The sequence below is a fragment of the Coriobacteriia bacterium genome (assembly GCA_030652115.1).
Lineage (GTDB): Bacteria > Actinomycetota > Coriobacteriia > Anaerosomatales > Anaerosomataceae > UBA6100.
Map to the genome: position 1 here is coordinate 1 of JAUSBK010000003.1, position 111867 is coordinate 111867.

The following is a 111867-nucleotide window of genomic DNA, read 5'->3' on the forward strand; positions in this document are numbered from 1 at the left end:
GAGGCACCCACGCTGGGATCGCGCCCCGGATTTGGTGCCCGATTTGGTGCCCAAATAGATGGTGACTGTTGGTACTCGTTGGTACCTATTGGGACTCGCCGCAGCTCCGCCGTACCAACGAGTCCCAACGAGTCCCAATAGTCACAAGCACAATCAGGATTCGAATTCCCTTGGGGGCACCATAGATACGCGGCCCGTCTCTCATCACGGAGGCGGGCTGAACTGCGCGAGGAGACATGCGGTCCACGGCCGTTAGGCTTCGCGCGCCTCGTTGGCCGCATGCAAGCGATTCCCAAGTCCCATGAGAACGGCGTCCCTCTGGGCGACATTGTCCCCCGGCGTGCCGAGCCACCGCTGATCGAGCTCGGCGTGCTGCACCACGAGTTCGTAGAGCGCTGACGCAGCGACGTAGTGCGTGCTGCGTCCGGCCCCCCTGGCTTCGAGGGCACCGGATGCGACGAGCTTGCCCAAGTCGTGTGAGGCGGTCACCTCAGAGACGTCTGCCATCCCACGGTAGTAGCGGTTGGTGACCTCGCGCGCGAAGAAGGCGTCGTAGAGCGCATGCGTGGCGCGTTCGTTCAGGCCCATGTCGCTCACGGCGGCGTCTTGCAGCACCGTCCACAGGGCGCGTTCGGTGGTGTTGCGCAACGAGAGCGCCTCGACCTGGGCGACCTGCGCTTGCACGTGAGCCTCGAGGAATGGGGTGACGTCGGTGTCAGGAGCCCACCCCGTTCCGAGACAGTCGAACGCGGAGTAGTAGTCCTCGAGGTGACGACCCCACCACTCCTCAAGGCTGGTGAATTGAGGCAACCGGAATCCAGCGCGATACATCGAAAGCGATGCGACTATACGCGCAGTGCGGCCGTTGCCATCGGAAAACGGGTGGATGCCCGCCACCGACACGTGCGCGAGCGCCGATGTCACCGGCCCGGGCTCATCCGTTCCTTGAAGCCACGCCGCCAAGTCGTCCACGAGCGATGGCACCTTCTCGGCGGGAGGGGGCAGGTAGACCTGTGCGCCGCTCGCCCTGTTCGTGAGCCAGTTCTGGGTCTCCCTGAACCGGCCTGCGCCCTTGGCATACGAACCACCGAGCACGAGGTGGTGCAGCGAGAGCACAAGCTCGCTCTGCCACTGGAACGCCCCCGCATCGGCGCGAGCGAGCACGAAGCGCATGGCATCGCGGTAGCCGTCGACCAGGTCGATGTCTTCCACAGAGACGCCGGTCGGCCTGTCGCCTGCCAGGATCCTGCGGGCCTCGTCGACGGTGACCGCCACACCCTCCATGATCGTGGAGGCTGCTACGGCTTCGGCCTCAAGGTCGCGCCGAGTCCGACCGAGCCAGATCCGGGGGAGCGGCCCCTGCGCATCCAGGCGGGTTCGGAGCTCTTCGATCCGGCGGACGCCTGTGGCGACGGCCTCTGTAGTCTCGTATCGGTACACGGTGAGAACCTTTCTGATTGAAGCGCGAAACACTAACGCGATTATATGATTAATCACAAAGATGGCAAGAGCGGCTCCATTCTCGCCCTATTGGGACTCGCCGCAGCTCCGCTGTACCAACGAGTCCCAACGAGTCCCAATAGTCACAAGCACAATCAGGATTCGAATTCCCTTGGGGGCACCACGTTTCCTCAGGTCAAAGGCCTGAGCAGCCCGATTTCGAGTGTGAAACCGGGCTACAAGTGCCTTCGGGCTGAGGCAGGCGTCGGGCAAAGGCGCGTCCTCGTGTGAGCTCGGTAGCAGTCCCTGTTGCTCAAGGCCCTATTTGGGCTTGCCTGGTCGCAGGTTCAAATCCCGTCAGCTCACACATGTGATGTCTCAGGACACGCACACGACGAAGGCCCGCTTCCAGACAAGGAGGCGGGCCTTTTCGCAGCACGCGCACACTCGGAACAGCCGTGCTTTGCGCCCCCTCGGAGACCTTCTGCAAGATGAAGATGAGCGTGGTACGCGCCGAGGACATGATCGAGTTGCAGGAGCTGCCCATGGGGCATCATCCTATCGGCATCACATATATCAACGACTCGCGCCAGGTATGGGTCTGCTGCTACACGGGCAGCCTCCATACTCTCCGGGAACCGATGCGCTGATGAAGGCTCCCGTGGCCCCAAGAGGAGATCGATGATGGGACTGGACACGTATGCCTCGCGCTCGCCGGACGACGTCGTGCTCACCGAGGATGACGAACGTGCGTTCCTAAACGCTGGCATCGAACTCTGTGGCGGGATCTTCAGCGGTGGCGACGCCTCGTTCCGCGGCAAGGTCTACATCGACGTCGTGCTCGAGGTCACCGATGTCTTCCTCAACACGGAATGGCTGCCGCCCGAGACGGTGCGCGAGATGGCCGCCAAGCTCAATGCCGTCTCGCCCGAAGAGCTGGCCGAGATCAACGACATCGCACGCACACGGCCCAAAGACACGCCGACCAACGCCGACGAGATGATGAGCCTGCAGTGCTTCTTCACGATATGTGCCAACCGCGGATTGGGGCTTATCGGCTGGTTCTGACGCCGCCGTAGAGACCCCATGCCTCGGCGCACATCGCACCCGAGAACCACGATCCCGACGTCGTAAGGCGCCACGCACCGCCCTCATCTGCTCGCTCCAGCAAGCCCACCGCTTCGAGTTCCCCGCAAAACGCGAGTGCGGCATCGTCGAGGCGGTCGGACGCGACCTCACCGGCCATCAGGCACGCCACCAGCGGTCGTGCGCACTCCTCGGCGGGCGTATAGGTGCCCCCGCCGGAAAGCGGCACAGCGCCAGCCGCGTCCCCGTAGTCGTCCAGCTCGAGGTGCCGGTAGAAGTACGGCCCCACCACGCCGTCTGCCGATGAGCCCACCGCCAGCAGGTCCTCGCCTCGCACCGCATGCCGTGAGTACAGGTTGGCGTCGGCGGGCCGCGCGAAGTGCGTGACGTGGTTGCGCGGGAAGCCCAGCTCCCCCAGCAGCGCGGCTCCCTCGGCAAGCAGCACGAAATCCTCGCGCAGGTGCGGCTCGTCGCGCTCCAGCAGCCCGTGCTGCGCCATGAAGCGAGCGTTGTGCGGTCCTGCGTTGAGGTGGTAGAGCGAGACGCCGTGGATGCCCGCGCCGGCCAGCAGCGTGATGTCCTCGCGAAGCATCGCGGCGCTCTGGCCAGGCAAGCCGTAAAGCAGGTCCGCCGAGACGACCCCGCCGCGCTCCAAACACGCGGCGATGCGCTCCAGCACCTCGTGCGGCTGCTTGCGGCGGCCGAGGATCCGTCGCAGCTGTGGCTGCAGCGACTGCACGCCCACGTGTATGCGCGTGAAGCCGAGTGTGCCGAGGAACTCGAGGTTCGCCTCATCGAGCAGTCGCGAGGTGGTCTCCAGCGCCCACTCGGTCTCTCCGTGCGTGCCGAGCGAGTCGCGCAGCGCACTCGTTATGCGCTCGAACGCCGCGGCGCCGATGGCGAGCGGCGTGCCGCCCCCGAAGTGCACTGTGGTGACGGGTCGCTCGGCAAGGCCCGGAAGCGCCGCGAAGGCCGCGATTTCCCCGGTCAGCGTCTGGACGTAGCGATCGACGGTTTCACGCGAACCGCGCGGCGCGATCGTGGCGTGGCAGTCGCAAAACGGGCATCGCGTCTCGCAAAACGGGATGTGCACGTAGACCGAGATCGCGCCGCTCCTGCGCGCACAGACGCTCGCGATCTCATCCCACGCGCGGTCGGGGCTGTCGGGCAGCCCACGGGTCGCCCATCTCGGCAGCGGGAGGTGCGCGTCGGCAGGATAGCGTTCGCTTGCACGCGCCCAGGCGACGAGGGCGCCGGTGGCCGCGCTCACGCCTCGGCCCGCCCGCTACTTGCGAAGTACTCGCGGCAGACCTCGCAGGTCGCGCACGTCTTCGCACAGGTCAGCGTGTGTGCGTAGAAGTCGCGCGTGATCGCCGGCACGCATGGCGCCGTGGCTGGGCCGCCGCCTATCTCGGCCAGCTCGAGCGGCGTGCGGTTCACGTAGGCGGATAGTACGCGCAGGTAGTGCACAGGGTCGGCAAGCGTCACGCGTCCGTCCAGTTTCACCTCGTCGTAGAGGCCGTCGAACAGATCGAGATGCTGCGGAAGCACCCACGCGCCGGTGAGCGCCAGCCATGGCTCACGTTCCAGCAGTCCGGCGCACAGCGACGCCGGCATCGGATGCGACGAGTTCATCTCGAAGAAGTGCTGCGTGCGATAGACGCAGCCCGGCAGACACCCCTCGTTCACCATGAGCCGCAGCGCCCCCGGCCATGCCTCGCGCAGCGCGCGCAGCGCAGGCAGGTCGCGCATCACACCATCGCCCGGCGTGAGCGAGTCGAAGACGCCTTCCAGGTAGACGACCTGCGCCGGCGTGCGGACGTCGAGCAGCGTGGACGCGGCGAGTCGCAGTCCGGGGAACGCCTCGCGCAGCAACCGCGCGAGTCCCGCACTCCCCACGACCGCCTCGGCCACACCGCGCTCCTCGACAAGCCCGCGCAGTCCGGGCTCGATCGCGGCGAACACTTCGGCGACCGAACCCACGTGCACGACCGGGTTCAGCAACACCGACTTCCCCACCGCATCGCCGCTGAGAAACGCCTGCAGGTGCTCCGCAGGCTGTGACGGGCGTCCGGAGCCGATGGGGCTCGCGGGCATCGGGAAGTAGACGCTCGCCATGTTCGGCGACACGAGTTCGGCCACGCGGAACCAGAAGTCCGGAGGCTGGTCGATGTAGGGCAGCACCCAGCGCATCACGCGTCCCCGGCCATCCGGCGCGCCCGACAACCGCCCGTACAACGCCCGGCAGGGCGAAACGCGCACGTCGCGCACTCCTCGAAGAGTTCTGGCAGTCCGTCGCCCAGTGCCTCGACGAAGGCGGTGATCAGCTCGTCGCGGGTGGCGCATCGGTCGAGCGGCATCCGCGCGATCGATGCAAGCGCGTAGCATGCGATCGTGTCGCCCTCGGGCAGCACATCGATGATCGGCCCGCAGCGCGTGCCCACGCTCTTGATGACCTCCGGATGAGTCACCGCGAACTCATCGGAGAACATGCACGGCGTGATGCCGCAGTCGAAGCCGACGCTGACCCCGCGCGCCTCTGCCTGCGCCACGAACGCCTCGATCGTCACACCCACCGCGCGCAGGTCACTCGTCACTACGCTGGTGTTCGCACCGCCTGCGATAGGGTGCGCCACGCCCACTCGCACACTGCGCCGCAAGCCATGTCGGTCGACGCGTTCCAGGAGGAAGCCCATATCACTCTCCGCCGAGACAAGCGTCATACCGATCTCGACGCGATCTCGCAACGCATCGCAAACACGCTCCTGCGCAGCAACGAGCGAGTCACTATCCACGCCCGGCACCGCCGAGTTGAGGTAGAGCGTCAGGTCCCGCGGCGATAGCGACGCTAGATACACAAGCGCATCATCGCTCACGAGGCCGCCGGTCATCACCGTGAGCGCGAAGCCGCGCTCACGCGCACGCTCCGCCAGCGCGATGAACGCCGGGTGCAACGTCGGCTCGCCACCGAGAAGCCGCGCATCGGGAATGTCCGAGCGCTCCAGGAAGTCGAGCGCGCGCTCAAAGGTCTCCGCAGGCATGTCGAGCGGCTTGAGAACACGCTCCTCGGCCGCAAAACAAAAGCTGCAGTCACGCTCACACCGGCGGGTGATAGAGAGGTTCGCCACCTCACACGACCTTCGCCCACGAGTGCAGCCTGTCGTCGGCGTTGGAGGCGAGGCCCGCGGCGGCCATCTCGTTCACCAGCAGTGCGGCGGCCTCCTCTGTTGCATCAATGCCCAGCAGCAGCCGACTCGCCGTGATCAGGCGGATCGCCCGGCATCGCTCGTCGTAAAACCGGCTGCAGCGCGGCGGGGTCTGCTCCACTCGGCAGCCGCCTGCACACGTGTAGCGGCAGAAGCAGCGTTCGCAGCGCGGCTTCCGCTCCAGCTTCTTGTCGATCTTCGCGATCTGCCGCTCATCGACGTGCACGACGCCCGCCTCATCCACGTTGCCGAACGACAGTTCCAGTCCACGCGAACGCCAACGCTCGGGCTCGAGATAGCACCCGGTGATGGCGCCGTCCGGCCACAGCATGAGCGAGCCCGTGCCGAGCGGACACGACGTCGAACGGGGACCCTCGAGTTCGGACGGCCCGTGTACCACGCGAACGCCGTGCTCGGCACCGATCGACTCGGCCTGCATGAAGTTCAGCGCGAACGCGTACGGGTCAGGCGCGTAGAGTCCCGCCTCGGCCGAACCGGGTGTCTCGGCCAGCGTCTCGAACGCGAGCACGCTGATGTCGAACTCCGTGCAGAACCGCTCGGCAAGACGTGGCAATGCCTCAACCGAGTGATCCGTGACGCACATGCGCAGACACAGTTCGCACGGGTAGCGGCTCAGCTGGCGGATCGTCTCGGCGACCTCGGCGTACGTCCCACGTCCATCGCGGTGTCGACGCAGGCCGTTGTGGAGCGCCTCGTCGCCGTCCAGGGAAACGACCACGGAGTCTATCTCATCGCCGAGAAACTTCACGGCTTCGGGGCTGCAGACGCCGTTCGTGGTGAGCTCGAACCACGGCGTGACGTGCGCCTTCGCGCATGCGCGCCGCGTGTAGGCGACGATCGCCTCGACCGAGCGCCGCGCGACAAGCGGCTCGCCCCCGAAGAAGTGGACACGCATGACTGACTCGCGGTCGCGAACCGTGTGGGCCAGTACGCGATCGATCAGTGGATAGGCGAGTTGGGGATCGAGTACCGTGAGCGACGCGTCGGGGCAGCCGAAGTCGCAGTGAACGCAACTGATGTTGCAGGCGCGTGTTGGCATGATCACGAGCTTGCCGACATCCTGTGGGCGGTACCGGGACGCCTGGGCTGGCGCGATCGTCAGCGTCTGCCACAGCTCAAGCGACTCGAGTGATGGCGCAACGTGACCAGGTTCGCAGCATTGCGCGAGTTCGCCAAGCGCCGTGTGGTTCACCACGGCCACACTCCACGTGGCAGGCGCGAAGACGAGCCAGCGGTCCGCGAGCGGGAGCACATACATCTCAGTGGGGTCTACATGCGGTGGCCGCACGCTCATACGCTGACCACCTCCATCGCGAGTAGCCGCTGTGCACGGCAGCGGAAGGTGTCGCGAAGGTGCCGTGCGGCGCCCGTATCCAGTGCGCACACGTCAGGGCATCCGCGCGAGCAGGAGTGTGCGATGGGACATCCCGTGCATTCATCGGGCACGAGGCCGCACGTTTCGCTCAGAGCCCGGATCCGCTCTGCGTCCAGCACGAAGCGCCCGGACGGGCCGATGCCGCCGACGCGCACGCCGCGCTCGTGCGCGTCTTGGGCCCTCGACTCCACGAAGCATCCCGTGGCGAAGTCGCCCGGTGCCAGATTGACCACGTGACGAAGTACGTTGCAGTACGGGCCGTGCGGCTCGTCGGGCCGGAGCATCGACGTCGTCACCACGGTGCCGCGTTCGGTGCCGTAGCGCCTGGCATCAAGAAAGCCCTCCACGAACGCTGGGGCGTCCTCGGCCAGAAGGCCCGACATCCCTGACGCGTTCTCATAGACGGGCTCGAGGCGTATCTCGGTGGGACCGAGCACGTCGATGGCGTAGTCGATCACTTCCTGTTGCCGCCGCAGCGTCGCCGCGGTGACCGTTGCGCGCACGTGGAAGCGCGCACCACACTCCCGCAAGATCGACGCACTCCGCTCGACGTCCGTCGAGGTCGCACCGCCACCGCGACGCGGGCGTTGCGCGTCCTGGACATCGGGAGGCCCATCACACGACAGGCCGAGAAGATCGAACTCCGCCGCGGCCCATCGCATGGTTGCCTCGGCCAGTACGCCATTGGTGGCAACGTAAGTGGTGAGTGGCACCCCGGCGCTCTCGGTCTGCACGCGCACGATTCCGAGAACGCGTGCCGCATCATCCGAGTCAAGCAGTGGCTCACCGCCGCCGTGCAAGACGAGCGTCATGGGCAGGCCGCGCTCGTTGCACGACGCGGCGACGATCCGGGCTGCGTCGGCCACCGCTTCGTTCGAGAGCACGGGCTCCTGCACCGCCGAAGCCCCCGAATGGCAGTAGCGGCAAGCAAGGTTGCAGCGGTTGTTGAGGAACAGGGTCAGACACTCCGGCTGGAACGCAACGTCGGCACCCATCATGCGCCGCCAAGTGCAGATTCGAGCATGTCCAGCACGAGCGCACGCGTGATTTCGCAGCGCCCGGAGGTCTCCCCTGCGACCCTTCCTCCGTCGAACGCCTTGGCCGCACAGTCGCCGGCACATGCGAACACACAGAAACACTCGGCGCAGCCGGCGCGACGCTGCGCGGCGCCATCGCGGATAGCAGCGATCCTGGCGCCATCCGTGTGGATAGCCGAGCCGTCCGCATCGACATGACCGTAGAAGAACTCCTTGGACAGCGGGTCATCGGGGTGCAAGACCTCATAGCAGCATGTGAGGTCGCCGTCGGGCGTGACACCGAATGTCGGATCAGGATAGGAGCAGAATGCGGGGACTACACCGGCAGGCCGCGCACCCGAGTAGGTGAGTCGACGGCCGTATCGCTGTGCGACGGTACTAGCTGTCCGAAAGGCCTCGACGAACGCGTGTGGTTCGGGCGCGTCCAGACCCGAGGCACTCGCGCGGCCCCGCAGATAGAGCGGCTCGGCCCGAATGATGCTCGCCCGCGAGTGCTCGCACAGGAATTCGACACTCTCGGCCAGAAGCGGGAGGGCCTCGGCGGTCACAGTCATCCTGATCGAGTACGGGAGCCCGTGTTTCTCGAAGATGCGCACCGAACCGAGAACGGTCCCCAATGAGGGCTCTGTGCCAGGTGTCACCCGGCATCGGTCGTGCACCTCAGGCAAGCCGTCGATCGAGACAGTGGCGCTTCGCATGTGCTGTGCAATGAACGCTGCCTGCGGTTCTGAGTAGAAGCCGTTCGTGCCGATGTTCATCAGGACATTCACGTTCGCCTCGGCGGCGGTTGCTTCAATGAACTCCACGGCACGCGTGAACAAGGGCCAGCGCGCACCGACGTCCCCGCCGTGGAACGCCACAGTGAGATCGCGGCCGAGCCGAACCGCATTGCCCAGGGCGAAACGGACAGACGCCTCGAGCACCGGCCAGTCGATGTCGCTTCCCGTGCCGCCCTCGCAGTAGCAGTACGTGCAGCGCAGCGTGCACTTGTGTGTGAGGAAGAGCGTGACGGCCGTGGGCTCGAAGGAATCCGGCCACGTGGGGTTGAATTTCTTGAGCGCCTTGGGCGACACGGCCGTCAGGCGATCCAACATCATCGGCTCGACACCTATCGCATGCGCCGCGTCGGCGTCCCCGGCCAATGCTTCACGAAAACACACGGCGTACGCGTCGTTGACCTCCATGATGAGGCCCTGAAGCGGTGCGTACAGCAACGGCAGACCCGAGCCGCGCGCGATGAGGAAGGTCGTCTCACCGAGCGGCTGCCAGGAGATACTCATGCGGCCTCCGTCGGGCGCGTCTCAATCCTCAGCTCGGGTACCAGTAGTGACCGCCGGGGGTGCTCACCGAGTTGCACGTGCAGTTACCCACGCAGGCGCAACCTTCAGTGTCGCACGTGCAGATGATGCCGATGGTGTCGTCGTCCTCGTCCGGCTCCTCGGGTTCGTCCTCGTCCGGCTCCTCAGGTTCGTCGGGTTCCTCCGCAGTTGGCCCTTCCTCTTCGACGGGCTCAACTGGCTCGGCCGGCTCGATGGGCTCCTCTTCGGCCGGTTCGACAGGCTCGTCATCCTTGCACCCGCCGACGATGCTCAGCGCTGCGACAGCCCCCACACTCGCCACAGTCGCCTTGACGAACTTGCGCCGGCTCATCTTCGAACCGCCAGGCATGTCGATCTGCGCGATACGAAACACCTTCGGCTCTTCAGAGTCTGCGGCGACGTCCTTGGGATCCCCGTCCATGTTCCCTCCACCCATGTGTCCGGGTGCTGAAGGGGTCGGTCATCTCGGCGCCCCTCTGCGCCCGGACGAATTGATACTGCGACTATACCACCGCCGTCGAGCGATTCGCCGCGCAGCCAAGGGGCGCGGCGCGCTCGACGAGTGGCGGGCGAAAGCGCTGCTCGCCAGCTACGGGATCGCCGTCCCCGAGGGAGGCTAGACGACACAGAAACAGACGACCGTTCTCGAACTCGAAGACCGCTTAGCGGGTATCCCCCGCTACGCGGGTTCGAATCCCTCCCTCTCCGCCAGACGCACACGACGAAGGGCCGCCAGCTGGCGGCCGGAGTGCTCGGCGAGGAGCGTCTGAGGCGGACGCTCGCCCGCATGCGCGGGAGAGCGCGCTCTTAAGTCAGCCCCGCCGGGGCGCGACGGGGTACATACCACGCATGGAGACTCGTTCGGACACCCCCACACGCACAGGCAGGTCGCGCCGCGGCTGCCTCACCGTCGTTCTCGGCGTCCTCACGGTGCTCGTCGGCATACCGATGCTCATCTGTCCCGGCCCCGGCATGGCGGTCATTGGCGCGGGCATCGGTCTGATCGCCGTCGGTCTCGGTATCCGGACTGAGAAGAGACTGTGATGCAGGCTCGAGCGAGCGTTCTCGTGGCGTGCTCTCCGGAGACCGCCTTCGCGTTCATCGCCGACACCGCCAACGACCATCGCTGGCGCAGCCACCTCGTTTCCTCTCGCGGGCGCGCTACCGCCGTGGGCGACCGCATCGTGCAGACGTACTCTGCCGAGGGCAGGTCGGGCACGGTCGAGCTCGAGGTGAGCGAATACGCGCCACCCGAGCGGCTCGGCTACGTGATGCACAAGCCGGCGCGCGCTCGTTTCTCGTTTCAGTGCAGGCCGGAAGGCGACGGCACGCGGGTCAGCATGGCGATCTCCGCGAACCTCACGGGTCCGGCTGCGCTTTTCGAGGGTCGAGCGCAGACCGAAGCCGACCGCGTTCTCAAGACCGACCTGGGCCAACTGAAGCAGGCGCTCGAAGCCGGGGCGTAACCGGCGCCACTTATGCCACTCGGCGAACGTGCCGATTGGTGGCATGATTGGTGTGTTCTTTCGCATCCGGACTCCATGCGGGGCGTCCGTGCGTGATCGAGCATTTTCGAAGGGATGTGCTGTGCGCCCGGTCCGTTGTGGCTCTCCCAGGTATGTCCTCGCGGTGGCGCTCTGCTGCGCTCTCGTGGCGCCGCTGGCGGCCTGCGAGGACGAGGCGCCGCCGCCCACCGATACCCGCAGCGTCAGGCTTGGTGTGAGCAAGGAGTCGCTCAACGCGCTCGCCTACATAGCGCGTGACGAGAAGCTGTTCGACGACGTCGGCCTCGAGGTCGAACTCGTCGAGCACGACAGCGCGCAGGCTGCGTTCGAGGCGATGATGGCTGGCGAGGTCGACGCGGCCCTGTGCGCCGACACGCCCATCGTGACGGCCGCGATCGAGGGCGAGCCGTTCAACGTGATCGCAACGGTCGCCACCGACAACAACGACCTCAAAGTCGTCGCCAGGGCCAGCGCGGGTATCGCGACGGCGTCGGACCTTCGCGGGAGGCGCGTGGGCACCCGCCAGGGCACGGCGGCCCACTTCTTCCTCCACGTGCTGCTGACGAAGTACGGCATGAACGACACGGACGTCGACGTGCGCTTCGATTCGTTCGAGAGCGTCACCGCGGCGCTGATCGAGGGGGACCTCGACGCGGTTTCGCTCCGACAGCCGTTCATCGCGCAGTTGGAGACCGCCCTCGGCGATGACTTCGTGCTCATCGAAGAAGAAGGCATCTACGGCAAGACGATGAACCTCTGCGTGCTCGCCGATGAGCAAGGCGCCGACGCCGAAGTCCAGCGTCGGCTCGTCGAAGCATTCATTCTGGCCGAGAAGGCCGGGGTGGCGGACACATCCGGACGCATCGTGGCGAACGTGGCCTCGGACATCGGCATCGAGTCCCACGACATCTGTTCCTGCATCATCACCCGTGGCGCGGTGGAACTCGAGCAGTCCCTGGTCCTCAACCTGGAAGACCAGGTGCGGTGGGCGATGGAGTCGGGCCTCGCCACAGCCGAGACACCACCTGACGTGTTGTCGTTCATCGATCCCGGTCCGCTCGATGCGGTCGCTCCGGAGCGGGTGACTCTCGTTCGATGAGGATCAGCACCCGGATCAGATTGAGCGCGGTCTTCGCCGTGGTTATCGCCGCCATAGCGGGGGTCGTGCTGCTCGTCGGTCTGCAGTCGGTGAACACCGCGATCGGCCGCGGCTCGGAGGTGACGGAGTCGCTCAACGACACGTTCGAGCTCTCGATGCTCACCACCGACTACCTCATCAACTACGAGCCGCGTGCAGAACGGCAGTGGCACGAGAAGCAGGACAAGCTGAGTTCTGTGCTCGCCGGGCTCGAGGTCACTTCGGACGCTGATGCTGCGCTCGTCGCCTCCATGAACGAAGATCTCGAGCAGGCCCACGCTGCGTTCGCCGAGATCGCGCTGGCGCACGAGGGCCGCCTGGCGGGCGAGATACCCGCAGACGTTGCGTTCGAGCTGGAGTCGCGACTGACGTCACGGCTCCTCGTGCTGATGCAGTCGATCGTCTCCGATGCGGTCGTGCTCGCGGATCACGCGAGCGACTCGGCCCAGTCGGCCGAGCAGCTCACGATCACGGTCGTGCTGCTCGTCTCCGGCCTCGGCGTGCTGACGATGATCATCATCGGCATCTCGGCGGATCGCGCGATCATCAAACCGCTCGAGGAGCTGCGGAAGGCCGCGTCGCGGGTGGGCCGAGGGAATCTCGACGTGCGCAGTGGGATCGTCCGCGAGGACGAGGTGGGCGAGTTCGCCGTGGCCTTCGACGGCATGGTGACGAGCCTCCAGGAGTCCTACGTCATGCTCCAGAACGAGATCGGCGAGCGCCGCCGTGCCGAGGAGGCGCTCCACGAGTACAAGGACCACCTGGAGCAGACGGTGCAGGAGCGCACGAGCGAGCTCATCGTGCTGAACGAGGACCTGCAGAGCGCAACCCGAGCCAAGGACGACTTCCTGGCCTCGATGAGTCATGAGTTGCGAACGCCGCTCAACTCGGTCATCGGGTTCACCGACCTGATGCTCAAAGGCCGCACCGGAGAGCTCAACGACGAGCAGCATCGCCAGATCCACATGGTGAACCAGGCCGGCAAGCAGCTACTGTCGCTCGTGAACGACGTCCTCGAGCTCAGCCGCATCGATGCGGGGGCGGCACCGGTCGCCGCGGCGCCGTTCGACCCCTGCGACGCGGTCCGCCGGCTCGTGGAGATGATGACTCCCGCCGCCGAGGCGAAGAACCTCGGCCTTACCTACGTGAGCGCCGAGGGACTGCCTGCCGAGATCGTCTCGGACAGAGGCAAGGTCGATCAGATCATGCTGAACCTCATCGCAAACGCGATTAAGTTCACGCCCGAAGGCAGCGTCACCGTCACCGTGCGACCGGCCGACCCGGAGACGATCGCGTATGACGTGCGAGACACCGGGATCGGCATACCCGCCGAGGAGACCGAGCGGATCTTCGAGCACTTCCACCAGGTGCAGGCGGGCCCCCTGAGCGAGGCCGGCACCGGCCTCGGCCTGGCGATCTCGCGTCGACTCGCCGAGGTCCTCGGGGGGCATCTTAACGTTGCGAGCGAGGTGGGCGAGGGCTCGACATTCACTCTCGAGCTGCCTGTTGGACATGACGGCGCTGAAGCCGGGGAGTGAGTGCGACCCCGTACGGCGCGCCGCTTGCTAGAATTGCTGGCACGGTCAACCGGGCGCTAGGGCCCGGCGCCGGTCTTTTTCATCGGAGAGCTCATGCAGCGTTTGCGGTACCTGTCACTCGCGCTGGCGGTCTGTCTGGCCGTGGCGCCCGCCTCCACGGCGGCCGCCGTGGAGGCGGGCGCAGGCGCGCCGAGTGCGGTCAGGGCTTCCGCGTCGCCTGCCGTCTCTGCCACACAGGTCGTCATCCGACCGCGCTCGTCTGCGGGGATGAAAGCGCTCGAGACGCGTCTCAAGCGCGATGGCGCAACCGTCCTGGAGCGCTCGAAGGACGGCGAGAGCCTGCTCGTGGAGGTGCCCGAGGGCCACGGTTCGGCGCAGTACGCGCGTGACATCGCTGCAGCTGTCCCCACCGAAGTCGCCCAGCCGCTCGGCTACGTGCATGCCTCGGCAGTGCCGAGCGACCCCGACTACTCGCTGCAGTGGGGTCTGCCGGCGATCGGCGCACCTGCGGCGTGGGACCGCTCCTGGGGCGAAGCCGACGTGGTGGTTGCCGTGATCGACAGCGGCGTGGACCTGGATCAGCCGGACCTCGTCGACCAGATCGTCGCGGGTGGATGGGACTACGTGGGCGACGACGGTGTGCCCGATGACGTGCTTGGTCACGGCACGCACGTGGCTGGAATCGTCGTCGCCGAGGCGAACAACGGGGTGCTCGGCAGCGGGACGGCGCCCGGGTGCCGCATCCTCCCGATGCGGGTGTTGGACGCCACCGGCAACGGAAACACATTCGACGTCAGCGAAGCGATCTACGACGCCACTGATCTGGGCGTCGACGTGATCAACATGAGCCTCGGTAGCAGCTCGCAGGACGACTACGTCAGTCTCGCGGTGGCTTACGCGCTCGCACACGATGTGGTCGTGGTCGCTGCGGCGGGGAACTGCAATCCTACCCGGTTGTCCAACGTCGAGTACCCTGCGCGCGAGCCGGGCGTGATCGCGGTAGGCGCGATCCAGAACACCACCCCGTACACCATCGCATCCTTCTCACAAGACGGTGCCGATCTCGATGTCGTCGCCCCCGGCGTGTACATCTATTCGACCGTTATGGGGACGGTGGGCCAGTACTGGCAAGGAACCTCGATGGCCACACCGTTCGTGGCGGGTACCGCCGCGCTCATGCGTTCCGCGGATCCCACGGCCACGCAGGCGGAGATCGCCGCCGCGCTGACCGCCACGGCGACCGATCTGGGGACAGCGGGCCGCGATAACACCTACGGCTACGGGCTCATACAGGCCGATGATGCGATCGAGTACGTCGACGGTATCCCGTTCACCACCCTCACCACCGACGTAAGCCCCGCTGCGTCAGGCTGGTACTTGACGGCGCCGCACATCACCCTCACGCCGGACGAGCCCGCTACCACCTACTACGCATGGGACGGCGGGGGCGAGTCGGTCTACGGCACGCCACTTACTGCTGCCGAGGGCGAGCACACCCTGAGCTACCGCTCCGTGGATGCCGAGAGTAATGCTGAGGTTGCCAGGAGCCAGCTGTTCAAGGTCGACACGGCGGACCCGACGGTCCCTGCCGGCCTCACGGCCACGGCCACCTCTTCAAGTGCGGTCAGCCTGTCATGGAGCGCCGCCACCGACGCCACGAGTGGGGTGGCACGGTATCGGGTGTATCGCAACGGGACGTGGATCGCTTCCCCGACCTCCCTGACCTACTCGGCCACCGGCCTGGCGCCGGAAACCACCTACAGCTTCACTGTCTCGGCCGTGGACGTCGCGGGCAACGAGTCGGCCTCGAGTTCGGCGGAGAACGCCACCACGCTCAAGGCCGTCCCAGCGATCACCACAACGAGTCTCGCCGCCGGTCTCAAGGGTCGGCCCTATGCGGTCACGCTGGCAGCGACCGGCGGGACGCCGATCACCTGGACCGTCTCGGCCGGGAGCCTCCCCGCCGACCTCGCGCTCTCTCCGACGGGAGTCATCAGCGGAACGCCGAGCGAGTCCGGGAGCTTCACGTTCACGGCGAAGGCCGAGAACACGGGCGGGTCGGATACGCAAGTCCTGACGCTCGTAGTCGCGCGCGTCGCGGCGCCGGTCTATCGCTTCTACAACGTCACGAACGGCACGCACTTCTTCACCGACTCGGCCGCCGAGGCAGACATGGTGGCCGCGACCTGGTCGAACGTCTTCCGCTACGAGGGCGTGGCGTACGCGACCGATCCCGCCAACAACACGCAACCGCTGTACCGCTTCTACAACCGCGCGAGCGGGAGCCACTTCTACACCGCGTCGCTCGCCGAGGCCAACACCATCCTTGCGCGCTGGTCCAACGTCTACACGCTCGACGGTCAGACGTACGCGGTGAATCCGGTCCCCGTGGCGGGCAGTGTGCCCGTGTATCGCTTCTACAACCTGCGCAACGGGAGCCACTTCTACACGGCCTCCGAAGAGGAGCGAAATCTCGTGATCGCGCAGTGGTCGGCGACGTATCAGTACGAGGGCCCGGCGTTCTGGCTGGGGCAGTAGGCGTTCAGTCGGCCCATTGGCCTTGCTGCTTCGGTGAGGCCAGGGTTGTCCGCGAGGCTCGCGGGTATGTACCACTTGCGATGTCACCTCGGCCGAGGAGGAACCGATGGCAGGCAAGATCTTCTACCGCGAGCGCCGTGAGGTGGGCGAAGGGGACCAGATCCCCCGATTCAACCTGGTTGCGGTCGCAGGCACCGATCTCAAGATCCATGTGACCCATATGCGGAAGGCGGAGCTGGAGCAGATCGCCGCCGCCGTCGGTGCGGAACTGGTCGAGCTCGCCGTGCCGGACAGGGGCCACAAGGTCCAGGTGGGCGACATGCCCGAGAATCCGGAGTAGTTGAGATCCAGCGACGCGATCCATGGAGGTAACCCATGCCGCTCATGCGCGAGCGTGACAGCAAGCGCCTGCACATCAAGAGCATCCTCATGGGTGAGAGTCTCGTAAGCGAGAGATTCCTCGATTCGCTCGAGGTCGCGCCGCAGCGGCGGCTCTTCCCCGACGTGAATGTCATCAAGATCGGCGGCCAGTCGATCTGCGACCGCGGCAAGAGGGCGCTTCCCGGTATCGTCGAGGAGATCGTCGCCAACAAGGACACGCACAAGATGCTGCTCCTGACGGGCGGCGGCACCCGCAGCAGGCACATCTACGCGATCGGGCTGGAGCTCGGGATGCCCACGGGCATCATCGCTGCATTCGGCAGCTCGGTGTCACGGCAGAATGCACTGCTGCTTGCGACACTGCTGTCGGATCACGGTGGGATCGAGATCGATCAAGACGCGATCATGAAGCTGCCCAACTACTTCGCGCAGGGCGGGATCCCGGTGACGCAGGGGATGCCGCCGTACGACTTCTTCGCGATACCGCCCGAGAAGGGCCGGATCCCCATCCACCGAACCGACGTGGGCACGATCCTCATGGCCGATCTCATCGGGGCGCGCAGCTGCATCTTCGTGAAGGACGAACGCGGTCTGTTCACCAACGACCCGAAGAAGGACCCGGACGCCGAGTTCATCCCCAGCATCACCGTGTCGGAACTCCTCGAGCGCAAGCTCGACGATCTCATCCTCGAACGGCCATGTCTCGAGATCCTGCAGAACAGCCAGGTGCTCGACCAGGTGCAGATCGTGAACGGGCTGGAGCGCGGGAACCTGACTGCAGCACTGGCCGGTGAGCCGGTGGGCACGATCATCACCAAGGGCTGAGGCCAGCGCTCGCGGTCGTCGGGGCCGATGCATGGCCGAGGGCCTGCCGAACCCCTACCAGTCGTCTCCGCCGTGACCGGTGCCTCCGCCGGTGCCCCCACCCGTGCCGCTGCCGGCGTCACGCTGCTTGCCGATGGCCGTCCAGGCGTTCGGTCCGAGCGTCGTGACCGGAGCGACGGGCCGGCCTCCCCAGAGGCGCGGTCGCAGCCAGTCCTGCGTGTCGAGCGTGTCGGTCGGCTTGGGAACCATCACGTTCCGGTCCACCGCCACCACGGTGATCCCTGCGGCCTCGACTTCACCCACCGTGGTGATGGCACTGAAGCCGCGCAGCGGGACCTGGTAGTCCACGAACCGTCCGGTCCAGCCGCCTGCGGTCAGCCCGACCCCGGCGGTGGCACCGATGATGCCGTCATTCGTGCCCCCGTGGCCGGAAAGGTGTACACCCGCCGCCTCGGCGGCAGCACGCGCGTCGTCCTGTGTGACGACCTCGATCGCCGCCCGGTTGCCGAACGCGATCAGCGGCGCAAAGTCCGCGGTCTCGGGAGCGACGCAGAGTCCCGGATCGCTGCCGTCCATGAAGTGCTCGGCGATGTGTGCCGCTCCGAGCTCGGCAAGGCCGGGCAGGAATGACGCGTCCGGTACGTCGATGACCGCGCAGCCTGAGCTGTTGTGCGACGTGTACGGCACATCGGGGTGGACGAGCAGCTGCTGGCGCACCACGCCCCACGTGATGCAGCCGCTGGGCAGCCGCTCGGTGAACCAGCGCACCAGCTTTCCGGTGCCACGATCGGCGCCCAGCACGTCGGTGTCGTCGAAGCAGACGTAGACTCTCACTCGGCAGATCCTCCCTCGGGTACCCAGATGACGCTGCCGTCGTCCAGGCGGAAGACGGTGCCGATAGCATACCCCCGACCCTCGTCGAGTTCGTCGGTCGTCTGCAGGCGCTCGATCACGCCCTCCTGCTTGGTGATGATCTCCATGTCGGTCGTGCCGGGGTCCTTCACGATCGTGACGTCCTCGCCCGAGATGAGTTCCTGGAGTCCGAATGCGGAGAGGGAGACGATCAGGAACCCTACACCGATCAGGATGGCGACGTCGAACAGATTGCCCAGGGACTCCATCGGATCGCCGCCCCGGTCGGGCAGGAGCCGCCGCCGGCGGCGCTGGATCGGGCCGCGGCCTTCACGCGCGTGAGTATGCGGCTCGAGCATCTCACACCTCCAGCAGGTCCAGAACGTACTCGATATCGCTCACGTCCTGCGTGTACAGCCGGTCGCGAATCGCGGATACCGCGTAGGCAACACCGCCGATGAGCAGGCCGACGACTGTGGTGGAGAATGCGATGACCAGGTTGTCTGAGAGCGTTTGCACGTCGCCCTGAGCGAGGCCGACGAGTGCCGGAGAGATCGGGATGAGGGTGCCCATCAGGCCGAGCATCGGGCCGATCCGGATGAGCATGCGCGTGCGCTCGAGACGGCGCGCGGCTTCCAACTCCACGTCGTTGAGGAGCTTCAGGAACTCGGTGCGGCTAGTCGTGTCAGCGGAGAGCAGGCTGACGAAGCGCCGGCCGTAGCGACCGTGCGCGAGCGCCGTGCCGAGATGGCCGAGCGCATCTTCCGTCTTACCGTCGGCCAACGCATCGCGCGCGCTCTGCCCGGAGGTTCTGATCGTGCCGAGGGAGCGCTTACGTACGCGGCCGAGCGCCTCGACGGTGAAGCGACCCGCTTCGAAGATGACGATCAGAAGAGCGATCACCTCGGCGATCAGCACCGGGTAGAGCAGGGCCGTCGCTACCTCGTAGATGACGGCGTCAGGGTGGGTGAGGTAGTAGCCGAGGGTGTCGATCAAGGCGAGGTGCCTCCTTCGAAGGGTCAGGCGGTCTGAGAACGGAGGAACAGGAGTGCGAGCAGGCGCTGTAGCGGCACTGAGAGTATGCCTGCCGTGTAGATCGTGCCGAGTGCGAGCAGTCCGCCCAGGTTCGGAGCGGGAGAACCGCCCCCGCCGAGGTTGCCGAGGCCCCCGACGTCGGGGCCGACCGAGATGCTGACGGAGTCCATCGCCCACCCGCGTTGAACCGAGAGCGGCCCGGCGACGACGCTCGCGCCGCCGGAGACCCCGCCGGTGGTGTAGCCGCCGCCGCCCGTCATGGTGCCGCCGGTGCCGATGCCGGTGCCGGTCGTGGTGCTCCTGCCGGACTTCGTGCCCGACCTGCTGCCGGACCCGCTCCCCGTGCCCGACCCGCCCGCGCTTTCCGGGGCGGGCTCGTAGCCGATGTTCACACCGAGAAGGCGCGGGGTCTTGTCCCGGCGCGTCGTGGACATCGTGATGCGGTAGCGGATCAGCGTGCCGTAGGTTCCGCCCGGGAGGGTGCTGCCGCCGAGGGTCTGCCACGCACCGCCGTCGACCGAGTACTCGACGATCGCGGAGGTGTTCTCCGGCACATCAAGTTCGACCGACATGTTCGTGAACTGTTTCCGGACGCCGGGCAGGCCGCAGTCGAGTTGCCCGGACTCTGCGGTTCCGCTCAGCGCGTATCCCAGCTCGATGATGCGGTTGTTTGCCTCATCAGCGATGAGGATCGACCCGTTGGTACCCGGCAGCGCGCGTCGTGGAGTGTTGAGCCCGCTGTCGTCGAGACCGAGCAGGCTCACGCCCGAGAACGCCCAGAGCACTTCGCCGGCGCTGTTCACGCGCACTGCCCGACCCACGAGACTGTCGGGGCTTCGCTCCTCCGCGATCAGTGTCGTACCGTCATCGAGCCGGTAGGCCGAGACCGGTTGTCGCAGCACCGGGACTCCGAGCTGCCAGACGGTGCTCCCGGTGGCGTCGACCTCGACCACGAAGTCCGAGGCCGCGATGAGTGTGTTGCCGTTCGAGAGCCGCTGCGCGGTCTTCGGCCAGCACGACCCGCCCGGCGCGTACGACCAGACGGTGCTCTCGGATGTGTAGCCGTCGTTCAGCTCTCCCGCGCGGTAGTCCGAGGTGCGCACCTCCAGGACGAGGCCGCTCTGGTTGTCGCAGATGAGCGTGTTGCCGTTCGGCAGGCGCGAGGCTGAGAAGGGGTCCTGCACGTAGCCCGGGTAGCCGGGGACGAGCGTGGCGCTGGCCTCGCGGGAGACGTCCGAGCCTCCGTAGCGCCAGACGATCGTACCCGCCGGCGTGACCTCGAAGACCTCGTCTGCTCGTCGGCTCACGATGAGGGTGTTGCCGCTCGAGAGGCGCGCCGCGTGCCAGGGGAAGAACGAGGCGTCACCGCGATACTCCCAGGCGATCGTGCCTTGCGGCGTCACCTCTTCGACGACGCCCATATACCCTCTGGCGATGAGCGTGTTTCCGTTCGGCAGGCGCTCCACTGACCGGGGCTCGTTCGTGGCGTACTGCCAGATGATCGTCCACGGGAGTTCGAGCCACGCGCCGCTGCCCTTGACCAGCGTTCCCGAGGCGGCAACGTCGCCGGTCGCCGACCACGTTCCCGCCGAGGCGGGCGCAGGCCAGGCGAACACGACGAGCAGCAGCAGTGCGGCTACGATGCGCCTCATGCCGGCCGTCCGTTGTCCGCGCTGAGGCTCTCGATGGCAGGCACGCGGAGCCGACGCAGCAGCCTCAGGATGAGCGCGCCGAGCCATCCCCCTATCGCACCGAACACGATGTGGCTGATTGCGGCGAGGCTCAGCCCGACGGCCAGGTAGCCGGCTGGAATGCCGAGCAGCAGGCTCACGATCAGACTCGCCGTGAGCTTGGCGGCATTCCCAACAGCGCCTACCAGCGTGGCCATGACCGCGGAGTCCAGTCGCTCGCGGCTGATGGCTGCGCCCAGGTCCATCACCACACCGGGTGCGAAGTACTTCACCCATACCAGCAGTCCCTCCCGGCCGCCCACGATGAGCACCGCGAGAAGGCCCGAGACCAGGCCGAGCAGCGTCCCGGCTCCACGTCGGCGCACGAGGCCGCGCCCGATGACGAGGTACGCCATCCAGAAGATTCCCGAGTGGCCCGGCAGCCGCAAGGGAAGGTTGAGCACGATCTTGGTTCCCACGAGCAACGCCGCGATGAGCGCGAGCACCACGAGCTCCCGCGTTGTGAGCCATCGTCGACGTGGCGCGCTCACTCGACCACGATCTCCGTGACATCGCGGACACGGTCTTCCCATGCGATGTCGGGCCCGACCACTTTGACCGTCCCGCGGTTGGCGATGTCGAGGAGCACCTCGTCGGTCACTTCGGCGCGGGTCAGCACGATGCTGCCATCGTCGCGGATCCCCATTCCTCCGATGTGCACGCGCTCGAAGTCGGTCACCCCGGCGGCCTCCAGAACCGCGAGCAGGGTGGGGCCTTCCTCGATCTTGCCGAGGACCTCGATAGTGGCCATGTCGAAGTCACGTATGTCGTCCATGGTGAACTGCTCGAGGACCTCACCATCGCGGATCACGACCACCACGTACTCGGCATCGGACCCTGATGGCCCGGAGGACATCAGGGTCTCGATGCCGATCGCTGCCCCCACGAGCAGAACGAGCACTGCAGCAAGAATGACGGCTGCCTTCCACTGCTTCGCGGGAGCTCTGTTCAGTTCCTCGTGCAAGAGCCTACTGTCCGATCCAGAACGCCGGACCCTCGAAGTGGTACACGTTAGGCCACGTGGCGATCACCATGTCCGCCTCTTCGGCAGACGACGTATAGAAGTGAGAGCCATTCGTCACGTTATAGAAGCGATAGACCGGCGTGCTGTTCGGCACGGGCGCCGGGTTCACCGAATACACTTGGCCATCGAGGGTGAAGATGTGCGGCCACGTTGCGATGATGGTGTTCGCCTCATCGAGCGATGCGGTATAGAAGTGACTCTTGCTCACCGTGTTGTAGAAGCGGTAGAGCGGCTGCGTGTTGTTCGCCGGGTTCATTCCGTACGCGATGCCCTCGTAGCGGAAGACGTTGGGCCACGTCGCGATCACCATGTCCGCCTCTTCGGCAGACGATGTGAAGAAGTGCGTGTTGTTGGTGAAGTTGTAGAAGCGGTACACCGGAGCCAACACGACCGGCGGCGCGGCCGGGGCGGTCACCGTGACGGTGTTCGACCGCGGGCTGATGTTGGTCGCAACGTCCTCGACGCGGACCTCGTAGGCGTACTCGACATCGTTCGTGAAGGTCGTGTCACTGTACGAGGTGGCCGCACCGTCCACCATTGCGATGCACTGCGACACCGGGGTGTAGGGCACCGGGTCAACGCTGGTGGGAACCTCCCAGCGGTAGATACGGTAACCGTCGACACCGGAGCCGCCTGAATCGTCAGTTGCAGCCGTCCAGGTTAGGTCGATGGACTGTCCATCGACCGCGACGGCGAGGTCATCGACGGCGTCCGGCGGCACGCTCTCGGTGGCGCCGAGGGCCACATCGGCGTCTGCCACAGTCGTGGTGAAGTCGTCGTAGCGGAGCACCCTGTGGACGTACACGTCGAAGAGGGTCGAGAGCGGGGCTGAGAGACGGTAGTCGCCCAGATTCGTGCTCGTCGGGCCGTAGTTCTCGTCGTTGACGATACCGTTGGAGTCATCGTCAACGACATTCTCCTGTGCCTCCCAGAGAGCGTACAGGACCGAGAGTGCGCCGCTGCTCGGGTCACCGTTGGTGGTGGACGCATCGGACGCACGGATGGCGGCGCGCTTACCGTCAAGCGTGTCATTGTCCACACCGTTGTGGACCCACGATCCCTGGGTCTTCGTGTCGAGCACGGTCACCTGCGGTACGACTGTCGGGTTGTAGGTCGTGCCGTCGCCGGTGGCAGAAAGTGCCACGTGGATGTAGCGGGTTCCGGAGGCTGTTTCGTCACCGAACTTGGCGTAGACCCACGTGTTGCCGATCGAGCCGTCGGCTGAGACGCTCACGGTCGGGCAGTCGAACCAGTCGTCACGTTCCTGCTCCCAATGGTTCGCGACCGGGTCGTAGGTGAACCCGCGATGCAAGCTGGTGTCCCAGGTGGTTCGGGAGTTGGTGTTTGCGACGCGGATCTTCACGTAGTACGTGCCCTCCGGAAGACCGCTTCCTGCGGCTGCGGCGAACCGCACGCCGAACGGCGTGTGGTCGTTCAGTATGTACGTCGGCGACTCAACATAGCTCGGGGTGTAGTTGGCCGCGGCACCATACGCGGGAACCACGCTGAGCCCGCTCAAGATCATGATGGCCACGAGCAACACAGCCGCTGCCCGCGTCCTCCTGCCCACGTCTCGTCCCATGCCTTTCTCCCTCCTGTCTCGCGGCGCGCACGCCGCGCAAACCCCTAGGCGCAGAGCGCCTCTTCCCCTGTGTGCGACGCGTCGTAGCCGGCGAGCGCTCCAAGCGATCGCTTGAGCCGACGCGATGACAGGCTCTCGAGCAGCACGTTCACGGACTCCTCATCGAGCCGGTCACGGCGGATGACGAGGTCGTAGCGCTCCATGAACAGCGGCCTGAAGTGCAGGCCGAACCGCTCGGCCGATGCTCGCAGGCCGATACCCGCATCGGCCTCGCCTGCGGCGATGGCGGCGGCCACCGCCGTGTGTGTGCCGAAGGAGGTGTCGTACCCGGCGATCGCCTCGGCGGCGATGCCCTCGCGGCGCAGTCGTCCGTCGAGCCACACGCGCGTGCCCGAGCCGGCGTTGCGGTTGGCAAGACGGGCGCCACCCCCGGCGAGGTCGGCAAGCGCCTGCAATCCGCGCGGGTTGCCCGGCGCCGTTATGAGTCCCTGCTCGCGGTACGCAAGGGTGACTGCCGTGACCGGGATATCCGGGAACAGATGGCGCAAGAACGGTGTGTTGTACTCCTCGAGCTGATCGTCGAACAGATGGCATCCGGCCACGTCGCACAGGCCCTGCCGGAGCGCGATGAGCCCGTCGAGGCTCCCGATCGGAACGCTCACGAGACCCACATGTGCGCGTTCGACGTCGCTACCGAGCAGCTCGAGGCCCAGATCGTGGCTCCCCAGCGCAACGAGCGTGTGCGGCTCAGCGGACTCCGGCGTCACCAGAAGATGCGCCTCGAACGCCCCGAACGTGGCGGCGTAGTACTTCTCGGTGTAGTTGCGGACTGTCCGCTCTTCGACGAGCTCCACCAGCCGTGCCGCGAGCAGTACCTGCACGTGATGGCGCACCCAGGCAGGATGCTTGTCGATCCGTTCGCCGATCTGGGTCAGTGTCGCCGGGCGCGTCATGAGCATGCGCAGGATGCCGAGGCGACGCGGATCCGCGATCGCCGCAAGCTGCTCGTGCCGGTCGAGAGCTTGGACCTGGGTCATGGAGGCCACCTTAAGGTAGTCCTTAGAGTAGTCCCCAGAATAGACAGTCGGCGTGCGCGCGACAAGCCGAGGCGCTTTGAGTCCTCCGATGGCGGAGCCGCAGACCCACGGAGCGCGCCGGTGCCTGCATGCGCTCTGCCTGCTAGAATGTGCTTCGTTGCGCGACCGCAGGCCGCAGCAGCGATCGGGCGATTAACTCAGCGGGAGAGTGCCTCCCTTACAAGGAGGAAGTCGGGGGTTCAAATCCCTCATCGCCCACCAACTACGATCGAGCCCCGCCATCCTCACGTCCGGATGACGGGGCTCGTGTGTGTCGGGCTTCGCGTCGCTACTGGCCGGCCTGCTCCTGTACGAAGCGCGCGGCAGCCTGGGCACCGCTCACGTGGCACACCGCGCAGTACTTGGGGTCGTGGCAGTCGAAGCAGGCCTGCGCTCCGCCGGACTCCACCGCGTCGAAGTGCTGCTCGATCCACGGCCGTTCCGGCGTGCCCTGCGGGTGATGGCAGGCGTTGCAGAAGTTCGTGCCCGCCGCCTCGGCCTCGCTCCGTGCGTGGCAGTTCGCGCACGCTTCGGGGTTGGCGCGTCCAGCATCGCCATGGTCGGTCACGAACTCGGCCGGGTGTGGGATCTCAAGGCCGTGGCAGTCGGTGCAGAACTGCTTCGCGTGGCACGTGAAGCAGGTGTTCACCGACTGCTCGTAGCCCATGTCGAGCGTCTCGTTCTCCTCGATCTCGTGCAAGCCCTCGGCCCACACCACCGCTCCGGCGACCCGCGAGGCTTCATCGGAGGCCGCCGCGGCGTGACCGCCGCTCTCGCCGTACTCCGCATACCACCCGACCGCATCGTGGCTCGGTGGCACGAGGTCGAAGTCCGCCGGATGGCATGCGGCGCACGTGCCGGGAGCGAGCGCACCCGCCTCCAGGCTGTGGCAGCGGAAGCACGCGTCCATGCCCATCCAGTTCTCGTGCTTGCGGTCGCCCTCGAGCACGTACTCGATGTCCTCTTCGGGATGCGCGACCCGGTTGTGGCACGACACGCAGGTCACGCCTTCGGCGGCATGCACCTCATGGTCCATGATGATGCCTGCCGAGGGGTTCACCACGCGGTTCTCCATCGTGTGGCACTGCGTGCACTGCTCCTCGGGCATCGCGAAGGAGACCGAATGGTTCTCGTTCATCGGCAGATGGAACGTGCCGAGGATCGTGGGGATCAGATCGGGCGCGACCTCGATCTTCATCAGGATGAAGGTGAGCGGGCTTCCGTTCACCGGCTCGTGGCACGCGATGCATGAGACCTTCACGTGTGTGCCTGCGTTGTACGTGAGCGTGTTGTCGTAGTGCACCACGTGGCACGCTTCGGTGCAGAACCACTGGGTTGAGGTGCCCACGACGCTTGCCCCGGTGAGTATCGCCAGCGCGATGAGCGCGACTCCGGTCCAGACCATCGCCCGGGGCCGCTTCGCGGAATCCGTGAACAGCGCCTTGAGCCTGGAGACCATCTGAGACACCGCCTTGCGAGTCGTCGGACACCATCAGTGTAGCGAATCGGGCGGCCGGCTCTGCAGGGATGGTGCGAGCGGGGTCGTATTGAGTGTGAGGCCTCCAACTTGCGAAGGGTCGCCCGCATGCTGGCGCTTGCACTCGGTCTCATCAGTTTCGTCGGCATCGTCCTCCTCACGGCGGCGTGGGACCGGATCGGCCTCGGTCTCCTCTTCTCGTCGAGCGTCGACGGAGTGGCCGACGCGCGCCTTGCCGAGTCGGCGCTGGGCATCCCGCCGCTGTATGTGGTCGCCTGCGCGGTGGCCGGGGCGGGCACCATCATCGGGCTGGCGGACTGCGGGACGGCGGCGCGATGGGGGGCCGGGGTCCTGGTCGCATCATTCCTGCTGTTGACCCTCTGGGACATGCGACGGCGGCGCGGAACGCTGGCGGTCTACATCCGGCTTCGTCGTGCTGAGATCGGTTTCGAGCCGCGGGGCGACGTCATCGAGGTCCCCAAGCTCGTGTTCCTCGTGATGAACCAACCCACACCGCTCGTTTGGCTGCTCACCGCGGCGGTGCTCGCGGCACTGGGGGCGGCGCTCTTCCCGGTCGAATCCTGGGCGGGGATGCTGCCGCTCATCGTATTGTCGGCGGCGCTGGTATGGCTGTGGCTGCGCAATCGCCGCAGTCCCTGGGAGCCGCTCGCGCGGCGGCTCCGGTGGCTGAGCCTGCGCAGCGGCGAGCGCCTCGTCGAGTTGCTTCAGCATGCGCTCGATCTCGATCCCGAGGTGACGCTGCTCCGGGCGGCGGCGGACGCAGCGGTCGCGCGCTTCATGGCGAAGGACCACTAGCCGCAGCGAAGTGCGGGCCTTGTGAACGTGACGCCATTCACAAGCTTTCCTCAGGCTTACTCGGGCTTCCTTATTCACGCAGGGACTTCGTGCATGGCAGCGAATACTGCACTCACAAACCCCGGTAACATTGCACGAATGGGAGCCGTTCCGATGATCAGACGCGCCGTGAACGATGAGACCCTGGGAAGACGCTTGCACGAGGTGAATCGCCAGCGTGCGGTGGACCGCGCGATCGAGCGTCTGCGGCATGGCCTGAAGGCCGATTGGCACTACCTCACCCTCGACGACATCGGCAACCTGCGCTGGCTGTTCGGCGAGTTGTGGGCCACGCGCGATCGCGAGGAGTGGGAGGGCCTGCACTTCAGCAAGCTCGACCTCGATCGGGCACGACACCTGGTGAGCGTGGGCGACCGGCTGCGCCGCCATGGCACGAACCGGATGAACGCGCTCGAAAGCGCGGTCGAGATCATCACCACGCCATCACCGGTCGCGTCCATGATCGCCTCGGACCTGACCTTCGCGAGGTCCTAACCCGAGCACAAAACCGGCTGTTCTACTGCCCGGCCCGTCGCTGGTCTGCCGCCGGCGGCGGGCCGGCGTGCGCTCGCGCTATCTCTCTGCAGGTTGCGCATCCGCAGCTGATGCGACCCGCACGACCGGCAGCGACTCTGCCTCGATGTACACGCGGGTGCATTCGGGGTAGGCGTCCAGGAGGTCGGCCTCGATGCGACGGATGGATTCGTGCATCTCCTCGGCGGTGATTCCCGACTTGAATGCCACACCTAGGTTCACGAGCAGCTCGTAGGGCCCCATGTACATCGTGAGGATGTCGCCGGCCCGGTCCACTGCCGGATCGGACTCCACGCGACGCTTGATGTCAGCGAGCGTCTTGGCGTCCACGCCCTCGCCGAGCAGTAGGCCTTTAGTCTCGAACGCCAGGACGAAGGCGACCGACATCAGCAGGAGACCGATCGCGATGGACGCCGCACCGTCGAGGTACGGATTCTTGAGGAGGTGGCCGAAGAAGACGCCGAGGAACGCGAAGACCAGGCCGAGCATCGCAGCGCTGTCCTCGAGCACGACCGTGTACAGGCTCGGGTCCTTCGACTCTTTGATGAACTGCCACGAACTGCGCGTGCCTTTGGCCTTCCAGAACTGCCTGATAGCCACCGAGAACGACCAGCCTTCCACGAGCAGCGCGATGCCGAGGACGATGTAGTTGACGGTGGGGTCCGAGTGAACGGCTGCGGGAGCGACATGGCGGATGTGCGACACACCCTCGTACAGCGACATGCCGCCGCCGATACCGAAGATGGAGACCGAGACCACGAGCGTCCAGAAATAGAGCGCCTTGCCGTGCCCGAAGGGATGACCCTCGTCGGCAGGGATCTTCGCCCGCTTCATGCCGAGCAGCAGGAGGCCGCCGTTACCGGTGTCCACGAGCGAGTGGATACCCTCGGAGATCATCGCCGAGGACCCCGTGATGGCGGCCGCCACGAACTTGATGATCGCGATGATCAGGTTGGCGAACACCGCCGCGATGACTGCACCCTTGGACTCTCCGTGGCCTGCCATGCGTGTCCTCTCGTTCGCGAAAGTCTGGCGTGCGAGCGATCCTGCCGAGCGCGACTACCGTCGCCAGGGGTGTGTACAGTTCGACCATGATACCGCTCGGCCAGTCGGCGCGCGTGACGTACGATGGCAGTGACGATGTCGTCGCTCTCGGGCAGGCAGGTACCTACCATGTACGCGTTCCGCATAGTGTGCGTCCTCGCAGCCACATGCCTCCTCACGGCTTGTGGCCCCGAGCCCGGGCCGACGGTGTCCCTCAATGGCGTCACCATCGACGTGATAGTGGCCGACGATGCCGAGGAACTCTCGCGCGGCTTGCAGGGCTACGATCCGCTCGACGAGGGCGAGGGCATGCTCTTCGTGTTCGACGACGTGGCCCCCCGCACCTTCGCGATGAAGGAGGTCTCGTTCCCCATCGACGTGCTGTTCGTCGCCGAGGACGGAACGGTGAGCGCGATAGAGCCGCTCGATCCGGGCGACATGCGTCTGGTGACGAGCCCGTCGCCGAGTCCCTACGCCGTGGAGCTACCGCAGGGATGGGCGGCGGAGAACGGCATCGTGATCGGCGACCGCTTCGATTACCGCCCGTAGCCAGCTACAGCTGCACGTGCGGGTGTGCGCGGAAGATGCGCTTCGGGGGGCGTAGACGCATCGAGGAGACGGAGCAGACCGCCGGGCGCTGGAGCCAGACGATGCCGTGCCGGCGCGCGCGCAGGATGAGGCGTCTTGGCTGTGACAGGGGTGAGAAAGGCACCTGGCCGGTGGCGGTTCCGCTGAGCCGGCGGGCCGGGCGGGGATATCGCAACATAGTGTGCCCCATCGGAACGCACTATACAGCATCCGGTGGGATTACGTCACTCCAGAGAGTCAGGCCGCGCGCCGAGGTGCAGCCCGCATGCTTCGTGTGCCTTACGCTCCGCTTCCTCGAGGGGTCCGATCTCGACATCCACGCCCAGAGCGTGGACCCTGTCGGCGGTCGTGAGTGCGGCAGTGACCGCGTTGCATGCCGTGATCGCCACCTGGCTCGGAGAGGGCTGGAACAGCGGTTCGGCCGTCCCGTCGGGGTGGATGTGCACGTACATTCCGCTTGACGACGTATTGCCGTGCGCCCTGTCCGACAGGATCGGATACACGTAGCCGAGGTACTCGAGCAGGCCGGGGACGACGGTGTCGGCGCGTTCGGCCATGGCGTTGAAGCTGAGCCGAGTCCACCGCTCGTAGCGTGGCTTGTCCACGCGCTCCGGGGCCTCTTCACCGGCGAATGCCGCCACGAGTTCGCCGAAGCTCGGCAGGCGCCGATTCTCGAAGCTGAGCCACTTGTGCGAGAGCGTTTCCGGCTCGGTGGAGATGTAGCTCACGGTGACCATGTCCTCCACCATTGCGCGCAGGATCGTCTGCGCCTCGGGTGCCCAGCCGGCCTCGCACAGCGTGATCACGGCGGCGAGATTGCGCGTGCACCGGATGAGGAAGAGCGAGCCGAGGAAGGCCGGAGCCGAATTGTCGAGGGAGAGGCCTGCCTCGAGCGGCGCACGCAGCGAACCGAGTGCGGCCTGCGCCTCGGCGAGCACCGTCGCGCGAGTGCTCTCGTCGTGGGGTGAGATGGTGCGCCTCCTTGTCGGGCGTGAACGTTGGAGCCATGATACCCTCAACTGCCGTCCGGCAGCCCCCTGTGCGAGGAGCTACACCCCGTGCCAGTCCCGCCCTCCGTCACCGTTCGTGACGTCGATCTGCCCGGTACGCGTCTGCGCTACGCCGAGTGCGGCGACGGCCCGCCGATGATCATCGTCCCGGCGACCGTGTCGCTCATCGATGACTGGACGCCGATGATCCAGTTCGTCGGTCAGCACTACCACACCTACTTCTTCGAGATGCCCGGCCACGGTGGCAGCACACCGCTCGAGGAGGGGTATTCGAGCGCACGCCTGGCACGCGTGATCGGCGATCTTGCCGACCACGTGGGAGCCGAGCGGTTCGCGCTTCTCGGATTCTCGTTCGGCGGCATCCTTGCGCTGCGTGCGCTTCAAGGGCTCGGAGAGCGCGTGATCAAAGTGGGGCTGCTATCGCCGTGCGTGAGCAACCGCGCGCTCACGCGCCCGCCTCTCGCTCGCGCGTTGGTCTCGGTGGTCACGGGCGTCTTTGAGCACCGGCTGCCGCGCGCCGCGCTCGCCCGGATGCTCGGCAACGACAAGGCCGTGGGGCTCCTGATCTGGTTCATGTGTGACGTCGGCGGTTTCGAGACGCCCACCGACCTGCGCGAGCGGCTCATGTCGTATTCGGCGTCTACGATCCAGGTGCTCGCCGCGCAGGTGCGGGAGATCCTCACCGTGACCGAAGAGGACCTTGCGGGTCCGTACGCGCAGCCGTGCTTCTTCGGCATGTCGGAGTTCGACCCGCTGCTTGAGTACCATCGCACCGAGGAGTTCGTGCGGGCGAACTTCAGCGACCTGGTGGCGGAGCGTTTCGACTGGCCGTACCATGCGCCGCCTGTGCCGCTCACCTTTGAAGACTACGTGCGCGACTACACGCCTCTGCTGGAAGGCGACAGCGCTCGCGTGTCGGGCGCAGCAGCCACGGGTATCTAACGCTTGTCGGCGCTCTGGCGCCGCACCGCAACGAAAGGAACGACACATGAAGCGATTCGCACTCGTTGCCCTGATGCTCGTGGTGCTCGCGCTGGCCGCGGCGTGCGGCTCTTCCGAGGAGCCGGCCGTCGAGGTGGAGCCCACGCCTGGCGAGGCCACCGGTCTCGACGGGGCCACGATCCTGCAAGAGAAGTGCACGGGATGTCACGATCTCGAGCGCGTGAATGCCGAGGATCTCGACGCAGTCGGCTGGGCGGCCGTGATCGACGACATGATCGCGCGCGGGGCCGACGTCAGCGAGGACGAGGCTGCGGCCCTCGCCGAGTACCTGTCACTGCAGTAGGCCGAAGGGCAGGCACACGTGGGACGGGTGCGGGTGGGCACCTGCTCGTGGGCGGATCGGACCATGATCGAAGCATGGTATCCGTCCGACGTCACCACGCCCGCATCCCGGCTGCGTTACTATGCCGAGCGCTTCGACACCGTCGAAGCGGACGCTCCTTTCTACGCGATCCCCGATCGTCGCGTGGTCGAGAACTGGGCGAAGCGCACACCTCCGGGATTCACCTTCCACGTGAAGGCCTTCGGCATGATGACGCAGCATTCGGTCGACGAGCGAGCGCTCCATCCCGAGCTGCGCGAGTATCCGCATGCGGTGGAGCGCGGTCGTGTGAAGCGGCCGTCTCAGGAGATGGTCGACATCGCGTTCGACCTGTTCCTCGAGTCGCTCGAGCCGCTCGAGGAAGCGGGCAAGCTCGGCGGCATCCTGATGCAGTTCCCGCCCTTCTTCACCGCCCTCGACGAGGCGCTCCACGACGAGAATCTGGCGTACATCGATTACGCGCGCGGCAAGCTCGGCAAGCGGCGCATGCTCGTGGAGTTCCGGCACCCGTCGTGGGTGGATGAGGCTCACGCACGCGAGACGCTCGCGTTCCTCGCCGACCGCGACATCACCTACGTGGCGGTCGACGCGCCGCAGTTCCCCACGCGCACGACGATGCCGCCGCTTGTGGCCTCCACCAGCAAGATCGGATACGTGCGGCTTCACGGGCGCAACCGTGATACCTACTTCGCGCGCAACGTCTCCGCGGCCGACCGGTTCGACTACCTCTACAGCCACGACGAGCTCGAGGAGTGGGCGCCGAAGGTCCGGGAACTTGCCGAGGGGAATGACGTCACCTACGTGATGTTCAACAACTGCAAGTACGACTACGCGCCGCGCAACGCGCGCGAGCTTGCCGAGATCCTCGGACCGGAGCTGGTCGCGCCGTGGGAGGGCGCGACAGCGGGACAGCTGGGGCTCGGGCTGTAGGTGCGCTTCGCACAGCGCCGCTGCCCGGCCAGCTGCCAGAGCACTAGTGCGCACCCCTTAGTGTGTGTATGCTTCGCGTAGTCGCATAAACCGCGCTTACGACGTCAGCAGGGGAACGATGACTCGCCGCGCACTCGCAATCGCCGCACTGCTTGCGTGCGGACTGGTTCTGCTTCTCGCGTCGCCGGCCTTCGGCTACGACGAGCCGGCCAACATGACCGAACAGCACCAGGGTTCGGTTCTCACCAACTGTATGCCGTGCCACCGGCCTGGGCCGAGCGGCCTGATCTGCACGATGTGCCACCTACCGCACATGGGCATGGACCTCGATCCAGTGGCAGGCAAAGGGCCGCATGGCCTCTACACCGCGACCACCGATCGATGCGAGGCCTGCCACGCGGTGCATGACGCTGGCGGCGCGGACCTGCTTCCTGCCGCCACGGTGTCCGCGTCCTGCGGCACGTGCCACGACGGCACCGGAGGCAGGGGCGTGTACGGCGCCATCGAGGCGCGCACCGGCATCGACCCGAGTACGGACGGCGGCATGCACGCCATCGATGTCACCGACGTCGTGCCCGGCGGGGATGCGACGACCGGGGGCTCGGCCACCGTCGCGTTTGGAGGCCCGGGCGCCACGCTATCATGCGATGACTGCCACAGCCCACACGACAACAACACGGTGGCGGCGTTCACGCCCGAGCGCTGGCGCACCACGTACACGCTCACCCTCGCGAAGCCCACCGCCACATCGCACCTGCTGAAGCAGCGGCCCGGCGTCTCGACGGTGGACGTGGCCGAGTACGGCTCGGACTGGTGCCTCGCGTGTCACGCGGGTCGGTCATCCGGTGGCGCGGTTCACAACCATCCGGTGGATAGCGGCATCGGGGCCAACGTCTACGATCGCGTCGCGCGTCTCGATAGCGACGATCCCACCACGGCCACGGTCGTCGGCACCCTCGCGCTCACCAATCGCGGCTACCTGATGCCGTATCCGCGCACCGCCGAACAGGGCACGCACGAGCCGATCTGCCAGCAGTGTCACGAGGACTCGCGGAGTGTGGGCACCCTCACCGACGACACGGGGGACGCGGAGCCATTCACGGTCACGGCGACCGACGGGCAGGTCGACACGGATAACCCGAGGTTCCAGAACTTCCCCCACGAGACGCTCAACGTGAACATGCTCGTGGAGACGTACGACGACCTCTGTATGAACTGTCACCCGACTGCGCAGCTGCCGTAGGGCTACCGGGCAAGCGCCATGTAGTCGTTCCGTCCTGCACCAGTTCGGCGTCGAGCACCTCGAGGATACGGTCGGTCCGCGCCTCATGCGGAATGTCACGCGTTGCGCCAGGCGGCGTCCCATCCGTCGGCCAGTGCGTCGACAAGCAGGTGCGAGCGTGCGGATACGACCGCAGGATCTACCGTTCCCGGGTTCCCGAACATCCTGCCCGAGATGGCGAGAGATGTGAGCCCGTGGATGCCGACCCACATCGTGTCGGCGGCCACAGCGCTATCGACTCCCCGCCGATACGAACCCGACTCGATCCCCTGCTCGACGAGAGTCCTGCTACGGCGCCAGCTGGCTCGCCGCGCAAAGACGGCGTCTTCGGTGATATCGCCGAGGTAGCCCCACTCGAACATCAGGCGATACATGGCAGGGTTCGTGAGGCCCCATTCGAGATACGCGTGCGCGGCTTCGCGGAGCCGTTCGAGGGGAGCCGCTGCGCGCTGCGCGCGCTCCATGTGGTCCGCGAACCAGTCAAAGGCGCGGTTCACCGTGGCATCGAGCAGCTCCTCTTTGCTCTTGAAGTAGAGGTAGATCGTCGTGGGGCTGTAGCCGATACGGTCGGCCACCAGTCGCATGGTGAGGCCCTCGGGCCCGCGTTCTTCCACGAGGGAGGCAGTTGCGGCGACGATCTCGTTTCTCAGGCTTGGATTGGCGGGCCGCGCTGCCATCTGAGTTCCTTCCTCGGCGACGCCATGAACTTAACAGCGTTATCTTACGATGTCAACTCACATACGAGCGCGAAGTTTGGGTTGACACATTCGTATGAACACAATAACTTAACTATGGTCACTGAACGGAGTTAGGTCCGCAGCGGTACTCACGGAGGTCCAAATGAGAGTTCTACGCACTATCTTCAGGAGGAAGCTCAGGGCATTCCTCACGATCTTCGGGATCACCATCGGCGTACTCGCGCTCGTCGTGATGGGCTCGATCGCCGAGAAGCTGAGCTTGCTCGTCGACGGCGGCAGCACGTACTACGCCGACAAGGTCATCGTCAGCGGCATGAGCGGCATGGCCGGCTTCTCCACCGAGCCGCTCTCGACCGATCTGCTCGGGCAGATCGAGAAGGTGGACGGCGTAACGCGTACCTCGGGCTCAATCATGATGCTGCTCGAGGAGGACCCCTCAACCGTGAACCTGGGTATCCCGGCGAACATCAACGCGACGGACTTCCGCGAGATCGGTTACGAGACGTTCGATAGCGAGGTGGTCGAGGGCCGCGCGCTCGAGGCGGATGATCGTGGCAAATGCGTGGTGGGTTCTGACCTGGTCACCAAGCTCGATGCTGAGGTGGGCGAGACAATCGAGGTGCGTGGCAAGGAGTTCGAGGTCGTTGGCATCCTCGGCAAGACGCTCACCGCTCCGGACAAGGCCGTTCAGATCTCGCTCAAAGACGCGCAGTACCTGCTGGTGGGGACACTCCCGGCTGCCATCCGTGATAGCGCCGAGGCCGACACACTCATCACCTCGATCACGGTCTTCCTCGAGCCGGGTGAGGACCCGAACGAGGCGGCCGCACGCATCGAGGACCGCATAGATGGCGTCAAAGCGATGGGGCCGAGGGGCTTCGAGGAGTCGGTGACTGAGCCCTTGAAGATCTTCAACCAGATCATCTATGCCATCGCGGTCGTCTCGCTGCTTGTCGGCGGCCTGTCGGTCATCAACACCATGACGATGTCGGTTTCGGAACGTACCCGCGAGATTGGCGTGCGCAAGGCCATCGGCGCATCGGACGGCGCCATCATGCGGCAGTTTGTCGCCGAATCCGCTGTGATGGGGCTCATCGGCGGGCTGCTAGGGCTCGGCCTCGGCGCAATGATCGCCGCCGCCGGTAACCAAGCGGGCGCGGCCTCGGCCACCGAGCTGTTTCTCGTCACGCCGCGGCTAGCCGTCGGTTCTGTCGCCTTCGCGCTTGTGCTTGGTGTCCTCTCCGGTCTCTATCCGGCATGGCACGCCGCGCGTCTCGACCCCGTCACCGCGCTCCGTTACGAGTAGCCGGTTCACTTCACCGAAAGGACTCACCATGGCATCAATCGTACGTGCGACAGGGCTCACCAAGCGCTACCGGCTCGGCAAGAACAACTTCGTTGACGCGCTGCGCGGCGCCACTTTGGAGATCGAAGAGGGGGAGATGGCGGCTATCGTGGGTCCCTCAGGCTCGGGCAAGTCCACGCTCATGCATATCGCGGGCTGTCTCGACGTCCCCGACTCAGGCGAGGTGTGGCTCAAAGGGGAGCGCGTTGACGGGCTTCGCGGTCGTGCACTCACGCGCTTGCGCTCCCACGAGATCGGCTTCATCTTCCAGGGTTTCAACCTGATTCCTACGATGAGCGCGCTTGAGAACGTTGCTCTCGCGGCCGAGTACGCGGGGTCGTCGCGCGCCGAGGCAGCGCGCAAGGCCGCCACGCTGCTCGACCTCCTCGGGCTCGCCGACCGCATGAAGCACGTCCCAACAGAACTGTCCGGCGGTCAGCAGCAGCGGGTGGCGATCGCACGGGCGCTCGTGAACGCTCCGGCGATCGTGATGGGCGACGAGCCCACCGGTGACCTGGACACTGCCACGTCTACGGAGATCGTAGACGTGATGCGCGAGATCAACCGGAACCGCGGAACGACGTTCGTGATCGTCACGCACAACCCGGAAGTCGCCGATGCGTGCGACCGCACGATCCGCATGCGGGACGGCATGGTGGAGGGCCAGCGCGTCGCCAATGCAGTCTAGTAGGGAAGAGGTGTCTGCGATGACTGAGCTCGATCAGTCTGATCCCATCGTCTCCGACGATAACGTACGTGCAGCACAGGTCGTCGAGCGTCGTTCGGCTGCGCCGGGCATGGGAGCGCTCATCGGCATCGGCGCGGGACTCGGGATGACCTTGGGCATCATCCTCGGCGACATGATCCTCGGCATGCTGTGTGGCGCCGGCGTCGGCACGGTGGCTGGCGCGATCGTCGAGGGGCAGCGGAGGCGGTAGACTACCGCGCCTCGCCCGTGTAATCGTTCCGAACGTCTTGCACCAGTTCGCCGTCGAGCACCTCGAGGATGCGGTCGGTCTGCTGCGCCACGGCACGGTCGTGCGTGACGATCAGGAATGTGGTTCCGAGCTCCGCGTTGATCCTACGGAAGAGCTCGTAGACCGCGGCTGTGTTCGCGGTATCCAGATTGCCGGTGGGTTCGTCGGCGAGAATCAGACGCGGCCGGTTCATCAGCGCGCGCCCGATCGCCACGCGCTGTTTCTGCCCGCCCGAGAGCTGGTTCGCGTTCTTCTGCTCGAGCCCCTCAAGGCCGAGGAGTGCAAGCGTCTCGAGTGCGCGCGACTTCTCCTCGACGGTGATCTTCGTTCCGGCGATCTGCGCGGGCATCGTGAGGTTCTCCCATACGCTGAACTCCGGCAGCAGGTAGTGGAACTGGAAGACGAAGCCGAGCGAGGTGTTGCGCAACTGCGCGCGGCCCTTCCGTCCGAGTGCCGTGGTGTTCTCGCCGCCGAAGAGCACAGAACCGGAACTCGGCGTATCGAGCAGGCCGATCAGGTTGAGTAGCGTGGATTTGCCCGAGCCCGACTGGCCCACGATCGATGCGAATTCGCCTTCGGCAACCGAGAAGCTCACGCCCTTGAGCGCGCGCGTGGCGCCGTCACCCTCGCCGTAGGTCTTCTCGAGCGCGTCGGCAACGAGGAGATCAGCCATTCTGGATCACCTCGATCGGGTCGAGACGCGAGGTGGATCGCGCCGGGATGATCGAGGACAGCAGCGCCACGGTGATGCCGATCGCTGCGGAGATCGCGATGAAGGTCGGCTCGGGCCGGATCGAGAATGGCACCGGCGCGAGGCTGAACAGCGCGATGAGCGCGTAGCCGAGCCCGATGCCGCCGAGCGTCCCGCCTGCACCCAGCAGCGCCGCTTGCCACAAGAAGATGCGTCCGGCGGCCGCATCGCCCATGCCGATGGCCTTGAGGATGCCGATCTGTCGCGTCTTCTGCACCGCGCTGATCGCGAGCGTGGAGGCGATCCCGAGCGCGACCGCCACGAGCACGAAGACCTGGATCATCGCAGACGAGCCCGACTGCGCCGCAAGACCCGAGAGCAGCTCCTCGTTCTCCTCCTGCCAGTCGACCGCCTCGACCCCGAACGCGTCCGCGAGACGCGGTGCCACCTCGGAGGAAGCGAAAGGGTCGGTGAGCTGAATCTGAACAGCCGAACACTCGTTCTCGGTCATTCCAAGTGCATCTGCGGCTGATGCCGCATCCACGAACACGAAGCGCTCGTTGGCGGTGCCCTGGCCGAGGTCGAAGACGCCACTCACGGTGAAGGTGGCGACTGTGCCGCCGGGCAGCAGCATTTCGAACTCGTCACCTGCGCCCACTCCGTACTCCTCGGCAAAGCGCGTTCCCACGAGTGCGTCGCCCTCGTCGAGCCGATAGCTGCCCTCGGCTAGCTTGCCGGAGAGGCCGTAGATGGTATCGAGCTCGGCGGCGTCGCCGCCTGTGACGCTGAGTGGGACGCTCTCGCTCTCGTTGGCGTAGATAGCCGAGAGCGTTCGCACCGGTACCGCGGTTGAGATGAGATCCTCGCGGGTGGTAGCGTCGTCGGCGAAGTACGTCGAGATGGTCCCGCCATCCGATAGACGCAGCGTGATGTGCGGGCTTGAACCCACGGCGGCATCGAGCAGGTCGGCCTGCAGACTGGTGATGAGCGACCCCACGAAGATCTGTGTGGCGATGCCCACGGCGATGCCGGCGATGATGAGTGCCGACTGACCGGGCGAGCTCTTGAGGAAGCGGGCGGCGATCTTGAGGCTCAGCATCGCTCAGCCCACCTGCCCGGCAAGCGCGGGAATGACCGCGGGATCGAGCACCATCTCGTCCGGCCACCCGTCGTGCTCGCGTGCGAACGCCGCGCCGCCCACCCACACGCGCACCCCGGGGTGCGCAGCGCGCAGCTCCGCCACGTACGATTTCAGCGCGATGCGATGGAAGTGCGTGTACGCCGAAAGCACGACCGCGCGAGCACCCAGTGCGGACACTGCGGCGATGAGTTCCTCCACCGGGACGTTCCCGCCGAGGAGGTGGGCCGTCCAGCCGGCGAGCGTGAAGCGATCGGCGATCATGCGCAGGCCGAGGTCGTGATACTCCTCGGGCGGCGTTGCGAAGACGACCGACAGCCCGTTCGGCGCCGCGGCCTGCTCGGCGGCGAGCGGATGGCATGCCTCGACGATCGTGCGGACGACCGCAGTGGCGTAGTGCTCCTGCCACACCTCGGTCTCGCCCGACTGCCAGGAGCTGCCTATGGCGATGAGATGAGCGGCAAGGATGTCGTAGAGCTCCGGGAGGGTGACGCTTCCAGAGCGGACGGCATCGAGCGCGACCGTCACCGCTCCGGTCCGGTCGCGCGCAGCGATGCGCTCAGAGAGTGCGGCCTGCAGGGCTTCAGCGGTGCTCGACATCGTTCGGCTCCCTTCGGACGATTCAAGCATAGCGGTATCTCGCTCGGCCGTGTAAGCGGGTACGCAAGGGGCCGCCCCGGTTGAGGCGGCCCCATTCGACGCTCTCAGATGTGTGCTGCGGTGCGCGTCAGCCTTGCGGGACGTTTACTTGTTCACCGCTTCGATGAACAACAGCCTGAACTGCTCCATGGTCTTCTCGAGCTCGCCCATCTCATCATCCCGAACCACCACGATGGGAGCGTCGAACTTGCCGCCGATCACGCTCATGGTGTCGTGGACGATCTTCTTGAGGCGCTTGAAGAGTAGTCCATCCAGTACTACGAGGAGTCCGGCCGACATGACGAGTGCGAGCACCGCGACCATCACGAGCGCGCGGTTGCGATTGCCCGCCATGTCGGCGAAGAGCTGCTCCTGAACCGCTTCCTGGTCGATGGTCTCACTGGACGCCTGTTTGACCAGCTCGACGTTCTTGTTGTACGCCGCGTTCATCCCCGCCATGATCACAGCGCCGCCCAGCATGTTGACAATCACGACGAGCAAGATGATCCGTACCTTGATGGACTTCACGACGCGCTCCTTCCGGCTTGCTGGTAATCGAAGTTCGATCGCGCTGGCTCCCGGCGCGCCTACCGTGTTCATCGGCTGTTCGGCCCCAAGCTTGAGACATCGAGGCTCGACTGCCCGGCCTCCTGCGGCTGCCGACAAGTAGACAACGCCGGTCTCGCTCGCTAGAATCCGTTTGCTGTCCGCCGTGCGGACAACCCTCGCGGGGGTGTAGCTCAGTTTGGTTAGAGCGCCGGCCTGTCAAGCCGGAGGTCGCGGGTTCGAGCCCCGTCACTCCCGCCATAAGAAACGCAGGTAGGCGTGGTCATACGTGACCGCGCCTGCTTCCTTTCTCCGAACCAGAGCCGAGGGTGAGACGCTCTCGACGCGGCCCGATGCGCCGGTCGTCCCTCTCGGGCGACCACTCGTCGCGTTCGTACAGCGCCCTGCATCGCGCAGTGCGCGCGGCGGGTATCTTCCTGCTAACCGCGGCGGCGGTCATCAGGGGCATGTCGATCACTTGGGGGTGGCAGGATGTCGCAGTCCGCGGCGCTACTTGGTACGCACCGTTCACGGTCGCTTCGGTTGGCGCGCATCGTGCTCGGAGCGGCCGTTCTCATCCAGGGGCTGGTGTTCGCGCCTGCCACGCCGGCCGCGGCTGTGCCGCCGACAACGGCGGTGCCGAGTCCGAATCACGACACCACGATGTGGGTCACCGCGAACCCTGCGGCCGTAAGCAACACGGTCTACGCGGCGGAGTACGCGCCGACGACGGACGGGACGCTCTACCTCGGCGGTGACTTCACGTACGTCGGGCCGCCAACGGGCGGGCACGGCGTCATCAGCAACGATGGAACCGGGGACGGAATGGCCGACGGGACGATGGAGGGCGCGTACCCGTACGTCGATGGAAACGTGGTCGTCACTGTGGCCGTGGGCGACGGCTCGGGCGACTTCATCATCGGCGGGGCGTTCACCTCGGTGGGCGGCGTGGCACGCTCCAACCTTGCGCGCATCAACGCCGACGGTACGCTCGACACCGCCTGGACCACCGGCGCAAACGACACCGTGCGCACGCTCGCCGTGGACGGCAGCTACGTGTACGCGGGTGGCTCGTTCACTTCCATCGGCGGTCTTGCGTATCCGCGCCTGGCGAAGCTGGCCGTCTCCGATGGCACGGTGGTCGTTGGCTGGGCGCCGAGCCCCGACAACACGGTCCTCGCGATTGCGGTGACCGGAGAGACGGTGTACGTCGGAGGCACCTTCACCGCGATCGGTGGCGCACCGCGCAACAACCTCGCTGCCTTGGTGAAGACCGGGATCAGCGGTGGCACCGCGACATCATGGAACCCGAGCCCTAACGACTCGGTGCATGCGCTCGCCACGAACGGCACCTACCTCTATGCGGGCGGCCACTTCACCACGATCGCCTCGACCTCCCTCAGCAGAGTCGCGAAGTTCACGGTGTCGACCGGTGCGGTCGTGGCCAGCTGGAATCCGGTGGTGAGCGGTCTCGTCCGGACGATCGCGCTCAACCCGAGCACCACGGGTGGGACGAACCTCGTGCTCATCGGCGGGGACTTCGCCACCGTGGACGGAAACGTGAATGCCGACAACCTGACGGCGATCGTCGACGTCAACGGCGAGCTGTACGGCGGCTGGATCTCCAATCCGGCGGGCAACGTGTTCGCCATCACCGTTACGCCGGGCTCCGTGTACGTGGGTGGTGCCTTCTCGGCGATCAGCGGGCAGACCCACCAGAAGCGCATCGTGCGGTACTCCAACGATGGCAACTTCATCTACGACAACATCTGGAATCCGGTGCCGCTTGGAGGGTACGTCGCCAGCATCGCGGTCTCCGGAACGAATGTGTCGGTGGGCGGCGACATCTACTCCGTGGGCGCACATCGGCGCAACGGCATCGCCGCGCTGGACTCCACCGGCAAGCTGAAGTCGTGGTATCCCACGGGCGGCGCGAACGGTACCGTCATGGCCATCGAGGCCACGGGCAACGGCAAGCTCTACGTCGGCGGCGGCTTCACGACGATCGGCGGTGCAAGTCGCAACAACCTGGCCGAGCTTAACCCCAGCACCGCGGCTGTGATGTCGTTCAATCCGAGCGCAAACAATGCAGTACTCGATGTGGTCTCCGACGGCACGACCGTGTGGGTCTGCGGTGACTTCACACTAGTCGGCGGTCAGGCCCGTTTCCGGATTGCTGCCCTCGATTCAGCGGGCGTTGCCACAGCCTGGTACGCAGGCACTGGCGCGAACGATACCGTGAGCACGCTTCATCTCAGCGCCATGAACGACATGATCTACGTAGGCGGCGAGTTCACGGGCATCTTCAACGTCGCCCGAAACCATCTCGCGCGCATCCAGACGGCGAGTCCCGCCGTCGATGTTGGCTGGGATCCGAACATCACGGGTACGACCGTGGACGACATGATCGCTACCTCCACGCACCTGTACGTGGGCGGCAACTTCACTAGCGTGGGTGGCAGCGCGCGCAGCAATCTCGCTGCGGTGAGTCTCTCAACAGGCGTGGCCTCCTCGGCCTGGATCCCCGATCCGAACGGACGGGTTCTGGCGCTCGCCAGGTCCACTGCTGTCGACGCCATCTTCGTCGGCGGAGAGTTCACACAGGTCGGCGGACAGTCTCGCCCGTACGCGACCGCGCTCCGGCCAAGCGGCGACGCGACGATGCTCACGTCCTGGGTGCCGAGAACGAACGGTCCCATCCGGACGCTAGCGGCTAACGGCACCGGCGTGGTGATAGGCGAGGGGTGGACCGAGCTGAGAAGCGGCACGGCCGACCCGATGGACTGGCACGCCCCAGCCCGCTTCGCGTTCGACGACGTGGCCCCCTCGGGCACCATCTCGATCAACGGGGGAGCGGCGAGTACCACCGATCCGAACGTCACGGTGACGATCTCGATCGCCGATGACTCGCCGGTGGTCACGCAGAACTTCTCGTTCAACAACACGTCCTGGCTTCCGCCGCTCAACGCATCGCTGTCCGCGACCAAAGACCTCACGCTGCCGGCGGGAGACGGCACCAAGACCGTGTACGCGCGCTTCACCGACGAATCGGGCAACACGCGCACGGTGAGCGACACGATCTACCTGGGCACGCCACCACCGGTCGTTCTCGCTCCCGTCTACCGCTTCTACAACTTCACCAACAACACGCACTTCTTCACACCGTCGCTCGAAGAGGCCAACGGTGTGATCGCCAACTACCCGAAGGTCTTCCGCTACGAGGGCATCTGCTACTACACCAACCCGGCGAACAACACCCAGCCGCTCTATCGCTTCTACAATCGCAACAGCAGCAGCCACTTCTACACGGCATCCGCCGATGAGGCGGCGCACATCCTCGCCACCTGGCCCACCATCTTCCAGCTCGACGGGCAGACGTACGCGGTGAACCCGGGGGCCGTCCCAAACTCGGTACCGGTCTACCGGTTCTTCAACAAGACCAACGGCAGCCACTTCTACACCGCTTCGGCCGAAGAGGCAGACATGGTGATCGCCACCTGGCCCACCATCTACAACTTCGAGGGTCCGGCGTTCTGGCTCGGGCAGTAGCGAAGCGATCCTGAGCGATTCGGACAGGGCCCGCCGGCTTCCGCCGGCGGGCCCTCGTCGTGCCCGCACCCCGGAAACCGTTCGTCGGATACCGAACTTCGGACGTCCTCCTGCGCCGCCCCTTGGCACTGCACGTGCTGCCCCTGATTCATCGCTCTTCGGCCACAAGGTCGGGGTTCCTGAGGGCATGGAGGATCGGGATGAGTCGTTTGCGTAGTGTCCTGTCGCCGCTCGCACTGGTGCTGGTGACCGTGCTGGCCGCCGGATCGTTCGTGCTGATCGGCAGCGAGAAGGCCGAGGCGTGTAGCGCTGTGTTCCGCTTCTACAACGCGGATGCAGGCACGCACTTCTACACGACGTCCGACGAAGAGGCGAACAAGATCATCGCGTCGTACGCCGACGTGTACACCTACGAGGGCATCGCCTACTCGGCGAACGTGGCCACCAACTTCGATCCGCTCTACCGCTTCTACAACAAGGCGAATGGCAGCCACTTCTATACCGCCTCGGCATCGGAGAAGGCGGCCGTCGAGGCCACCTGGCCGGGCGTGTACACCTACGAGGGGGTCGGCTTCAACATCTCTACCACCGAGGTGGCGGGCGGCACGACCGTCTACCGCTTCTACAACAAGGCCAACAGCAGTCACTTCTACACCTCCTCCATCGAGGAGCGGGATGCCGTGCAGGCTCGCTGGTCCGCCACGTACGCCTACGAGGGCGTTGCCTTCTATGTAGCGCCCTAGAGATCTGTGCGTCGATGCGGGGTGTCGGGTCCGTCGGCTGAAGCCGGCGGACCCGATCCGCTTCAGGAGCCGTGTTGCGACGGTTCGGGTAGAATACCGGTTACGAAGCGTGTCGCGGCCTGTGTGGCCGCACGCCTCGGCGGCTCCTTCGGTGTGAGCGGCCGGCGGCCCGAGCAAAGCAGACGAACCGGACGGTTGCGGGCCGTCCATTGCCACCGGAGCGGTGGAGAGGAAGCGATATGGCAGCGGACGAGACCACGAGCGGGACACAGCACACGCGCGAAACGTCCGAGCAGACGCTCGAGCGCTGGAGCACGATGGCGCGTGACAGCAGCATCGTCGATACGGAGCTTTACACCCGGTACGACGTGAAGCGCGGTCTTCGGCATGTGTCCGGCAAGGGCGTTCTCGCGGGACTTACGCAAATCGGCGATGTGGTCGGCTCCGCGCCCGACGGGGACCAGTACGTCCCCATCCCTGGCGAGCTCGTGTACCGCGGCATCGAGATCAACGAGCTCGTCAACGGCTTCCTGAGCGAGGGTCGCCTCGGCTTCGAGGAGACCGCCTACCTGGTGCTCTTCGGCGAACTGCCGAACGTGCGGGAGCTGCGGCTGTTCGAGGGCCAGCTCGCGTCGTACCGTGTCCTGCCGAGGCACTTCGTGCACGACGCCATCCTGCGCATGCCGAGCCGCGACGTGATGAACGCGATGGCGCGCGGCGTTCTCGCGCTGTACACGCGCGACGAGAACCCCGACGACACGTCGATCCCCGGTGTTCTCCGCCAGAGTCTGCAGATCATCGCGCTCGCTCCGCTGCTGGCGGTCTACGCCTACCAGGCGTACGCCGACCAGTACCTGCGCGACAGCCTCGTCATCCACCGGCCTGAACCGGACCTCGGCACCGCCGAGAACATCCTGCACATGCTGCGCGCGAACAGCCGGTATACCGCGCTCGAAGCGCGCGTGCTCGATCTGGCGCTCGTGCTGCATGCCGAGCACGGTGGCGGAAACAACTCATCGTTCACGGCGCACGTGGTCTCTTCCACCGGCACCGATACCTACGCGACGATCGCCGCGTCGCTCGGCTCGCTCAAGGGCCCGCGACACGGCGGTGCGAACATCAAGATGGTGCGGATGTTCGACGACATCAGGGAGAACGTCGACGACTGGGACGACGACGAGGAGATCGGGGCCTACCTTCTGCGCGTGCTGAACAAGGAAGCATTCGATCGCTCCGGCCTCATCTACGGCATGGGCCATCCGGTCTACTCGGTCTCCGATCCGCGCACGATCATCCTGCGCGACTATGCGCGCGATCTCGCGGCTGCCAAGGGTCTTGCCGAGGAGTATGCGTTGCTCACGAAAGTCGAGGAACTCGCGCCCTCGGCGATCGCCAAGCAGCGCACCGTCTACAAAGGCGTGAGCGCGAACGTGGACTTCTACTCCGGCTACATCTACCGGATGCTCGACATCCCCGAGGAGCTCTACACGCCGCTCTTCGCGTGCTCGCGCGTGGTGGGCTGGTGCGCGCACCGCATCGAGGAGCTCGCGAACAACGGCAAGATAATCCGCCCGGCGTACAAGAGCGTTGCCGACCGCCGCGAATACGTGAACTTCGAGGAACGGTAGCGGCCGGCTGCGGCCGGCGAGTCGCCATGGCGACGCTCTTCGTGGATGCCGATGCCTGTCCGGTCACGCGCGAGGCTATCGCGACGGGCCGAAGCCACGGCATGCGCGTGGTGATCGTGGCGAACAGCACGCAGAACCTCGAGCGTTACGCTTCGCGTAGCGGAGTCGAAGCGATCCAGGTAAGCAGCGGCCACGATGCCGCCGACTTCGCGGTGATCGAGCGTCTTGAGTCCGGCGACGTGGTCGTGACGCAGGACATCGGGCTGGCCGCGATGGTCCTTGGCCGTGGCGCGGGCGCAATCTCGCCGCGGGGGCGCATCTTCTACCTTGCCACTATCGACGCTGAGCTCGCGGTGAGACACGCCGAGGCTAAGCTGCGGCGTCAGGGCGGCAGACACGGTGGGCCGTCCAAATTCACCGAGGAGGACCGCGAGCACTTCGTCGAGCAGCTCGAGCGGCTGCTCAGGCAGATGGGCGCTCAGGCGAGCCAGTAGCCGCTCAGCAGTGCGGCGCCGATTACAGCGCCGATGGAGAGCACCGCGGCCGCCTGACGGGTGGGCACCCGGTCCACGATGACCGAAACCATGCGCACCGCCACGTCGGTGAGCCATGCCCCGCCGACCACGGCGAAGACGACAGGCTCCCGGGTGACCAGACACGCCACGCCGAGCGCGATGAACATCCCCCCGAACACGGAGCGGATCTCGGATGTTCCGAGCGGGGAGTCGGCCGTGACGCCGATCGCCGCGAGCGATGATGGCCGGATGAGCGCGCCCAGCCCGAACAGCGTCATGATTCCGGCGGCGATCAGGGCGGGGACGACCTGCCAGTCCATTCCGACTCCTTTGGCGGGAGGACGTGCGTTCGAGTGGGTACGTACCCGGATACACGCCATGGTCGCGCAGTTGACATACACTGCCAGCCCGCTATTGTAACGATTGTTACGAATTCGGGCGCGAGGACGAGAACTCGCGCTCGTTCCGGCTCTAAGGGAAGGGGTGTTCCATGCGACTCGAAGGTAAGGTAGCGGTCATCACCGGTGCGGGTTCCGGCATGGGCCGCGCGATGGCGAATCTCTTCGCCGCCGAGGGCGCCAAGATCGTGGCCGCCGAGTGGAACGAGGCGACCCTCGCCGAGGTCGTGGATGAGGTCAAGGCCGCCGGCGGCGAGATCGTTGGCGTTCAGGGCAACGTCGCCGATCAGGCGGACTGCGAGAAGATCATCGACGAGGCCGTCTCTGCCTTCGGCAAGGTAGACGTCCTGTGCAACAACGCCGGCGTCATGGATCTGAACCAGGGCGCCGCCGAGATGGACAACGCGATTTGGGATCGGGTGCTCGGCATCAACCTGAACGGCCCGATGTATCTCACGCGCAAGGCCATCCCGGTCATGAAGGACGCGGGTGGCGGTTCGATCATCAACACCGCGTCGGTGGCGGGTGTTGGTGGCGGCGCAGCGGGATGCGCCTACACCGTCTCGAAGCACGGTGTCATCGGTCTCACGAGGAACACCGCGTTCCGCTACGCGCAGGAGGGTGTGCGCTGCAACGCGATCGTGGCGGGAGCCGTGGAGACCAACATCATGCAGAGCGTCGATCCGACCAAGATGGATCCGGCGGCCAGTGCGCGCTGCCAGACATGGTATGCAGCGATTCCCGGGCAGCTCAAGGCCCTGGACATCGCGAACCTCGCGCTCTTCCTTGCCTCCGATGAGTCCAAGCTGATCAACGGCGCAGCGATCCCGGCGGACGCAGGCTGGACCGCCGCGTAGCACCGCACGCGACCGAGCGAGACCAAGAAGGGCCGCCCGCGGGCGGCCCTTCTTGCGTGCCGGGCGTGTATCGTCACACCGACAGCTGACGCTCGAGTTCGTCGATCAGTTCGAACCGCTCCTCGCCTGAGAGCGCTTCGAGGTACGCCTGGACCTCTTCGCATGGGGCGTCCGAGGCGAGTCCCAGCGTCTGCTTGATAGCCCGGTCGAGCCGGTGCCGGTTGCCGGCATCGTTCTCAAGATCGAGCACCCTGAACATCCATCCCATGTGGCGCAGGTAGCACGTCATCGCGCAAACCCCCCGGCGCTAGGTCCAACCTCGCTCTTCGTACAGTTCGTACCCCTTGGCGAGCGCCTGCTTCATCTGCGTTCGAATCTCAGGTGTCAGCTGCCTGATGTAGAAGCACGATTTCCCCTTGAGCGTGGCGAGCAGCTCGGGGCCGAAGAAGTCGGCGGCAGCCTGTGGATCGGCGTAGATCGGCATGTAGTAGAAGCCCACGTAGCTCTTCTGGATGATGAGACCCGCGAAGAAGATCTCGTGCCGCTCGCGGCCGTCGATGACCACGTCCCGCTCCGACCACAGATCGTAGTAGTCGGGTTCGTCGCGACGAACAGTGAAGTGGGCGGCGTACGGCTCAAGGAGCGCGCGTAGCTCGCCGAAGAGAGGCAGCAGGTCCGGGTTCTTCACGGTCACGTGCGTTCCCTTCGGCCGCATCGTCCTGGGCACTGTGTACCCCTTCGGCGGTACGACGCGCGCCCTTGCGGCTGGCCGGTGCAGCCACTAGGCTCATGCTGAAGGTCGCGTCACACCGAGGGGGAGCGCATGGACACGAACACCGGCTACCCGCAGCCGCCACAGCCGCCCGTACCGCCGACACCGCCTCCGGGCTACGCACCGGCACCGGAGCCGCAGGCGCCGTATGGCAACCAGCCCGCACAGGCGGGATACGCGCCGGAGGCCGTCGCACCGCCGAAGAAGAAGCGCAAGGGGTGCCTCATCGCGGCGATCATCGCCGTGGTGCTGCTGCTCGGCTGTATCGGCACGGTACTCGTGGTGGCGGCCGTCACCACGAACGACGATGCCGTCGCCTACAGCGAGGCCGACTTCGACAGTGCGATCAACAAGGTCGGTCTGGTGTGGCCGGAGCTTCCGGCAGACGCCGATCCGGCCGCCTACGAGCGTGTCTACACCGGGCAGAAAGCGGTCGACGTCACGCTCACCGAAGCCGAGCTCTCAGCGCTCATGTCCTTCCACCACGACTCGTCGTACTGGCCGATCAAGAGCATGGACGTCGAGCTTGCCGGCGGTAACACGGCGAGAGCATCGATGGTTGTGTCGTATGCCGGACGCGACTGGCCGGTGGAGGTCTCGGGCAGCGGGGAGGCGGCCGGCGGCGGGCTCAACCTGAACCTGAACTCGGCGAAGGTGATGGGCATGGACATCCCCGCCGAGTACCTCCCAATGGGCTCGGACATACTCGAGAACATCATCAACCCGCGCCTGTTGAGGGCCGGTATCACCATCGACATGCTCGTGAGCACCGAGGACGGCGCGCACTTCGTGGGCACGACGTGGGAGAGCGCCGAATACGTGGCTAGGTAGCGATGTCCACTTGTCTGCAACCGCGGGGAGCACGCACGCATGAACAAGCGCTTCATCATCCCGGGTGTCAGCGCGCGGACGCCGCTTGCCGAAGCGGCGCCGGCGCTGTTGCTCGCCAAGGCCGAGCCGCTCTTCGCGCTTGAGGAAGCGGCGCGCAGCGGCGCGGACGCCGACGCTGTCCACGACATGCGGGTGGCGTCGCGGCGCCTGCGCGAGGCGATGCGGCTGCTCGAGCCGCTGTATCCGCGTCGCGAGTTCAGGGCGTGGTACAGGCGAGTCCGCCGCATCACGCGCGCGCTCGGTCCGGTGCGCGACTCGGACGTGTTCATCGAGGACTTCGCGAAGCTCGGCAGCCGGGTGGGCGGCGAGGGTAAGCGCGCGGTGGCGTTCATGATCGGCTACCGGTTCGGCCGGCGCGAACACGAGCTCGCAGCGCTGAATGCCGAGCTGGGGCATCTGGATCTGGAGGGCGGTCGCCGGTCGCTCGAGGCCCTCGCATTCCATCTCGCGGATCCTCGCCGGGCGAGCGTGCCGTTTGCGGCGTTCGCGTACGGCGCCATCGCCGAGCGCGCGGCCACCGTCTTCGGCGCTCAGCCGGCCGCCCTGAGCGAAGCAAGCGTGACGCAGCAACACGAGCTGCGCATCCACTACAAGCGCCTGCGGTATGCGGCGGAGGCGTTCGCGCCCTGCTACGACGACGCATTCGATGCCGTGCATGCCACGCTCACCGCGTTCCAGGACACCCTCGGCGACATGCACGACATGCACGTCTTCCTCGAGTTGCTGCGCTCACCCGAGATCGCGCAGGACGCCCGGCAGGCGGGGGTGCCGGCCGGCGCGCTGGTCGAGCTGGAGAGCGTGATCGAAGCGCAGGCGCATGCTGGCTTCGAGCGGTTCGCAGCGCTTGCGGCGGAGCATCCGGGTGAGACGCTGCTGCCCCGGCTGCTGCTGCCGCTCACGCGCGCTCCGGAGCCGGAGCAGGCTGTGGTGGCCGCCGAAGAGGCCGACGGCTGGGAGGAAGCGGGCGTGGTCTCGCCGGTGATCGTTGGCGACGAGCCGTGGTCCGAGGGGTGGGACGAAGGGGAGTCGGTGGTTGAGCCGCTGCCGATCGTCGAGCCAGGCGGCGAGCCGGGCGCCTAGATGCGCTTGTGTCGCCCGAGCAGGCGATCGAGCGCGGTCAGCGCCTTCAACTGCTCCACCCGCGTGCGCTGCGCCTCGAGTTCGGTTGCCAGCTTTTCGGCGCGCTGACGCTCCACCTCGAGCGCCTTCTGCTGCTCCTGGGCGACACCGCGCGCCCAGGCCACCTGGGCCATGAGGTTGGTGCGGTCCGACTCGAGCTGGCTGATGCGCGCGAGCGAGGTCTCCGGCGCGGCGGCATCCGGTGTCGCCTCGGGCGCAACCTTCGGCTCCTTCACCTGACGCTTTTTGCTCTCTGGCGCCCTCTTGAGCGAGACGAGTTTGGCGGGCGTCGCCCGCGAGCCCTTCTTCGACTTCTTGCCGCGCTTCGCCACGTCGCCGCTCCTTCGGATCCGCCGTCCAGCCGAGTGTACCGCATGCGGATGGTCGCTTCGCGACCAGCGTGTAGACTGAAGTCCGATGGCAGAACGCGACCCCCGGAGCGTCATGGAGATCGAACGGAAGTACCTGGTATCCGATGCGCCCGCCGGGGTTGCGACCGGGCCGTGGACGTCGCTTCGGCAGGGCTACCTCGCTTCGGGACCGGGGGGCGAGGTGCGCGTGCGGAACGCGGGCGGAGCGCTCACGCTCACCGCGAAGAGCGGCGCCGGACTGGTACGCGAGGAGCGTGAGATCTCCATCACGCAGGCGCAGTTCGACGATCTGTGGCCGCTCACGGAAGGCCGACGCATCGAGAAGCGCCGTGCGGTCCTGCCGGCGGGCGAGCTTGGCTACGAGCTCGACGTCTTCGAGGGCACGCTCGCGGGTCTCGTGATCGCCGAGGTGGAGTTCGCGTCGCTCGAGCAGGCCCAGGCGTTCGTCGCGCCCTCCTGGTTCGGCCGCGAGGTGACCGACGATCCGCGCTACACCAACGCCTCGCTCGCGCTCGCCGGCGTCCCGGCGGTACAAAGCGGCGACATCCAGTGAGGATCGCCGCCATCGACATAGGCTCGAACTCGATCCGGACCACCGTGGTCGAGGTCCCGGTGGGCGGTCCGCGCGTGGTGCTCGACGAGGAGCGCGCGTTCGCACGGCTCGGTGCGGGGCTCGCCGAGACGGGGCGGCTGTCGGAGCACGCGATGGACGAGAGCGTACACGCGCTCGACATGATGCTTCGCATCGCGCGCGAGTTCGAAGTCACGCACGTCCGCGCGATCGCCACCGAAGCGGTGCGTTCGGCAAGCAACGGCGCTGCGTTCGTGGAGCGCCTGCACGATGAGCTCGGACTGGACGTGGAGGTCATCAGCGGCGAACAGGAAGGTCGTCTCGCGCTGCTTTCCGCGGTCGAGAGCCTGGCGCTCACGGGCAGCATCGCGATCATCGACATCGGCGGCGGTTCGGTGGAGCTCGTGCGCGCATCCGGCCGCGACGTGGAGCGGATCGTCTCGCTGCCGCTGGGCGCGGTGGTGCTCTCGGAGCGCTTCCGCACCGCCGACCCAATGTCCAAGCACAAGTACCGCGACCTCGGCAGGCACGTTCGGACGACGCTCGCCGGGGCGCTGCCCGCAGGCGAGGAGCCGCCGGCCGCCTTCGTGGGTTCGGGCGGAACCGTCACCACGCTGGCGGCCATCGTCGCCGCCGACCGCAGCCCCGGGCTCGTGAGCATGCACGGCTTCGAGATCGGCCGCGCGGAACTCAAGTCGCTGCGCGAGCGGCTGGCTCGCACCACCGCCAAGGAGCGCGCAGCGATCAAGGGGATGTCGGACGGGCGCGTGGACCTCATCGTGGCGGGAGCGGTCGTGCTTGACGAGGCGATGCGCGCGCTCGGCTGCGCGAGCGTGATCGCAAATGCTCGCGGCATGCGGGAGGGCATCATCATCGACACCGTGGAACGCGAGCGCGGTCCTGCGCCCGAAGTGGACCGCATGCGCTCCGCGCGCGACTTCGGCCGACAGTGCCGACACGACGTTCAGCACGCCGAGCAGGTGTGCCGCCTCTCCCTTGCCCTGTTCGATGCGCTGCGCTCACCGCTCGCCCTCGACCCGGAGGACCGGCCGCTCCTCGAGGCTGCGGCGCTGCTGCACGATGTGGGCTACCACGTCTCCTACGAGCAGCATCACAAGCATAGCTACCACCTGATCACACACGCGACGCTTCCGGGTTTCAGCGCGGCCGAGCGTCGCCTCATCGCGGCGATCGCCCGTTATCACGCCGGGTCGCTACCGAAGGCGAAGCATGAGGCGCTTGACTCGCTCGGCGAGGCCGAGCGGGGCACGGTCTCGCGACTGGCTGCGCTCCTCAAGATCGCCGACGGGCTCGACCGCTCCCACGGCCGAAGGGTGGACGGCATCGTCGCCGAGGTGAGCGAGGGTTGGGTGCGGCTGACGGTGACCGGGCGGCCTCCGCTCGACATCGAAGTGCAGGCCGCCGCGCGGAAGGCCGCTCTGTTCGAGCTCGTGTGGGGGATGCCGGTCGAGATCGCCGGGGGCGGAGCGTGACGCCCTAACGCGGATCGAAGTGGCCGCAGGGCTTCTCGTCGGCGGAGCGCTTCTTGTCGCGGCGCTTGCAGTAGCCGCCTTTCTTGCGGGCATCGAAGTTGCGGCAGCTGCCGCAGGTAGCGTGCGCGCTTTTCGCAGAGTCCTTCTTCTTGCCCACGCTGGCTCCCGTCGCGTCGCCGCCTGCCATACGCTGACGCTAGCGCACCCGGCGCCTCACGCCAATGACCAGTAAGTCACACGGCACACATCCCGCCCGTGCCGCTACACTGAAGGCACGAGGCTCGCACGTGAGCGAGCGGGGAGGGGATGGCGCCGAATGGTTGTGCGTAAGGCGGTCAAGCTGACGTCTCCGGAGCTCTATCTGAACCGGGAGACAGCGCTTCTTGAGTTCCAGGATCGCGTGCTTGCGGAAGCCAACGATCCGCGCAACCCGCTTCTCGAGCGTGCCAAGTACCTCGCCATCTTCAGCTCCAACCTCTCTGAGTTCTACATGGTCCGCGTGGCCGGTCTCAAGCAGCAGATCGCGGCCGGCGTGGGAGGACTCTCCGACGACGGACTCACGGCGGCCGAGCAGCTGGTGCTCGTGCGCGAGCGTATCCCGCTCATGCTCGGCGCAGCGCGCGAGAGCTTCAACCGGCTCAAGGGCGAGCTGGCCGCCACAGGGATCAGGCTGCTCGACTACGCCGATCTCGGTGACGCCGAGCGCGCTATCGCAGACGAGTACTTCGCCTCTGAGGTGTTCCCGGTGCTCACACCGCTGGCGTTCGACCCCGGCCGTCCGTTCCCGCACATCTCGAACCTGAGCATGAACATTGCGATCGTAGTCACCGGCCCCGACGGCGAAGAGCGTTTCGCGCGCGTGAAGGTGCCCAAAGCGCTGCCGCGGCTCGTCCCGCTTGTGGCGCCGGGCGCAGAGTCAGGGCGAGAGCATACGTTCGTCTGGCTCGACCAGCTGGTGATGGCCCACGCGGGCGCGCTGTTCCCCGGCTACGAGGTGGTCGCCGCGCATCCGTTCCGCATCACGCGTGACGCGGAGATGGTCATCCAGGAGCTCGAGGCCGACGACTTGCTCGAGACGATCGAGCAGGGCATCCGGCAGCGCCGCTTCGGCTCGGTCGTGCGCATGACGGTGGAACCGACGATGCCGGAGAACATCCGCGACATCCTCGTCGAGAACCTCAACATGGACCCGACCGACGTGCTTACGATCGACCCGCCGCTGGGGATGAGCGACCTGTTCTCGCTTTCGAAGATCGACCGGCCCGACCTCAAGTACGCTCCGTTCGTGCCGGCCCTCACCGTGCAGCTGGGCGAGGGCGCGGAGAGCGACATCTTCACCGCGATCCGCGAGCGGGACATCCTGCTTCACCACCCGTACGAATCGTTCCAACCGGTCGTCGCGCTCATCCGGCAGGCAGCGCACGATCCCGACGTGCTCGCCATCAAGATAACGCTGTACCGGGTGGGTGCCGACTCGCCGATCGTCGAGGCGCTCATGGATGCCGCGTTTGCCGGCAAGGAGGTGGCGGTCCTCGTCGAGCTCAAGGCGCGCTTCGACGAGGAGAGTAACATCGAGTGGGCGCGCGCGCTTGAGGCGGTGGGGGCGCACGTCGTGTACGGCCTTGTCGGCCTCAAGACCCACAGCAAGGTCTCGCTCGTGGTACGCCGCGAGGCGGGCAAGATCCGCCGCTACGTACACGTCGGCACGGGCAACTACAACCCGGTAACGGCGATGCTCTATACCGACCTCGGCCTGCTCACCTGCGACGACAAGATGGGCGAAGATGCCTCGGCGCTGTTCAATCTCGTGACCGGCTATGCTCGGAAGAACGCGTACAGGCGCTTTCTGGTAGCACCCGTGGACCTTCGTGAAGGCCTTGTCGCGCTCATCAGACGCGAGATCGATCATGCGGTCGCCGGCCACGGCGGCGCGCTCATCCTCAAGATGAACTCGCTCGTGGATCAGAAGCTGATCGCGCTTCTATACGAGGCGTCCCAGGCAGGCGTCGAGATCGATCTGCTCGTGCGCGGCGTGTGCTGCCTACGCCCGGGTGTGCCGGGCGTGAGCGAGACGATCCGCGTGAAGAGCCTGGTCGGCCGCTTCCTCGAGCACAGCCGCATCTACTGGTTCGCCAACAACGGTGAGCCTGATGTATACATCGGCAGCGCCGACCTCATGCCACGTAACCTCGACCGGCGCGTGGAGGTACTCGCCCCCGTGCGCGATCCCAAGCTCGTCAAGCGGCTGCGCGAAGAGATCCTTCAGATGTACCTCACAGACGACGTGAAGACGCGCATCATGCGCGCCGATGGCACGTACGAGCATCTCCAGCCTGCCGAGGGCGCGCCCGGGCTGTGCGCGCAGGAGAGCCTGCTCACGATCCGCAAGAGCGTCGTGCCGAAGCGCAAGCGCAAGGGAACGCCTCAGAAGCGCAAGGGCGGCAAGAGGTAAGGGGTTGCGATGAGCAAGCAGAACGGCAAGAAGCCGCACGACCCGGAGAAGGACGTGTACCGCGCGTACGTCGATGATCCGAGCGGGCCCAAGCCCAAGAAGATGAGCACCGAAGTCTACCTCAAGGAGCTCGAGAAGCTGCAGATCGAGCTCGTGAAGCTGCAGGAGTGGGTGAAGCGCGAGGGCCTGCGTGTGGTCGTGGTCTTCGAGGGCCGCGACGCCGCGGGCAAGGGCGGCACCATCAAGCGGATCACCGACGCGCTCAATCCCCGCATCTGCCGCATCGTGGCACTGCCCGCTCCGACCGAGCGCGAGGACGGCCAGTGGTACTTCCAGCGCTACGTCTCGCAGCTGCCCGGCGCAGGCGAGATGGTGATGTTCGATCGCTCCTGGTACAACCGCGCGGTCGTTGAGCGCGTGATGGGGTGGACCACCGAGGAGCAGGTCCAGGAGTTCTTCCGCGACTGCCCGGAGTTCGAGCGCATGCTCAAGCGCAGCGGCATCATCCTCATCAAGTACTGGTTCTCAATCTCGGACGACGAGCAGGACCGTCGCTTCCAGGAGCGCATCGACGATCCGCTCAAGCGCTGGAAGTTCTCGGACACCGACCTACAGGGTCGGGACCGCTGGGAGGAGTTCTCGCGCGCCAAAGACGAGATGTTCAAGTACACGGACACCAAGGAGTCGCCGTGGTGGGTCGTGGAGGGTGACGTCAAGAAGCGCGCACGCCTCAACTGCATCCATCATCTGCTCCACCAGATCCACTACGAGGACGTTGTGCAGAAGCCGTTCAAGCTGCCGCCACGCAAACAGTCGACCGGCGGCTATGTTCGCCCGCCGATCGACTCGCAGACATACGTGCCCGAGGTGTACTGACGGCTCCGCGCCGGCGCCCGCTCGTGTGCGATACCGGAGTTCAGACTCCGGTGACCGCCGTGAACAGCGCGTTGCCTGCGATGATGCCCACCGCCACACCGACAACCTGCAAGGCGAGGTAGATGCCGCGTGTCGGCCTGCCGGAGATCGTGCTCTGCGGGTTGCCGGCTCGTGCGTCTTTGAACGCATCGATGGCCCGGCTCACCACGAAACCGACCGGCACAAGTCCCATGATCCAGAACACGATGCCCGAGACGATCCAGCCCCAGGTGCTCGCCATGAACTCGGGCGGGTTCAGGCCCAGGCGCAGGAAGTTCCATCCGAGGGGGATGAACAGGCCCATCCATCCGTACAGCAGCGGACTCTCGCCCCAGCCCCGCTTCGTTGCGAACAGCGCGAGACCGCCGAAGATGAGCATCGTCCATATGGAGACCGGGATCAGCCACACCCAGTCGGGCGCCGGACTCACGATCTCGTACGGGCCACCCGACGCAACGAACGCCCCCGAGGTCTCCATGATCGTCCCCATACCCAGGTAGAGCATGGTGATGGACGCGGCGACCCCGGCCGCCGCCAGGAGCGCCACAATCGACCCCACGGCGCTGACCGGCACGGGTTCGGGTGGCTTCGCCGAGTCGTACGACTCGGAGGTGGCGCCTTGGGCGACTGTGCCTCCCGGCCGAAAGATGATTGCCATGGCACCCTCCTAGAGCAGGCCGGGCTTCTTCCCCGGCTGTGGCGGCTTCACGCCCGCGAGCATGCAGCGGACGGCAACCGGATCGGTCGCCAGTTCGACGTACCCGCATGCGATGCATGCGTGGGCTGACAGGGCGGTGGAGTCCGGCCAGCCCGCGCTCCGACTGGGGATGTAGCGCGCGTCGCGCTGCGCGTTCAGGCTGCCGTCATCCATGATGGCTCCGCACTTCGGACACGTGCGCGTGCCGGGTTCGCCGGCAAAGTCGCTGACCTCCGGGATGCCGTCGATCATCGTTCACTCCCCTCGTGCGATGGCTAGAACGCCTATACCCTATCCGATGGCGGGCGGCAGCCGTAACCTGTGTTAAGAGTGGCGCGTTGTCCTCTATACAGGGCTGAGACCATGTGGGGGTCGGGTATGTCCGTGGGGGTGGCGACAGTCGACGCATGCGGCGCGCACGACGTTCTGTCGCGCGCTGCCCACACCGTGGTCGACCAGTTCGCCACCGTGCTCGCAGAGCCGGCAGATGACTTGCACGGATTCTCGCGCGACACATGCCTTCTTGGCTGTAGCTGTTTCCACGGCCCGATCGGCGGCATGGTGTCGGTAGTGGCCCCACGGAGGCTCTGTGAGTCGATGCTCTCGCACATGGTCGGCTGTGATGAGCATGCCGAGGAGTTCGAACAGATCACCGCGAGCGTGCTCGGCGAGCTTGCCAACATGATCGCGAGTCAGGTGGCTCTCTCGCTTGAGCCGGCCGAGACCGTGATGATGACGCCGCCGACGGTCGAGGAGTCCACCTACGATGACTGGGTCACCCTCGACGGGTCGCGCGACCGCGTGCGACTCAACGTCGGCGGCTGGCCGCTTCTCGCGCTGCTGTCGCTGAGCGCCGCCTAGGCGCCCGCGCTCGCGACGCCTTCCGGGAACACATCTCTTCGGCGCGTCTGTGTTCCGCTATCATGCTCCCAGTCGTCGCGCTGCGGCGGCAGGGAGACAGGGGAGGGGCGCCGCATGGCATCCGACAACCGCATCGGCGGGAAGATCACCACGCTCCGCACGTCGCTCGGACTCTCGGTGGACGAACTCGCCGAGCGAAGCGGCTGCGATGCCAACACCATCACGCGGCTCGAGAGCGGCGAGGTTGCGCCCTCGCTCACGCCGCTGATCAAGCTCACGCGGGCGCTCGGCGTGCGACTCGGCACGCTGCTCGACGACGAGACCGAACTCGGCCCCATCGTGACGCGTCACGGTGATGCCGAGGCTGTCTCGCGCCTGCGCGACCTCGAGACGGTGAGCGATGCCGGCGTGCTTGGCTTCTTCTCGCTCGCGGCCGGGAAGGTCGCCCGTCACATGGAGCCGTTCCTCATCGACGTCCAGCCTGCCGCCGAAGGGGCGCACAAGCTCTCCAGTCACGAGGGCGAGGAGTTCCTCTACGTCCTCGAGGGCGCGATCGACGTCGAGTACGGCAAGGAGACCCGCACGCTCGCCGCAGGCGACAGCATCTACTACGACTCGATCGTCCCTCACCAGGTGCGGGCAGCCGACGGTGCCTCGGCGAAGATCCTCGCCGTCGTCTACGCGCCGGCGTAGGGGCGCGAGATGGCGACAACACCGGAGAGCGAGCTGCACACCGACCTGCCCATCGGCCAGTACTTCGAGCGTGTCGTTGCCGGGCACGGCGACAACGACTTCATCGTCTATCCCGACCGCGATCTGCGCTGGACATACTCGCAGTTCGACGCCCGAGTGGACCAGCTCGCGAACGGCCTGCTTGCCATCGGCATCGGCAAGGGCGACCACGTGGGTGTCTGGGCGCGCAACATCCCCGACTGGCTCACGCTCGCGTTCGCGACCGCGAAGATCGGGGCAGTGCTCGTCACGGTGAACCCTGTCTACAAGGCGCATGAGCTCGCGTACGTGATCGAGCAGTCCGACATGAAGGCGCTCGCGATCATCGACACGTTCCGCGATGTCAACTACGTGGAGATCGTGCGTGAGCTCGTGCCCGAGGCCGCCACGCAGCAGCGCGGTCATCTGAACTCGGAGCGGTTCCCACGCCTGAAGTCGCTCATCTACATGGGCCCGGAGAAGCACCGCGGCTTCTACGCGATGCCCGAGCTGCTGATCCTGGGCGAGAACACGCCGGACGACGAGCTTCGCGCGGTCACCGCGTCGCTTTCGGCCGACGACACCATCAACATGCAGTACACCTCGGGCACCACCGGCTTCCCCAAGGGCGTCATGCTCACGAGCCGCAACATCCTCAACAACGGCTTCTACATCGGAGAGCGGCAGGACTTCACGCCGGCCGACCGCGTGTGCCTGCCGGTGCCGTACTTCCACTGCTTCGGCATCGTGCTCGGCGTGCTGGCGGTGCTGACGCATGGAGCGACGATCGTCGGCGTGGAACAGTTCGACCCGCTGCTGGTGCTCGCCGCCATACAGAAGGAGCGCGCGACTGCGGTCTACGGTGTGCCGACGATGTTCATCGCCGAGCTCGCGCACCCGATGTTCAGCATGTTCGACCTCACGAGTCTACGCACCGGCATCATGGCCGGCTCGCCATGCCCGATCGAGACCATGCGCCAGGTGATCGACAAGATGCATGCCTCGGAGATGACGATCTGCTACGGACTCACCGAGACGTCGCCCGTTTTCACGCAGACCACCACCGACGACACGCTCGAGCGCAAGTGCGAGACGGTGGGCCGCAAGCACGACCAGGTCGAGGTGCGCGTGATCGACCCCGAGACGGGCGAGGAGTGTCCTCCGGGTGTTCCGGGCGAGTTCTGCTGCCGCGGCTACAACGTGATGAAGGGCTACTACAAGATGCCCGAGGCCACGGCGGCCGCGATCGATGCCGACGGCTTCCTGCACTCCGGTGACATCGGGACCGTCGACGAGCACGGGTACTACCGCATCACCGGACGCATCAAGGACATGATCATCCGCGGCGGCGAGAACATCTACCCGCGCGAGATCGAGGAGTTCCTTTACACGATGCCGGGCGTGGAAGATGCTCAGGTCGTGGGCGTGCCGGATGCCAAGTACGGCGAAGTCGTGGGCGCGTTCGTCCGCCGCAGCGCCGGGAGTGAGATCACCGAAGAGGACGTGCAGGAGTACGCGCGTGCCCGCATGGCGCGCTACAAGGCGCCGAAGTATGTCTTCTTCGTCGAGGCGTTTCCGATGACGGCCTCGGGCAAGATCCAGAAGTACAAGCTGCGGGAGACGGCCGCCGAAGCACTCGGGCTGACCGATGTGAAGGTGTTCGCGAGCGAGGCCGACGACGGAGCGGACCCGAACGCCACCGACAACGACTGCGAGGTGCGGCGGTGAGCAGCGAGCTGATCGAGATCCGCTGGCACGGCCGTGGCGGCCAGGGGGCGGTCACGTCCTCCAAGATCCTGGCCGATGCGGCGTTCAAGAGCGGCTGGAGTGGCGTTACTGCTGCCCCGTCGTTCGGCGCCGAGCGCCGCGGCGCGCCGATCACCGCGTCCACGCGTCTCGCCCGCGAGGAGATCCGCATGCTTTCGCAGGTGACCACGCCCGACGTCGCCGTGGTGCTCGACGACTCGCTGCTGGCCGTCGCGAACGCGACCGCAGGCATGAAGCCGGGCGGCATCGTGCTCGTGAACACCACCCAGCCTGCCGAAGCGCTCGGTCTGTCCGGCGACTTCCGAGTGGTTGCCTCCGATGTGACCGGCGCCGCTGAGGCCGCTGGAGTCATCGTCGGCGGCCAGCCGATCGTCTCGGCCGCCATCGTGGGCGCGTTTGCGAAGGCAACCGGACTCGTGACGCTCGAGAGCGTCGAGGCGGCCATTCGCGAAGCGTTCGCGGCTGCACCTGCCGCAAAGAATGTCGAGGCGGCGCGCATCGCCTTCGAGTGCACGAGCGGCGAGGGGGCGAGCGCATGAACCTCAGGACCATCGACATGTCGCGTCCGAGCGTGGGTGAGGCCGGCCGCACCGGCGACTGGCGCAGCAGCCGCCCGGTGATGCAGCCCGAGCTATGCCTCGCGGCCAAGGCCGGCAAGATCACCTGCCAGCTGTGCTGGAGCTACTGCCCGGATGCCTGCATCACCCAGGGAATGCCGCCGGAGATCGCGCTTGAGTACTGCAAGGGGTGCGGCATCTGCGCCGAGGAGTGCCCGGCGGATGCCATCGAGATGATGCCCGAGCGCGAGCACGGCACATGCGACCTGCCGGAAGGCGGTGCGAAGTGACCGTCAAAGTGATGACCGGCAACGATGCCGCGGCTACGGCCGTCAAGCTTGCGCGGGCGCAGGTGATCGCCGCGTACCCCATCACGCCGCAGAGTCCCGTGGTCGAGCAGCTCTCCAAGTGGGTGGAGGAAGGCGAGCTCCCCGCCGAGTTCGTGGCCGTTGAGTCCGAGCACTCGGCGCTCACCGTGTGTATCGGCGCGTCCACCGTGGGCGCTCGCGCGTTCACGGCTACGAGCGCGAACGGGCTCGCGTACATGACCGAGCAGATCTGGTGGGCGGCCGGTGCGCGGCTGCCGATCGTGATGTGCGTGGCCAACCGCGCGATGGCGGCGCCGTGGAACGTGCTGAACGACCAGCAGGACTCGATGAGCGTGCGCGACGCGGGTTGGGTGCAGCTCTACTGCCGCACTAACCAGGAGATCCTCGATACCACGGCGCAGGCGTTCAAGATCGCCGAGCGCAGCAACGTGCCGGTGATGGTCTGCTATGACGGCTTCCTGCTGTCCCACACGATGATGCCGGTGGATGTCCCCTCGGCCGAGGTGGTCGACGGCTTCTTGCCGCCGCGCACGCAGCCGCTCCAGATCGTGGACGTGAACGACCCGCGCAACGTGGGCCCCGTGACGCTTGCTGATCCACGGAAGGACGCCGATGGCGTGCTCCAGCCCGGCTACATGGAGCTCCGCGCCATGCACAATGCAGCACTTCTCGAGGCGCTTGAGGCGGTGCCCGATACCGACGCCGAGTGGGAGGCCGCGCTCGGCCGCTCCTGGGGTGGGCTCACGAGCGAGTACCTCCTCGACGACGCCGAGGTCGTGCTCGTGGCCGCCGGGTCGCTCGTTACCCAGCTCACGCTTGTGGCTGAGACGCTCCGCGCCGAAGGCGTACGCGCCGGCGTACTCGGCATCCGCTGCTACCGGCCGTTCCCGGTTGACGCGCTCCGCGAGCGCCTGACCGGCCGCTCGCTCGCGCTCGTCTTCGACAAGGCGCTCAGCTACGGCTTCCAGGGTCCGATCGCCGAGGACCTGAAGGCCGCACTCTATGCCGCCGAGGATGCGCCCGCCGTCTTCGGCGCCATCTGCGGGCTCGGCGGGCGCGATGTGTCGCCCGACCACCTGGCTGCTGCCACGCGTGACGCGCTCGCGGACCTCGAGGCGGGCGTGCGCGACCGCGAGCCGCAGTGGATCAACCTGGCCGAGGGGAGCATGCGATGACGCGCGTGACCGAACTCCCCACCACCGAGCATCTGCTCTCCGGCAATCGCGCGTGCGCGGGCTGCGGCATCGGCATCGGTCTGCGCGCCATCACCAAGGCGCTCGACGGCCAGATGGTGCTCGTCAATCCCGCGAGCTGCCTCACCGTCCTCGGCGGCATGTATCCAATCGCCTCACTCGACATCCCGTGGATCAACGTCGCGTTCCCGAGTACCGCGGCTGCAGCCGCTGGCGTGCGCGCGGGACTGCGCGCCATGGGTCGCGAGGATGAGATGACCGTGCTCGCCATGGCGGGCGACGGCGGGACGGCCGACATCGGCATCCAGGCGCTCTCGGGCGCGGCCGAACGCAACGACGACTTCATCTACGTCTGCTACGACAACGAGGCGTACATGAACACCGGCACGCAGCGCTCCGGCTCCACGCCTGCGGGCGCGCGCACCACCACCACCTGGGCGGGCAAGCGCGAGAACCCCAAGGACGTGCCCGCGATCATGGAGGCGCACGGTATTGGTTACGTTGCGAGCACGAGCGCCGCGTACCCCACCGACGTCTATGACAAGGTCCTCAAGGCACGTGGCCGCAGCGGTCTGCGCTACATCCACATGAACACCCCGTGCCCGAGCGGCTGGAACTTCGACCCAAAGGACACTGTCCGCCTCGGCAAGCTTGCCGTGGACACCGGGCTTGTCGTGCTCTACGAGGTCGAGGATGGCGTCTTCCGCCTCACCGGCAGGAGCGCGGCACTCGCGAAGTCCGACAAGTCGCGCACGCCCGTGGCCGACTACCTGAAGACGCAGGGCCGCTTTCGGGGCGTCTCCGATGAGACGGTCGCCGAGGTACAGGCGTGGGTCGACGAGCGGTGGGCGAGGTACCTCGCCCGACACGCAGGCGAGTAGCGTGCCCGCCTCGGAGGACTTCGAGCTCTGCAACGAATGTGGCGGGCTCTGCTGCGCGCTTTACCTCGCGCACGACGAGAACGGCGAGTATATCGGCGACGGGTGGCTACCCGATTACATCCAGCTGTGGCTGGAGCGGCTGCAGGAGTCCGGCGCACTTCTCGTGACCGACGCCACGTACGGCGCGGGTCGGGCCGGCGTGGAGCCCCTGCACGACCCGCGGCTCAGCCACCCACCCACGCTCGAAGGCGAGGCATACCGCGCGTCGCTGCCGGCGTGGGTCGACGTCCGCAAGTGCCAGTTCTGCCATCCGGAAACGGGATGTATGCTGCCGCGGGAGTACCGTGCCGACATCTGTCGCGAGTGGACCTGCGAGTTGTGGCGGTCTTCCTAGCGGGTCGGTGATTCGCTTTCTGGCGCGGAACCTGTCATACTGCGCCCACGGACCGATGGGGTCCGAAGGATTGCGACGTGACACACCGCATTCTAAGCGGCAGTCACGTCGTTTTGTTTTGCCCCGATGGGGCGAGGAAGAAGGTTAGGAATGGCTGAAGGTACCGTTAAGTGGTTCAACGCGGACAAGGGCTACGGTTTCATCTCGCGTGAGGATGGCGACGATCTGTTCGTCCACTTCTCCGAGATCCAGACCGAAGGCTTCAAGACCCTCGATGAGGGCCAGAAGGTCTCGTTCGAGGAAGCCACTGGCAACAATGGCAAGAAGCAGGCGACCAACGTCCGCGCGCTCTAAACAGCGAGCTCGGCGTTAGATCGTAGCCGAAGGGCGGCCCTCACGGGCCGCCCTTCGTGCGTTCAAGAGTCCTTGGAATCGGGAATCGTGCATGTCGAGGAGGGCTGCGGTGGTGAGTTGCTACTGGATGCCGTGTCGAGCGGTTCACCACCGCTGCCCTCTCGCAAGTCGTACGTTGCGAGACCTGGCCGTACCTTAGCAGGGCTGAACCACTTCGGCAATCAGTGAGTGACGTGCCGAAGGGCGGCCCGGGGCCGCCCTTCGTGCGTTCGGCGAACGATGCGGCAGGAAGCTGCTACTCGGCCTCCTGGATCGGGAAGGGGAGTTCGAACGTGTCGGCGGGAATCGGCGCACCGGCCTTCACATCCGACCAGATCTCACGGTTCACATCGAGTCCCTCGATGCTGCCGTCGTCCTCGGGCACGGCGCCCCTGGTGATGACCCCGATCACCACATCGTCCTTCACGAGGTAGGTGACATCCTCCGAGTACCAGGAGTTGGCCGCCCCGGCCATGTCGTCGGTCTCCTGCACCGCGTAGACGATGCGCGTGGCGCCGGACTCTTCATCCGTTCCGTCTTCAACGCCTTCCCCGTCGGGCATCGTGTAGCGTGTCAGGTAGTAGTCCACGCTCGCCACCGACGGCTCACAGATCTGTTCGTCGTAGAAGACGAAGTACGCGGTCACGCCGTCGGGGGAGATGACCGAGCGCACGAGATTCCCATCCTCGTAGATGTCGTACCGGAACAAGCGTCCGTCCACCCAGAACTCACCGGTCTGGTCGAACGAGTCACCCTCATACCACTCGGTATGGGTCTGGTAGGAGCCGGTCTTGGCATCGGCGTCGAGGAACTCCTCGAGCGACGGCGCGCTGATAACGGCGTTGGCTGAGTCACCTGTGGCGCCGGTGTCGTTGCTGGCCGACTCGAGTAGCGGGCAGCAGCCTGCGGCAGACAGGGCGGTCACCGCGCCGAGCGTCACGAGCAGGAGCAGCGCGAGTGCACGTCTCATGTTTTCTCCCCCCATCGGTTGAGCACATCGTAAACTTCCTGCGACACGGGGGTAAGTACCGTTGACGCGCCACGGTACGAGAATCTATCGTGAGATAACGATTAATGCGTTCGGGAGAGCCATGATGGACGACGAACGAGCAGCCATGATCGCCCACGCGCTCGGCCACCCGGCCCGGGTGCGCATCATGAGGTTGCTTGCGGCGCAGGACACCTGTCGCGGAGCCGAGGTCTTCGCCGAACTGCCGCTCGCGCAGTCGACCATCTCGCAGCATCTCACCGTGCTGAAGAGGGCCGGCCTCGTGCATGCCACACCACTGGGAACGAGCATGCTCTACTGCATTACTGCTGAGCCGCTGGAGGAGTTCGCCGATGCGCTCGGCGCTCTGCTCTGTGACCGACCGACCTGCACGGGAGAGGGCGCCTGACATGTCCAAGCCGACCGCGAAGCGTATGAACGTGTTCGAGCGCTACCTGACCGTGTGGGTGGCGTTGTGCATCGCGGCCGGCACGTTCATTGGCAGCCGCTGGCCTGGCGTGGCCGACTGGCTGAACCGGTTCACTGTCGAACAGATCTCGCTGCCGGTAGCGGTGCTTATCTGGCTCATGATCTATCCGATGATGCTGCAGATCGACTTCGCCTCGCTCAAGCGGGTGGGGGAGAAGAAGCAGGGCCTGGTCGTCACGACCGTGACGAACTGGGTCATCAAGCCGTTCACGATGTTCGCGATCGCGTGGTTCTTCTTCAACGTCGTCTTCAAAGCGTGGATCACGCCGGAGCTTGCCGAGCAGTATCTTGCCGGAGCGATCCTCCTCGGAGCAGCGCCCTGCACCGCCATGGTGTTCGTCTGGTCGTACCTGGCCGACGGCGATCCGGCCTACACGCTCGTGCAGGTCGCGGTGAACGACCTCATCATCCTGGTCGCCTACGTGCCGATCGTCTCATTGCTCCTCGGCGTTGGTGGTGTTGAGGTCCCCTGGGCCACCCTCGCACTGTCGGTCGTGCTCTTCGTGGTGGTGCCGCTCGCAGGCGGATGGATCACCCGCTCCTCGCTCGTCAAGCGTCACGGCGAGGCCTGGTTCAAGGAATCGTTCCTGCCGAAGTTCGGCCCGGTGACCATTGTCGCGCTGCTCGCAACGCTCGTGATCATCTTCATCTTCCAGGGTGAGATCATCGTCTCGAACCCCTTCCACATCCTGCTCATCGCGGTCCCGCTCGCGATTCAGACGTTCCTGATCTTCGGCATCGCGTACGGCTGGGCGTACTGGTGGCGTCTCGAGCACCCGATCGCCGCGCCGGCCGGATTCGTTGGCGCCTCGAACTTCTTCGAGCTCGCCGTGGCCGTCGCCATCGCCCTGTGGGGCCTTGAGTCGGGCGCCGCGCTCGCCACCGTTGTCGGCGTGCTCGTCGAGGTGCCGCTGATGCTCACGCTGGTGAAGATCGCCAATGCCACCCGGGCGCAGGTCTGCGCACGCGCGGAGTGCGCCCTGCCGAAAGTGGAGGCGGCCGTAGAGCAGGCCGCGATCTCCCCCGGGGAGGTCTGACGTGCGTCGCATCGCGCTCTACTCGGACATCCACGCGAACCTTCCCGCGCTCGAGGCGGTACTCGCCGACATCGAGGCCAGCGGCGCCGAGGAGCGCTACTGCCTCGGCGATCTGGTGGGGTACGGCCCCGACCCGTCTGGCGTGATCGCGCGCGTGCGCGCCACGGGTCACCCGGTGATCCGTGGCAACTACGATGACGGGGTGGGCAAGCGGGCCGGCAGTTGCGGCTGCTACTACCCCACGGATGAGGACAAGCGCGTCGGCGCCGAGAGCTACGCGCGCACGGACGCCGCGCTCGACGGTGCCGAGCACGAGTATCTGGCGGCGCTCCGTGACGACATCCGCTTTGGGGCCGACGAGGCGCGTGTGCTGCTGTGCCACGGCAGCCCCCGGCGCATCAACGAGTACCTCATGCCCGACCGCCCTGACGACAACCTCGCCAAGCTCGCCGATATCGGCGAGGCGGACGTAGTGTGCGTCGGGCACATCCACATCCCGTATCACCGCGTGGTCACCGCGGTCGACGGCCGCGCCGTGCACTACGTGAGCGATGGAAGCGTGGGCAAGCCCAAGGACGGCGACCCGCGCGCGTGCTGGGCCGAGCTCGTCTTCGGCACCAAGGCCGAGGTCAACAAGGCGTGTGAGGGCGACCGTGCCGCGGGGCCAGTGGGCATGCCGGGCGAGCGCGAGCGCGTTTGGCTCGGGGTGAGGTTCCACCGGGTGGGCTTCTAGCCGTCTCCCGCTCTCGCACCGGCGCGGATGACCCCCTATACTGAGGTACCGGCTCCGGCGCTCCGGCCCGGGTCTCGGGCGGCGGCATGTCGTGAACCTGGTCAGGTCCGGAAGGAAGCAGCCATAAGCGGCCTCTACCGGGTGTCCGGGGCTCGGGTCCGAGCGCCGGAGCGCGCGCGTCGCTAGGGCCCTCACGGCCGGGAGCGGCGCAAGACAGTCAGCGTTGAGCGAGGAGCGGCGCGTTCATGACCCACCTGTCGTGGTACCGCAAGTACCGCCCGCAGAGCTTCAACGACGTCGTCGGCCAGACGCACATCGAGCGCACCCTGCGCAACGCGGTCGCCGAGAACGCGGTGGCGCACGCATACCTCTTCACCGGCCCGCGCGGGACCGGCAAGACCACGACCGCTCGCATCCTCGCCAAGGCGCTCAACTGCGAGAAGGGCCCAACACCGGATCCGGACGAGACGTGCGAGCAGTGCATCGCCATCGCCGAGGGCACGCACCCCGATGTGCACGAGCTCGACGCGGCATCGCGCACGGGCGTGGACGACGTCCGCGAGCAGATCATCGGCCGCGTGAACTACGCACCGTCGCGGGGCGGCTGGAAGCTCTACATCATCGACGAGGTCCACATGCTCTCGGCCTCGGCGTTCAACGCACTCCTCAAGACGATCGAGGAGCCGCCGAGCCACACGGTCTTCATCCTGTGCACCACGCATCCGCATAAGGTGCCCGAGACGATCCACTCGCGCTGCCAGCGCTTCGACTTCCATCGCCTCTCGGTCGAGGACATCGTGAGCCGCCTGCGCACGATCGCCGATGCCGAGGGTGTGAACGTGCCCGACAGCGCGCTCACGCTCATCGGGCGCCACGCGCTCGGTGGGATGCGCGACGCGATCACCACCCTCGAGCAGCTCGCTTCCTTCGGAGGAGGCGCCATCACGCTCGAGGATGTCGAGGGCCTGCTCGGCGAGGTGGATGCCGAGCTGCTCTTCCAGGCCGCCGAACTCGTGTTGGAGCGTGACGTGGCGGGCGCTTTCCGCTTCGTGGCGCGGCTGGCCGAGGGCGGCGTGGACATGAGCGAGTTCGTGAAGGCGCTCGTGCGGCATTTCCGCGACCTGTTCGTGATCGCGGCGGTGGGAGCCGACGCTGCCGTGGACACCACCGCGCGCGACCTCGGCAGGCTCGAGAGCCAGGCTGGTCGCTTCGGCGCAGATCGCGTCGCACGCGTGCTCGACTTGCTCGGCCGCCTTCAGTCCGAGCTGCGTACGGCTTCGGACCAGCGTCTGGCCGTGGAGGTGGCGCTCACCCGGATGGCACGGCCGCAGGCCGACATCACGCTCGAATCGCTGGCCGAGCGTCTCGACGCGCTGGAGGCGGGGACGCCGCTGCGCGACGTCCCGATCGCCGAGCCGGCAAGTCCTGCGGTGGCTGCCGCGTCGAAGCAGCCCGCTGCTGCCGCCAATGTAGGGACTCCCGAAGCGACTCCGGAGACCGTCGCGGCACCCGCCGAGGCGCCCCGTCCGCACGCGAGCGCGCAGCGCGGACCGCTCGATGTAGCCACGCTCAAGCGTGCGTGGCCGGGCATCCTCGCTGAGTTCAAGAAGCTCAAGCCATCACGGTCTCACAGCTTCAATGGCACCGAGGCCGAGGTCGAGGACGACACGCTCATCGTCGAGTTCCCGGCCGACCAGCAGTTCATCATGGAACTCGTGAGCGACTCCGAGACTCTGGCGCTGCTGCGCCGGAGCGTCTCGGCCGTGCTCGGCGTCGACCCACCGGTCGAGTACCGGCTGGGCCGCGCGGGACGATCGGGCGTCAAGGCGCCGACGGCGCCGCAGGCCGCACCCGCCGAGTTGCCCGCGCCGCAGGCCGCCGAGGCGGACCCGGTGCCCGTCGACCCGGTACTCTCCACCGACGAAGCCACAGATCTCGAGGCGTCGGTGATCGCTGATCTCGGCGCCGAGGTGCTCGAGGATGTCACACCCGACAGCTAGACAGTAGGTACACGGACCGAGGACGGAGCGGGCATGAAGCAGAACATGCAGGCGATGATGAAGCAGGCGCAGAAGATGCAGGCGGACATGCTGCGCGCACAGGAGGAGCTCAAGGACGAGCGCGTGGAGGCGTCGGTGGGTGGCGGCGCGGTGAAGGTGGTCATGACCGGCGAGCTTCAGATCGAGTCTGTGACCATCGACCCCGACGCAATCGACGCCGAGGACATCGGCATGCTTGAAGACATGGTGGCCGCGGCTGTGAACGAGGCGGTCCGCCAGGCGCAGGACCTCGCCGCTCGCAAGATGCAGGCGGTCACCGGTGGTCTCGGGCTGCCCGGGGGGCTCTTCTAGCCATGGCGTTCTACGCTCCGCCGATCGCACGACTTCTTGAAGAGCTCGAACGCCTTCCCGGCATCGGCCCGAAGTCGGCGCAGCGTCTCGCGTACCACATCCTTCGCGGCGATACCGAGGCGGCGGATCGACTGGCCGATGCCATCGTCGAGGTCAAGCGCTCGATACGCTTCTGCGAGCGCTGCTTCAACTTCGCGGAGAGCGACCGGTGCGACATCTGCGCGGACCCTGCGCGAGATGAGACCATCATCTGCGTCGTGGAGGAGCCGCGCGATGTGGTGGCCGTCGAGCGAACGGGCGAGTTCCGCGGCACGTACCACGTGTTGCAGGGAGCCATATCGCCCATCGACGGCATCGGTCCCGAGCAGCTGCGCGTGCGGGAGCTCATCGATCGGCTGGGACGCGAGCAGATCGCCGAAGTCATTCTCGCAACCGACCCGGACATCGAGGGCGAGACGACCGCACTCTACATCGCGCGTCTCGTAAAGCCGCTCGGCATACGCGTCACGCGCATCGCTTCGGGCCTTCCGGTGGGCGGTGACCTCGAATACGCGGACGAGGTGACGCTCGGCCGCGCCCTCGAGGCCCGGCACGAGATGCGGTAGTTGGAAGATTTTGTCCACCGTTCACCGATTGCGTCGAGCCGCTCGCAGTGCGAAAGCAGCCGCTAACCGCGGTCACGCACGTATCCTGGTTAGACTCAGCCGCACTTCCTCACGATTCACACTCACCGGCTCAGAAACCCGGCTTCGGCCGGATCGACGAAGGAAGGGGGAGGTCCATGCCACAGCTGACGGAGATTCGTTGGCACGCGCGCGCCGGCCAGGGCGCTGTCACGGCCGCCAAGGTCGTTGCGGAGACGGCGCTCGCCGCCGATCAGTACATGCAGGCGATGCCCGAGTACGGTCCCGAGCGGATGGGGGCGCCCATCAAGGCGTTCACCCGCATCGCGTCGGAACCCATCGAGATCCACTGCAACATCGAGAACCCCGACATCGTGATCGTCCTCGACGACTCGCTGCTCGAGATCGTCGATGTGGCCGAGGGTCTCACCGACGACGGTGTCATCATCGTGAACACATGCACGCCGCCGGCGCAGGTCCGCGCAGCGCTTCGCGTGCCGGCAAGTGCCCGCGTGGCGTGCGTGGATGCCTCGGGCATCGCGCTCGACACCATCAAGCGCGACATCCCCAACACCCCCATGGTGGGTGCGCTCATCAAGCTCACCAGCGTGGTGGATCTGGACTCGTTCAAGGGTTTGCTCGCGAAGAACCTCGGCAAGAAGTTCGGTCAGGAGATGATCGACGCCAACTGGGCATCGGTCGATCGTGCGTTCGAGGAGGTGACCGTAGCGTGAAGTGGGACATCTCCCAGATGGGCTCCTGGACCTACAAGCAGTTCCCGCCCGGGGCAGTGATCCCCGAGGCCGGCAACAGCGATGACTACGTGACGGGCGGTTGGCGCTCCGAGCGTCCGTGGCGTAATGACGAGAAGTGCACGCAGTGCCTGCTGTGCTGGATCGTCTGCCCCGACAGCTCGATCCGTGTGGCCGACGAGAAGGTCACCACCTTCGATCTCGAGCACTGCAAGGGCTGCGGCATCTGTGCGCAGGTCTGCCCGGTCGACGCGATCGATATGGTTCCTGAAGGCTGCGACCTGCCGGAGGTGAAGTAGATGCCTACGCACAAGACACTCGCCGCCACCGGCAACAGCGTTGTCGCCGAAGCCATGCGCCAGTGCGCTCCCGACGTGATGGCCGCCTACCCGATCACCCCTCAGACGACCATCGTGGAGGAGTTTGCCGGATTCGTGGCCAAGGGCCGCGTCCACACCGAGTACGTCACCGTGGAGTCCGAGCACTCGGCGATGAGCGCCTGCGTGGGCGCCTCGGCAGCCGGCGCTCGTGTGATGACCGCCACGTCCTCGCAGGGCCTCGCGCTCATGTGGGAGGAGTTGCACATCGCCTCCGGCATGCGCCTGCCCATCGTGATGGCCAACGCCAACCGCGCGATCTCCGCGCCGATCAACATCCACTGCGACCACAGCGACATCATGGGCGCCCGCGACTCCGGCTGGGTGACCTACTTCGCCGAGACCGCGCAGGAGGCCTACGACAACACCATCATGGCGGTGCGCGTGGCCGAGCATTCCGACGTGATGCTTCCCGTTATGACCTGCCTCGATGGCTTCATCACGACGCACTCGATCGATCGCGTCTCCGTCATGGATGACGAGTCGGTCGCGGGCTTCGTGGGCAGCTACAAGCCTAAGAACGCTCTACTCGATACTGATGCCCCCGTGCTGCACGGCGCGTTCGCTGGCCTCGGCGGCCCGTACTTCGAGTTCAAGAAGCAGCAGCGCGTGGCTATAGAGAATGCGCGCGCGGTCATCAAGTCCGTGGGCGAGGAGTATTCGGCGCTTTCCGGTCGTCCCTTCGACGTTGTCGAGACGTGGGGCATGGAAGACGCCGAGACCGCGATCGTCGTGATCGGCTCCACTGCCGGCAACGCCCGCCACGTGGCTCGCGATCTGCGTGCCAAGGGCCAGAAGGTCGGCATCGTGAAGATCCGCGTGTGGCGCCCGTTCCCGTACGCCGAACTCGCATCGGTGCTCAAGGGACTCAAGGCTGTGGCGGTGCTCGACCGCGCCGAGTCCTTCGGCGCCGAGGGCGGCCCGCTCTACCTTGAGGTGCGCAGCGCGCTCTACGATGCCGAAACCCGCGTGCCCGTGGTCGGCTACATCTACGGACTCGGCGGTGCAGACGTGAAGCTCGAACTCATGGAGAAGGTGTACAGCGACTTGTCCGACATCGCCGCGGGTACCGCGGCTCCCGCCGGGCTCGTCTACCTCGGCGCACGAGAGGAGGCGTAAGCATGGCGAACCTCAAAGAACTCACCCATCGCGAAGACCGTCTCGCCGGCGGCCATCGCCTCTGCGCAGGTTGCGGCGCATCGATCGCGGTCCGGCAGGTGCTGCTCGGTGCGGGCACAGATCCGCTCGTTGTGGGCTGCGCCACCGGCTGCCTCGAAGTGTCCACCACGATCTACCCTTACTCGTCGTGGAAGACCCCGTTCATCCACAACGCGTTCGAGAACTCGGCGGCCACCGTCTCCGGCGTGGAGGCGGCCTTCAAGGGACTCCAGCGTGCCGGCAAGATCCCGGCCGACAAGAAGATGAAGTTCGTGGCGTTCGGCGGCGACGGTGGTACGTACGACATCGGCCTGCAGTCGCTCTCCGGCGCGATGGAGCGCGGGCACGACATGGTCTACGTCTGCTACGACAACGGCGCGTACATGAACACGGGTATCCAGCGCTCCTCGGCCACTCCGAAGGGTGCCTGGGCGACCACCGCCGAGGTGGGCGCGGCACAGCAGGGCAAGCTGCAACGTCGCAAGGACCTGACGCAGATCATCGCCGCGCACAACGTCCCGTATGCGGCCCAGGCGTCGATCTCGCACTGGAAGGACCTCACCTCGAAGGCTGAGAAAGCGTTCGCCGTGGAGGGTCCTGCGTTCCTCAACGTCTTCGCGCCCTGCCCGCGCGGCTGGCGAATCCCATCCAACCAGTCGGTTGAGAGCGCCAAGCTGGCCGTGCAGACCGGCTTCTGGCCGCTGTATGAGGTCGAGAACGGCGTCTTCCGGCAGACCGTCAAGGTGATGAACCGCAAGCCGGTCACGGAGTTCCTCAAGCCGCAGGGCCGCTTCAAGCACCTGTTCGCTCCTGGCAACGAGGCGCTTCTTGCGGAGATCCAGAGTGACGTCGATCGCGCGTGGGACTCGCTCATGGCGCGGTGCGTGACGGAGTAGCGTCACGAGGCACGGTGTGCTCACGAAGGCCCCGGCGTGTGACGCCGGGGCCTTTCTGTGTTGTGGCACCCTTCATGCTATAGAATGATTAAGATTCGCCTTCCAGATGCCGGAGAGCTGACACGCATGCAGCGACGCGATCGCGTACTTCTCGTAGTCACGGCCTCGGTCGTCGTGCTATCGCTACTCGGCTGCACCACCACGCCTGACTCCGCTCACGAGACCCCCGAACTCGAGCGAGTGCGCCTTTCCGGCTCAGGCACGTGCATCCCGCTGCTTCGCCTCCTCACGGACAACTACCCGACCGAAGCTGTCGAGTGGCGCTATCTTCCGGGCCTGCATTCGGGCGGTGGGATCACCGGTGTTGAGAACGGTGAGCTGGAGATCGGGGCCGTGTCGCGCGAACTGAGCGATGAGGAGGCGGCGCTGGGTCTCGTGTATACGCCGCTTTCGAACGACGGCATCGTGATCGCGGTCCACCCCTCGGTGACGATCGATGGGCTGACAACGCAGCAGGTCAAGGACGTCTACGCGGGCATGTATTCGAACTGGAGCGAGCTTGGCGGTCCCGACCTTCCCATCACGATCCTCGACCGCAATGAGGATGAGTCGGCGAAGATCATCATGCGTAAGTACGTCCTCGGTCCTGACCTGGTCATGGCGCCCCAGTCGGTGAGCCTGTACTACGAGTCGGACATGATCGACGGGGTTCAGTCCACCGCCGGTGCGATCGGCTACTTCTCTCTCGGCTACAGCATCTCGCGCGACATCCCGGTGACGCACCTTGCGCTGGACGGCGTGGACGCCACTGTCGAGAACGTCGAGAGCGGGACGTATCCGGTCGTCCGTCCGCTCGGCGTGGTCACATCTCCCGATGCAAGCGCGGACATCCTCGCGTTTCTCGAGTGGGCTACCTCCGAGGAGGCCCGGGGTCTTCTGAGCGCCAACGGGTTCTCTCCGGCGGAGTGAGTGATTAGCCGATGAGACCGCCGGCTTTCGGCCGCCATCTGCACAGTCAGATCGTGCTGCCCTTGCTGGCCGTGCTCGTGATCGTCGGCACCGTCGCGACCATCGTTGCGGTCTCGCTCATCGGCAGGGTGATCAACGGCTGGATCGACGACACCGCGCGGGCGACGTCTGTGGCTGTGATCTCGCAGATCGAGGAGCGAGGCGCAGACGCGGTACAGTCGGCCAAGCTCGCCTCCGAGAATGCGGGGCTCGAGGCGGCCACGAAGTCGGAAGACGTCACCGCGATCTCGGGCCAGCTCGTGCTTCTCAATCAGTCGCTCGAGGCGGACAACCTCATGCTCCTGGACGAGGACGGACGAGTCGTCGCATCGACCGGCGTTCTGCAGGTGATGCCGGGCGACCAGCCGCTCGAAGCGAAGGACCGCGCGTACCTGGCGCTGCTGATGAGCCACCCCATCCTCGCGCGCGTCGGTACCGGGTACACCGTCTCGGCTCTCGAGCCGGTGAAGGGGCCCGACGGTCAGACGCACACGCTCGTTCTCTCGATCATCATCGACGACGACTACCTGGAGACGTTGGCCGAGGACTCAGGCGCCGCCCTTGCGCTCTACGACTCATCGGGCCGACTCGTCGCGAGCGCGGTTCCGTCCACGCTGAGCGACGCGCTCGCGCTGGTGATCGGGGCGCGTTCGCCGGAAGTCGAGGCCGCGGTCGCCGATGCGAAGTCCGGCGAGCCCGAACCCCACCCCCTAGAGGCGGCGGGCGAGGAGTATCGGACGATCGCGCGTAAGGTGATGTTCAGCACCGATCCCACCGACAGCACCGCCTACCTGGTGACAACGGTCGGAACCGGCGTGACTGAGCGAGCCGGTTCGACAACCACGACCCTGATCGTCATGTGGTCGGTGGTCGCCGTCGCCATCCTCTTCGGACTGGGAGTGTGGGTGGCACGAAGCATCTCGGCGCCGCTGGCCAAGCTCTCCGCAAACGCCGCGCACGTTGCCGAGGGGGACTTCTCGGTGAAGGCCGAGATCGCCGGTATCAACGAGGTCAGCGAGCTGGCGGAGAACTTCAACCGCATGACCGACTCGCTGCGCGACCGCAGTGAAACGCTCACCAAGAAGGTCCTCGAACTCGCGACTCTCTACGAGATGAGCCGGTCGCTCGGCGCGACCCTCGAGCTTGAGACGCTTCTCGACTCGGTGCTCGACTCGGCACTGCGGATCTTCGACGTTGAGATCGGGTACGTGACGATGCTCGATCGCGACACGGGCGCACTGGCTGTCCGGGCGTGGAAAGGGACCGACCTCTCGCGGGCCGATGACGCAACGGTGCGCAACTCCATGTCCGAGTGGGTCATTCGCGAGGGTAGGCCCCTCATCTTCAACCCGCAGTCGGGGCGAGACGAGTCCGGAGAGGGTGGGCGAGGCGACAGCTTCTCGGGTGCCCTCGCCGCTCTGTGCGTGCCACTGCCTTCGCCTGACGGCACCATCGGGGCGATCACCGTCGGTAGCCGCAACGCCGATCAGCGCTTCACGAGCGATGATGTGCGACTGCTCGCCACGATCGCAAACCACGTGACGATCGCCGTCGGTAACATCTCGCTCTTCTTGAACGTGCAGGAGGCCTACCTCGCAACCGTCCGTGCGCTTGCTGCGGCGGTGGACGCCAAGGACCCGTATACGCGCGGTCACAGCGACGGTGTGGCCACGTACGCGCTGCGTATCGGGGATGCTCTCAGGTTCTCTCCCGAGCAGATGATCGCGCTCGAAATGGCGGCGTACCTGCATGACATCGGCAAGATCGGTATCAGCGAGGACATCCTGCTGAAGCCCGGCAAGCTCACCGATGCCGAGATGAGCCAGATGCGGCACCACCCGCTCATCGGCGCTAACATCCTCAAGCCCGTCGCTTTCCCGTGGCCCATCGCTCCGATCGTGCGGCACCATCACGAGCACTACGACGGCCACGGGTATCCTGCCGGCCTCAAGTCCGAGGAGATCCCGATCCTGGCACGCGTTCTCACGGTCGCGGACTCCTTCGAGGCGATGGTGGCCGATCGCCCGTACCGGCGTGGACGCTCGCAGCAAGAAGCGATGCTCGAACTCCGTCGCTGCTCGGGCAGCCAGTTCGACCCGCGTATCGTTGACGCGTTCATCGACGTGCTGGAGCATGACGAGATCGAGGTTCTGCAGCCGAGTGATGCCGATGATGAGATCGGTCCCGATGAGGCGCAGGCAGTCTACATCGCAGTGGGTGACGGGATGTTCTCCTGCTTCCGTCGGCTCGGCGGCCCACGCCTGGCGAACAACCTGGAGCGTTCGGTGAACGATCGCCTGCGCGACGAGGGCGTGCCGCTCGTGCTGCAGGCGGGGCGTCTCATGCAGCTCGATGAGGCTCTCGATGACGAGGGCATCGCCACGCACCTGGCGCGCGCGCTGCAGATCATCGGGCAGTGCATCGAGGATGTCTCGGGCACGGGTCTTGCGGACCATTTTCTCGCCGAGGCGCTTGAGAGCCTGCCCGAGCGCATGCGCTCTCACGCCGAGCAACTCGGCTTCACTCCGTCTTCCTGACGCGTCGTCGGTACCGCGCGCGTTTGCTGGTACACTATCTCCCACTGTCGCGCGCCACATCGTGGCGCCGCGCTTTGTGACGAGGGGTAGTCAGATGGCCGTCATCGTGCAGAAGTACGGGGGAACCTCGGTGGGTACGCCCGAGCGCATCCGCGCGGTGGCGGAGCGCATCGTTGCGGCCAAGGAGGCTGGCAACGGTCTGGTCGCGGTGGTCTCGGCGATGGGCGACGTGACCGACGACCTCGTCTCGCTGGCGGCCCAGATCAACCCCGAGCCGCCTGAACGTGAGATGGACATGCTGCTCGCCACCGGGGAACAGGTCTCGATCGCGCTCCTTGCGATGGCGATCCACGCACTCGGCCATGAGGCGATCTCATTCACCGGACCGCAGGTGGGCATCGTCACCGACCACGGTCACACCAAGGCCAAGATCCTCGAGGTGCGCGCCGATCGCGTTCGCGCCGCACTTGCCGAAGGACGGGTCGTCATCGTGGCGGGCTTCCAGGGGATGACCGCTGACGGGCACATCACAACGCTTGGCCGCGGCGGATCCGACACCACCGCCGTTGCGGTGGCCGCCGGCATCGGCGCGGATGTCTGCGAGATCTACACCGACGTCGACGGGGTGTATACGGCCGACCCCCGGGTCGTTCCGGACGCGCGCAAGATCGACGTCATCAGCTACGAGGAGATGCTCGAGCTTGCCGCGAGCGGAGCCGGCGTGCTGAATCTGCGCTCGGTCGAGTTCGCCCGCAATCACGGTGTGGTCATCCACTGCCGCTCGAGCTTCACAGGAGTGCCCGGTACGATCGTCAAGGAGGCTGACGCATCGATGGAGCAGGCCATCATCTCCGGTGTCACACACGACACCTCCGAGGCGAAAGTGACCATTCGCGACCTTCCGGACCGACCCGGCGTGGCCGCGGCCGTGTTCACGCGCATGGCCGAGGCGAACGTGAACGTGGACATGATCATCCAGAACGTGTCCGAGGCCGGCACGACCGACATCTCGTTCACGACACCGAAGGCCGATCTTGTCCGTGCCCGGCGGGCCGCCGATGCGGTCGTCGCCGAACTCGGTGCACGCGAGTGGCTCGTGGACGAGTCGATCGCGAAGGTGTCGCTCGTGGGCGCGGGGATGAAGACCCACCCCGGCGTTGCCGCCCAGATGTTTCGGGCCCTGTCGGATGCGGGGGTCAACATCGACCTCATCGCGACCTCGACGATCCGCGTCACCTGCGTGGTCGAGGCATCTCAGGTTGAGAACGCGGTGCGCGCGCTGCACCGGAGTTTCGGTCTGTCCGAAGGAAGCGTCACTGTCGAGACGGTTCCGGCGTGCGGGGACGGGGAGTAGCCATGGGTTGGGATCGAGTCATGCCTGAAGCGCCGGTCGTCGCGGTCGCGGGAGCCACCGGGGCCGTCGGACGCGAGATGCTCACCGTTCTCGAGCAGCGTCGGTTCCCCGCGTCACGTGTCGTGGCGCTTGCCTCTGCGCGCTCGGCAGGCAAGACGGTGCCCTTCGGCGGCGGCGAACTTGTCGTCGAGGAGATGACCGAGAAGAGCTTCGAGGGCGTGGACATCGCGCTGTTCAGTGCGGGCGCCGTCATCTCGAGGCAGTTCCGCGATGCGGTCACGCGCGCGGGGTGCGTGATGATCGACAACTCCTCGGCATTTCGCATGGATGATGACGTGCCATTGGTGGTGCCCGAGGTCAATCCCGAGCACCTCGCGTGGCACAGCGGCGTGATCGCGAACCCGAACTGTTCGACCATCCAGATGGTGGTCGTCCTCGACGTGCTGCGCTCGCTCGCGCCCATCTCGCGCGTGGTGGTATCCACGTATCAGGCGGCGTCCGGGGCGGGCCAGGCCGCGATGGACGAGCTGTACGCCCAGACGGGGGACTTCCTGGACGGTCGCGCGTTGGTGTCGGAGGCGTTTGCTCATCGGATCGCATTCAACTGCATACCGCAGATCGACGTCTTCCTCGAGGACGGCTCCACCAAAGAAGAGTGGAAGATGGTCGTCGAGACGCAGAAGATACTCGGCGTGCCCGATCTTGCGGTCGCGGCTACGTGCGTGCGCGTGCCGGTGCTCCGCTGCCACTCGGAGGCCGTGAACGTCGAGTTCACCGCCCCGGTGCCGGTCGAAGCGGCGCGTGCGGCCTTGGCTGCCGCTCCCGGCGTGACGCTCATGGACGATCCGGCCGCCAAGGCGTACCCGATGCCGGGCCTGCTCGAGGGCACTGACGACTGCTACGTGGGGCGTCTGCGTGCCGACAGCAGCGTGCCGAACGGTCTGCAGCTGTGGATCGTCGCCGACCAACTGCGCAAGGGCGCCGCCCTTAATGCGGTTCAGATAGCCGAGTCGCTGCTTCGGCGTTAATATTGTCGCAGGTGCACTGACCGCCGGTAGGACACGGCGGAGTCCCACCTGCTGAGGGGAGCGCGGCTATGGCTGAGCAGACCATCCTCATCGTCGAGGACGACGCGACGATCGCTCGTTTCGTCGAGCTTGAACTCGAGCACGCCGGTTTCGGCGTGCTGAGGGCTGGCGAGGGACCGAGCGCGATCGATCTTCTCGAGAACAACGATGTGGACTTGGTGCTGCTCGACCTGATGTTGCCGGGCATCGACGGCATCGACGTCGCGCGGCACATTCGCAAGAAGGGCTCGCACGTTCCGATCCTCATGCTCACTGCGCGCGCCGAGACGCAGGACGTGGTGTCGGGCTTCGACGCGGGTGCCGACGACTACCTTCGCAAGCCCTTTGAGATTCCCGAGCTTCTCTCGCGCATCCGCGCGCTGTTGAAGCGTTCCTCAGGGCCGCCCGTTCAGTCGCCGCTTGAGGCTTCCGGCATCAGGATCGATCCGGAGCGACGGCTCGCCACGCTTGGCGGCGACGCGCTCGACCTCACGGCCAAGGAGTTCGACCTGCTTGCCTATCTCGTCTCCAATGCGGGGCGGGTCATCTCCCGCGACGAGATCCTGGGTGCGGTGTGGGGCACGCAGCACACGACTGATTCGAACGTGATCGAGGTCTTCGTGTGTCACATCCGCAACAAGATCGGTGACCGCGAGAATCGCGTCATCCAGACCATCCGTGGGGTCGGGTACTTCTTCGCGAGGGGCTAGGATCCGCGTGCGGTTCAAGACGATACGGGCACGCGTCGCCGTGCTCTCCTCCCTCTTTGCCGTTCTGCTCGTGGGCGGCGTCACCGTCACGACCTATTTCGTGGTCGCAACCGGTGCTTCTGCGGCCGCGCAAGAGGCGTCGGATCGCCTGTCGCTTTCAGGCCGGCTGCTGCTTGACAGCGCCGTTGACGCCAGCCTGTTCGAGGCGGATCGTCGAGGCCTGAGCGACATCGAGACCCATGCCTACGTGGCTCGCACGATCACTGCCGACGTCCCCGACACGATCACGGCGGGTATAGCCCGGGAGGCCACGATCTCCCTCCATGTGTGGGTCGGTCCCGACTCCGGGCCCGTTGAGGCCTGGTCTGCGGGGACGGCTGCAGCCGGAGGCTCCGCAGCCGACCGGCTGGAGGCGGTTGAGACCGGCGAGGTCGTGAACACCGTGCTGCGCGATCGTCCGCTCGTGGCCGGCATGCTGCTCAGCGCCGACCTCGGCCAGCATGTCGCCTACGTGCCGGTCGACATCCCCGGGATCGATCGGGCGGTGCTTCAGGTCGAGTACTCGCCTTTGGCCGAAGAGACGATGCTCGATACCACGCGGCTGCCGATGCTCCTCGTGGTTCTGCTGTCGCTCGCCATCGCTTTGTTCGTATCGAACCTGACCACACGCTGGACGTTGTCGCTCGTCGATGACTTGAGGCGGACTGCCGACTCGATCGACGTCGGGCAACTTGACGTCCAGCTGCCCGAGGAAGGCGAGAACGAGGTAGCCGAGCTGGCCCGGTCCCTGAATCGCCTGATCGTGAGCCTGCGCCGTCGCAACGAGGCGCAGTCCCGCTTCATCGCGGACGCTTCTCATGAGCTGGCAACGCCGGTTGCCGGCATCCGGGGGTACGTGAACATCCTGCGCGCCTGGGGTGCCGAGGACCCGGCGCTGCGCGAGGAGGCAGTGAGCGCCATCGACCGCGAGTCGCGTCGGATGGCACGCCTGTGCAGCGACCTGCTCTCCATGATCCGCAATGAGGAGGTCGTGGAGTACCGCCAGATCCGCTACGACGTGAACGCGGTCGCGCGCGAGGTTCTTGCCAACGCGGCGACCCGCTACATGGACAAGCAGTTCGACTTCCGCGGTCCCGAGGAAGGTCCGTTGTGGCTCTACGGCGACCCGGACCGGATCGAGGAGGCGCTCGGGATACTCGTGGACAACGCCTGCAAGTACACTCCTGATGGGGGCCGCGTGTCCGTGACCACGAGACGGCATCGAGATCGCGTGGTCATGGACGTGGCCGACACGGGTCTGGGCATACCCGCCGAGGACCTGGCAAACGTTTTCGATCGCTTCTACCGCAGCGACCTCTCGCGCTCCAAGGATACGGGTGGCTTCGGCCTGGGGCTCGCCATCGCAAAGCACATCGTGGACGCCAGTGGCGGTACCATCGTCGTTCGCAGCATCGTAGGAAAGGGCACCACGTTCGAGGTCTCGCTGCCGAGGCAGAGAACCAGGATCGTGTGAGCATGAAGACGCGCACCATCGCACACGCGGGCGTCATCGCGGCGGTGTACGCCGCGCTGACCCTCCTCGTGATACAAAGCCCGTTCGGATACGGACCCGTGCAGTTCCGCCTGTCCGAAGCGTTGACGGTCGTAGCCTGCTTCACGTCGGCGGCGATCCCCGGTCTGTGGATCGGTGCGCTGGTGGCCAACGCCTTCATGCTCTCGCAGTTCGGTGTGCTCGGCCTGTTCGACGTCGTGTTCGGCGCATCGGCCACGCTGATCGGTGCGTGGTGGACCTGGCGTCACCGCGAGCGGCCCGTGCTTGCGCTTGCGGGGCCGGTAGTCGCAAACGCGCTCATCGTGCCCGCCTACCTGCCGATCATGCTGGGAGGCGCAGCCGGTCTGGACTTCTACAGCATCCGGGCACTCGGCATCAATGCATCGGGTGCGTGGTGGAGCATGTACCTCTTCGGCGTCATCAGCGTAGGTGTGGGTCAGGCCGCCGTTGTGTACGGGCTGGGCCTTCCGCTACTCGGCGTCTTGAAGCGGCTCGGCGCTGGACGCATGCTATCGGACAGAACGTGAGATGGGGAGCGTCGTGAAGCAGACCGCTTTGGAGACCGCGCCGCTGATCGATCACCTCAAGGACTCGTGCAACGAGTGCTGGGGGTGCGTTCGCGTGTGCCCGGTGAACGCGATCCGCGTGATCAGCGGCTGCTCCGAGGTCGTACACGAGAAGTGCGTCGCCTGTGGGCTGTGCGTGACCGAGTGTGGGCGCGGCGGTCACATCGTGAGGGACGACACGCCGCTCGTTGCCGAGCTGCTTCGCTCGCGGCGACCGGTGGTTGCACTGCTTGCGAGCGAGTTCATCGCTGCGCTTCACCCCATGGCCGTCGCGCAGGTGGAACGCGCGCTTGAGATGCTCGGCTTCCGGGCGGTCGAGACGACCCTTCTCGGCGAGGAGATCGTCGCCGAGGCGTACGAGCAGCTCCACCATCGCGACGACATGCTCATCAGCATGCGCTCGACCTGTCCGGTCGTGGTCGACTTCGTCCGCAAGTTCTACCCCGGCCTCGTGCCTGCCCTGGCGCCCATCGTCCCGCCGTACATCGCTCAGGCCCGGCTCATTCGCGCGCTCTACGACCCCGATACCGCAATCGTGTACGTGAGCCCGTGTTTCGCCCGCAAAGACGAGTTCCGGGATCCCGAGTTCGTCGGCGCAATCGATGCCGTCATCGACTTCCTCGAGCTGAAGCGGCTCATCGAGTCCACGAGCGACAACGACGTGTCGGGACATCAGGCTACGCTGGCCAGCCGCCCGAACGTCCTCAAGGAGATCTCACTCACCGACGGCTTTCCACGCCAGACGCTCGTCTCACGGGACCTTACCGATTCGACCGTGCACATCGTGCGGGGCCTCGACGAACTGGGCCGTCTGCTCCGCGCGCTCACGGCAGGCGAGGTGGGCCCGACGATCATCGACGCTCTCAACTGCGAGGGCTGCATCGACGGCCCCGCGGTGAACCCGGGCCTGTCGGTATTCGCGAAGCGCAACATCGAGACAGGCGCACGGCAGCACCCGGGGACAACACGGGTGAGCACGCGAGCGATCCTCGGCGTACTGCCGTCGGTGGAGACCGTCCGCTCGTTCGCGGCTGCTCCAATAGCGGTACACCGGCCGTCCGAGGAGCAGGTCGATGAGATCCTGGCGGCAGGCCGCCTCACGCGCGAGACGGCACCGGACTGCGGCGCCTGCGGCTGGGGTAGCTGCGTGGAACACGCCGCAGCGATCTTCAACGCCGAGTCTTCCTGGGATCTGTGCCTGCCGCTCCAGCGTGCGCTTTACGAGGAGCAGGGCACTGCGCTCGACGAGAACCGCACCGCCCTCGAGGCGGCACAGACGCTCGATCCGGGCACTGGTCTGTGGAACCGGCGAGCATTCTCCGACCGGCTCGACGTGGAGCTTGCACGGCACATTCGCTACAGCTCGCCGCTCGCCGTCGTGTTGATCGACATCGACGGATTCGCGGCAGTGAACGAGTTGCTCACGCGCGAGGGCGGCGATGCGGTCCTCGCCGCGATAGCCGAGCGGATCGCCGGATCGCTGCGCGCGACCGACTTCCCGGCACGCTGGGTCGGCGACCAGTTCGCGGTCATCCTGCCGGGGATTGGCAAGACGGCCGCCTTTGCCGTGGCCGAGAAGCTGCGGGCGTCGATCGGAGAGGGTGCCTTCACCGTACAGACGGGCGGGTATACAGGTGATGTGGGCGTGACCGCCTCGCTTGGCGTCGCGGCCGCCTCCGCCGCACTCAACGACGCACAAGAGCTGCTCGAGGCAGCCGACGTTGCGCTGCACGAGGCGATGAACGCCGGGAAGGACAGAGTGCATCTGGCGCCCGGCTAGGAGGTCATCATGCACGAGGCCTTGCTCTGGGAACCAGACGGCGACCGCGTCCACTGTCTCCTGTGTCCGAACGACTGTCGGATCGCCGACGGCGCGCGTGGGACGTGCGGCGTCCGGGAGAACCGCGGCGGCGTCCTCCAGGCACTCACCTACGGGCTCGTGTCCTCGGTGGCGGTCGATCCGATCGAGAAGAAGCCGGTCTTCCACTTCCGCCCCGGCACGCGTGCGCTCTCGATCGGTAGCGTCGGCTGCTCCATGCGCTGCGGTCACTGCCAGAACTGGCAGATCAGCCGCGCGCGTCCCGGCGAGGAGACGCGACTCGACCGGCTGCCCGCCGGGGAAGTGGTGGCGCTGGCCGACGAGCACGGGTGCGAAGGGGTGGCGTTCACCTACAACGAGCCGGTCATCTGGATCGAGTACGTGCTCGATGTCGCGCGCGCGTGCAAGGAGGCCGGACTGTACACCGTGATGGTGACCAACGGCTACATCACCTCGGCCGGACTCGACCTCATCGGCGAGCACATCGACGTCTGGCGCGTGGACGTGAAGGGGTTCAGTGATGGGGTCTACCGCGAGCTGTGCAAGGTGCGGTCGGTCGCTCCGGTGCTGGAGGCCGCCGAACGGGCGCAGACGCGCTGGGGGATGCACGTGGAGGTCGTCACGAACGTGATCCCGACGCTCAACGACGACGACGAGACGCTGACCGGCATCGCGCACTGGATTCGGGACACGCTCGGTCCGGACACGCCGTGGCACATCACGCGCTTCTTCCCGTACCTCGAGCTCGATCACCTGTCGCCTACGCCGGTAGCGACGCTCGAGCGGGCGCGGCGTATCGGTCTCGAGTCCGGTCTCCACTTCGTCTTCCTCGGCAACGTTTCGGTGCCCGGCGGCGAGGACACCGTCTGCCCGAAGTGCGGTGAGGTCGCGATTGCGCGGACGGGATACACGATCACGGCGCGCGCGGTTCGCGACGGGGCGTGTTCGCGCTGCGGGACTCCGCTCGGCGTGAAAGGGTCCGGGTGAGTCGCGCCAACCAGGTGAACCCACGAACGGCTAGAATACTACACACGTCTATCCGGCCCTCCGGGCCAGCGCATACGTGAAGGGACGTCCGTGCAACCTACCGTCGTGATCCCTACCTTCTGGACAAGACGCCGAAGCCGCGGCTTCGAGCGGTCGAGCGTCCGTTTCGACCACCCCACTCCGCTCGGCGAGACCGGCACGCTGCCCGACTGCCTTCGCTCGCTCGAGGCCGTTCAGGGACTGGGTCGCGTCGTCGTCATCGTCGCGGTCACCGATGCTGCGATCGAACATGCGGCCGAAGACCGCGTGCTCGAGATCCTCGCGGACTTCCCGGGCATCGATGCGCTGGTATGCGGCCCGGCCGAGATCGGCTCGCTGCATCGCCGAATGGAGCAGCTGGAGTTTGCGGATCTCATAGATGGCGTGAGCCTGTCGGGGTACGGCGGCGTGCGCAATGTGGGTCTCGTGCTGGGTTCGGTGCTCGGTAGCGAGACCGTCGTGTTCCTCGACGACGATCAGGTGATCACGGACCCGTCGTTCCTCGCCCGGGCGGTTCAGGGCATCGGCCAGCGCGACGGGCAGGGCCGCACGGTGCTCGCGAAGAGCGGCTTTTACGTCGACGATGCCGGGGCGTATGCGCTGGCGGGTGAGACGCCCTGGTCCGATACGTTCTGGCGTCAGCGCGAGCTCTACAACAGGGCCATGGCGCAGGCGATGAAGCCGCCGCGGATCAAGCCCACCGCGCTGGCCTTCGGCGGGTGCCTGACGCTGCACCGGGACATGTACTGCAACGTCTCGTTCGACCCGTGGGCGGTGCGCGGTGAGGACATAGACTACGTGATCAACGCGCGCATGCACGGCGGCGACGTGTTCCTCGACTCAGAGTGGTCGATCATCCATCGGCCGCCCGCGCAGGCGAGCCAGGCGGCCCGCTTCCGGGACGACGTCTACCGGTTCGTCTACACGCACAGGAAGCTCGAGTTCTCCAAGTCGCAGGTCGACCTGCGACAGGTGACCGCCGAGTCGCTCATGCCCTATCCGGGGCACCTCGTCGACTCTTCGGTGAACTGGCGGTCGCGGATCACCGCCTTGCTACGATCGTTCTCGGGCAAGGAGCGGGGTGCGTACCTGACGATCGGCCGAAAGGCCGTTCCCGAGGCGCAGCACTACGCGCGCGAGAACTGCGAGCGGTACTTCGCGTTCCAGCGCCGGTGGCCGATGCTGACCGACCGCGTATGGAACGATGTCGCGCTGAAGTCGCTGTTCACGGGCGAGCGGCGCGTGGACCGCGGGGCGCTCACGGGCCGCTTCCCGGTCATACAGGCCGACTGAGGCGATGCCCATGGAGGGACCGCTCACCGTGGCCATCGGCCTCGTGGCAGGGGTCCTCTCGGGGATGTTCGGTATCGGTGGCGCGCTTGTCACCACGCCCGCCATCCGATTGCTGCTGGGCCGCCCCGAGCTCATCGCGGTGGGAACGCCTCTGCCTGTCATCATCCCAACGGCCGTGGCCGGCGCGCTTGTCTACGCGCGGCGGGGCCTGATCGACACGCGCACCGGCTTCGCCGTCGGTGCGATCGGCGGCGCCTTCGCGGTGCTCGGTGCGCGCGCTACCACGCTCGTCGGCGGAGATGTGGTGCTCGTTGTCACGGCAGCGCTTATCTGTTGGACCGCGATCGACATGCTGTACCTGGCGTTTCGGTCCGCGCGGCCCGAGCACGAACGCGTCTCTCATGCCGAGCGGACGCGGTCGTGGTGGTGGCTGGGCGGTCTTGGCGCGATAGCGGGGCTGTACTCGGGCTTCCTCGGCCTCGGCGGCGGGTTCATCGTGGTCCCGGCCCTGATCCGCTTCTTCGGCTTCCCGCCGAAACGGGCGGTGGCCACGAGCCTCGTGGTTGTAAGCGTGCTTGCCATACCGGGCACCATCACGCACTACCTGCTCGGCAATGTGGACGTCGGCCTCGCATTGCTGCTTGCTGCGGGCGTTGTTCCTGGCGCGCTGCTGGGAGCGCGGATCACGTCCATAGCGAGCGAGCGGCCGGTGCAGGTGGGCTTCGCCATCGTGCTGCTCGCCGTCGGGGCAGTACTCGCGGCTACCGAGCTTGGGATCGTCTGAATGGCCGCTCAGCGCTTCCGCCCCGCCACTTCCGCCGAGATCGGCCGCCTTGCGCGCACGCTAACGGCCACACGCGTCTTCGGCGACGCGCTGGAACTGCAGGCGGTCTCAGGCGCGGAGTCCTGGAGGGTGCAGGTCAGCAGCAAGGGTGATGTCGTGGTGCTGGGCCGCTGGCGGGACCACCTGCCGTACCTCTCGATCGAGGCGCTCTGGTGTCCAGTGAGTCGTTCGGAAATGGCGCTGGCCGAGATCCGCCGGATCGCCACGGAGCAGGGAATGAACGACGTCATCAGCCCGCCCACGCCTGTGGAAGACATGCACTTCTACGAGTCGGCCGGCATGCGCATCCATACGCTCGTGTCCGCATACCGGCTGGTACGGTCGGCCGATGCTCCCGCCACGGACCCGCCTCAAGAGGTGAGTCTTCGAGTCGCCGGAGCGCAGGATCTGCCGGCCCTGCTCGATCTGGACGCGCGCTGCTTCGATGCGTTCTGGCGCTACGACCTCAGGCACCTCGAGCGTTTCCTGGCCTCGGCCAGGCTGGCCCTCGCCGAGCGTGGCGGTGAGGTCGTCGGCTATACTCTGTGCACGTTGAGCGGTGGCGAGGGGCTTCTCGGCAGACTGTGTGTCGCGCCCGAGTGGCGGCGGCGCGGAATCGGCTCCGCGCTCGTGCGTGACGCGGTCGGGCATGTGTGGGAGCAGGGCGGACGCAACGTGACGCTCTCAACGCAGATCGACAACGCGGCGTCGCAGGAGCTGTATCGCCGAGAGCGCTTCAGGGACACAGGCCGCAGCTACGCCTTCCTGAGATTCGGGACCGACGAGAGGGTGAGGTGAGGGCGATCTCAACCATGCGTTCGTGGGTGGTCGACGCCACGCTGCTCATCGCGACCTCCATCATCGCGATCGTCGTCGGGATGGGGCTCATCATCTCGCTGCCCCGCACGGTCTTCGTAGTGGCGATCGGAGGCCTGGCGCTGGTGGCCGTGGGGACCGCGGTGGCGCGGGTCGCTACCCGCCCCGACCACCTGCGGGCGATGCAGTCGCACCAGATCCTTGAGATCGCTGACCGGTCGCTGGCGTATCTGAGGCGCGGCCTGGATCCCGAAACAGCCCAGGAGGTTTGCCGGCTCGCGCTCGAGGAGAGCGAGGCCGCAGCGGTGGCCATCACCGATACCGAGCAGGTGCTGGGCTTTGCGGGGATCGGGGAGGACCACCATGCCGTGGGCCGTCCGATCATGACGCGGGCAACGCGCGAGTCCATCGAGATGAACGAGCACCGCATCCTCGGCTCGAAGGAGGAGATCGGTTGCCCGAAGCGCGACTGCATGCTGCGTGCCGCAATCGTGGTTCCGCTCGAGATACGCGGCGGGGCCGTGGGTACCCTCAAGTTCTACTACACAACGCCGCGCCTTCTGAACGAGACCCAGGTGACGATGGTGGAGGGGTTGGCGGGCCTGCTCTCCACACAGCTCGAGCTCTCGGAGCTCGAACGCCAGACGGCACTCGCGTGCCGGATGGAGCTCAAGGCGCTGCAGGCGCAGATCAACCCGCACTTCCTGTTCAACACGATCAATACGATCGCGATGCTCATCCGAACCGACCCCGGCACGGCGCGCGAGCTGCTGCGCGAGTTCGCGTCGTTTTACCGTCGTACGCTCGAAGACAACGAGGGTCTGATACCGCTGCGACAGGAGCTCGAGTACGCCCTCACATACCTCCGCTTCGAGCAGGCGCGATTCGGCGACCGCCTGATCGTTGCCGAGGAGTTCGAGGCGGGCGTCCTGGACGTGTCGGTTCCCGCGTTCATCCTCCAGCCGCTCGTTGAGAACTGCGTGCAGCATGGGGTGTGTCCCGATCGCCCGCTCACCATCAAGCTCACCGGCTCCCGCGAGGGCCGGGTCATCCGGGTGCACGTTACAGACGACGGGTCGGGAATCGGCGAAGCCGAGCTGCCGCGCGTGCTTGAGGCCGGATTCGGCAAGGGGCTAGGCATCGCGCTCAAGAACGTGGACGATAGACTGAAGGGGCACTTCGGGCCCGGAAGTGGGCTTGCGGTGGACAGCGTCGAGGGCCAGGGGACGACCGTGACCGTGTCGATCGTCGTACCCCTGGAGGAGGTGAGCGAGTAGAGCGATGCTTAAAGCACTGCTCGTAGACGATGAGGTGCCCGCTCGCTCCGAGCTGCGTTTCCTGCTGGGCGAAGCAGGCGGAGTCGAGGTCGTCGGTGAAGCGGGGAGCGCGAGTGAGGCGCTTCAGCTCATCAAGGCGATCCCGTACGATGTCGTATTTCTCGATGTGAACATGCCGGGGCTCTCGGGAATCGAGCTTGCCGAGACACTCACCGGGCTCGCCCATCCGCCAGCGATCGTGTTCGTGACGGCGCACAGCGAGCATGCCGTACAGGCGTTCGAAGTGGCCGCGGTGGACTATCTCGTGAAGCCGGTCGAGATCCGCAGACTACGGATGGCTATCGATCGGTTGGTGCCGGCCACAGAGACGCCGGCGCGCCTCGAGCGGCTTCCCGTGGAACGCGGAGGCCGCAAGCTGCTTCTCCAGGTAGCCGACATCTGCCACATCATGGCGAAGGACGATTACAGCTACATATACACGGACGGTGAGCGTTACCTCTCAACGCTCTCGCTCGCCGATCTGGAGCAGAAGCTCGAGCCGCAGGGCTTCTTCCGGGTGCATCGTCGCTACCTGGTCAACCTCGCGCAGGTCAAAGAGGTTGCGCCGATGTATGGCGGCACGATGGAGCTCACACTCAAGGATGCTTCCGAGACCCGCATACCTGTCTCCCGCAGGCGCGCCCCGGCACTCAAGCGGTTCCTGGGGCTGTGAGCGATGAAGCTCGGCGCGGTATCTGATACCCACGGGACTCTCCCGGAATCTGCCGCTTCGGTGCTTGCGGGCGTGGATCGCATCGTCCACGCGGGGGACATCGGCAGTCAGCGCGTCCTCGATGACCTTGAGTCGATCGCACCGGTGATCGCGGTGCACGGGAACATGGACACCGGACAGCTCGAGTGGCGTCTTCTGGACACCGCCGTCCTGCGCATGAACGACCATCGCATCCTCGTTGCCCACAAGGCGAGCGACGTGATCGCCTCGGGCATTCCTGAGGGCGTCTCGGTGATCGTGAGCGGGCACACGCATCGCCCCGCCATCGAGCAGGTCGGAGACGTGCTGTTCGTCAACCCGGGCAGCGCGGGCGGCAAGAACCGCGACGGTCGTGGCGCCACTGCCGCGATCATCGACCTCGCCGTCTCCCCGCCATCGGCGCAGATCGTCGATCTGCCGTAGACACTCCCCACGCTCCAGAACGGCGGTAAGCGGTACTTCCGCGCGGTGAGCGGCGGGTACGCCGTTCTCCGACGGTGAGGCAGCCGTCTGCCGGCGCATTCCGCCCTTCCGCCGAGGCTTCGCCACCGCAGGCGGCAGGTTCGTTCCGCACGTCCCCTCATGCTCGTAGCCTTGTGGTGCGGGCGTGCGCACGCCGCCCGACAGTCGCTGGGAGGTGGAACGCATGGAGGTCTGCATCAAAGGCTCAGCCGAGTCAGTGAAGCTCGGCGATATCGATGAGGTTTGCGTCGAGATCGGTCGCATCCTGCTGCCGACGGATGGCTCCGAGCCTTCGGTCGCGGCCACGGAGTACGCAGTGGCCCTCGCCAAGACGTTTGGCGCGACGGTGAAGGCCATTTACGTCGACACGGGGCTTGAGGCGCTCGAGTACCCCGAAGAGGTCATGACGGAGGACGTCTACGAGGGCGTTCATCCGTCGATCAAGGGACTCGCCCTCGCGTACACGCTCTGTGAGCGCAACGGAGTCGAGTGCGAGGTCGAGATCGTTCAGGGCGGCGTGGCCAAGCGCATCGTCGCGACGGCCGAGGACTGGAAGGCCGACATGATCGTCATCGGCGACACCGGCCGCACCGGCCTCAAGCGCATCGCGCTCGGCAGCGTGGCCGAGACGGTCGTGAAGGGCTCGCCTATTCCCGTGTTCGTTGTGAAGTCCGACTGACCGCCGGAGACCCGGCTCGCTCAAGACAAGAGGAGGTGCACACATGCCAGACTCGAAACTGCACGTCATCTCGACGGTCTCCGGTGATTCGCAGCATATCCGGCACGGCGACCACACGGACACCATCGAGAGCGTCGACATCGTGTTCCGCGCCCAGCGCAAGCTGAGCTTCACGTACGGTGCGATCTTCTTCGCTGTGACGCTCGCTATCCCCGCCGCTTCGGTGTGGTGGGAGGGCTGGTACGCGGTGCCGATCTGGGGCGGTTTCACCGCCAACTACCTGGTCGTTTCACTGCTTTACTACATCTTCTTGTGGACCATGGCCTGGACCTACTCCAAGCAGGCCGACAAGCTCGATGAGCAACTCATGGACATGGCCACAGCGATCACGGCCACTGAGACTGCGAAGGAGGTGGAAGCCGAATGAACACGATAGCCATCGTTCTCGTCATCGCTCTGATCGTCTTCACGATCTCGCTCTCGATCTTTAGCCGCCGCTTCACGCGCACCACTGCCGACTTCTACCTGGCAGGCCGCAAGGTCGGGTCCTTCTCGAACGCCTCGGCGATCTCTGGCGACTACCTCTCCGCCGCCTCCTTCCTGGGAGTCGCGGGAGCGGTGTACGCATCCGGACTCGATGGCGTGTGGTACGCTGCGGGCTTCGCCGGCGGCTTCATGGTCGTGGTGCTCTTCATCGCCTCGGCGCTCAGGCGCTTCGGCGAGTACACCGTGGCCGACTTCGCGTTCGGGCGCTTCGGCTCGAACCGCATCCGGCTGATCACCGTCATCGCGGTGTTGCTCACGTCGCTCTTCTACATGGCGCCGCAGATGTTCGGCGCCGGGACCACGTGGCAGGTGCTGGTGGGCAAGGGCGCATTCGGCATGGACCCGTACACCACAGGCGTTGTCGTCGTCGCCGGCATCATCGCTTTCTACGTGGCGGTCGGCGGTATGAAGGGCACGACGCTGAACCAGATCTTCCAGTTCTGGTGGCTCGCGTTCGCGATGACCATGGTCGTCATCTTCTCGTTCGGCAACGGCTTCAGCTACCCGCAGGCGCTTGCCGATGCATCCGAGAGCCCGATCGTGAACACCAAGCAGATGACCGTCGCTGAGCTCACGACTGAGAATCCTGCGACGGGCAAGACCCCGTACGACTCAGCCGCAAGCCTCATGACCGAGGAGGAGCTCGCGAAGGTCGATGAGTTCATCGCCAGCGATGCCGAAGGCAAGATCCCGGTAGCGCTGCCTTCCGCAAACAAGCTACACGAGCTGCGTGACCAGCTCTTCTCCGAGCCCGGTCATCGCTACAACACGTTCGACCAGTTCTCGATGGTGCTCGCACTCGTGTTGGGCACGGCCGGACTGCCGCACATCCTGAACCGGTACTACACCAACCCGTCCGGTTCGGCAGCCCGTCGCTCCACCTTCTGGGTGCTCGTGTTCATCGGGACGTTCTACATCTTCGCGCCGATCGCCGGTCTCGCCGGACTTGGCTTCATCAAAGAGTACCTCGCGGGCGGCGGCACCCTCAATGCAGCCACCGTGCACGGTCTGCTGGTCAAGCCCGACCAGGTCATGCCGACCCTCGCGGAGATCCTCGGCGGCCAGTGGCTGATGGGCATCGTGTCCGCCGGAGCGTTCGCGGCCATGTTCTCGACGGTGGGCGGTCTGCTCATCGCAGCGGCGTCGGCCATCGGCCATGACGTGTACGAGAAGTACGTCGATCCCAACGCCACTGAGGCCAAGCGCGTGGCCGTGGGCAAGATCGCGGTGCTGGCGTTCGCTGCCCTCGCACTGTTCATCGGTCTAGCCATCCCCAAGTACGGTCTGGACCAGGCATACCCGGCGCTCATCGCCATGATGGTGACCTGGGCGTTCTCGGTCGGCGCCTCGGCCTTCGTGCCGATGCTGCTCACCGGCATCTGGTGGAAGGGTACGACCGAGAGGGGCGCGACCGCAGGTATGCTCGTTGGCCTGATCAGCGCCATTTCGATCATCTTCCTGAACATCTTCCAGCAGCTTGGGACGGTCGGAAAGGAAGGCATCCTCGGGTTCTTCGGGGCGCTCACCTTCCCGGTGCTCTTCACGTTCCCGCTGGGCCTGCTCACCATCATCATCGTGAGCAAGATCGACGGGCAGCTTCCCAAGAACGTGGATCAGATCTGGATGCGGATCCACGGAACGGCGAGCGAACGTCACGAGAAGCAGCACGGTCTCGACAAGGTCGGCAGCATGTTCACAAAGGGCAAGTAGGCGTCTCGGGTCCCACCCCCCAGTAGGGACCCAGAGCGCGGCGCGCCGGCTCCACCGAGAGGTGGGGCCGGCGCTGTCGTTTCGGCGGGAGGGCTCAGCCTGCAGCGGCGATGATGTCCGCCGCGAGCTCACCGATGTCCTGAGCGCTCGTCGACGGCAAATCGACGCGCAGGATGCGGCGGTCGTGGCGGGCGAGTGTAACGAGATCGCCCTCGGCCTGCGCGCGGTGCAGCGCGGCGAGTGTGAAGCGCTTGCCGGGGATCTCGATGTCCTCGCGATCGCGCGCGGTCACCAGCACGAAGACGCCGGTGTTCGGGCCGCCCTTGTGCAGCTGACCGGTGGAGTGCAGGTAGCGCGGACCGAGTTCGAGGCAGACCGCGCGCCCGGTCGTGCGCGAAAGGTGGGCGCACGCTGCCCGGAGCGGTGCGAGCCGCATTTCGTCCTCGGGCGCGTAGACGAGCAGGGCGAGGTAGTCGCCCTCGCGCGTGGCATCGATGGCAGTACGGAGCACCCCCACGCGGTCTGCGGGGAGCGGCTCGGGCGCAGCGAGCGCCCCGGCGAACGTGATCCACGTGCCGCTGAGATCGGCGACCGCGGCGGGCACGGAGGCGGCTCCGCCCTCAAGGATCTCCGTGGTCGCCTTCTTCGCCTCGGTCACCGCTGGCTCGTCGAACGGGTTGACGCCGAGCAGCACGCCTGCGAACGCCGTCGCGAACTCCCAGCGCACGAACTCGGCCGCCACGTCGAAGACATCGGTGACGGTGAGCTCGAAGACCGGGTGGTCGGCGGCCACGTTCCGTGACCAGTCGGCGAGCGTCGTGTCGTCGCTAAAGCGGATGACCACGACCGCGCGGTCGGGACCGTAGCCCGAGGGCGTGGAAGGCTCGGTCTCGATCACCGGGACGACGCCCTTGCCGTCCTTGCCGAGCGACTCGGCCACCAGCTGCTCGATCCACAGGCCGAATGGCCGGAAGCGCTCACCGGTCACGAGCGTCAGCTTGTCCGCGCCGGCCTCCCAGGAGTCAGCGATCCAGCTGGCGAGCAGGGCCGCAGGATTCTCGGCCACCGGCGCGGCGCACGCACGCTCCATCGCCTCCGCGCGACTGATGAGGGTCGGCACGTGGACGCCGATGAGCGCGGCGGGTGCGAGCCCGAACATCGACAGCGCCGAGTAGCGACCGCCGACGGTGGCCGGACCCGTGAGCGCCGTGCGCATGAGCTCGCGCTCGCGCAGCTTCTCGAGTGGGGAGCCCGGATCGGTGATGACGATGCAACGCCGGCCTGCCTCGCGGCGGTTCATGCCTTCGGCGGTGAGCCATGCGTGCACGATCGCGTAGAGCGACAGCGGCTCGATCGTCGAGCCCGACTTGCTCGCGATGAGCACGTAGGTGTGCTCCCGGTCGAGCGTTGCGAGCAGCTCGGTGATCTGAACCGGGGAGGTGGTGTCCAGCACATGGAGCCTGGGAAAGCCGTCCGCCTCGCCGATGATGCGGGCCATCACGAGCGGTGCAAGCGACGAGCCGCCCATGCCGAGCAGCAGCAGATCGGTGGCACCCTCGGAACTGAGAGCCTTGGCCAGACCATCGAGCAGCGGCAGACGTCCCGGCGCCTTCTCGGCGAGGTCGGTCCAGCCGAGGCGCTGCATGATGGGAATCCGCAGATCGATGTCGTCACTGAACAGCGACGCGTCGCGCGAGCGCAACCGCGCAACCGCGTCCAACGTCTCAAGCCGCTCGAGCGAACCCATGGCGCCTCCTCATGCGTTTCCGGTCTCGAGCACCGCGTCGGGCGCCTCGATTCCGGGCATCGGTTCCATTCTAGCCACCAGCACGCCTCCGAGCACCACGAGTGTGCCGCCGATGAGCGTTGCCGCGGTCAGTGGCTCGCTGAGGAAGAGCGCAGCGAAGATCACCGCGCTCACCGGTTCGGCGTACATCAGGATGCCGGCGTGGTCGGCGCGGACGCGACGGAGTCCCGAGAGGAAGACGAACCCCGTGAGCGCGGTGTGGACGACGCCGAGCGTTGCGAGCGCCGCATACGCGCCTGCGGACGTAGGTGCGCCGCCGTGGGTGTAGGACCAGATCACGAGCGGCAGCAACACGATCGAGGCCACGCCATACTCGCCGAGCATGAGCGCGCCGCTCGAGATGTCGCGGATGATCTTCTTCGAGCGCAACAGCAGTGCGGCGTAGGTGAGGGCCGAGGCCGCGGCGAGTCCGGCGCCGAGCGCCTGTCGTCCGCCGCCGAGTGCGAGGCCGTGCTGCGCGAGGATTATCACGATGCCGCCGAGCGCGAGGCCGAGCGGCAGCACGATCCGGCGGTCGAACCGCTCGCCGACAACCAGCGGCGTGAGCGCTGCGACGAACACGGGGCCCGTGTAGCCGAGCAGTTCGGCGGTGGCCACCTCGGTGAGGTCGAGCGCGGTGAGGAACAGCAGCCAGTTCACCATGAGGAGCAGGCCTTGCGTGATGACCTGCCACCACTTGCGCCTGTCGAGCGAGGCGACCTCTCGCCAGCCACCGGTCGCGAGCATCCAGATGCCGATCACGATCGTGGCAAAGAAGACGCGGTAGAAGACCTTCACCCACGGGTCGCCGTCGGCAGCGCGCAGCACGAGCGGGATGGTGCCCCACACGATGCCGGTGAGCGCCACTCTGATCAGGCCGGAGACCCGCTCGCCGGAGGTCGCTGCGACGTCGTGCGGCATGGCGTGCTAGCAGATCCGGGGCAGCTGCTCGCCCACGAGCATGTCCATGATGCGTGTTGCGCCGAAGGCGGTGCGCACGTACACCTTGCCTGCAGGCCCCTCGGCGACCGTGCCGATGACGACGGCCTCGGCGCCGTACGGCGCGGCCTTCATCGCCCCAAGCGCCGCCTCGGCCTCATCTGCCGGTACGACGGCGACCATCTTGCCCTCGTTCGCCACCTGGAAGACGTCGTAGCCGAGCATCTCGCACGCGCCGCGCACCTGGTCGTTCACCGGCACGCTGAGCTCCTCGACGGTGATCGACACGCCGGATGCGCTCGCGAGCTCGTTAAGCGTGCTGGCGAGCCCGCCGCGCGTGGGGTCGCGGAAGCACCGCACGTCAGGCGCGGCGGCGAGCACCGCGGCGACGAGCGCGGAGAGGGGTGCGGCGTCGGTACGGATGTCGGTCGAGAACGACAGTCCCTCGCGGGTGGAGATGACCGCGATGCCGTGGTCGCCGAGCGTGCCGGAGAGCAGCACCACGTCGCCAGCCTTGCAGTGCGACCCGGACAGATCGAGCCCGTCGGGCAGTACGCCCACGCCAGCGGTGTTGATGTACACGCCGTCGCCGTGTCCGCGTTCCACGACCTTGGTGTCTCCGGTGACGATGCGCACGCCCGCCTCGGCGGCCGCGTCGTGCATCGAGACGATGATGCGCTTGAGCTCCTCGACCGGCATGCCCTCCTCGAGCACGAAGCCGACCGAGATGTAGAGCGGCGTGGCGCCCGAGGTGGCGACGTCGTTCACGGTACCGCAGATCGCGAGACGGCCGATGTCGCCGCCGGGGAAGAAGAGCGGGTGCACCACGTAGGTGTCGGTGGAAAACGCGAGTCGCGCTCCCGGGAAGGGGAGCGAGGCCGCATCGTCCATCCGCAGCAGCACCTCGTCGCCAAACTCGGCCACGAACAGCTCCTCGATGAGTTCCTTCATCATCGTGCCGCCGCTGCCATGAGCGAGCAGGATGCGGTCAGCGCGCATAGGTCGGACCTCCGTCATCCGTGGGGCGGTGCCGTGGGCCGGATCGGCCCGACGCCGCCTACTCTTTGCCGTAGTCGGTGTAGCGGTAGTACGCCGCGCACGAGCCTTCGCTCGACACCATGCAGGGGCCGATCGGATGCTCCGGCGTGCACCCCTTGCCGAAGAGCTTGCAGTCGAAGGGGAGCGTGACACCGCGCAGCACGTCGCCGCACTGGCAGCCCTTGATCTCGCGCGGCTCAGGAGGCGTGCACGGCACGCGCACGCGGGCGTCGTACTGCGCGAACTCGGGGCGCAGCGCCAGGCCCGTGCCCGGGATCACGCCGATCCCGCGCCATTCGGCATCGACCGGCTCGAATGCGGCCTCCATCGCGGCTACCGCCGTGGGGTTGCCCTCGGCATCCACACCGCGACCGTAGGCGATCTCCACCTCGGCACGGCCCTCGGCGAGCTGCTTGGAGAGCATCCACACACCCTGGAGCACGTCCACCGGCTCGAAGCCGGTGATCACGCTCGGCACCCCGTACTCGCGCGCGAGAAACTCGTACGGCTCGGTGCCGATGATGGTGGAGACGTGACCGGGCAGGATGAAACCGGTGATCTGCACCTCGGGATCGTTCACGAGCGCGCGCAGCGCCTCGGGCACGGTCTTGTGGAGCGACAGCGCCGACCAGTTGGGGAGCTCGCGCCGGGCAGCTTCACGGATGGTGAGCGCCACGGTGGGAGCGGTGGTCTCGAAGCCGACGCCGAGGAAGACGACGTGCTTGTCGGGCTCCTTCTCAGCGATGGTGAGCGAGTCGAGCGGGGAGTAGACGATGCGCACGTCGCGGCCGTCGGCCTTCTCTCCCGACAGCGATGAGTACGAGCCCGGCACCTTCATCATGTCGCCGAAGGTCGCCAGCACTACGCCAGGCTGACGGGCGATCTCGATCGCGAGATCGATGTCGGGGTTCGCGGTGACGCAGACCGGGCAGCCCGGACCCGAGAGCAGGGTGATCGTCTCGGGCATGAGGCCGCGGAGGCCGTGCTTGGCGATCGCCATCGTGTGCGTGCCGCAGACCTCCATGAGCTTGCAGGGCACGGTGGCGGTGGCGTGGATCGCGTCCACAAGGCGCTTCGCGACCTCCGGGTCGCGGAAACCGTCGAGGACCGAGCTCACGAGGCAGCGGCCTCGGCGGCGTCGGCCTCGGCCTCGGCTGCCAGCTCGTCGGCGGTACGGATGCCCATCTGGCGCAGCATCGCGAGACTCTCCTGGGCGAACTCCTCGTCGATCACCTGGATCGCGAAACCAGCGTGCACGAGCACGTAGTCATCCACCTGGGCAGTAGGCGTCATCATGAGGCAGACGTGACGCTTCACGCCGAGGATGTCTACCTCGGCCATCGCGTTGTCGTTGGGCTCGCCGACGATCTTCGCCGGGATTGCGAGGCACATGCTGGGGACCTCCTGGTGTGGGCTTTCGAGCGGCCGTTGGCGGCACCCACCCACTATAGCGGGCGGGGCGCTCGTTGCCGAGTGCGGCGGGCGACGCGGCACCGAGGCTGGTTCTGTGACACGCAGAGGGTGCGACAACTATTTGATTGTAGAAACAACACAATCGTTGTATCCTCGGCGTATGACACCGCTTTCAGCCATAGGAGCGGCACTGGTGGCCGCGCGGCTCGCGCACGGTCTCTCGCAGCGCGAGCTGGCCGAGCGGATGGGCGTGCACCAGCAGCAGATCGCGCGCTGGGAGAAGGACCGCTACGGGTGCGTCTCGCTGAGCCGACTCTCCCGTGCGGCCGAGGTCCTGGGGGTGGACACGGAGTCATTGAGCGCCCCGGGCGAACAGCCGCTGTTGGCCGCCGAGGCGGCCGCGGCGTATGGCTCGGCGGTGCTCGATCGGCCGGCCGCGGTGACGCCGGCCCGGGATCTTGGCGAGGTCATTACACGCATTCGAGCGCACGCTGATGAGCTGCACGAGCGATACGGCGTCACGAGCATCGACGTCTTCGGTTCGTTCGCACGAGGTGAGCAGCGTTCGGACAGCGACGTCGACCTCATCGTCGAGGTGGCGGAACCTACCCTCGAGACGGTGTTTGGCGCCGAGCGGCGGCTTGCCGAGATTCTAGGGCGCAGGGTGGAGTCCAGCTCGATCCGGGCGATCAATCCGAGAGTGAAGGCGAGCGTGGAGGAGGACTTGGTTCGTGTGTGGTCGACGCAGTGAGCCCGCATACGTCGAGGACATGATCCAGTCCTGTGAGCGGATTCTGATGTACGCCCGCGGCAATTCCGATGCGGACTTGATTGACGCAGACATGGCCTATTGGGACGCGATCCTCCGGCAGCTCATCGTCCTCGGTGAGGCGGCGAAGTACATTGGCGAGACCAGCCGGGTGCGATGGTGTCGGATTCCGTGGATCGAGATTGCTGGCATGCGAGACAAGATCGTCCATTACTACCAGGGTATCGACGATGAACTTGTGCTCGGGGCAATCAAGACCAGTATCCCGGCCGTTCTGCCTCAGCTGCGTCACATGCTCGCTGAACTCCGGGACGAGGCCTGAACTACCGGGCGCCTGAAACCCTCACGCCTCGTGCCGGCGCGCCCATGCCACGACAGCCTGGCCGAAGGCGATGCCGCCGTCGTTCGCCGGGAGCCGCAGGTGGGTCAGGGGGGTGAGGCCGACTGCGGTGAGCTCCGCGACGGCGCCGTTCACCACGAGGCGGTTCATGAACACCCCACCCGCGAGCGCCACGTGCGTGAGGCCGAGCGCTGGAGCGAGCTGCGCGCACGTTCCGACCACCGCCGCGACCACCGCACGGTGGAAGCGCATCGAGATAGCGCCGGGGCCCGCGCCCGCGGCAACGTCGTCGAGCACTGCGGTGAGCATCGGGGAGCTGTCGACCACGAGCGCACCGCCAGCGTCCTCGAGCGTGCCGAACGCGTACGCACCTTCGGCCGAATGATCGGCGAGCGCCTCGAGTTCGATGGCGGCCTGACCCTCGTAGAGGGCGTCGTCGCGGACGCCCGCGAGTGCCGCCACAGCGTCGAAGAGGCGGCCCATCGAGCTGGTGCGCGGGGTGTTGAGCTGCTGCGCGATCATCGCGAGCAGGGTGCGCTCCTCGCCCTCGGCCAGCCGGGAGCGAAGCGGCCCGGCACCGGGGTGGTCGAGAAGCCCGCACTCGGCGAGCGCGCCTACGGCCATGCGTGCGGGACGGCGGACGGCCGCTGCGCCGCCGGGCATCGGCAGCGTGCGCAGGTGCCCCACACGCTCGAAGCCCGCGAGGTCGGCCACGAGCCACTCGCCGCCCCAGATGGTGCCGTCCGGGCCGTAGCCGGTGCCGTCGAGCGCCACGCCGAGAGCCCGTCCCTCCACGCCGTGCTCGGCGAGCACGCTCGCGATGTGCGCGTGGTGATGCTGCACGCCGATGGTGGGCAGGCCGAGCGAGAGGGCGTACTTGCTGGAGAGGTACTCGGGGTGGAGGTCGTAGGCGACGATCTCCGGCGTCACGCGGAAGAGCCGCTCGTAGAGCGCGATCGTGCGCTCGAAGCTCTCGAGCGTCTCGGCGTTCTCCATGTCGCCGATGTGCTGGGAGACGAACGCGTGCTCGCCGGTAAGCAGGCAGAAGGTGTTCTTCTGCTCGGGTCCGCAGGCCAGGATGTCCACGTCCGTCGGATGCGGCGCCGCAAGCGGGAATGGCGCGAAACCTCGCGCCCGCCTGAAGTACTCGGTCCCCACACCAGGCGTGTGCCGGAGCACCGAGTCGTCGTAGCGAGAGTAGATGTCGCGGTCGTGCATCAGAAACGCGTCGGCGATGTCGGCGAGCCGGGCCAGCGCCTCGGTATTCCCGGTGGCGATCGGCTCGTCGCTGCGGTTGCCCGAGGTCATGACGAGCGGTCCGCCGAAGGCGTCGAGCAGCAGGCGGTGGAGCGGCGTGTACGGCAGCATCACGCCGAGCTCGCGCAGGCCGGGTGCGAGGGAGGGCGCGAGCGCTGTGGCGGGAGTGGGGGTCGCGTGCTCAGACAGTCCTCGGCGGGGGCCCTCGGCGCCTGCGGACGCCTCGGGCGTCCTCGGCGCCTCCCCCTCCTGCGGAACTGCGCCGCCGACCCCCACTCCCGCCACGCTCGCGTCTTCACGGAGTCGCAGCAAGACGATGGGGGCGGCCGGGCTCGTCAGGAGGTCCGCCTCCTCGGTCGAGACCTCGCAGTACCCGCGCACCGCCTCGAGGGACGGCACCATCACCGCAAGCGGCTTGCCCCAGCGGTGCTTCCGCTCGCGCAACCGCACTACCGCCACCTCATCGCTTGCATCGCACGCCAGCTGGAACCCGCCGAGCCCCTTCACCGCGACGATCGCGCCTGAGCCGAGCAGCCGTACCGCCTCTGCGACGATCGCCGCCGCCCGGTGGCGTTCAGCAGCGACGTCCCGATGCGGTCTCGGCACTTGATCTTTCCGAGAATCCCATTCGGCATCGGTCGGCAGGCCGGTCGGGGGAGGGTCCGCCGCGAGTTCCGCAGCCGGGGGAGCCGCCGGAGCGCGCGGCGAGCGCGCGTCGGCGGCGAGGGCCCCCGGCGAGGACTGTCCGAGCGCCGGACCCTCCCCCGACGGACTGCCGTGGGAGCGATTGAGGTACAGCCTCGGCCCGCACCGGAAGCACGCGTTCGGCTGCGCGTGGAACCGCCGGTTGGTGGGATCGCCGTACTCGGCGGCGCACTCGTCGCACAGCGGGAAGTCGCGCATCGTCGTGAGGGGGCGGTCGTACGGCACGTCTTCGATGATCGTGAACCGCGGTCCGCAGTTGGTGCAGTTCGTGAATGGGTACCCGTAGCGCCGGTCGCCGGGGTCGCGCAGCTCGGCGGCACAGGCGTCACACGTGGCGATGTCGGGCGAGACGAGCGTCATCGCACCTGCGATCGTTTCGGACTCCACGATCACGAACGCGTCGTGTCCCTCGGCATCCACCTCTTCGACGACGACCGCTGTGACGACCGCCATCGGCGGCGCCTTGTCGCGGATGGCACGCACGAACGCGTCGACTGCAGCGCTGTCTCCCTCGGCGAGCGCGAAGACGCCGTCGGTGGTGTTCTTGACCCAGCCGGTCACGCGCAGGCGCAGCGCCAGGTTGTAGACGAACGGGCGGAACCCCACGCCCTGCACGACGCCCGTGACGTGCAGCGATACGGCGCGCACGCGACTACTTCCCGTGGTAACCGTCGGCGACGAACTTGTTGTTCATCAGCACGAACAGCTGGTAGTTCTGGTCCAAGAGCTGCATCGCATCGTTGCCCATAGAGGGTTGGAGCGACTCCTTGGCGCCGTTGAACGGTGAGTCGTGGATGAACGCGTTTCGGGCCTCGCGCATCTGCCGCCAGCGGTAGGGGAAGTCGCGGTAGCCGAGCTCGGCAGCGGCCTCCTCGAACTCCTCGCCGGCGAGCGCGGGGAAGAGCTTGCCGATGCGCGTGCCGATTGCGCGCTGCGTGTCCATCACCATGCGGCGCAGCGGCAGATCAGCGCCGTGTGCCTCCATGATGCGGTCGAGGATGTCTTCGAGGACCGCCTCGAGGAGCGCCATCACCAAGATGATGACGATCTCGTGGTCGCCCTGTCGGTGGTAGACGCGGATACGCGCGTCGAGGCGGCGGATCCGCTCTGTGGGATAGACGCGTCGCTCCATGCCGGACGCAGCGCACTTCGGGCACGGATGCTCGTGATCGAGGAACGACGGGTCGGCGGTGAGGAAGCCGCAGACGGGGCACTCGTAGTACACGGGCGCCTCATCGGTCTGCGGCGCAAAGACCGTGCGGTGTGGCGGCTGATAGACCTGCGTGGCGCGATGCTTCTTGCTCATGCGCCGATTGTAGCAGGAGGCGTGGTCACGGCCGCGTGTTCCTGACCGCCCAGGGCAGCTCCAGACCGTGCGCGTGCAGCAGGGCCTCGTCGGTGAGTATCTCGTCGCGCGTGCCGCACGCCACGATCGCACCGCCGTCGAGCACCGCCGCATCGGCACAGAGCTCCCACGCGACGTCCATGTCGTGCGTGGCGACGAGTGCTGTCGTGCCCACCTCGCGAAGCAGCTCGATCATCTGTCTCCGCGACCGGGGGTCGAGATTCGCCGTGGGCTCGTCAAGAACGAGCACGCGGGGGTCCATCACGAGCACGGTCGCGAGCGCGGCGCGCTTGCGCTGGCCGAAGCTCAGATGGTGCCCCGGCCGGCTGGCCGCATCGGCGAGGCCCACTTCGTGAAGCGCCCGGTGGACGCGGGTGTCCGTCTCCCCCGCGGCGACGCCCATGTTGAGCGGGCCGAACGCCACGTCTTCGTAGAGCGTCGTCATGAACAGCTGGTCGTCCGGGTCCTGAAAGACGAGGCCCACGTCGCGCCGGATGTCGCGTACGGAGGAGTCGCTCACCTCGCGACCGCCCACACAGACGGTCCCGGCAGCTGCGCGCAGGATGCCGTTCAGGTGCAGCAGCAGCGTCGACTTCCCGGCACCGTTCGGGCCGAGGAGGGCGAGCGAGCGCCCCTCGCGCACGACGAGGCTCACGTCGGTGAGCGCCTCGGTGCCGTCGGGGTACCGGTAGCTCACGTCCGCGAGTTCGATGAGCGGTATCTCACGACTTTCGTTCATGCGTGCCTCTCAGTAGAGCGCCAGTGCGGTGGCGGTGAGCAAGGCGGTCACGACCAGGAGCAGTTCGGCGGCACCTATGCTCGTCGTCGCCGTGACAGGGAGCGTTCCGGTGTAGCCGCGCGCGAGCATCGCCGCATACACGCGTTCGCCGCGTTCGTACGAGCGTACGAAGAGGTTCCCGGCGATGCTGCCGAGCGCCGCCAGTAGCGCGCGTCCGCGCAGGTGCGGCGCCCGGCTGGCGAGCGCGATGCGCAGCGAGTGCAGCTGGTCGCCGAGCACGCCAACGTACCGTGCGATGAAGGCGAGCAGCATTACGAAGACGCCGGGAACGCGAAGCCGGCGCAGACCGTCGAGAAGGTCGGCGGTGCGCGTGGTCGCCGCGAGCAGGAGCATGCAGACCGCCGAGAGCCAGGCCTTGCTCATGATTCCCCAGGCGATCAGCCAGCCGCCGCCGGACCACGCTGCGGCGAGGCCAGCGGCGTTCCACGAGCCGCCGCTTGCCTGCAGCGGCGCGAGCAGCGCGATCGTCCCGGCCACCGGCAGCACGGCGAGACTCCTGGCGACCACACGACCCAGCGGCAGGCGTCCGAGCGCCGCAACCGCTGCGAGCAGCGCGCAGAACAGACCGAACTCGGCCGGTCGCAGTGGAGCGGTAGTCACCACGCCGAGGACGAGCGCGAGTGCGGCGACGATCTTCGCGCGGGCATCGAGGGAGTGCAGCGGCGAGATGATGTACGTGAGCGATTCGAACGCGGTCGTGTGCGCGTGCCGGTGGGCCGACGGTGCCGGTTCCGCATGGTGATGGTGCGGGTGCCGATGCGCCGGCGCACCGGCGTGCTCGTGCGCGTGCTGGTGGAACCCGTCTTCATGCTGCGAACGATCCGGCACCGTCGGCTCCTGTCTACCCTGTCTACCCGGTCTGCCCCGAGCGGCGACTGCGTGCCGCGCTGAGCAGGGCGTAGAGGAGCACGCCTGTGATGATGATGCCGACCACGCCCGCCAGAACGCCCGCAAGCGTCTCGTTCGTGATTCCCGGCATCACGTAGTCCGGCATAGCGCCGCCGATGATCGGTGTCCCGTCGAACGTACTTCCGAGCCGCTCGTACACGAACTCGAGTCCGTCCGGATTGGATGAGGCGATGAACGAGACTCCGACCGCCACGAGCGCGATGATGCCCAGTCCGAGCGCGGTCTTGCGGACCGACCGGGCGTCTGCGGGCGGGCGTTGGCCGCGTTCGAGGAGGTCGGGGCGGACCGCCAGCAGGTAGCCCACCAGTCCCGCGGTGATCGTGCCTTCGCCGAGGCCGATGAGCGCATGCCAGAAGCCCATCGCGCCGAGCACCGGGCCAAGCGGCGCTCTGCCGGAGAGCCACAGCAGCCCGCCTGCTGCGAGCGCGGCCACGACACATGCCGACCACGCGGCGGCGAAGGCCGCGACGAGCTTCACGGTGCGCGCATCGCGTAGACGCGTCACGGCCTGGTATACGCCGTAGCCCACAAGCGGGCCGACGATCGCCATGGTGAACATGTTCGCGCCGAGTGCGGTGATCCCGCCATCGGCGAAGAAGACCGCCTGCACGGTGACCACCGCGGCCATCACGAGCATGGCGGGCCACAGGCCAAGAACGATCGCAGCGGCCGCGCCGCCGGCGAAGTGCCCCGACGTGCCGCCTGCCACCGGGAAGTTGAGCATCTGCAGGGCGAAGATGAGCGCGGCCAGGACCGCCATCATCACGATGGTTCCGTCGGACATCCGCTTGCGGACTTCGCGTATCGCGTACGCGAGCACGCCCGCCGAGCCAAGCCATGCAGGCACCCAGGTGGGTGCCTGGAGCATACCGTCAGGAATGTGCACGAGAGGCCTCCCTCATCAGACTACGGTCGTCTCGTGCGAACCCTTCTTGGGACGCGCTTTCGGCCCTGCGCCGGGCCGGTCGGTGGTAGTGCTAGAGTCGCTCGATCGTCACGTCGTCATCGGCGGCGACCGAAAGGCCATTCACGGCTGAGTCGAGCTTCTCGCGCGCCTCGCCGAGCATGACGGTGACCTGCGCGAGCTCCGCGCTCGTCGCCGAGCGGCGCCCCTGGTCGGCCAGGTGGTGCAGCTGCTCGAGGTGCTGCTGCGAGAGCGCGAGCGAGTCGTTGATCATTGCCACGGCCAGCTTCATCTGGCCGGTGTTGATGCCGCCTTCACACATAGTGGCTCCTTAGTCGTTCGGACTGACTGCCGCGATCGGGCGTGCTAGCGGGCGCTCAGGACCACGGTGTGGTCGAGCAGCCGCACCTCCTTGAGCGTCGCCTCCACGGCGCGATGACCGCCGTAGAGGTCGTAGAGCTTGAGGAGTCCGTCTTCGGGCACGATCGTCGTCACGTCGTCGATCGTCTCGATCTCGGAGCCGTCGGGCCCCTGGATGACCACGCGGGCCTCACACATCGCCTACACCTCCTTGCCGAGTGCGGAAGCCACCGTCGCGATGACCTCCTCGAGCAGATGGGGAAGCGGGTCCTTCGTGGTCCCGACCAGGTCGAGCCTGGGATTCGTCAGTGGAAGCATAACCTTCCGCGCGCCGCTGAGCGAGAGCGCCTCGGCCATGCCGGGCGTGACCTCGCCCATCATCGAGTTGGGAATCAGCGCCGAGAGCGGCCCGATCAAGATGTCGGCCTCGCGTACCGTGACCCGCACAGCGTTCTCGCCGGTGGCGCCGCGGTTGGCGCCGGCCTTGAGCATCGCCGAGGTGGCGGTGGAGTTCGTCCCCACAGCGAGGATCTCGACCGATTCGCCGAAGGACGCACGGAGGCGCTGCACGATCTCCTGACCGATGCGGCCGCCCATTCCGTCCACGACCATGATGCGCGAGGTCACGCGCGTGGCTCCGTGTCGGCCGTTACAGCCAGGCCGCTAGCTCGTCGGCCAGGCGCTTCTTCGGCATGGCGCCAACGAGCTTCTTCACGACGGCGCCGTCCTTGAACACGAGGAGCGTCGGGATGGAGAGCACGTCGAACTTCGTCGCGGTCACGGGGTTTTCGTCGACGTTGAGTTTCGCGACCGTGATGCCCTGGTGCTCGGCGGCGATCTCCTCGAGCACGGGTTCCATCATGCGGCACGGGCCGCACCACGGGGCCCAGAAGTCGAGCACGACAGGCTTGTCGCTGCCGACGACATCGGCCTCGAAGCTCGCGTCGGTCACATGCTTTAGCGTCTCGCTCATCGAGTGCTCCCTTCGGGCGTCCTGTATGTCCCTCAGTCGATCTGACACAGACGGTCGTCGATATACCTGAGTGCCTCGAACGCTGCCGAGGCCCCACCTGATGCGGCCGTGATGACCTGCTTCAGGTCGGACACGGTCACGTCGCCCGCCGCGTACAGCCCAGGGTACGACGTGAGTCCGTTGTGGTCTATCTTCACGTATCCCTTCCCGTCCAGGTCGCAAAGGTCACGCACGAGATCGCTCTTCGGCTCGACGCCCACGAAGATGAAGATGCCGTCGAGGGGGAGGAACTCGTCCGGCTCGCCGTTGGTGGCCTGTAGCTGGAGACCGGCCACCTTGCCGTCGGCGCCCTTGACCTCGACCGGCACGCGGCTCCACTTCATCTCGATCTTCTCGTTTTCGAAGCAGCGCTCCTGGATGCACTTGGTGGCGCGGAGCTCGTCCCGGCGATGGATGACGTAGACCTTCGCCGCGAACTTGGTGAGGAAGAGCGCTTCTTCCACTGCCGCATCGCCACCGCCGATGATCGCGACCGTCTTCTCGCGGAACAGCGCGCCGTCGCAGGTGGCACACCAGGAGACGCCGCGCCCCGTGAACTCGGCCTCTCCCGGGATGCCGAGCTTCCGTGGCACCGCGCCTGTCGCGAGGATGACGGTCTTGGCGAGCGTCTGCTGCCCTTCCGAGTCGGTCAGCACGAAGTCCAGGTCGCTCGGCTCGATGCTCTCCACCGAGGCGAACGTGCGGAACTCGGCGCCGAAGCGCTCGGCCTGGCGATGCATGAGGTCCCCGAGCTCGGCGCCCGAGATTCCTTCGGGAAACGCGGGGTAGTTCTCCACGTGGTCGGTCGTGACGATCTGGCCCCCGGGCAGCGCGGTCTCGAAGACGACAGTCTTCGCGCGCGCACGGGCCGCGTAGAGTGCCGCGGTCAGACCGGCAGGTCCACCGCCGACGATAGCGATATCGACGCTCTCCACTAGATGCTCCCCTCGATCGGGAGGTACGAGGGGTCGATGTCGACGGACACGCCCGCCTCCTCGGCCTCCTGCTTGATCGTTTGCAGGTATCCCCGGGCGTCGGCGTCGATGAGTTCGTCATGCGGTTCGCTCGAGTCGGCGAGCAGGTCGATCACCGTTATGAACTGACGTGAGGCCGCCTCGTAGTCCGAGCGGCCGCGCCAGTAGAACACGCCCAGGTTGAAGTTCGCCTGCGGGTGACCGGGATCGGCCTCGATGACCTGGGAGGCCTCCTGGATCGCCCGATCGGTCTCGCCGATGTAGAAGTACAGGACCGCCATGTCGGTGCGGACATCGGTGTCGTCCGGCTCGGATTCGAGGTATCGCGTGTAGTAGTCGATGCCCTTCTGCGCGTACGCTGCACCGCCGGTCTGGCTGTGGATCTGGTAGTACGCGTTGCCCACCTGCTTGATCGCAGCGGGGTCGTTCGGGCTCGCCTGAAGGGCGGTCAGACCGTCGAGCAGATTGCGCTCGTCTGCCGAGAGCAGATCGCGGAACTCGGTTGGCACGCCGGTGGAGCCACCGTTGTTCGCGCCGGTGAGCCGTGAGGTGTAGAAGGACAGGGCGAGCACGCCCGCGAACACCGCGACCGAGATGGCCAGAATGGTGATCGGCGTCTTGTAGCGCTGGAACCAGCGGATCGTCCGTCTGCCGAGACCAGCGTCCACCTCTGTGCGGCGCTCGACTTTGATGCCGTAGGTCTGAGCCTTGAGCAGCATGTTGAGGTCGTTGGTCACGAGCGTAAGGTTCTCGCAGCCGTCGACACACTGCTGATATGCCGTGGCGAGGATCCGATCGTCGGCGTTGCGGGTCCCGAGTCCTTCTGGCAGGCTCACGTCGCCGGCGAGCGGCGCGACGCGGATTGTCCCGCCGTCGGGGAGCGCGAAGCCCTCGATCAGACTGCCGTTCTCGGAGAACTCGAAGAGCATCCTGCTGACCTCGCGGCCCCGGAAACGCAGGTCGGGATCCACACGCGAGATCTTGAGCTTGTCGATCTCGCCCAGGACCGTCTCCGGTATCACGACGTTCGCGTCGGGGTAGGCGAGGAGGGCCCCCGGGTCTGAGAGCAGGACGTTGGTGTCAAGGACTACGGTCCGCATATGGCCTTCTTCACTTCTTCCGCGGGGCCCGCACGGAGCGCCCGGTGTCTTGCACGATAGTACCAGCATCAGCAGCCCTGACCCGGCGGCGGATGATCACGAGCAGAACGCCGAGCACCATCACCACCATGCCTACGGTGGCAAGCCGATCGATGTAGGACGCCTTCACGCCTACAGACGCTTCGGCGACCGTGAAGCCGCCCGCCCTGACGGTGACCTTCAGCTCGTCTGAAAGGGCGTTGCCGAGGTCGACCGGCAGCGTCAGGAAGTTCTGCGTGGGCTGGGCGACGATCTCCTCACTCCCGACCGTGGAGAGCATCGTTTCCGATTGTGCGTGCAGGGTGAGAGCGAGTTCCTTGCCGGTGTCGTTGATCAGCGTGAGCGGCACGTCTCCCTTGCTGCCGGAGAGCGTCACGTCCTTGGCATCCAGCCTGATGAGCGCAAACTGGCCCAACGCGTAGTCGCCCGCCTCGGCCGCTCGGTCGCTGCCCTCGCGGATCCCGCGGTCGCCCGCTTCGCTCCGGGTGAGGAGCCAGCTCTCCGCGGTGAGCAGCGAACGGACTGCGGCGCCAGCTTCCTGATCCTGCGGCCCGACGGCGCCGGCATAGGCGAGTGTGGCCGAGCGGCTCTCCACGACCTCGGCCCAGTAATCTGCGGGCGCATCGCTTGCGCCCGGTCGCACGAGAGTGGCCTTCCTGGGTTCGCATGCGCGCGCGAGCGTCTCCACGTCCGTTGCCTCGAGCCAGGACGCTTTGCCGATCCAGTCGAGCGCGTGCTGTGCGTCCAGCGTGGTGTTGGGCGCGCCCGGACCGGTCTCCAGGAGCACCACCACGGGGCCGCTGTCGAGCCGGTCGAACAGCGCGTCGTAAAACGCGTCCGGGCCGTTATGGATGCCCGCGGCAGCCGCTTCGTCCACGACGATGAGCGTGACGTCAGAGTCGCCGAGTGTGTAGCAGCCGGGCGCGGCGGTCGCGTCGTCGGACCGCAGGGAACCGCCGTGCGCGAGCACGTACTCCGTGCCACGGGCCTCAGTACTCGTGATGCCCTCCGGAGTGAGTGTGCGTCCGAGATAGGCGGCCGTCGCCGGCGGTGCGGAAGGGAAGACGAGCGCATTCACGGTATCCGTGTACATCCAGTGGTGGGTGATGTCCGAGGCTCCGCCGATCGCTGCAAGTCCGGCGTTGTCGGGGAGGCCGTACGGGACGTCGAGAAGCTCGACTGTACCGGTCGCCACGGCGCTGCGAAGCGTCTCGAGCATTCGTGCGTAACGTGTCGGCTGATCGTCGGTCGCGGCGACCTCCACGCCGGAGGTCGTCTCGTACCCCCCCGCGACGCGCGCCAGCTGCTCGGTGAGCACCGGGGCCAGGGCAAGCGCGAGCGGTTCGTCCCGGGCGAGCGCGAGCTGCGTCAGGAAGGAGATGTCGTCGCGGAGGCTCGTGTCGGCGGAGGGATCGGACGACAGCGCGCCCGACATGGTGATGGACGGAATGTCCACGGGTGCCACGACGACAGCCACGGCGAGGGCGTCGGCGTCAGGATCCACCACGAGCAGGCGGCTCGAGATGAGGGTCGCGTCCGCGCCGGTGGCGAGCACTCGCACCTCTATCGGGTACCGGCCCTGTGCCAGGTCCAAAGACGAGACACCGTAGTCGTACGCGATCGCATGCAGTCCGGCCGGGAGGTCCGAGCGCACCTCGGTCTTCTGGTAGACGAGCTTGCCGGAGGGGCTCCGCAACCGCACGCGAACTTCCAGGTACTCGGCGGGAGCCGCGGTTGTTACCGCCACCGAAAGCCGCAGTCGTTCGTCGGGAGCGATCGAGGGCGTCGGTTGCGTGACCTCGACGTCGACGGTCTGCTCGGCAGCAGCGGTGACCAACGACTCCTCGGGGACGGCGAGCACGTCAGCGGGAGAAAGGCCGAGGAGCAGCGCGGCCGCGAGGAGTATGCGAGTGGCCGAGCGGAGGCGGTTGTGCAGCATGCGAACGTCCGATCCGCCGTCCCGGCGAGGACGTGGGCGGCAGGAGGCTTCGTGTACCATGGCGAAGTACCAGGGAGATTATCACACGACTCGCGCCGATTCTTAAGCCGGGAGGGCGGCGGCAACATGTCGAGCAAGGACGAACGCACCCAGATACCCGAGGTCCTGCCACTCATCCCGCTGCGTGACCTCATCATCTTCCCGAATCTCGTCGTGCCGCTGTTCGTGGGCCGGGAGCGCTCGATCAGCGGCCTCGAGCAGTCGATGCGCACCGACCACCTCGTGGCGCTCGTCACTCAGCGTGCGGCCGAGACCCAGGATCCGGGGCCGGACGACATCTACGAGGTGGGCTGCGTCGTCACCGTGTTGCAGGAGCTGAAGCTTCCCGACGGCACCGCGAAGGCACTCGTCGAGGGCATTCAGCGCATTCGCATTGTCGAGTACCTGGCGACCGACCCGTATCTGCAGGTGCGCGTGGAGGTGATCGAGGAGCCCGAGCGTGCGGACCTCGAGGCGCAGGCGCTCATGCGCAACCTGGTCGCTGACTTCGAGAACGCCTCGCAGCTTGGCAAGCCGATCCCGCAGGAGGTCCTGATGGCCGCCACGGCGATCGAGGAGCCGGGTCGGCTGGCCGACTTCGTCACCTTCCATCTCTCGCTCAAAGTGGAGGAGAAGCAGCAGATCCTCGAGGCGCTCGACCCCAAGGAGCGCCTGCGGAAGACCTCCGAGTTCCTCCGCAAAGAGCTGGAGATCCTCGAGCTCGGAAGCAAGATCCAGAATCGCGTGAAGGAGTCGATGTCCAAGAGCCAGCGCGAGTACTTCCTGCGCGAGCAGCTCAAGGCGATCCAGCAGGAGCTCGGCCAGTTCGACGAGATGCAGGCCGAGATGGACGAGTACAAGGACAAGATCGCGGGCGCCGGTATGCCCGAGGAGGTCGCCGAGAAGGCCCTGAAGGAACTCGGCCGCCTGGAGAAGATGCCGCAGGCGGCAGCAGAG

119 protein-coding genes, 2 tRNA genes and 1 other RNA gene (1 of these 122 only partly in view) are annotated in these 111867 nt (G+C 66.6%); 73 read left to right on the top strand and 49 right to left on the bottom strand.

Going from position 1 to position 111867, the window contains the following annotated elements; genetic code table 11:
* Window positions 1–252 precede the first annotated feature (252 nt).
* Complete coding sequence (locus Q7W51_02760) at window positions 253–1440, bottom strand: Fic family protein (GenBank protein MDO8847296.1); 1188 nt, start codon at window positions 1438–1440, stop codon at window positions 253–255.
* 491 nt (window positions 1441–1931) lie between these two features.
* Here Q7W51_02760 and Q7W51_02765 point away from each other — a divergent pair, with 491 nt between their 5' ends.
* Together Q7W51_02765 and Q7W51_02770 are read left to right on the top strand one after the other, a co-directional pair.
* Window positions 1932–2090 carry a hypothetical protein gene (locus Q7W51_02765; GenBank protein MDO8847297.1) on the top strand — a complete coding sequence of 53 codons (159 nt, stop codon included), beginning with the start codon at window positions 1932–1934 and terminating at the stop codon, window positions 2088–2090.
* Window positions 2091–2121: 31 nt separating this feature from the next.
* A complete protein-coding gene (locus Q7W51_02770) occupies window positions 2122–2508 on the top strand; it encodes a hypothetical protein (GenBank protein MDO8847298.1) in 387 nt (128 codons plus the stop codon).
* On the opposite strand, the gene Q7W51_02775 is transcribed toward Q7W51_02770, so the two are convergent.
* Genes Q7W51_02775 through Q7W51_02805 form a run of 7 tightly spaced genes read right to left on the bottom strand, consistent with a single transcriptional unit; the run spans window position 2492 to window position 9905 of the window.
* Window positions 2492–3796, bottom strand: a complete 1305-nt coding sequence (locus tag Q7W51_02775) for a radical SAM protein (GenBank protein ID MDO8847299.1) — start codon at window positions 3794–3796, stop codon at window positions 2492–2494. The genes Q7W51_02770 and Q7W51_02775 overlap by 17 nt on opposite strands.
* Window positions 3793–4719 (bottom strand): hypothetical protein, encoded by a 927-nt coding sequence (locus Q7W51_02780; protein ID MDO8847300.1) that lies wholly within the window; start codon window positions 4717–4719, stop codon window positions 3793–3795. The genes Q7W51_02775 and Q7W51_02780 overlap by 4 nt, the downstream gene beginning before the upstream one ends.
* Window positions 4719–5654, bottom strand: a complete 936-nt coding sequence (locus Q7W51_02785; GenBank protein ID MDO8847301.1) for a radical SAM protein — start codon at window positions 5652–5654, stop codon at window positions 4719–4721. The genes Q7W51_02780 and Q7W51_02785 overlap by 1 nt, the downstream gene beginning before the upstream one ends.
* A 1-nt stretch (window position 5655) precedes the next feature.
* On the bottom strand, window positions 5656–7047 hold the full coding sequence (locus Q7W51_02790) for a radical SAM protein (protein ID MDO8847302.1): 1392 nt from the start codon (window positions 7045–7047) through the stop codon (window positions 5656–5658).
* Complete coding sequence (locus Q7W51_02795; GenBank protein MDO8847303.1) at window positions 7044–8123, bottom strand: radical SAM protein; 1080 nt, start codon at window positions 8121–8123, stop codon at window positions 7044–7046. Before Q7W51_02795 ends, Q7W51_02790 begins: the two co-directional genes overlap by 4 nt.
* On the bottom strand, window positions 8123–9445 hold the full coding sequence (locus Q7W51_02800) for an SPASM domain-containing protein (GenBank protein ID MDO8847304.1): 1323 nt from the start codon (window positions 9443–9445) through the stop codon (window positions 8123–8125). Before Q7W51_02800 ends, Q7W51_02795 begins: the two co-directional genes overlap by 1 nt.
* Window positions 9446–9473: 28 nt before the next feature.
* Window positions 9474–9905 carry a hypothetical protein gene (locus Q7W51_02805; GenBank protein ID MDO8847305.1) on the bottom strand — a complete coding sequence of 144 codons (432 nt, stop codon included), beginning with the start codon at window positions 9903–9905 and terminating at the stop codon, window positions 9474–9476.
* Between the two features lie 428 nt (window positions 9906–10333).
* Between Q7W51_02805 and Q7W51_02810 the strand changes: the two genes are divergently transcribed.
* The 7 genes from Q7W51_02810 (at window position 10334) to Q7W51_02840 (ending at window position 17409) form a co-directional block, all read left to right on the top strand.
* A complete protein-coding gene (locus Q7W51_02810) occupies window positions 10334–10528 on the top strand; it encodes a hypothetical protein (GenBank protein ID MDO8847306.1) in 195 nt (64 codons plus the stop codon).
* Window positions 10528–10950, top strand: a complete 423-nt coding sequence (locus tag Q7W51_02815; protein MDO8847307.1) for an SRPBCC family protein — start codon at window positions 10528–10530, stop codon at window positions 10948–10950. The genes Q7W51_02810 and Q7W51_02815 overlap by 1 nt, the downstream gene beginning before the upstream one ends.
* A gap of 121 nt (window positions 10951–11071) precedes the next feature.
* The gene (locus Q7W51_02820) at window positions 11072–12088 is read left to right on the top strand and encodes an NrtA/SsuA/CpmA family ABC transporter substrate-binding protein (protein ID MDO8847308.1); all 1017 of its coding nucleotides are present in this window, start codon (window positions 11072–11074) and stop codon (window positions 12086–12088) included.
* On the top strand, window positions 12085–13665 hold the full coding sequence (locus Q7W51_02825; GenBank protein ID MDO8847309.1) for an ATP-binding protein: 1581 nt from the start codon (window positions 12085–12087) through the stop codon (window positions 13663–13665). The genes Q7W51_02820 and Q7W51_02825 overlap by 4 nt, the downstream gene beginning before the upstream one ends.
* A gap of 93 nt (window positions 13666–13758) precedes the next feature.
* Window positions 13759–16203: a S8 family serine peptidase gene (locus Q7W51_02830; protein MDO8847310.1), complete on the top strand. Its 2445-nt coding sequence runs from the start codon at window positions 13759–13761 to the stop codon at window positions 16201–16203.
* Between the two features lie 106 nt (window positions 16204–16309).
* Window positions 16310–16543: a hypothetical protein gene (locus tag Q7W51_02835; GenBank protein ID MDO8847311.1), complete on the top strand. Its 234-nt coding sequence runs from the start codon at window positions 16310–16312 to the stop codon at window positions 16541–16543.
* Between the two features lie 35 nt (window positions 16544–16578).
* Window positions 16579–17409, top strand: coding sequence for a uridine kinase (locus Q7W51_02840; GenBank protein ID MDO8847312.1), 831 nt, complete (start codon window positions 16579–16581; stop codon window positions 17407–17409).
* Between the two features lie 54 nt (window positions 17410–17463).
* On the opposite strand, the gene Q7W51_02845 is transcribed toward Q7W51_02840, so the two are convergent.
* Genes Q7W51_02845 through Q7W51_02880 form a run of 8 tightly spaced genes read right to left on the bottom strand, consistent with a single transcriptional unit; the run spans window position 17464 to window position 24669 of the window.
* Entirely contained in the window at window positions 17464–18243 is a 780-nt protein-coding gene (locus tag Q7W51_02845; GenBank protein ID MDO8847313.1) for a hypothetical protein, read from the bottom strand.
* Window positions 18240–18620, bottom strand: a complete 381-nt coding sequence (locus Q7W51_02850) for a DUF2149 domain-containing protein (GenBank protein ID MDO8847314.1) — start codon at window positions 18618–18620, stop codon at window positions 18240–18242. Before Q7W51_02850 ends, Q7W51_02845 begins: the two co-directional genes overlap by 4 nt.
* A gap of 1 nt (window position 18621) precedes the next feature.
* A complete protein-coding gene (locus Q7W51_02855; GenBank protein ID MDO8847315.1) occupies window positions 18622–19257 on the bottom strand; it encodes a MotA/TolQ/ExbB proton channel family protein in 636 nt (211 codons plus the stop codon).
* A 23-nt stretch (window positions 19258–19280) separates the two neighbouring features.
* The gene (locus Q7W51_02860; protein ID MDO8847316.1) at window positions 19281–20948 is read right to left on the bottom strand and encodes a hypothetical protein; all 1668 of its coding nucleotides are present in this window, start codon (window positions 20946–20948) and stop codon (window positions 19281–19283) included.
* Window positions 20945–21517 (bottom strand): hypothetical protein, encoded by a 573-nt coding sequence (locus Q7W51_02865; protein MDO8847317.1) that lies wholly within the window; start codon window positions 21515–21517, stop codon window positions 20945–20947. Before Q7W51_02865 ends, Q7W51_02860 begins: the two co-directional genes overlap by 4 nt.
* The gene (locus Q7W51_02870) at window positions 21514–21990 is read right to left on the bottom strand and encodes a hypothetical protein (protein ID MDO8847318.1); all 477 of its coding nucleotides are present in this window, start codon (window positions 21988–21990) and stop codon (window positions 21514–21516) included. Before Q7W51_02870 ends, Q7W51_02865 begins: the two co-directional genes overlap by 4 nt.
* A gap of 4 nt (window positions 21991–21994) precedes the next feature.
* Complete coding sequence (locus Q7W51_02875; GenBank protein ID MDO8847319.1) at window positions 21995–23632, bottom strand: hypothetical protein; 1638 nt, start codon at window positions 23630–23632, stop codon at window positions 21995–21997.
* 44 nt (window positions 23633–23676) lie between these two features.
* Entirely contained in the window at window positions 23677–24669 is a 993-nt protein-coding gene (locus Q7W51_02880; protein ID MDO8847320.1) for a substrate-binding domain-containing protein, read from the bottom strand.
* A 186-nt stretch (window positions 24670–24855) separates the two neighbouring features.
* Here Q7W51_02880 and Q7W51_02885 point away from each other — a divergent pair.
* Window positions 24856–24930, top strand: a tRNA-Val gene (locus tag Q7W51_02885).
* Window positions 24931–24997: 67 nt separating this feature from the next.
* Here the strand turns inward: Q7W51_02885 and Q7W51_02890 are convergent.
* Window positions 24998–26167, bottom strand: a complete 1170-nt coding sequence (locus tag Q7W51_02890) for a cytochrome c3 family protein (GenBank protein ID MDO8847321.1) — start codon at window positions 26165–26167, stop codon at window positions 24998–25000.
* A gap of 126 nt (window positions 26168–26293) precedes the next feature.
* On the opposite strand from Q7W51_02890, the gene Q7W51_02895 reads away from it, so the two are divergent.
* Together Q7W51_02895 and Q7W51_02900 are read left to right on the top strand one after the other, a co-directional pair.
* A complete protein-coding gene (locus Q7W51_02895; GenBank protein ID MDO8847322.1) occupies window positions 26294–27001 on the top strand; it encodes a hypothetical protein in 708 nt (235 codons plus the stop codon).
* A 153-nt stretch (window positions 27002–27154) separates the two neighbouring features.
* Window positions 27155–27535 carry a hypothetical protein gene (locus tag Q7W51_02900; protein ID MDO8847323.1) on the top strand — a complete coding sequence of 127 codons (381 nt, stop codon included), beginning with the start codon at window positions 27155–27157 and terminating at the stop codon, window positions 27533–27535.
* Between the two features lie 78 nt (window positions 27536–27613).
* Here the strand turns inward: Q7W51_02900 and Q7W51_02905 are convergent, their stop codons facing one another.
* Window positions 27614–28579 (bottom strand): cation diffusion facilitator family transporter, encoded by a 966-nt coding sequence (locus tag Q7W51_02905; protein ID MDO8847324.1) that lies wholly within the window; start codon window positions 28577–28579, stop codon window positions 27614–27616.
* A gap of 123 nt (window positions 28580–28702) precedes the next feature.
* On the opposite strand from Q7W51_02905, the gene Q7W51_02910 reads away from it, so the two are divergent.
* Window positions 28703–29167 (top strand): DUF192 domain-containing protein, encoded by a 465-nt coding sequence (locus Q7W51_02910; GenBank protein MDO8847325.1) that lies wholly within the window; start codon window positions 28703–28705, stop codon window positions 29165–29167.
* 263 nt (window positions 29168–29430) lie between these two features.
* Here the strand turns inward: Q7W51_02910 and Q7W51_02915 are convergent, their stop codons facing one another.
* Window positions 29431–30144, bottom strand: coding sequence for a DUF5677 domain-containing protein (locus tag Q7W51_02915; GenBank protein MDO8847326.1), 714 nt, complete (start codon window positions 30142–30144; stop codon window positions 29431–29433).
* 120 nt (window positions 30145–30264) lie between these two features.
* On the opposite strand from Q7W51_02915, the gene Q7W51_02920 reads away from it, so the two are divergent.
* From Q7W51_02920 to Q7W51_02935, 4 genes are all read left to right on the top strand, one after another.
* Window positions 30265–31158: an alpha/beta hydrolase gene (locus tag Q7W51_02920; GenBank protein ID MDO8847327.1), complete on the top strand. Its 894-nt coding sequence runs from the start codon at window positions 30265–30267 to the stop codon at window positions 31156–31158.
* Window positions 31159–31204: 46 nt separating this feature from the next.
* On the top strand, window positions 31205–31501 hold the full coding sequence (locus Q7W51_02925) for a cytochrome c (GenBank protein ID MDO8847328.1): 297 nt from the start codon (window positions 31205–31207) through the stop codon (window positions 31499–31501).
* Window positions 31502–31564: 63 nt separating this feature from the next.
* Window positions 31565–32470, top strand: coding sequence for a DUF72 domain-containing protein (locus Q7W51_02930; protein ID MDO8847329.1), 906 nt, complete (start codon window positions 31565–31567; stop codon window positions 32468–32470).
* A 118-nt stretch (window positions 32471–32588) separates the two neighbouring features.
* Window positions 32589–33713: a cytochrome c3 family protein gene (locus Q7W51_02935; GenBank protein MDO8847330.1), complete on the top strand. Its 1125-nt coding sequence runs from the start codon at window positions 32589–32591 to the stop codon at window positions 33711–33713.
* A gap of 95 nt (window positions 33714–33808) precedes the next feature.
* Here the strand turns inward: Q7W51_02935 and Q7W51_02940 are convergent, their stop codons facing one another.
* Window positions 33809–34429, bottom strand: coding sequence for a TetR/AcrR family transcriptional regulator (locus Q7W51_02940; protein ID MDO8847331.1), 621 nt, complete (start codon window positions 34427–34429; stop codon window positions 33809–33811).
* A 163-nt stretch (window positions 34430–34592) separates the two neighbouring features.
* Between Q7W51_02940 and Q7W51_02945 the strand changes: the two genes are divergently transcribed.
* From Q7W51_02945 to Q7W51_02955, 3 genes are read left to right on the top strand one after another with little or no spacing between them, the layout of a single operon-like run.
* Window positions 34593–35756 carry an ABC transporter permease gene (locus Q7W51_02945; GenBank protein MDO8847332.1) on the top strand — a complete coding sequence of 388 codons (1164 nt, stop codon included), beginning with the start codon at window positions 34593–34595 and terminating at the stop codon, window positions 35754–35756.
* Window positions 35757–35784: 28 nt separating this feature from the next.
* Window positions 35785–36483 (top strand): ABC transporter ATP-binding protein, encoded by a 699-nt coding sequence (locus Q7W51_02950; protein MDO8847333.1) that lies wholly within the window; start codon window positions 35785–35787, stop codon window positions 36481–36483.
* A gap of 19 nt (window positions 36484–36502) precedes the next feature.
* Window positions 36503–36733, top strand: coding sequence for a hypothetical protein (locus tag Q7W51_02955; GenBank protein ID MDO8847334.1), 231 nt, complete (start codon window positions 36503–36505; stop codon window positions 36731–36733).
* Between the two features lies 1 nt (window position 36734).
* On the opposite strand, the gene Q7W51_02960 is transcribed toward Q7W51_02955, so the two are convergent.
* The 4 genes from Q7W51_02960 to Q7W51_02975 form a co-directional block, all read right to left on the bottom strand.
* Complete coding sequence (locus tag Q7W51_02960) at window positions 36735–37445, bottom strand: ABC transporter ATP-binding protein (GenBank protein ID MDO8847335.1); 711 nt, start codon at window positions 37443–37445, stop codon at window positions 36735–36737.
* A complete protein-coding gene (locus Q7W51_02965; protein ID MDO8847336.1) occupies window positions 37438–38562 on the bottom strand; it encodes an ABC transporter permease in 1125 nt (374 codons plus the stop codon). Before Q7W51_02965 ends, Q7W51_02960 begins: the two co-directional genes overlap by 8 nt.
* A 3-nt stretch (window positions 38563–38565) precedes the next feature.
* On the bottom strand, window positions 38566–39201 hold the full coding sequence (locus tag Q7W51_02970) for a cobalamin-dependent protein (protein MDO8847337.1): 636 nt from the start codon (window positions 39199–39201) through the stop codon (window positions 38566–38568).
* 144 nt (window positions 39202–39345) lie between these two features.
* A complete protein-coding gene (locus Q7W51_02975) occupies window positions 39346–39768 on the bottom strand; it encodes a hypothetical protein (GenBank protein MDO8847338.1) in 423 nt (140 codons plus the stop codon).
* Between the two features lie 201 nt (window positions 39769–39969).
* Between Q7W51_02975 and Q7W51_02980 the strand changes: the two genes are divergently transcribed.
* From Q7W51_02980 to Q7W51_03000, 5 genes are all read left to right on the top strand, one after another.
* A tRNA-Asp gene (locus Q7W51_02980) sits at window positions 39970–40047 on the top strand.
* Window positions 40048–40278: 231 nt separating this feature from the next.
* Window positions 40279–43335: a hypothetical protein gene (locus tag Q7W51_02985; GenBank protein ID MDO8847339.1), complete on the top strand. Its 3057-nt coding sequence runs from the start codon at window positions 40279–40281 to the stop codon at window positions 43333–43335.
* A 200-nt stretch (window positions 43336–43535) separates the two neighbouring features.
* Entirely contained in the window at window positions 43536–44078 is a 543-nt protein-coding gene (locus tag Q7W51_02990; GenBank protein MDO8847340.1) for a hypothetical protein, read from the top strand.
* A gap of 239 nt (window positions 44079–44317) precedes the next feature.
* Window positions 44318–45706, top strand: a complete 1389-nt coding sequence (locus Q7W51_02995; GenBank protein ID MDO8847341.1) for a citrate/2-methylcitrate synthase — start codon at window positions 44318–44320, stop codon at window positions 45704–45706.
* A 26-nt stretch (window positions 45707–45732) separates the two neighbouring features.
* The gene (locus Q7W51_03000; GenBank protein ID MDO8847342.1) at window positions 45733–46200 is read left to right on the top strand and encodes a YaiI/YqxD family protein; all 468 of its coding nucleotides are present in this window, start codon (window positions 45733–45735) and stop codon (window positions 46198–46200) included.
* On the opposite strand, the gene Q7W51_03005 is transcribed toward Q7W51_03000, so the two are convergent.
* Entirely contained in the window at window positions 46185–46541 is a 357-nt protein-coding gene (locus Q7W51_03005; GenBank protein MDO8847343.1) for a hypothetical protein, read from the bottom strand. The two genes, Q7W51_03000 and Q7W51_03005, sit on opposite strands and share 16 nt — an antisense overlap.
* A gap of 170 nt (window positions 46542–46711) precedes the next feature.
* Here Q7W51_03005 and Q7W51_03010 point away from each other — a divergent pair, with 170 nt between their 5' ends.
* Window positions 46712–47476 (top strand): SDR family oxidoreductase, encoded by a 765-nt coding sequence (locus tag Q7W51_03010; protein MDO8847344.1) that lies wholly within the window; start codon window positions 46712–46714, stop codon window positions 47474–47476.
* 73 nt (window positions 47477–47549) lie between these two features.
* Here the strand turns inward: Q7W51_03010 and Q7W51_03015 are convergent, their stop codons facing one another.
* Together Q7W51_03015 and Q7W51_03020 are read right to left on the bottom strand one after the other, a co-directional pair.
* Window positions 47550–47765: a hypothetical protein gene (locus Q7W51_03015; protein ID MDO8847345.1), complete on the bottom strand. Its 216-nt coding sequence runs from the start codon at window positions 47763–47765 to the stop codon at window positions 47550–47552.
* Between the two features lie 18 nt (window positions 47766–47783).
* Entirely contained in the window at window positions 47784–48170 is a 387-nt protein-coding gene (locus tag Q7W51_03020; GenBank protein ID MDO8847346.1) for a DUF1801 domain-containing protein, read from the bottom strand.
* A gap of 129 nt (window positions 48171–48299) precedes the next feature.
* On the opposite strand from Q7W51_03020, the gene Q7W51_03025 reads away from it, so the two are divergent.
* Both Q7W51_03025 and Q7W51_03030 read left to right on the top strand, forming a co-directional pair.
* A complete protein-coding gene (locus Q7W51_03025; GenBank protein ID MDO8847347.1) occupies window positions 48300–49079 on the top strand; it encodes a hypothetical protein in 780 nt (259 codons plus the stop codon).
* 39 nt (window positions 49080–49118) lie between these two features.
* Window positions 49119–50219, top strand: coding sequence for a CHAD domain-containing protein (locus tag Q7W51_03030; GenBank protein MDO8847348.1), 1101 nt, complete (start codon window positions 49119–49121; stop codon window positions 50217–50219).
* Here Q7W51_03030 and Q7W51_03035 read toward each other — a convergent pair.
* Entirely contained in the window at window positions 50216–50590 is a 375-nt protein-coding gene (locus tag Q7W51_03035; GenBank protein ID MDO8847349.1) for a hypothetical protein, read from the bottom strand. The two genes, Q7W51_03030 and Q7W51_03035, sit on opposite strands and share 4 nt — an antisense overlap.
* A gap of 85 nt (window positions 50591–50675) precedes the next feature.
* On the opposite strand from Q7W51_03035, the gene Q7W51_03040 reads away from it, so the two are divergent.
* A complete protein-coding gene (locus Q7W51_03040; protein ID MDO8847350.1) occupies window positions 50676–51182 on the top strand; it encodes a CYTH domain-containing protein in 507 nt (168 codons plus the stop codon).
* Complete coding sequence (locus Q7W51_03045; protein MDO8847351.1) at window positions 51179–52693, top strand: Ppx/GppA phosphatase family protein; 1515 nt, start codon at window positions 51179–51181, stop codon at window positions 52691–52693. Before Q7W51_03040 ends, Q7W51_03045 begins: the two co-directional genes overlap by 4 nt.
* A 4-nt stretch (window positions 52694–52697) precedes the next feature.
* Here Q7W51_03045 and Q7W51_03050 read toward each other — a convergent pair whose 3' ends face one another.
* Window positions 52698–52850, bottom strand: coding sequence for a hypothetical protein (locus Q7W51_03050; GenBank protein MDO8847352.1), 153 nt, complete (start codon window positions 52848–52850; stop codon window positions 52698–52700).
* A gap of 159 nt (window positions 52851–53009) precedes the next feature.
* On the opposite strand from Q7W51_03050, the gene ppk1 reads away from it, so the two are divergent.
* Both ppk1 and ppk2 read left to right on the top strand, forming a co-directional pair.
* The gene (ppk1, locus tag Q7W51_03055) at window positions 53010–55145 is read left to right on the top strand and encodes a polyphosphate kinase 1 (GenBank protein ID MDO8847353.1); all 2136 of its coding nucleotides are present in this window, start codon (window positions 53010–53012) and stop codon (window positions 55143–55145) included.
* A gap of 102 nt (window positions 55146–55247) precedes the next feature.
* Window positions 55248–56021, top strand: coding sequence for a polyphosphate kinase 2 (gene ppk2, locus Q7W51_03060; GenBank protein MDO8847354.1), 774 nt, complete (start codon window positions 55248–55250; stop codon window positions 56019–56021).
* Window positions 56022–56061: 40 nt separating this feature from the next.
* On the opposite strand, the gene Q7W51_03065 is transcribed toward ppk2, so the two are convergent.
* A complete protein-coding gene (locus Q7W51_03065) occupies window positions 56062–56718 on the bottom strand; it encodes a hypothetical protein (protein MDO8847355.1) in 657 nt (218 codons plus the stop codon).
* A 9-nt stretch (window positions 56719–56727) separates the two neighbouring features.
* On the bottom strand, window positions 56728–57009 hold the full coding sequence (locus Q7W51_03070) for a hypothetical protein (protein MDO8847356.1): 282 nt from the start codon (window positions 57007–57009) through the stop codon (window positions 56728–56730).
* A gap of 126 nt (window positions 57010–57135) precedes the next feature.
* Between Q7W51_03070 and Q7W51_03075 the strand changes: the two genes are divergently transcribed.
* From Q7W51_03075 to Q7W51_03115, 9 genes are all read left to right on the top strand, one after another.
* Entirely contained in the window at window positions 57136–57618 is a 483-nt protein-coding gene (locus tag Q7W51_03075; protein MDO8847357.1) for a chemotaxis protein CheX, read from the top strand.
* 114 nt (window positions 57619–57732) lie between these two features.
* Complete coding sequence (locus tag Q7W51_03080) at window positions 57733–58311, top strand: cupin domain-containing protein (protein MDO8847358.1); 579 nt, start codon at window positions 57733–57735, stop codon at window positions 58309–58311.
* Between the two features lie 9 nt (window positions 58312–58320).
* The gene (locus Q7W51_03085) at window positions 58321–60057 is read left to right on the top strand and encodes an AMP-binding protein (protein MDO8847359.1); all 1737 of its coding nucleotides are present in this window, start codon (window positions 58321–58323) and stop codon (window positions 60055–60057) included.
* 8 nt (window positions 60058–60065) lie between these two features.
* Window positions 60066–60635: a 2-oxoacid:acceptor oxidoreductase family protein gene (locus Q7W51_03090; protein ID MDO8847360.1), complete on the top strand. Its 570-nt coding sequence runs from the start codon at window positions 60066–60068 to the stop codon at window positions 60633–60635.
* Window positions 60632–60943: a 4Fe-4S binding protein gene (locus Q7W51_03095; protein MDO8847361.1), complete on the top strand. Its 312-nt coding sequence runs from the start codon at window positions 60632–60634 to the stop codon at window positions 60941–60943. Before Q7W51_03090 ends, Q7W51_03095 begins: the two co-directional genes overlap by 4 nt.
* Window positions 60940–62157 carry a transketolase C-terminal domain-containing protein gene (locus Q7W51_03100; protein MDO8847362.1) on the top strand — a complete coding sequence of 406 codons (1218 nt, stop codon included), beginning with the start codon at window positions 60940–60942 and terminating at the stop codon, window positions 62155–62157. Before Q7W51_03095 ends, Q7W51_03100 begins: the two co-directional genes overlap by 4 nt.
* Complete coding sequence (locus Q7W51_03105; GenBank protein MDO8847363.1) at window positions 62154–63056, top strand: thiamine pyrophosphate-dependent enzyme; 903 nt, start codon at window positions 62154–62156, stop codon at window positions 63054–63056. The genes Q7W51_03100 and Q7W51_03105 overlap by 4 nt, the downstream gene beginning before the upstream one ends.
* Window position 63057: 1 nt before the next feature.
* Window positions 63058–63450 carry a hypothetical protein gene (locus Q7W51_03110; protein ID MDO8847364.1) on the top strand — a complete coding sequence of 131 codons (393 nt, stop codon included), beginning with the start codon at window positions 63058–63060 and terminating at the stop codon, window positions 63448–63450.
* 150 nt (window positions 63451–63600) lie between these two features.
* Window positions 63601–63804, top strand: a complete 204-nt coding sequence (locus tag Q7W51_03115) for a cold-shock protein (GenBank protein MDO8847365.1) — start codon at window positions 63601–63603, stop codon at window positions 63802–63804.
* 295 nt (window positions 63805–64099) lie between these two features.
* Here Q7W51_03115 and Q7W51_03120 read toward each other — a convergent pair whose 3' ends face one another.
* Window positions 64100–64813, bottom strand: coding sequence for a hypothetical protein (locus Q7W51_03120; protein MDO8847366.1), 714 nt, complete (start codon window positions 64811–64813; stop codon window positions 64100–64102).
* Between the two features lie 124 nt (window positions 64814–64937).
* On the opposite strand from Q7W51_03120, the gene Q7W51_03125 reads away from it, so the two are divergent.
* The 29 genes from Q7W51_03125 (at window position 64938) to Q7W51_03265 (ending at window position 93243) form a co-directional block, all read left to right on the top strand.
* The gene (locus tag Q7W51_03125; GenBank protein MDO8847367.1) at window positions 64938–65240 is read left to right on the top strand and encodes a metalloregulator ArsR/SmtB family transcription factor; all 303 of its coding nucleotides are present in this window, start codon (window positions 64938–64940) and stop codon (window positions 65238–65240) included.
* A gap of 1 nt (window position 65241) precedes the next feature.
* Window positions 65242–66357: an ACR3 family arsenite efflux transporter gene (arsB, locus tag Q7W51_03130; protein ID MDO8847368.1), complete on the top strand. Its 1116-nt coding sequence runs from the start codon at window positions 65242–65244 to the stop codon at window positions 66355–66357.
* 1 nt (window position 66358) lies between these two features.
* Window positions 66359–67090, top strand: coding sequence for a metallophosphoesterase family protein (locus Q7W51_03135; GenBank protein MDO8847369.1), 732 nt, complete (start codon window positions 66359–66361; stop codon window positions 67088–67090).
* Between the two features lie 65 nt (window positions 67091–67155).
* An RNA gene (gene ffs, locus Q7W51_03140) (signal recognition particle sRNA small type) lies at window positions 67156–67251 on the top strand.
* 84 nt (window positions 67252–67335) lie between these two features.
* Complete coding sequence (dnaX, locus tag Q7W51_03145; protein MDO8847370.1) at window positions 67336–69090, top strand: DNA polymerase III subunit gamma/tau; 1755 nt, start codon at window positions 67336–67338, stop codon at window positions 69088–69090.
* 33 nt (window positions 69091–69123) lie between these two features.
* Window positions 69124–69441: a YbaB/EbfC family nucleoid-associated protein gene (locus Q7W51_03150; protein ID MDO8847371.1), complete on the top strand. Its 318-nt coding sequence runs from the start codon at window positions 69124–69126 to the stop codon at window positions 69439–69441.
* Window positions 69442–69443: 2 nt separating this feature from the next.
* Entirely contained in the window at window positions 69444–70046 is a 603-nt protein-coding gene (gene recR, locus Q7W51_03155) for a recombination mediator RecR (protein ID MDO8847372.1), read from the top strand.
* 176 nt (window positions 70047–70222) lie between these two features.
* Window positions 70223–70798, top strand: a complete 576-nt coding sequence (locus Q7W51_03160) for a 2-oxoacid:acceptor oxidoreductase family protein (GenBank protein MDO8847373.1) — start codon at window positions 70223–70225, stop codon at window positions 70796–70798.
* Complete coding sequence (locus Q7W51_03165; GenBank protein ID MDO8847374.1) at window positions 70795–71115, top strand: 4Fe-4S binding protein; 321 nt, start codon at window positions 70795–70797, stop codon at window positions 71113–71115. Before Q7W51_03160 ends, Q7W51_03165 begins: the two co-directional genes overlap by 4 nt.
* Complete coding sequence (gene porA / locus Q7W51_03170; GenBank protein MDO8847375.1) at window positions 71116–72312, top strand: pyruvate ferredoxin oxidoreductase; 1197 nt, start codon at window positions 71116–71118, stop codon at window positions 72310–72312. It abuts the gene before it with no gap.
* Window positions 72313–72314: 2 nt separating this feature from the next.
* Entirely contained in the window at window positions 72315–73247 is a 933-nt protein-coding gene (locus tag Q7W51_03175) for a thiamine pyrophosphate-dependent enzyme (GenBank protein MDO8847376.1), read from the top strand.
* Between the two features lie 126 nt (window positions 73248–73373).
* Window positions 73374–74216: a substrate-binding domain-containing protein gene (locus Q7W51_03180; protein MDO8847377.1), complete on the top strand. Its 843-nt coding sequence runs from the start codon at window positions 73374–73376 to the stop codon at window positions 74214–74216.
* An 11-nt stretch (window positions 74217–74227) separates the two neighbouring features.
* Window positions 74228–76792 (top strand): HD domain-containing protein, encoded by a 2565-nt coding sequence (locus tag Q7W51_03185; protein ID MDO8847378.1) that lies wholly within the window; start codon window positions 74228–74230, stop codon window positions 76790–76792.
* Window positions 76793–76886: 94 nt separating this feature from the next.
* A complete protein-coding gene (locus Q7W51_03190) occupies window positions 76887–78146 on the top strand; it encodes an aspartate kinase (protein MDO8847379.1) in 1260 nt (419 codons plus the stop codon).
* Window positions 78147–78148: 2 nt separating this feature from the next.
* Window positions 78149–79174: an aspartate-semialdehyde dehydrogenase gene (locus tag Q7W51_03195; protein ID MDO8847380.1), complete on the top strand. Its 1026-nt coding sequence runs from the start codon at window positions 78149–78151 to the stop codon at window positions 79172–79174.
* A 68-nt stretch (window positions 79175–79242) separates the two neighbouring features.
* Window positions 79243–79923, top strand: coding sequence for a response regulator transcription factor (locus Q7W51_03200; protein MDO8847381.1), 681 nt, complete (start codon window positions 79243–79245; stop codon window positions 79921–79923).
* Between the two features lie 7 nt (window positions 79924–79930).
* Entirely contained in the window at window positions 79931–81436 is a 1506-nt protein-coding gene (locus Q7W51_03205) for an ATP-binding protein (protein ID MDO8847382.1), read from the top strand.
* Between the two features lie 2 nt (window positions 81437–81438).
* Window positions 81439–82002, top strand: coding sequence for a QueT transporter family protein (locus tag Q7W51_03210; GenBank protein ID MDO8847383.1), 564 nt, complete (start codon window positions 81439–81441; stop codon window positions 82000–82002).
* Between the two features lies 1 nt (window position 82003).
* Window positions 82004–83821, top strand: a complete 1818-nt coding sequence (locus Q7W51_03215; protein MDO8847384.1) for a diguanylate cyclase — start codon at window positions 82004–82006, stop codon at window positions 83819–83821.
* Window positions 83822–83830: 9 nt separating this feature from the next.
* Window positions 83831–84847 (top strand): AmmeMemoRadiSam system radical SAM enzyme, encoded by a 1017-nt coding sequence (amrS, locus tag Q7W51_03220; GenBank protein MDO8847385.1) that lies wholly within the window; start codon window positions 83831–83833, stop codon window positions 84845–84847.
* Window positions 84848–84937: 90 nt separating this feature from the next.
* Entirely contained in the window at window positions 84938–86179 is a 1242-nt protein-coding gene (locus Q7W51_03225; GenBank protein ID MDO8847386.1) for a hypothetical protein, read from the top strand.
* 10 nt (window positions 86180–86189) lie between these two features.
* Window positions 86190–86963: a sulfite exporter TauE/SafE family protein gene (locus tag Q7W51_03230; protein MDO8847387.1), complete on the top strand. Its 774-nt coding sequence runs from the start codon at window positions 86190–86192 to the stop codon at window positions 86961–86963.
* Window positions 86964–87800, top strand: coding sequence for a GNAT family N-acetyltransferase (locus Q7W51_03235; GenBank protein ID MDO8847388.1), 837 nt, complete (start codon window positions 86964–86966; stop codon window positions 87798–87800). It begins immediately after the preceding gene.
* Window positions 87797–89095 (top strand): histidine kinase, encoded by a 1299-nt coding sequence (locus Q7W51_03240; GenBank protein MDO8847389.1) that lies wholly within the window; start codon window positions 87797–87799, stop codon window positions 89093–89095. The genes Q7W51_03235 and Q7W51_03240 overlap by 4 nt, the downstream gene beginning before the upstream one ends.
* 4 nt (window positions 89096–89099) lie before the next feature.
* Window positions 89100–89807 (top strand): LytTR family DNA-binding domain-containing protein, encoded by a 708-nt coding sequence (locus tag Q7W51_03245; protein MDO8847390.1) that lies wholly within the window; start codon window positions 89100–89102, stop codon window positions 89805–89807.
* Between the two features lie 3 nt (window positions 89808–89810).
* A complete protein-coding gene (locus Q7W51_03250) occupies window positions 89811–90269 on the top strand; it encodes a metallophosphoesterase family protein (protein MDO8847391.1) in 459 nt (152 codons plus the stop codon).
* 223 nt (window positions 90270–90492) lie between these two features.
* Window positions 90493–90987: a universal stress protein gene (locus Q7W51_03255; protein ID MDO8847392.1), complete on the top strand. Its 495-nt coding sequence runs from the start codon at window positions 90493–90495 to the stop codon at window positions 90985–90987.
* A 43-nt stretch (window positions 90988–91030) separates the two neighbouring features.
* Window positions 91031–91414: a hypothetical protein gene (locus Q7W51_03260; GenBank protein ID MDO8847393.1), complete on the top strand. Its 384-nt coding sequence runs from the start codon at window positions 91031–91033 to the stop codon at window positions 91412–91414.
* Window positions 91411–93243, top strand: a complete 1833-nt coding sequence (locus Q7W51_03265; GenBank protein ID MDO8847394.1) for a cation acetate symporter — start codon at window positions 91411–91413, stop codon at window positions 93241–93243. The genes Q7W51_03260 and Q7W51_03265 overlap by 4 nt, the downstream gene beginning before the upstream one ends.
* A gap of 94 nt (window positions 93244–93337) precedes the next feature.
* On the opposite strand, the gene Q7W51_03270 is transcribed toward Q7W51_03265, so the two are convergent.
* Genes Q7W51_03270 through Q7W51_03290 form a run of 5 tightly spaced genes read right to left on the bottom strand, consistent with a single transcriptional unit; the run spans window position 93338 to window position 98398 of the window.
* Entirely contained in the window at window positions 93338–94990 is a 1653-nt protein-coding gene (locus Q7W51_03270) for a hypothetical protein (GenBank protein MDO8847395.1), read from the bottom strand.
* Between the two features lie 9 nt (window positions 94991–94999).
* Window positions 95000–95950 carry a DMT family transporter gene (locus Q7W51_03275; GenBank protein ID MDO8847396.1) on the bottom strand — a complete coding sequence of 317 codons (951 nt, stop codon included), beginning with the start codon at window positions 95948–95950 and terminating at the stop codon, window positions 95000–95002.
* 6 nt (window positions 95951–95956) lie between these two features.
* A complete protein-coding gene (hypE, locus tag Q7W51_03280) occupies window positions 95957–96967 on the bottom strand; it encodes a hydrogenase expression/formation protein HypE (protein ID MDO8847397.1) in 1011 nt (336 codons plus the stop codon).
* A 58-nt stretch (window positions 96968–97025) separates the two neighbouring features.
* On the bottom strand, window positions 97026–98123 hold the full coding sequence (gene hypD / locus Q7W51_03285) for a hydrogenase formation protein HypD (protein ID MDO8847398.1): 1098 nt from the start codon (window positions 98121–98123) through the stop codon (window positions 97026–97028).
* Complete coding sequence (locus tag Q7W51_03290; protein MDO8847399.1) at window positions 98120–98398, bottom strand: HypC/HybG/HupF family hydrogenase formation chaperone; 279 nt, start codon at window positions 98396–98398, stop codon at window positions 98120–98122. The genes hypD and Q7W51_03290 overlap by 4 nt, the downstream gene beginning before the upstream one ends.
* A gap of 181 nt (window positions 98399–98579) precedes the next feature.
* Here Q7W51_03290 and Q7W51_03295 point away from each other — a divergent pair, with 181 nt between their 5' ends.
* The gene (locus tag Q7W51_03295) at window positions 98580–99170 is read left to right on the top strand and encodes a helix-turn-helix domain-containing protein (GenBank protein MDO8847400.1); all 591 of its coding nucleotides are present in this window, start codon (window positions 98580–98582) and stop codon (window positions 99168–99170) included.
* Window positions 99151–99510, top strand: a complete 360-nt coding sequence (locus tag Q7W51_03300) for a DUF86 domain-containing protein (GenBank protein MDO8847401.1) — start codon at window positions 99151–99153, stop codon at window positions 99508–99510. The genes Q7W51_03295 and Q7W51_03300 overlap by 20 nt, the downstream gene beginning before the upstream one ends.
* Window positions 99511–99531: 21 nt before the next feature.
* Here Q7W51_03300 and Q7W51_03305 read toward each other — a convergent pair whose 3' ends face one another.
* From Q7W51_03305 to Q7W51_03360, 12 genes are all read right to left on the bottom strand, one after another.
* Window positions 99532–102138: a carbamoyltransferase HypF gene (locus tag Q7W51_03305; protein MDO8847402.1), complete on the bottom strand. Its 2607-nt coding sequence runs from the start codon at window positions 102136–102138 to the stop codon at window positions 99532–99534.
* Between the two features lie 4 nt (window positions 102139–102142).
* Complete coding sequence (locus tag Q7W51_03310) at window positions 102143–102796, bottom strand: hypothetical protein (protein ID MDO8847403.1); 654 nt, start codon at window positions 102794–102796, stop codon at window positions 102143–102145.
* 25 nt (window positions 102797–102821) lie between these two features.
* Window positions 102822–103574: an ATP-binding cassette domain-containing protein gene (locus tag Q7W51_03315; protein ID MDO8847404.1), complete on the bottom strand. Its 753-nt coding sequence runs from the start codon at window positions 103572–103574 to the stop codon at window positions 102822–102824.
* A 9-nt stretch (window positions 103575–103583) separates the two neighbouring features.
* On the bottom strand, window positions 103584–104462 hold the full coding sequence (cbiQ, locus tag Q7W51_03320) for a cobalt ECF transporter T component CbiQ (GenBank protein MDO8847405.1): 879 nt from the start codon (window positions 104460–104462) through the stop codon (window positions 103584–103586).
* A gap of 22 nt (window positions 104463–104484) precedes the next feature.
* On the bottom strand, window positions 104485–105429 hold the full coding sequence (locus Q7W51_03325) for an energy-coupling factor ABC transporter permease (protein MDO8847406.1): 945 nt from the start codon (window positions 105427–105429) through the stop codon (window positions 104485–104487).
* Window positions 105430–105520: 91 nt separating this feature from the next.
* Window positions 105521–105769 carry a hypothetical protein gene (locus Q7W51_03330; protein ID MDO8847407.1) on the bottom strand — a complete coding sequence of 83 codons (249 nt, stop codon included), beginning with the start codon at window positions 105767–105769 and terminating at the stop codon, window positions 105521–105523.
* 44 nt (window positions 105770–105813) lie between these two features.
* Complete coding sequence (locus Q7W51_03335; GenBank protein ID MDO8847408.1) at window positions 105814–106005, bottom strand: CooT family nickel-binding protein; 192 nt, start codon at window positions 106003–106005, stop codon at window positions 105814–105816.
* A 3-nt stretch (window positions 106006–106008) separates the two neighbouring features.
* A complete protein-coding gene (locus Q7W51_03340) occupies window positions 106009–106419 on the bottom strand; it encodes a DUF3842 family protein (protein MDO8847409.1) in 411 nt (136 codons plus the stop codon).
* A gap of 37 nt (window positions 106420–106456) precedes the next feature.
* Window positions 106457–106780, bottom strand: coding sequence for a thioredoxin (trxA, locus tag Q7W51_03345; protein ID MDO8847410.1), 324 nt, complete (start codon window positions 106778–106780; stop codon window positions 106457–106459).
* Between the two features lie 32 nt (window positions 106781–106812).
* The gene (gene trxB, locus Q7W51_03350) at window positions 106813–107754 is read right to left on the bottom strand and encodes a thioredoxin-disulfide reductase (GenBank protein MDO8847411.1); all 942 of its coding nucleotides are present in this window, start codon (window positions 107752–107754) and stop codon (window positions 106813–106815) included.
* Window positions 107754–108893 (bottom strand): PIN domain-containing protein, encoded by a 1140-nt coding sequence (locus Q7W51_03355; protein MDO8847412.1) that lies wholly within the window; start codon window positions 108891–108893, stop codon window positions 107754–107756. Before Q7W51_03355 ends, trxB begins: the two co-directional genes overlap by 1 nt.
* 10 nt (window positions 108894–108903) lie before the next feature.
* The gene (locus Q7W51_03360) at window positions 108904–110871 is read right to left on the bottom strand and encodes a hypothetical protein (protein ID MDO8847413.1); all 1968 of its coding nucleotides are present in this window, start codon (window positions 110869–110871) and stop codon (window positions 108904–108906) included.
* A gap of 126 nt (window positions 110872–110997) precedes the next feature.
* Here Q7W51_03360 and lon point away from each other — a divergent pair, with 126 nt between their 5' ends.
* Window positions 110998–111867, top strand: partial view of an endopeptidase La gene (gene lon, locus Q7W51_03365; protein MDO8847414.1) — the start only. The gene runs 1470 nt beyond the window's last position; only the first 870 of its 2340 coding nucleotides appear in the window; it begins with the start codon at window positions 110998–111000; its stop codon lies beyond the right edge, outside the window.

What these genes read in the sequence shown, in the direction of transcription:
- Q7W51_02765 (MDO8847297.1), top strand. Translation starts at nt 1,932, where the DNA reads ATGAAGATGAGCGTGGTACGCGCCGAGGACATGATCGAGTTGCAGGAG.
- Q7W51_02770 (MDO8847298.1), top strand. Translation starts at nt 2,122, where the DNA reads ATGATGGGACTGGACACGTATGCCTCGCGCTCGCCGGACGACGTCGTG.
- Q7W51_02780 (MDO8847300.1), bottom strand. Translation starts at nt 4,719, where the DNA reads ATGCGCTGGGTGCTGCCCTACATCGACCAGCCTCCGGACTTCTGGTTC.
- Q7W51_02790 (MDO8847302.1), bottom strand. Translation starts at nt 7,047, where the DNA reads ATGAGCGTGCGGCCACCGCATGTAGACCCCACTGAGATGTATGTGCTC.
- Q7W51_02795 (MDO8847303.1), bottom strand. Translation starts at nt 8,123, where the DNA reads ATGGGTGCCGACGTTGCGTTCCAGCCGGAGTGTCTGACCCTGTTCCTC.
- Q7W51_02800 (MDO8847304.1), bottom strand. Translation starts at nt 9,445, where the DNA reads ATGAGTATCTCCTGGCAGCCGCTCGGTGAGACGACCTTCCTCATCGCG.
- Q7W51_02805 (MDO8847305.1), bottom strand. Translation starts at nt 9,905, where the DNA reads ATGGACGGGGATCCCAAGGACGTCGCCGCAGACTCTGAAGAGCCGAAG.
- Q7W51_02810 (MDO8847306.1), top strand. Translation starts at nt 10,334, where the DNA reads ATGGAGACTCGTTCGGACACCCCCACACGCACAGGCAGGTCGCGCCGC.
- Q7W51_02815 (MDO8847307.1), top strand. Translation starts at nt 10,528, where the DNA reads ATGCAGGCTCGAGCGAGCGTTCTCGTGGCGTGCTCTCCGGAGACCGCC.
- Q7W51_02825 (MDO8847309.1), top strand. Translation starts at nt 12,085, where the DNA reads ATGAGGATCAGCACCCGGATCAGATTGAGCGCGGTCTTCGCCGTGGTT.
- Q7W51_02830 (MDO8847310.1), top strand. Translation starts at nt 13,759, where the DNA reads ATGCAGCGTTTGCGGTACCTGTCACTCGCGCTGGCGGTCTGTCTGGCC.
- Q7W51_02835 (MDO8847311.1), top strand. Translation starts at nt 16,310, where the DNA reads ATGGCAGGCAAGATCTTCTACCGCGAGCGCCGTGAGGTGGGCGAAGGG.
- Q7W51_02840 (MDO8847312.1), top strand. Translation starts at nt 16,579, where the DNA reads ATGCCGCTCATGCGCGAGCGTGACAGCAAGCGCCTGCACATCAAGAGC.
- Q7W51_02850 (MDO8847314.1), bottom strand. Translation starts at nt 18,620, where the DNA reads ATGCTCGAGCCGCATACTCACGCGCGTGAAGGCCGCGGCCCGATCCAG.
- Q7W51_02860 (MDO8847316.1), bottom strand. Translation starts at nt 20,948, where the DNA reads ATGAGGCGCATCGTAGCCGCACTGCTGCTGCTCGTCGTGTTCGCCTGG.
- Q7W51_02875 (MDO8847319.1), bottom strand. Translation starts at nt 23,632, where the DNA reads ATGGGACGAGACGTGGGCAGGAGGACGCGGGCAGCGGCTGTGTTGCTC.
- Q7W51_02880 (MDO8847320.1), bottom strand. Translation starts at nt 24,669, where the DNA reads ATGACCCAGGTCCAAGCTCTCGACCGGCACGAGCAGCTTGCGGCGATC.
- Q7W51_02890 (MDO8847321.1), bottom strand. Translation starts at nt 26,167, where the DNA reads ATGGTCTCCAGGCTCAAGGCGCTGTTCACGGATTCCGCGAAGCGGCCC.
- Q7W51_02895 (MDO8847322.1), top strand. Translation starts at nt 26,294, where the DNA reads ATGCTGGCGCTTGCACTCGGTCTCATCAGTTTCGTCGGCATCGTCCTC.
- Q7W51_02900 (MDO8847323.1), top strand. Translation starts at nt 27,155, where the DNA reads ATGATCAGACGCGCCGTGAACGATGAGACCCTGGGAAGACGCTTGCAC.
- Q7W51_02905 (MDO8847324.1), bottom strand. Translation starts at nt 28,579, where the DNA reads ATGGCAGGCCACGGAGAGTCCAAGGGTGCAGTCATCGCGGCGGTGTTC.
- Q7W51_02910 (MDO8847325.1), top strand. Translation starts at nt 28,703, where the DNA reads ATGGCAGTGACGATGTCGTCGCTCTCGGGCAGGCAGGTACCTACCATG.
- Q7W51_02925 (MDO8847328.1), top strand. Translation starts at nt 31,205, where the DNA reads ATGAAGCGATTCGCACTCGTTGCCCTGATGCTCGTGGTGCTCGCGCTG.
- Q7W51_02930 (MDO8847329.1), top strand. Translation starts at nt 31,565, where the DNA reads ATGATCGAAGCATGGTATCCGTCCGACGTCACCACGCCCGCATCCCGG.
- Q7W51_02935 (MDO8847330.1), top strand. Translation starts at nt 32,589, where the DNA reads ATGACTCGCCGCGCACTCGCAATCGCCGCACTGCTTGCGTGCGGACTG.
- Q7W51_02940 (MDO8847331.1), bottom strand. Translation starts at nt 34,429, where the DNA reads ATGGCAGCGCGGCCCGCCAATCCAAGCCTGAGAAACGAGATCGTCGCC.
- Q7W51_02945 (MDO8847332.1), top strand. Translation starts at nt 34,593, where the DNA reads ATGAGAGTTCTACGCACTATCTTCAGGAGGAAGCTCAGGGCATTCCTC.
- Q7W51_02950 (MDO8847333.1), top strand. Translation starts at nt 35,785, where the DNA reads ATGGCATCAATCGTACGTGCGACAGGGCTCACCAAGCGCTACCGGCTC.
- Q7W51_02955 (MDO8847334.1), top strand. Translation starts at nt 36,503, where the DNA reads ATGACTGAGCTCGATCAGTCTGATCCCATCGTCTCCGACGATAACGTA.
- Q7W51_02960 (MDO8847335.1), bottom strand. Translation starts at nt 37,445, where the DNA reads ATGGCTGATCTCCTCGTTGCCGACGCGCTCGAGAAGACCTACGGCGAG.
- Q7W51_02965 (MDO8847336.1), bottom strand. Translation starts at nt 38,562, where the DNA reads ATGCTGAGCCTCAAGATCGCCGCCCGCTTCCTCAAGAGCTCGCCCGGT.
- Q7W51_02970 (MDO8847337.1), bottom strand. Translation starts at nt 39,201, where the DNA reads ATGTCGAGCACCGCTGAAGCCCTGCAGGCCGCACTCTCTGAGCGCATC.
- Q7W51_02985 (MDO8847339.1), top strand. Translation starts at nt 40,279, where the DNA reads ATGTCGCAGTCCGCGGCGCTACTTGGTACGCACCGTTCACGGTCGCTT.
- Q7W51_02990 (MDO8847340.1), top strand. Translation starts at nt 43,536, where the DNA reads ATGAGTCGTTTGCGTAGTGTCCTGTCGCCGCTCGCACTGGTGCTGGTG.
- Q7W51_02995 (MDO8847341.1), top strand. Translation starts at nt 44,318, where the DNA reads ATGGCAGCGGACGAGACCACGAGCGGGACACAGCACACGCGCGAAACG.
- Q7W51_03000 (MDO8847342.1), top strand. Translation starts at nt 45,733, where the DNA reads ATGGCGACGCTCTTCGTGGATGCCGATGCCTGTCCGGTCACGCGCGAG.
- Q7W51_03005 (MDO8847343.1), bottom strand. Translation starts at nt 46,541, where the DNA reads ATGGACTGGCAGGTCGTCCCCGCCCTGATCGCCGCCGGAATCATGACG.
- Q7W51_03010 (MDO8847344.1), top strand. Translation starts at nt 46,712, where the DNA reads ATGCGACTCGAAGGTAAGGTAGCGGTCATCACCGGTGCGGGTTCCGGC.
- Q7W51_03015 (MDO8847345.1), bottom strand. Translation starts at nt 47,765, where the DNA reads ATGACGTGCTACCTGCGCCACATGGGATGGATGTTCAGGGTGCTCGAT.
- Q7W51_03025 (MDO8847347.1), top strand. Translation starts at nt 48,300, where the DNA reads ATGGACACGAACACCGGCTACCCGCAGCCGCCACAGCCGCCCGTACCG.
- Q7W51_03030 (MDO8847348.1), top strand. Translation starts at nt 49,119, where the DNA reads ATGAACAAGCGCTTCATCATCCCGGGTGTCAGCGCGCGGACGCCGCTT.
- Q7W51_03040 (MDO8847350.1), top strand. Translation starts at nt 50,676, where the DNA reads ATGGCAGAACGCGACCCCCGGAGCGTCATGGAGATCGAACGGAAGTAC.
- ppk1 (MDO8847353.1), top strand. Translation starts at nt 53,010, where the DNA reads ATGGTTGTGCGTAAGGCGGTCAAGCTGACGTCTCCGGAGCTCTATCTG.
- ppk2 (MDO8847354.1), top strand. Translation starts at nt 55,248, where the DNA reads ATGAGCACCGAAGTCTACCTCAAGGAGCTCGAGAAGCTGCAGATCGAG.
- Q7W51_03065 (MDO8847355.1), bottom strand. Translation starts at nt 56,718, where the DNA reads ATGGCAATCATCTTTCGGCCGGGAGGCACAGTCGCCCAAGGCGCCACC.
- Q7W51_03070 (MDO8847356.1), bottom strand. Translation starts at nt 57,009, where the DNA reads ATGATCGACGGCATCCCGGAGGTCAGCGACTTTGCCGGCGAACCCGGC.
- Q7W51_03075 (MDO8847357.1), top strand. Translation starts at nt 57,136, where the DNA reads ATGTCCGTGGGGGTGGCGACAGTCGACGCATGCGGCGCGCACGACGTT.
- Q7W51_03080 (MDO8847358.1), top strand. Translation starts at nt 57,733, where the DNA reads ATGGCATCCGACAACCGCATCGGCGGGAAGATCACCACGCTCCGCACG.
- Q7W51_03085 (MDO8847359.1), top strand. Translation starts at nt 58,321, where the DNA reads ATGGCGACAACACCGGAGAGCGAGCTGCACACCGACCTGCCCATCGGC.
- Q7W51_03095 (MDO8847361.1), top strand. Translation starts at nt 60,632, where the DNA reads ATGAACCTCAGGACCATCGACATGTCGCGTCCGAGCGTGGGTGAGGCC.
- Q7W51_03105 (MDO8847363.1), top strand. Translation starts at nt 62,154, where the DNA reads ATGACGCGCGTGACCGAACTCCCCACCACCGAGCATCTGCTCTCCGGC.
- Q7W51_03115 (MDO8847365.1), top strand. Translation starts at nt 63,601, where the DNA reads ATGGCTGAAGGTACCGTTAAGTGGTTCAACGCGGACAAGGGCTACGGT.
- Q7W51_03120 (MDO8847366.1), bottom strand. Translation starts at nt 64,813, where the DNA reads ATGAGACGTGCACTCGCGCTGCTCCTGCTCGTGACGCTCGGCGCGGTG.
- Q7W51_03125 (MDO8847367.1), top strand. Translation starts at nt 64,938, where the DNA reads ATGGACGACGAACGAGCAGCCATGATCGCCCACGCGCTCGGCCACCCG.
- arsB (MDO8847368.1), top strand. Translation starts at nt 65,242, where the DNA reads ATGTCCAAGCCGACCGCGAAGCGTATGAACGTGTTCGAGCGCTACCTG.
- dnaX (MDO8847370.1), top strand. Translation starts at nt 67,336, where the DNA reads ATGACCCACCTGTCGTGGTACCGCAAGTACCGCCCGCAGAGCTTCAAC.
- Q7W51_03150 (MDO8847371.1), top strand. Translation starts at nt 69,124, where the DNA reads ATGAAGCAGAACATGCAGGCGATGATGAAGCAGGCGCAGAAGATGCAG.
- recR (MDO8847372.1), top strand. Translation starts at nt 69,444, where the DNA reads ATGGCGTTCTACGCTCCGCCGATCGCACGACTTCTTGAAGAGCTCGAA.
- Q7W51_03160 (MDO8847373.1), top strand. Translation starts at nt 70,223, where the DNA reads ATGCCACAGCTGACGGAGATTCGTTGGCACGCGCGCGCCGGCCAGGGC.
- porA (MDO8847375.1), top strand. Translation starts at nt 71,116, where the DNA reads ATGCCTACGCACAAGACACTCGCCGCCACCGGCAACAGCGTTGTCGCC.
- Q7W51_03175 (MDO8847376.1), top strand. Translation starts at nt 72,315, where the DNA reads ATGGCGAACCTCAAAGAACTCACCCATCGCGAAGACCGTCTCGCCGGC.
- Q7W51_03180 (MDO8847377.1), top strand. Translation starts at nt 73,374, where the DNA reads ATGCAGCGACGCGATCGCGTACTTCTCGTAGTCACGGCCTCGGTCGTC.
- Q7W51_03185 (MDO8847378.1), top strand. Translation starts at nt 74,228, where the DNA reads ATGAGACCGCCGGCTTTCGGCCGCCATCTGCACAGTCAGATCGTGCTG.
- Q7W51_03190 (MDO8847379.1), top strand. Translation starts at nt 76,887, where the DNA reads ATGGCCGTCATCGTGCAGAAGTACGGGGGAACCTCGGTGGGTACGCCC.
- Q7W51_03195 (MDO8847380.1), top strand. Translation starts at nt 78,149, where the DNA reads ATGGGTTGGGATCGAGTCATGCCTGAAGCGCCGGTCGTCGCGGTCGCG.
- Q7W51_03200 (MDO8847381.1), top strand. Translation starts at nt 79,243, where the DNA reads ATGGCTGAGCAGACCATCCTCATCGTCGAGGACGACGCGACGATCGCT.
- Q7W51_03210 (MDO8847383.1), top strand. Translation starts at nt 81,439, where the DNA reads ATGAAGACGCGCACCATCGCACACGCGGGCGTCATCGCGGCGGTGTAC.
- Q7W51_03215 (MDO8847384.1), top strand. Translation starts at nt 82,004, where the DNA reads ATGGGGAGCGTCGTGAAGCAGACCGCTTTGGAGACCGCGCCGCTGATC.
- amrS (MDO8847385.1), top strand. Translation starts at nt 83,831, where the DNA reads ATGCACGAGGCCTTGCTCTGGGAACCAGACGGCGACCGCGTCCACTGT.
- Q7W51_03230 (MDO8847387.1), top strand. Translation starts at nt 86,190, where the DNA reads ATGGAGGGACCGCTCACCGTGGCCATCGGCCTCGTGGCAGGGGTCCTC.
- Q7W51_03235 (MDO8847388.1), top strand. Translation starts at nt 86,964, where the DNA reads ATGGCCGCTCAGCGCTTCCGCCCCGCCACTTCCGCCGAGATCGGCCGC.
- Q7W51_03245 (MDO8847390.1), top strand. Translation starts at nt 89,100, where the DNA reads ATGCTTAAAGCACTGCTCGTAGACGATGAGGTGCCCGCTCGCTCCGAG.
- Q7W51_03250 (MDO8847391.1), top strand. Translation starts at nt 89,811, where the DNA reads ATGAAGCTCGGCGCGGTATCTGATACCCACGGGACTCTCCCGGAATCT.
- Q7W51_03255 (MDO8847392.1), top strand. Translation starts at nt 90,493, where the DNA reads ATGGAGGTCTGCATCAAAGGCTCAGCCGAGTCAGTGAAGCTCGGCGAT.
- Q7W51_03260 (MDO8847393.1), top strand. Translation starts at nt 91,031, where the DNA reads ATGCCAGACTCGAAACTGCACGTCATCTCGACGGTCTCCGGTGATTCG.
- Q7W51_03265 (MDO8847394.1), top strand. Translation starts at nt 91,411, where the DNA reads ATGAACACGATAGCCATCGTTCTCGTCATCGCTCTGATCGTCTTCACG.
- Q7W51_03270 (MDO8847395.1), bottom strand. Translation starts at nt 94,990, where the DNA reads ATGGGTTCGCTCGAGCGGCTTGAGACGTTGGACGCGGTTGCGCGGTTG.
- Q7W51_03275 (MDO8847396.1), bottom strand. Translation starts at nt 95,950, where the DNA reads ATGCCGCACGACGTCGCAGCGACCTCCGGCGAGCGGGTCTCCGGCCTG.
- hypE (MDO8847397.1), bottom strand. Translation starts at nt 96,967, where the DNA reads ATGCGCGCTGACCGCATCCTGCTCGCTCATGGCAGCGGCGGCACGATG.
- Q7W51_03290 (MDO8847399.1), bottom strand. Translation starts at nt 98,398, where the DNA reads ATGTGCCTCGCAATCCCGGCGAAGATCGTCGGCGAGCCCAACGACAAC.
- Q7W51_03295 (MDO8847400.1), top strand. Translation starts at nt 98,580, where the DNA reads ATGACACCGCTTTCAGCCATAGGAGCGGCACTGGTGGCCGCGCGGCTC.
- Q7W51_03310 (MDO8847403.1), bottom strand. Translation starts at nt 102,796, where the DNA reads ATGAGCAAGAAGCATCGCGCCACGCAGGTCTATCAGCCGCCACACCGC.
- Q7W51_03315 (MDO8847404.1), bottom strand. Translation starts at nt 103,574, where the DNA reads ATGAACGAAAGTCGTGAGATACCGCTCATCGAACTCGCGGACGTGAGC.
- Q7W51_03330 (MDO8847407.1), bottom strand. Translation starts at nt 105,769, where the DNA reads ATGTGTGAAGGCGGCATCAACACCGGCCAGATGAAGCTGGCCGTGGCA.
- Q7W51_03335 (MDO8847408.1), bottom strand. Translation starts at nt 106,005, where the DNA reads ATGTGTGAGGCCCGCGTGGTCATCCAGGGGCCCGACGGCTCCGAGATC.
- Q7W51_03340 (MDO8847409.1), bottom strand. Translation starts at nt 106,419, where the DNA reads ATGGTCGTGGACGGAATGGGCGGCCGCATCGGTCAGGAGATCGTGCAG.
- trxA (MDO8847410.1), bottom strand. Translation starts at nt 106,780, where the DNA reads ATGAGCGAGACGCTAAAGCATGTGACCGACGCGAGCTTCGAGGCCGAT.
- Q7W51_03355 (MDO8847412.1), bottom strand. Translation starts at nt 108,893, where the DNA reads ATGCGGACCGTAGTCCTTGACACCAACGTCCTGCTCTCAGACCCGGGG.
- Q7W51_03360 (MDO8847413.1), bottom strand. Translation starts at nt 110,871, where the DNA reads ATGCTGCACAACCGCCTCCGCTCGGCCACTCGCATACTCCTCGCGGCC.